Source organism: Campylobacter australis, from assembly GCF_050586305.1.
Lineage (GTDB): Bacteria > Campylobacterota > Campylobacteria > Campylobacterales > Campylobacteraceae > Campylobacter_A.
In genome coordinates this window covers 57,672-173,014 of sequence record NZ_JAXUAA010000001.1, presented here as the reverse complement: position 1 = coordinate 173,014, position 115,343 = coordinate 57,672, and the positions used below count along the sequence as shown (strand labels likewise).

The following is a 115,343-nucleotide window of genomic DNA, read 5'->3' as shown; positions in this document are numbered from 1 at the left end:
CTCAAAACTCAAACGCGGTTTTAGAAGACAATATACTCGCGTAAAAGTCGTAAGTATCGCAGGCTAAGGAGTAAGGTATGGCACACAAAAAAGGTCAGGGTTCAACCCAGAATAACCGTGATAGTATAGGTCGCCGTTTAGGCGTTAAAAAATTCGGTAGCGAGTTCGTTCGTGCTGGAAATATCATCATTCGTCAGCGTGGCACGGCTACTCATCCAGGCTCAAATGTTGGTATGGGTAAAGACCACACAATATTTGCGCTTATCGACGGATATGTAAAATTCGAGCAAAAAGATAAAAATAGAAAAAAAGTTTCTGTTTATCCAGCAAATGCATAAAGCTTTGGGGCTTTTGCCCCATCTCTCTTTAAAAATTTCACAAAATTAAACTTTAATCAACAAACTGATATAATTTAAATTTCAAAAATTTACATATAAAGACGGAATTTTATGTGTTATATAATTAGTTAAAATACTCTAAAATGGCGATATTAAGGAAAAAATATGTTTATAGATAGTGTAAAATTTTCAGTCTCATCTGGACACGGAGGTGCTGGTGCTGCATCATTTCGTCGCGAAAAACATGTTATTATGGGTGGTCCAGATGGTGGCGATGGTGGCGATGGTGGCGATGTTTATTTTATCGTAGATAATAACTCTCACACTTTGGCAGCATATAAGGGCAAACGCTCTTTAAAAGCCCAAAATGGCGAACCTGGCATGGGAAAGCTAATGAACGGCAAAAAGGGCGAGAGTTTAAATTTAGTCGTACCTCCTGGCACAGCAGTTTATGATGATGATAGCGGTGAGCTGCTTTGTGATTTGACAGAACAAGGACAAAAAGTACTATTTTTAAAAGGGGGTAAAGGTGGTCTTGGAAATGTGCATTTTAAAAACTCTGTTAATCAAGCCCCAGAATACGCCCAAAAAGGACTTCCAGAAGAGAGCAAAAATATCCGCTTAGAGCTAAAACTTATCGCAGATGTTGGGCTTGTTGGTTTTCCAAATGTTGGCAAATCAACACTCATTTCAACCGTTTCAAATGCCAAACCACAGATAGCAAACTATGAATTTACAACACTTACTCCAAAACTAGGACTTGTTGAAGTTGATGAGTATAGTGGCTTTGTGATGGCTGATATACCAGGCATCATCGAGGGAGCTAGCGATGGACGCGGACTTGGGCTTAAATTTTTACAGCATATCGAGCGAACAAAGGTGCTTTTGTATATGATTGACTTGGCAAATTACAGAGAGCTAAACGAGCAATTTTTTACTTTAAAAAGCGAGGTTGCCAAATTTTCACTAGAGCTTGCCAACCGTGCCTACGCCATAGCTCTTACTCGCCTTGATGCTTGCGATGATGAGAGTAAAATTTCAGCCTTTATCTCTAATCTTGGGCTTGGCGATAATAAGCAAGATTTCAAACAAAATTTAGATGAGTTTGACATTACAAAACCTTACTTTATTATGTCAATAAGTTCAGCAACAAATGAAAATATCAAGGAGTTAAAATTTAACCTTCTTGAACTAACACAAAAAGATAAAAAGTAAAATTTATGTATTTTGTGAGTGTGATTTAAATGCTTTTTGGTTATATTTATCACAGCAAAAAACTAATCTAAACAAAAAATCAAAGGAGAGAAAATGAAGAAATTTCTAAATTTTAGCCTATTTTTCGTACTTTTTGTAACATCATCACTAGCAAGCGAGCTAAGCAAATTTAAGCAACAAAGTGGCTGGAGCGAGTTTGAGCTAAATGGAAAAATAAAAAGCATGGAGCTAACGCAAACTTGGCACGATAACAAAAACAAAAATGAAAAAACAACTGTATTTTTTAACGAGCAAGGATATATCACAAAAGAGATAGTAAAGGTTGATGGCAAAAAAGAGCATAGTATAGAATACAAGCTAAACGCTCAAAATTTTAGACTCTTAGCAAATGCAAATGATGGCACAAGTACAAAATTTAGCTACGAATTTGGCGATGAAGTACTTTATCAAACTGCAGAGGAATTTGTTAATGGCAAAAAACCGATACAGGCAAAAACAGTAGTTAAGAAATTTAGCAAAGATGGAAAAATTCTAACAGAGCAAATACGAAGTGGCGGCTATACTATCGCCGAGTTTCACACCATATATGATGAAAAAGGCAACAAGATAAAAGAGCAAGATGGTAGCGGCATGGTGATATTTGACATTAGCTACATTTACGATGAAAACGGAAATTTAAAGCAAAAATCACTCCTTAGCCCGATCGAATCAAAAGTACAGTACATTCTTTATGACAAAGCTCATGTGACTCTGATACAAAATACCGAGATGCAAAAGCCAGATGGTAGCGAACCTGCGCTTCTTGAAAGCTGGACATATAAAAACACGGTTGATAAAAATAACAACTTAACCAATGTTAAAATTTATAGCGATGACGGCAAACTGCTTCGTGAAGATAGTTACAAATATGAGTACTACAGATGAAAAATATCGTTTTCATGGGTACTCCAGAATATGCTACGGATATTTTATCTAAAATTTTAGAAGCTGGCTTTAATGTTGCAGGAGTTTTTACACAGCCCGATAAACCCGTGGGCAGAAAGCAAATTTTAACACCACCACATGTAAAGGCTTTTTTGCAAGAAAAATATCCAGATATAAAAATTTTTCAGCCAGAAAATTTAAAAAGTGAGGCGATACATCAGCAAATTCAGGCACTAAAGCCTGAGTTTATAGTTGTTGCGGCTTATGGACAAATTTTGCCAAAAGAGGTTTTAAATATAGCAACTTGCATAAATTTACACGCTTCTATCTTACCAAAATACCGCGGTGCAAGTCCTATCCAGTCAGCACTTTTAAATGACGAAAAGCAAACTGGCGTTACTGCCATGCTTATGGATGAAGGGCTGGATACTGGGGCGATGCTCGATTTTGCCTACACAAACTGCGAACATAAAACTGCTGGTGAGCTTTTTATCGAACTTGGAAAGATGGCAGGCACTCTCATCGTTTCTGTTCTTAAAAATTTTACCTCACTAAAACCAATTACTCAAAATGATAATGAAGCAAGCATTTGCAAAAAGATAAAAAAACAAAGCGGACTTTTTAGCTTTGATGAAAATGCAGACGAAATTTACAACAAATTTCGTGCTTATACACCGTGGCCTGGTCTATTTTTAGAGAGTGGTCTTAAAATTTTATCACTTAAAATAAAAGAGAATTTTTCTGGCGATGCTGGCAAAATTTTAAAGATAGAAAAAGATGGCTTTATCGTCTCGTGTGGCACCAAGGCAGTAAAAATTCTCTCCATACAAGAGCCAAGCAAAAAAGCCGTGAGCGCGAGCGCGTACATAAATGGGAAAAGGCTTAGCGTTGGTGATAGAATTTCTTGATGAGTGTGGCTCTACGCATATTGAAATTTGTGAGCGTATAAAGCTAGGCATACAAAAACCTCCATTTGCAATCTGCACAAAAAGGCAAAGTTCTGGCGTTGGAAGTCGTGGAAATGAGTGGATCGGGCTTGATGGAAATTTATTTTTATCATTTTGTATGCATAAAAATGACCTTTCTCAAGACATCTGCGATTCTTCGATATCTATATATTTTTCAATGATAATGAAAAATTTTTTAGAAAATTTAGGGTCAAAAGCCTGGGTAAAATGGCCAAATGACTTTTACATAAATGACCGAAAAATAGGCGGAACTATAAGCACAAAAATTAGTAAAATCTATATCGGCTCGATAGGTTTAAATTTGGCTCAAGCACCTGAAAATGCGGGTATTTTAGACATAAACATTAGCCCAAATAACCTAGCCTTAGGTTTTATAGATGAGCTTGGTAAAAAAATTTCATGGAAGCAGATTTTTAGCAAATTTAGTGTAGAATTTGTCAAATCAAAAAACTTCATCACACACATCGGCGAAAGTAGCGTAAATTTAGCAGATGCTACACTTTGTGACGATGGAGCCATTTTTCTAAATAATAAAAAGGTGTATTCTTTAAGATGAGCGAAGTTATAACCATTGCAAACCAAAAAGGTGGTGTCGGAAAGACGACGACAGCCGTAAATTTAGCTGCGTCACTTGCTGTGGCTGAGAAAAAAGTCCTGCTTATAGACATCGATCCGCAAGCAAACGCAACAACTGGAATGGGTTTTAAAAGAAGCGACTATGAGTTTAATATCTATCATGTTTTAACAGGCTCTAAAAAGCTATCACAAATCGTCCTTCCAACACAAATCCCAACCCTATTTCTAGCGCCATCAAACATAGGGCTTGTCAGTATTGAACGCGAATTTAACGATAAAGACAAAGAGCTAAAGCTTATCCTTCGTAAAAAACTAGAAGAGGTGAAGGATGATTATGACTTTGTCATTATTGATAGCCCACCCGCACTTGGTGGCATAACAGTAAATGCACTTAGTGCAAGCGATAGTGTTATAATACCGATACAGTGTGAATTTTACGCACTTGATGGCGTTGCACTTATACTAAACACTGTAAAATATATCAAAAAAACGATTAATCCAAAACTAAGTGTGCGTGGCTTTTTACCAACAATGTTTAGCTCGCAAAACAATCTCTCAAAAGAGGCGGTTAATAACCTAAAAGAGAATTTCAAAAGTAAGCTTTTTGCAATCAAAGATGCTGATGATTTTGTTATCATACCGCGAAACATTAAACTAGCTGAAAGTCCTAGCTTTGGAAAGCCAGTCATACTTTATGACATAAAATCACCAGGTTCAATCGCATATCAAAATTTGGCGCATTCGATACTAAGTTAAGGGAAAATATGGCAAAAGAAAAAGTAAAAATCAATTTTGGAAATATGCTCTCAGAAGCAAAGTCAGCATACGAAGATGATGAGATACTAGACTATTTTGGTGTAAGCTCAGATACGGTTGAAGAGCTTGAAATTTCACTTATCACACCAAACCCCTATCAACCGCGCAAAAATTTCGATGCCGAGGCACTAAAGGAGCTTAGCGAAAGTATAAAAAGGCATGGGCTTATTCAACCTATTATTGTCATTAAAAAAGATAATGGCTATATGCTTATTGCTGGTGAGCGCAGATATAGAGCAACAAAGATGCTTGGCGAGGACAAGATAAAGGCTATCGTAGCAGATCTTGGCTCAAAAAATTTACGCGAAATAGCCCTGATAGAAAATATACAGCGCGAAAATTTAAACCCTATTGAGCTTGCAACTTCCTATCAAGAGCTAATAAATGAGTATAAAATCACTCAAGACGCACTGGCAAATATCATTCACAAAAGTCGCACACAAATAACCAATACACTTCGCCTACTTACCTTATCAAAGCAAACTCAGTCTCTTTTAATGGATGAAAAGATAACTCAAGGGCATGCGAAAGTTTTAGTTGGACTTAGCCAAGATGATGAAAAAACAGTAGTTGATACGATAATAGGACAAAAATTAAATGTGCGAGAAACTGAAATTTTAGTTAAAAAACTAAAAGACAAAACAGCGCCCAAAAAGCAAATTCTTGAACTTAGCAAAGAGTATAAAGATGAGCTTAATAGGCTTGAAAACAAACTAAAAAAACTAAATTTAAATACAAAAATAAAAAACAAAAATCTAATAATTGAATTTAAAGATACTACAGATATTAAAAATTTTATTGAAAAAATATCTCAGTAATATTTAAATTTAATCTAATTTTTTACTTATTTATAGTAAAATCGGCTTTATTTTTGTTTTCACAAGATTAATAAAAACTTTAAGGAGAGTTAATGTTAGAGATAAATCCATCTCTTGTTATCTTGACGGCAGTCGTTTTTCTAGGGCTTATAGCGATTTTAAACCCTATGCTTTATAAACCAATGCTGAAATTTATAGACGAGCGTAACGCCTCTATAAAAAATGACGAGGAGAGCGCAAGTAAAAATGTTAGCGATCTAAGCGTATATCAAGCAGAAGCTGAAAGCATCATACAAAACGCAAGAAACGAAGCCAACAAAATAAGACAAGAGGCATTAAATGCAGCAAAAGGTGTTGCACTTAAAGAGGTTGAAGCCAAGAGATCTGTACTTGAGGCTGACTATAACGCATTTTTGAGCACATTAAATGCCCAAAAAGATGAACTAAAAGCAAGTTTAAGCTCAAAACTTCCTGAGCTAAAATCTGTTTTGAATGACAAATTAGTAAGAATTTAGGGGGAGAGATGAGATTTATTCTACCTTTACTGATTTTGCAAGCATTTGCTTTTGCTAGCAGTCATGGCACAAACTATGATATAGTCGAAAGAACGCTAAACTTTTTACTATTTTTTGGAATTCTTATATATTTTATAGCCAAGCCACTTAAACAAATGTATATTGACAGGATTAACAAGATAGCAAGTAAGCTTAAAAGCATAGAAGAAAAACTAAATTCTTCAAAAAGCCAAAAAGATGAGGCTATAAAAAAGGTTGAAGAGGCGAAGATAAATGCTGCTAGCCTTATTGAAACCGCTCAAAAAGAGGCTTTAAATTTAGCTCAGAAAGTTAAAAAAGACACAGAGCAAGACATTATAAATATCGAAAAGAGCTTCAAAGAGCAAAAAGAATTTGAAGAACGCAAGATGACAAAATCTGTCGTAAATGAAATTTTGAATGAAATTTTTGCAAATGATAGTCTAAAGATAGATCAAAAAGAGCTTGTAAACATCGTTCTTAAGAAGGTTAGCTAATGAATGAGATAACAGCAAAAAAATATGTAAAAGCCATTTTAAATGGCACAGACAAGAGTGAGCTTGATGGATTTTTGGCAAATTTACAAAAAATCTCAGATGCGTTTGCTTTACCTAAATTTCAAAGTATAATTAGCATACCTACTCTTAAAATAGCATCAAAGGTTGATTTCATACTTTCATTGGTTGAAAACCCAAATGTAAAGTTTAAAAATTTTATCAAACTACTTGGCGAAAACAAGAGACTAGAGCTATTACCAACGATATACAAAGAGCTAAAAGCACAAAAGGCAATTATAGAAAATGTATATTTGGGTGAAATTTATGGCGATTTAAATTTAAGCGAAAATGACATAAAAGCGCTTGAAGATAAATTTTCAAAGCGTTTTAATGCTCAAATCAAACTCGAAAGCGCAAAAGATAACTATAAAGGTATAAAGATCGAGCTTAAAGATTTGGGTGTAGAAGTAAGTTTCTCAGTCGATAGGCTTAGAGCACAGTTGAGCGAATATATATTAAAAGCAATATAAAAAGGAGTAAAAGCGTGAGCGTAAAAAATAGAGCTGATGAGATCAGTGCGATCATCAAAGAGAGAATCGAAAATTTTGATTTAAATGTTGATGTTGAAGAGACTGGCAAGGTTATTTCTGTTGCGGATGGCGTTGCAAATGTTTATGGTCTTAAAAACATTATGGCTGGCGAAATGGTCGAGTTTGAGAGTGGTGAAAAAGGCATGGCTCTTAACCTTGAAGAAAGTAGCGTTGGTATCGTTATCCTAGGTAAAACAAGTAATATTACAGAAGGAAGTTCGGTTAAACGCCTTAAAAAGCTTCTTCGTGTTCCAGTTGGAGATGCGCTAATAGGTCGTGTTGTAAATTCGCTTGGCGAGCCAATCGACGCAAAAGGTCCGATCGAAACTACAGAAACTCGTTTCGTTGAAGAAAAAGCAAAAGGCATTATGGCTAGAAAATCAGTTCATGAGCCGCTTCAAACAGGTATCAAGGCTATCGACGCACTAGTTCCGATTGGTAGAGGTCAGCGTGAGCTTATCATTGGCGACCGCCAAACAGGCAAAACAACAGTTGCGATAGATACTATCATCAACCAAAAAGGTCAAGATGTTGTTTGTATCTATGTTGCTATCGGTCAAAAACAATCAACCGTTGCACAAGTTGTTAAAAAACTAGAAGAGTACGGAGCTATGGACTATACCATAGTTGTAAATGCAGGCGCTTCTGATACTGCCGCTCTTCAATACCTTGCTCCTTATGCTGGTGTCACTATGGGTGAATATTTCCGTGATAACTCACGCCATGCGCTTATTATTTACGATGATCTTTCAAAACATGCCGTGGCTTATCGTGAGATGTCTTTGATTTTACGCCGTCCTCCAGGTCGTGAGGCTTATCCAGGTGATGTATTTTACCTTCACTCAAGACTACTTGAAAGAGCAAGCAAGCTAAACGACGCACTTGGTGCTGGCTCTCTTACAGCGCTTCCTATCATTGAAACACAAGCTGGCGATGTTTCTGCTTATATCCCAACGAATGTTATTTCTATTACTGATGGTCAAATTTTCCTTGAAACAGACCTATTTAACTCAGGTATCCGCCCTGCGATAAATGTTGGTCTTTCAGTTTCTCGCGTTGGTGGTGCAGCACAGATTAAAGCTACAAAACAAGTTTCTGGAAATTTAAGACTTGACTTGGCTCAATACCGAGAGCTTCAAGCATTTGCACAATTTGCAAGCGATCTTGATGAAAGCTCAAGAAAGCAACTAGAGCGCGGTCAAAAAATGGTTGAAGTACTAAAACAGCCACCTTACAGCCCACTTCCAGTTGAAAATCAAGTTTTAATCATCTTTGCAGGTGCAAAAGGCTATCTTGACGATATCACAACATCAAGTGTAACAAAATTTGAAGCTGAACTTTATCCTTATGTTGAGGCTAAGTATCCTGAAATTTTTGAACAAATTAGAACTAAAAAAGCTCTTGATAAAGAGGCAGAGGAGCTTTTACATAAAGCATTGAAAGATTTTAAAGCGACTTTCTCTGCTAACTAAGGCTAGAATATGGCAAATTTAAAAGATATAAAACGAAATATCAAGAGCGTTCAAAACACGCAAAAGACTACCCGTGCAATGAAGCTTGTATCAACAGCAAAGCTTCGCAAAGCCGAAGAGGCAGCAAGAAAGTCTCGTATGTACGCTCAAAAGATAGATGAAGTTCTTTCTGAAATTGCTTATAAGATCAACCAATATGGCTCCGTAGCAAATGAGAGCAAATTCTTTGAGAAAAAAGATAAAATTGAAAAGGTAGATATTATATTTGTAACCGCAGATAAAGGGCTTTGTGGAGGATTTAATGTATCAACTATTAAAAGCGTTAGAAAGTTAATAGATGAGTTTAAATCAAAAAAGATAAAAGTTAGATTGCGTGCAGTTGGTAAAAAGGGTATTGAGTTTTTCAATTTCCAAGGCATAGATATGTTAGAAACCTATATAGGCGTAAGCTCATCACCAAATTACGAAAAAGCTCAAGGTATTATCCAAGATGCTATTAAAGACTTTAACGCTGGAACAACAGATAAAGTTATAGTAGTTCACAACGGCTATAAAAATATGATCTCGCAAGAGATAAAGATAAATCATCTAGTACCTATAGAACCGCCTGTTTTAGAGCAAACTGAGACAAATTCTTTGATGGAGTTTGAACCAGAAGATAACAATGCTCAAATTTTAGATGAGTTGCTTAAAAAATATCTTGAGTACAGCATGTATTACTCTCTTATTGACAGCTTGGCGGCTGAACATAGTGCCAGAATGCAAGCGATGGATAATGCAACAAACAATGCAAAAGAGCGTGTAAAACAACTAAATCTTGCTTATAACAAGGCAAGACAACAATCTATAACCACTGAGCTTATTGAGATTATCAGTGGCGTTGAATCGATGAAATAAGAAAAAAGGAGTATAAATGAAAGGTATTATCAGCCAAGTTATGGGACCTGTCGTTGATGTTGATTTTAACGACTATCTTCCAAAAATTAACGAAGCTATTGAAGTATTTTTTGAAGTTGAGGGCAAGAAAAATAAGCTAGTCCTTGAGGTTGCCGCTCACCTAGGCGACAACCGCGTTAGAACGATAGCTATGGATATGAGCGAGGGTCTTACTCGTGGTCTTACAGCAACAGCACTTGGGGCACCTATTAGCGTTCCAGTTGGCGAAAAAGTTTTAGGTAGAATTTTTAATGTTGTAGGTGATTTGATTGATGAAGGAGAAAATATAAGCTTTGATAAACGCTGGTCAATCCACCGCGATCCTCCTCCATTTGAAGAGCAAAGCACAAAGTCTGAAATTTTTGAAACAGGTATCAAAGTAGTTGATCTTCTTGCGCCTTATGCAAAGGGTGGTAAGGTTGGACTATTTGGCGGTGCTGGTGTTGGTAAAACGGTTATTATTATGGAGCTTATCCACAATGTTGCATTTAAGCACAGTGGCTACTCAGTATTTGCTGGTGTTGGTGAAAGAACTCGTGAAGGAAACGACCTTTATCACGAGATGAAAGAGTCTAATGTCTTGGATAAAGTTGCCCTATGCTACGGTCAGATGAACGAGCCACCAGGGGCAAGAAACCGTATCGCTCTAACAGGTCTTACAATGGCTGAATATTTCCGTGATGAGATGGGACTTGATGTTTTGATGTTTATTGATAATATCTTCCGTTTCTCTCAGTCAGGTTCAGAGATGTCGGCTCTACTTGGTCGTATCCCATCAGCGGTTGGTTATCAGCCAACATTAGCAAGCGAAATGGGAAAATTCCAAGAGCGTATCACATCAACTAAAAAAGGCTCTATCACATCAGTTCAAGCTGTTTATGTTCCAGCTGATGACCTTACAGACCCGGCTCCTGCAACTGTTTTTGCACACCTTGATGCAACTACGGTTCTTAACCGTGCTATTGCTGAAAAAGGTATCTATCCTGCGGTTGATCCACTTGATTCAACTTCAAGAATGCTAGATCCACAAATTTTAGGTGCAGATCACTATAAAGTAGCTCGCGGCGTTCAAGCTGTTCTTCAAAAATATAAAGACCTTCAAGATATCATCGCGATTCTTGGTATGGACGAGCTTAGCGAAGAGGATAAGGTCACTGTTGATAGAGCTAGAAAGATCGAAAGATTCTTATCTCAACCATTCTTCGTTGCAGAGGTTTTCACAGGTAGCCCTGGTAAATATGTAACACTTGAAGAGAGTATTGCTGGCTTTAAAGGAATTTTAGAGGGCAAATACGATCACCTTCCAGAAGCAGCGTTTTATATGGTTGGTGGCATAGATGAGGCGATTGCAAAAGCAGAGAAACTAAAAGGCTAAAAATTTAAAGGAAGCGTAATGGATAAATTACATTTGGAAATAGTAACTCCACATGGTCAGATATTTTCTGATGAAGTGGCTAGCGTAGTGCTTCCTGGTAGTGATGGTGAGTTTGGTGTTTTACCAAACCACGCATCACTCATCTCTCTTTTGAGCTCTGGTATTATCGACATTGAAGGCAAAGATAAGAGTCGAGATGTAGTAGCTATAAACTGGGGATATGCAAAAATAGACGAAGGCAAAGTAGTTGTTTTAGCAGATGGTGCTGTCTATGTTGCTGGAAATAACGAGAGCGACTTAGCAAATAAACTAAACGAAGCACGCGAACTTATTGAGAGTATTAGCAGTGATGCAAATGCATTTGCAAGCACTATAGCAAAAATGGAAAATATAGTGAGAGCCAAATAAGTGGGTGGTATCGATCTTTTCTTAAACTACCTATCAAGAAGTAGTTTTATAACAATAATTGTTTTAGTATGGCTATCTATATATTTTATCATTAGCTTTACGATACTTTTTTCACGCATGGCAGGTCTTAGTAAGTGGCAAAAGCGTGAGCAGTCAGCATTAGAGTCTCTTTTAATGGGTTCAAAAATTTTACCTACTGATGCCTCTTTAAGAAAATGTGCCGCAGGAGAAGTAACCCGTGCAAAGTTAAATGTATGCTTAAGTTTGGCTGAAAAAAATGCTACGAGCGGTCTTGCTTGGCTTAGCATTATAGCTTCTACTTCGCCTTTTATCGGACTATTTGGCACAGTTATATCCATACTAGAAACATTTTCAGGTCTTGGAAATGGTAGCAACGCATCACTTGGGATCATCGCACCAGCCATCTCAGAAGCACTTGTTGCAACGGGAGCTGGAATTTTCGTAGCAATACCAGCATATACATTTAACTTGCTTATAAAAAGGCGTTCTTATGAACTAATGGGAACACTAGAAAGACAAGCAGATGTTTTAATAAGCATGAAAGAATAGTCTAGTGTCTATGAAATTTCAAGATGATAGCCCAGAGCTAAACATTACCCCTCTTGTTGATATTATGCTGGTTTTGCTAGCTATTTTGATGGTTACCATGCCAACCATAACATATCAAGAGGATATAGCTTTACCAGAAGGCTCAAAAACAAAAACATCAGCAGTCGAAAAAAAAGATCTTGTTGTTTTTGTAAATGAAAAGCGTCAAGTTCGTATAGAACAAAGTCTTATGAGCCTTGAAGAGTTCCCTGACAACATTGTTTTGATGGGTTCAAAATACGATAAATCTACGCCGATTTACATTAAAGCTGATAAAAATTTAAAATACGATGATGTTATGTTTGTTTTAAAAAGCTTAAAAAATGTAGGTTTTACAAAAGTTGCACTTCAAACAAACGGATAAAATGCTACAAAAGACAAAATTCCCAACGATAAGCTCGTTTTTTGTAGCTTTATCTATATATTTAATTATTATCCTTATACTTTTTTTTCAACTAACAGCCTTTGTTGAGACAGCAAAACGCTATACTGATGACAAAGATGCTTATATAGATGTATTAGTTCCTGAGCCCCTAAAAGAGGAGCAAGAGTTAAAAGCTCCGGAGCAAAAACAAGAGATCAAAAAACAAGAACAAAAAAAAGAGGAAAAGACAAAAGAAGAGCTTAATGAAAAAACTACAAATAAGCCAGTTATCCCAGAAGAACCTCTTCCTACTCCAACCCTTCCAGTAAAGCAGCCTGAGCCAAAACAACAAGAACCAAAAGAAGAGCCAAAACCAGAACCAATACCAGTACCAACCATAACAGAGACTGCAAAAGAGATAAAAAAAGAGGAAATTTACGAAACAAAGCCAAATTTAAAAAATTTATTTAGCGATATCGACACAAGCAAATTAAAAACAGAAGAAAAACCAAAAGAACAAAAGGTTCAGTCAAGACAAAAAAGCGAAAAGCCAGCCTCAAAACCGAGTAGCGATGCAAGCGACATAGTAAAAAGCCTAAAGCTTGATAAAACCGCATCAGCCCCAAAAGAGCAAAAAACTGGAACATATGATCCACTTCGTGGGGCTATATCAAAGCAGATTGAAAGACGGTGGCGAGCATATAAGGCAAACTCAAATAACTTTGCCGAAGTTACAGTAACGATAGACGGATATGGAAATTTTAACTACAACATCACAAAACTCCCATACGATGAAGCATTTAATAAAAAAGTAAAAGAGTGCCTTGAAATTTTAAAGAGTGAGAAATTTCCATTTTCACCAAATGGCACGACAATTACTTTAAATTTAAAATTAGAAGATAAACTAGACACACAATAAATCCACGGAGGATATTAATGAAAAAGATCATTTTGATTTTTACCTTTGCCCTTAGCCTTTTTGGCGCAGATGCAACTATATCGGTTATAAATCAAGGCATTGCGCTGCCAAAAATAGTGCTTCAAGATGCAACTACGGCCATCACCGACCCTACTTTTAAAGAGAAATTTTTTAAGATTATGATGGGCGATTTAAAGGTCAGTTCTGATTTTGAGGTTGTTGATGAGTACATCACATCAACTTATGATGGCGACTCATATACAAATGTAATGAGCGATAAAAATACAGAGCTTATCTTAAGATACGCACTTGAAGGCTCACAAAATTCACAGTTAAATCTCAAGGTAAAGCTGATTGATGCTAGAAAGGCTAGCACAAGATATGAAAAAATCTACACAATGAACGGCGATAAATATCCATTTTTGGCACATAAAAGTATTGTTGAGCTAACAAATGAGCTAAATTTACCGCCAGTAGGTTGGATGGAAAAATATATCATCTTTGCAAAATACACCTCAGCTCGTGAAAGCATTATCTCTGTTGCTGACTACACACTAACATATCAAAAGCCTATAATCAAAGGCGGGCTAAATATATTTCCAAAATGGGGTGGTGCTGACCAAAAAACATTTTACTACACATCTTACATCAATAACAAGCCAACACTTTTTAGATACAGCCTAGAGACTGGAGCAAAAAGTAAGATTATAGATAGCAACGGAATGCTAATCGCATCTGATGTTAGTAAAAACGGACAAAAAGTACTTTTGACTATGGCGCCAAAAGACCAACCAGATATATATATTTATGACACTATATCAAAAAATTTAACCCAAGTAACCAACTATCCAGGTATTGATGTTAATGGAAATTTCGTAGATAACGATACTCGCGTGGTTTTTGTGTCAGACAGACTTGGCTATCCAAATATCTTTGCAACAGGCATAAACAACTCAGCAAGCGTTGAACAAATGGTATATCACGGTAGAAATAATAACTCCGTTAGTACTTTTGAAAACTACGTAGTGTATTCAAGTCGTGAGGGAAGCGGTGACGCTACAAATACATTTAATATTTATCTTATCTCAACTCAGACAAATTTTATCCGTCAACTAACCGCAAGCGGGAAAAATAACTATCCAAGATTTTCTAGCGATGGTCAAAGTGTTGTTTACATAAAAGAACATGCTGGACAAAGTAATTTAGGTGTTATAAGACTAAATGAGAATAAAAGTTTTCAATTTCCATTAAAAATTGGTAAAATTCAGTCCATAGACTGGTAAAAAAAATAAAATTTTATGGTATAATTGCACGAAATTTTTAAAAAAGGATTCGTATGACAAAAGTTGTATTATCAAGTATTGCTCTTGCAGCATTAGTTTTTAGTGGTTGTAGCTCAAAAGCTCCAGAAGTAGATATGAGTGCAAGTAATGACTCAACAATGAAATCTGGCGACATGATGAGTGATTCAGACAGATTAAACGCTCTTATTAATAGCCTCAACTCGCAAGTTAAAAGTGTATATTTTGCATTTGATAAATTTAATATTCAACCAAGCGAGCAAGGTGTTATCAGCTCAAATGCTTCACTATTTAACCAAGCTGACGCACAAGCTCTTTCTATCAAAATTGAAGGTAACTGCGATGAGTGGGGAACAGATGAGTATAACTACGCACTTGGTCTTAAGCGTGCTAAGAGTACAAAAGACGCTCTTGTAAGAAATGGCGTTTCAGCTGACAGAATCGCTGTTGTAAGTTTTGGCGAAAGCAACCCGGTTTGTTCAGATAAGACTAAGGCTTGCGACGCTCAAAATAGACGCGCTGACTTTAAAGTTCTTCCATAATTTATATGAAAAAAACTCTAAAATTTGTGGCTGTTTTTATGGCAGCCACTATACCACTTTTTGCTGAAGTATCTGCTTTTGGAGCTGGAAATTTAAATGCTGAAAACCCTTATGGACTTACAGAAAACGAAAAAGAGCTCTTAAAAAACAAAAGAAGCGTTGCGACTATACAAGACAATCTCGGCTCAGTTTCAGAGCAAATTCAGGGGTTGCAAAGTATTATAGAGGGTATGAATGCCCGTATGGCTAGACTAGAGCAAAGAATGAACGAGATAGAGCTTAGAGTAAATGGAGATGATATGAATGCTTCCGCGTCCAATCTATCCCTTCAATCTCTAAAAAAAGAGATCGATCAAACTCGTGCTATCCAAGAAAGCAACTATCAAAAAATCACAAAGACTCTGAACCAGCTTGGCACTCTGATAGATAAAAAGTCAAGTGCACCAGCCACATCAAAACCACAGGCTGATAACTCAAACACAAACAGCAATGGCGTAAATTTATCAAAAAAAGACAACAAAACCATTATGAATGATGCTGTTAATCTTTTTAATTCCAATAAAAATGATGAAGCAAGAGAGCATTTTGAACATCTTGTTAGTAAAAAATACCAACCTGCAACATCAAATTTCTACCTTGGAGAGATTGCGTATAAGCAAAAATCCTACTCTCAAGCCATCAAATACTATCAAAAAAGTATCGAACAAAGCGATAGTGGCTCACATGTGCCAAGACTCTTGTATCATACAGCAATTAGTTTTGATAAAGTAGGCGATACGGCAAGTGCAAATAAATTCTACAAAGCCTTAAAAGTAGGCTACCCTGAAAGCAAAGAGGCACAAGCCTCACCAAATCGAAACTAAAAATTTATCTTTTTTCGCTATAATCTTACATTATTTTAAACCATTTAAGGAGATAATGTGAGTAAAGAGATAGTCATATCTATGTTTTATGAATTGCGAGATGCAAATAACGGAGAAATTTTAGAGTCAAATATGCAAGGCGGAGGTCAAATTTCATTTTTGACTGGACGCGGACATGTTATAGAAAAACTAGAAGAAGAGGTTTTAGCTTTAAAAGAAGGCGATCGCAAAGAAATTCACATACCAGCAGCTCAGGCGTGTGGCGAGTATGATAGTTCAGCCGTTCAAAGCCTGCCAAAAGAGCAGTTTGCGGGTATTGAGCTTAGAGAAGGCATGGAGCTGTTTGGTCAAAACGAAGACGGCTCAAGCGTGCGTGTAATTGTAAAAGCTATTGGCACAGATGAGGTTATGGTAGATTTTAACCACCCATACGCTGGCAAAGATCTATTATTTAATGTAGAAATTTTAGAGATGAGGGAGCCGACAGAGGATGAAAAAGCTACTGGCATGGTTGGTGGCGCACACTCTTGTGGTTGTGGCAGCCACGGACACGATCATGGCGGTGGCGGATGTTGTGGAGGTCATGGACATGGCGGTGGCGGATGTTGTGGCGGACATCATCACGATGATGACGATGACGATCACCACCACGGACACGGCGGCTGCGGCTGCGGCGGACACCACTAAGATATGCGCATGAAAACCGCTTTTATATTTCCAGGTCAAGGCTCTCAAAGCCTTGGCATGGGTAGAGAATTTTATGAAAATTTTACCTCCGCACGCAACCTATTTGAACAAGCGTCAGACGAGCTAAAAATAGATTTTAAACACCTGCTTTTTGAGGAAAATGACAAGCTAAACATCAGTGAATTTACCCAGCCAGCAATCGTTTTAAACTCACTTATGAGCTTTTTGGCTTTAAAAGAGCGCGTAGAGATGGCTCCTGCTTTTTCGCTCGGACACTCACTTGGCGAGTTTAGCGCACTAGCTACAAGCGGAGCATTTGAGTTTTTAGATGCTTTAAATATAGTCAATCTCAGGGGCAAATTTATGCAACAAGACTGCGACGGTAAGGGTGCTGGCATGATGGTTGTGCTAAATTTAGCAGACGATAAAATCGAGCAAATTTGTGCCAACGCAAGAGACGAGGGTCTTTTTGCATATGTTGCAAATTTTAACTGCAACGGACAGGTGGTCGTAGCTGGACTAAGCGCTGATCTTGCCAAGCTTGAGAGCAAATTTAAAGAGGCTGGCGCAAAGCGTGCAATGTTGCTTAATATGTCAGTAGCGAGCCACTGCCCTATTTTACAAAATGCAAGCCAAAAACTGGTCGAGAAACTTAGCGAAATTTTAAAGCCGACCTTTGCCCCAGTCATCTCAAATGTAAGCGCAACTGCCTACACTGATAAAACTCAAGCACTTGCACTTTTACAAAGGCAGCTTACCGAGCCAGTTCTTTACAAACAAAGCATTGAGCGTAACAAGGCTGAGATCTATATCGAATTTGGCTCAAGCGTGCTAAAAGGCATAAACAAAAAGATCACAGACTCCCCAACGCTTAGCATCACTGATATGACAAGCCTTGAAGAAGCTGTAAAATTTATAAAGGATAACACATGATAGCTATACTTGGAGCGATGCAAGAGGAGATTACACCGATACTTCAGATGATCGGCGAATATGAAACAACTGAATTTGCAAATAATAAATTCTACACAGCCAAGATAGGCAACAACTATGTAGTCGTCGCTTACTCAAAGATCGGCAAGGTAAATTCAGCCCTAACCACAAGCATTTTGGTGCAAAAATTTGGAGCAAAAAAGCTACTTTTTACTGGAGTTGCTGGTTCGCTAAATGAAAATTTACATATTGGCGATATACTCTATGCAACAAGTCTAGTTCAGCATGATCTTGATATTACGGCGTTTGGGCATCCGCATGGCTTTGTTCCTGGGATTGAAATTTTTAGCAGAACAGATCAGAGCCTAAACGAGCTGGCCCAAAAAGTGGCTCAAAAACAAGGTATAAAACTCATCGGTGGAGTTATCGCAACTGGAGATCAATTTGTCTGCGATAAGAACAAAAAAGAGTGGATCAAAAATACATTTAATGCCGATGCCGTTGAGATGGAAGGCGGTAGTGTCGCACAAGTTTGCACGCAGCTAAATGTGCCGTTTTTTATGCTTAGAGCTATCAGCGACGAGGCTGGTGGCGGAGCAGATGTCGATTTTGACGAGTTTTTAAACAGCTCAGCAAACATAAGCGCAAAATTTGTCATAGAGATGGTAAAGGCTTTATGATAGAGCTTAGCAAAAAGCTTCTTCGTATCGTTGGGCAGACAAATGCAAAATATAAAATGTTTGAAGAAAATGACAAAATCTTACTAGCTCTTAGTGGCGGCAAAGACAGCATGAGTCTAGCACACACAATGAAGCACTTTTGCTCGGTAAGTCCATTAAATTGGAGCTTTAAAGCCGTTACTATAGGCTATGGTATAGGTGAAAATTTTACGCCCATTAAAGAGCATTTCAAAGAGCATGAGATAGATTATGAAGTTATTGAAACAAAAATTTTTGAATTTGGGCAAGAAAAAATCCGCACAAATACGACATTTTGCAGCTTTTGCTCGAGAATGCGTCGTGGCTATCTCTACACTTATGCACTTGAAAATGGCTTTAACAAGATCGCCATCGCACACCATTTAGACGATGCTGCCGAGAGTTTTTTTATGAATTTCACTTACAATGGCGCACTTAGAACACTAGCCCCTAGATACACGGCTAAAAATGGGCTTGTTGTAATAAGACCGCTAATTCTTGCAAGAGAACGGCAGATAAGGGACTTTGCGACAAAAAATGAGCTTCCGATCATGAACGAAGAAGAGGCATGTCCTGCCAAACAATACGGCGGCAAAGAGCCATTTGCCAGAGCCGATACGAAGGCAATGCTTGCAGAGTTTGAGCAGAAAAATCCAAAATTTTTTGTAAGTCTTAAGTCTGCGTTTGGCAACATACATGCAGATACATTTTTTGCAAATTCCACACTGACACATGAGAACTAACCTAGTAAGCTTTTATTATATATTTCCTAAACAAAAAGAAAAAAATGATTTTTAAAAAAATATTAGTAAACCTACTAAAAAACAGACAAAAAAATGCAAATATAAGTGAAATAAAACAAAAAATCAAAAACACAAAGTCTATTTTGCTTAGACCATTAGGAAGTGGAGCAATTGGCGACGCAGTAGTTCATACTGCACATCTTTTACAAATTCGTAAAATTTATCCGCAAGCAAAGCTTGGAGTTATAGTATCAAATACAAATAAGCTTATTTTTAAGCGGAGCAACCTTTGTGATGAATTAATAGAAGAAAGCATTTTTTCTTACATAAAAAATAGCAACAAGTGGGATATAATGCTTGATTTTGGTGGAAATTTCACATCTTATTCAATTATGCAAACACATCTTTTAAATCCAAAAATTGTCATAATATTTAATAAGCTTAATAAAAAATTTTATAATCTTAAAAACATAAACGATTATGACATAAATGCGAACATACCACTAGGAACACCACTTAGTCATTATCTTAATCACAGCATTTTGGGAGAAATTTTTAACCTTCCAAGTCCCCAAAGTACTCTTTTGATAGATAAAAAATTAATTACAAAAGTTACAAATTTTTGGCAAAAAGATAGCATAAAAATCCTACTCTGTCCTCAAGGTTCAAAAAGAGAGATACCAGCCAGCGAAATAAGCAACTTGCTAAATCAAACATGCAATACAAAAAATGAATGGAAGGTATCACAAAATGTTTGCTTTTTACTTAGTAATACTACTGGCTCTGAAGTATATTTTTCAAAAATTTTAACCCACAATAAGAATCTAAAACTAGCACCAAAAGTAAATTTAGATGAGTTTTTATCTCTTGTTGATAGTGCAGATATTGTAATTGCAGTAGATGGTGCAGCCTTGCATATAGCTTGCGCACTCAAAAAACCACTGCTTAGTTTTTTCGCAGACAACTATCCAAATAAAGGTACATGGAAGCCACTTATTGCAAAAAATATACCTTCCCTTTGCATATTAACAAGCGACAAAAAAGAAAATTCTAACGATACTAGCAACTTTGATATGCAAAATGCCGCAAGATGGTTAAGTGCTGAAATTTTAAAATTTACAAATTATGCTCAAGATTATAATGATGACAAGTGAGCCTATATTGTGCTCACTGGTTTAAATTTTAACCTTCTCCCATGGCTCTATTGCGCCTTGTTTTACTTCAAAAAGACTCATCGCCTTTGGCTGTTTTATGCTTTGATTTTGTTTAAATTTTGCCTGATCCCGCATTTTTAGCTTTGTTTGTAAAAACTCAAACTCATATAAAATTTGCCCGCTTGTAACCGCGATCTTACCGACATTTGCAAGACTTTTTAGATAGCTTTCATCGCCAACTTTTGATAGCTCAAATTTATATCCACGCACACTTGCTTCTTTATAAATTTCAAACAAATAGGCATCAATGGCTAAATTTGGCGTTTTGTGAGCGTAAAAGCGATCAAGCTGCGGATGGTTTTTATAACCCTTCGTTAATCCCAAGATCACATGCTTTGCAAGCAAGCTCTCACACCACAACGCCACTAAGCCCTTGGCATCTAAATACGAAAAATCCAGAGACCATAGACGCATCAAGCCCTACCAACCGATAAAAAATCAAATCTCTTAATCATATCCAAAAGCACATCAGCTTTAAAAAATCGTATCATTTAGCAAGTCATCATATCCCTCTTTTAGCTCATTGGCAATACTTAAAATAGACTCCAAAAGCTCTTTTGCCTGCGTAAATTCACTCTTCATAATTAAATACTCAGCCATTATCACGCACCTGTATGCTACTTAACTCATCATCACCGCCAATAGCAACCTCTCTACACCCTTTTCTTCCATACCTCTTGAAAACTGCAAAATAGCCTTATTTAAATATAGCTTTGCATTCATTTGATAGCTCTTTTGCCCTTCATATCTTCAATCTCTTCCGCTAAAAATTTCCCCGTATAACTGCCAGTTTTTTTATGATTTTTAGCCACATCTTTAACAGAGCCTTGCGCGATCACAAGCCCGCCACCAGCACCTCCCTCTGGTCCCATATCAACGATATAGTCGCAGTTTTTAATCACATCAAGATTATGCTCGATCACAAAAACCGAGTTTCCAAGCTCAACTAGATGATGAAGCACACGAGTTAGCCTATCAACATCGGCAAAATGAAGTCCAGTTGTCGGCTCATCAAGCACATAAAGTGTATTTCCAGTATCACTCCTGCTAAGCTCTTTGGCTAGTTTTACACGCTGAGCCTCGCCGCCGCTTAGCGTGGTGGCGTTTTGACCCAGTGTTACATAGCCAAGCCCCACATCTTGCAATGTTGTAAGCTTTTGATTTATCTTTGGCACAGCTTTAAAAAACTCCACCGCCTCGTCAATACTCATATTTAGCACATCGGCGATACTTTTGCCCTTGTATAAAATTTCAAGCGTCTGCTCGTTATATCTCGTGCCATGACATGCATCGCAAACGACCATCACATCGGGCAAAAAGTGCATCTCGATCTTTATCTCGCCCTCGCCTTGGCACTTTTCGCAGCGACCGCCTTTGACATTAAAGCTAAAACGCCCTATTTTATAGCCCCTTAGCTTAGCCTCCTTGGTCTGGGCAAATAAATTTCTAATCTCATCCATCACGCCAGTATATGTGGCTGGGTTACTTCGTGGAGTGCGTCCAATAGGGCTTTGATCAAGATAGATGACTTTATCTAAATTTTCAAGTCCAGCCAGTCTCACCCCTGCTACTTTTTTGACCTTTCTGGCTCTATTTAGCTGCTCTTGCGCCTCTGGCAGTAGCGTTTGAAGCACAAGTGAGCTTTTGCCAGAGCCACTTACACCAGTTATGCCGACTAGGTTTTTAAGCGGAAATTTCACGCTTAAATTTTTTATATTATTAATATTTACATTTGAGATTTCTAGCCACTTTTCTTGTGGGCGATTTTGCTGATAGTTTATCGTTTTTGTGCCGTTTAGATACTCGGCTGTCTGTGTTTTGCTTCTTAGCAAGTCCGCCACGCATCCAGCAAATACTATCTCTCCGCCAAATTTCCCAGCCCCAGGTCCTATATCTACGACAAAATCCGCCTGCTCTATCGTCTTTTTATCGTGTTCGACTACGATTACAGAGTTGCCTTTTTGCTGTAAATTTCTAAGCGTTTTTATAAGTTTTAGCGTATCTCTTTCATGAAGTCCGATACTTGGCTCATCTAGCACATACATGACCCCACTTAGCCCAGAGCCTATCTGACTTGCGATGCGAATCCTTTGTGCTTCACCGCCACTAATCGTCCTAGCGTCGCGCCCTAGCGAGAGATAGCCAAGCCCAACATCGTAAAGAAAGTAAAGTCGCTCATTTATCTCTTTTAAAATAGGCGCAGCAATCACGCTGTCTTGCTCGTTTAAATAGGCGAAATTTTTAGCTTCACTAAAAAATTTCGTTACATTTTCGATACTCATATCTAAAATCTCTCCAAGCCCAAGCCCAGCGACTTTAACCGCCAAAGACTGCGGTTTTAAGCGATGCCCACCGCAGTCCGTGCAGCGTTTTTCCGTCATATACTCATCAAAATCCTTATAATCTTTAAGCAGTCCGTGCGAAATTTTTATCACGCCCTCAAATACACGCTCAAGCTTGTGCCTTTTCCAAAAAAACGCAACTGGCTTTACATTTCCATACATCACAAGGCGTCTTTCATCGTCATCTAGCTCATAAAACGGCTTTTTGATATCAATGCCATTTTGCTCACAAAACGCAAGGATAAATTTATAATAATAGCTCATATTATAACCATAAAGTAGCTTTACTGCGCCATTTTCTATGCTTTTGTCCTCATCGATAACCTTACTCGTATCAAGGCTGTAACGAATCCCAAGCCCATCACAGCTCTCACACGCGCCCTTTGGGCTGTTAAAGCTAAATGAAAGCGGCTCAAGCGGCGTGAATGAAATTTTGCAGTCAAAACACGCCAAATGCTCGCTGTAATGGATAAATTTCTCCGCCAAGCCTAGCTCATCGGCGTTTGAGATTTCAACCTCTACTTCACCATAGCTCTCGCCTAGTGCCTTTTCGACATCTTGGGCTAGTCTTACCCTATTTTCAGCATTTAAAACAAGGCGATCGATTACTACTTTTATCGTATGCTTTTTGGTTTTTGATAGCTCTACCTCTTCATCCAGTCGCACCATCACGCCATCTATTTGGGCGCGGACATAGCCTTTTTGGCGTAAATTTTCTATCAGATCCGCCCAAGTGCCCTTTTTCTCACGAACTAGTGGAGCATAAAGGACGATTTTAGCATCATTTGGCAGCTTTGAAATTTCATTTATTATGTCTTGTGCGGACATTTTTGAGATAGGCTTACCGCATTTGTGGCAGTGCTGAGTGCCTACACGAGCGTATAAAAGCCTTAGATAGTCATAAATTTCAGTGATCGTGCCAACCGTTGAGCGTGGGTTTTTAGAAGTTGTTTTTTGATCTATGGCGATGGCTGGAGTAAGCCCTTCGATCTTATCGACATCTGGCTTTGCTACGCGGTCTAAAAACTGCCTTGCGTAGCTAGAAAGGCTCTCCATATAGCGCCTTTGTCCTTCGGCGTAAAGCGTATCAAATGCAAGCGTACTTTTGCCACTTCCGCTAAGTCCTGTAAAGACTACAAGCTTGTTTTTTGGGATTTGTAGGTTGATATTTTTTAGGTTATGCTCGCGTGCGCTGGTGATTTTTATGGTGTCGTTCATTTTGGCTTCTTTTTTAAAATTTTAACCAAATATCATAGCCAAAAAGCGGTAAAAATTTTATTAATTAAATAAATTGATTTATATCATTTTCAGGCTTATTTTGATATTCTAGCAATCTAAAATTATTTAAGGAGAAAAAATGTCAGTAAAAATAACAGATATTTGCATCAGCTGTGGCTCATGTATCGATGAATGCCCAGTTTCAGCGATCGTCGATGATAGCGATAACCCAACTGGCGCGGATGCATACTATGTCTATGCCGACAAATGCGTTGAGTGTGTCGGTCATAACGACGAGCCAGCCTGTGCATCAGCCTGTCCAACCGATGGCTGTATCGTTTGGGATGCTCCATATGCAGGTCAGCCATCTCGTGCGGAAATAGGTGCAGAGCTAAGAACTGGCTCAACTGCCGTTATAGGCTAAGCCCTAAATTTGGGCTAGCTTTAGCCCAAATTTTGTTTTTTTTATTTTTTTTGATATAATTGCCAACTTTTAAAAAGATTGAGCAATTAAGGAAATTCTATGCAACAAACACTTTCTATTATTAAGCCAGACGCTGTTAAAAAGGGCGTTATCGGTAAAATCATCGATAGATTTGAGAGCAACGGACTTAGAGTTGCTGCGATGAAAAAAGTCAAGCTAAGCAAATGCGACGCAAAGGCATTCTACGCAGTTCATAGCGAAAGACCATTTTTTAACGATTTGGTTGATTTTATGGTTAGCGGACCAGTTGTTGTTATGGTTCTTGAAGGCGAAAATGCAGTCGCTAAAAACCGCGATCTAATGGGCGCTACAAATCCAAAAGAAGCTGCTGCTGGCACGATCAGGGCGGACTTTGCTGATAGCATCGATGCAAACGCTGTTCATGGTAGCGATAGCCTAGAAAATGCAAAAAACGAGATCGCATTTTTCTTTGCAACAAGAGAAATTTGCTAATTTAAGGTCAAAATTTGAAGCTGTCTTTTCATAAGATTACAAAACAACCAAGCGATTTTGAGCTTGAGAAAGATGGCTTAAAATTTAGTGGTTTTTTGGTCTATCAAAACCCAAAAATCGTAAAATGCAAAGGCAAAATTTCAGGCTCTACACCACATATTTGCGATCGATGTGGAGCGGAAATTTCACTTTTGATAAATCAAGATGTCGATTTGTTGTTAAGTAATGGCATTTACAAAGATGCCGAGAATGAATTTAGCGATGTGATTGAATTTTTTGATAATGAAATAGAATTAGATGAAGTTTTTGTAAGCGAAGTTGAAGCTTATAAGAGCGATTATTTTTATTGCAAAAATTGTAAAAATTTATAAAAGGAGATCAAAATGGCAGTACCAAAGCGAAGAGTAAGCCACACTCGTGCAGCAAAGCGCAGAACACACTATAAAGTAACACTTCCGGTTCCTGTTAAAGACAAAGACGGATCGTGGAAAATGCCACACCGAATTAACAAAACAACTGGCGAATATTAAGATGGTTCGCATTGCTATTGATGCTATGGGAGGGGACTTTGGTCCCGAGCCTATCGTAACTGGCGTTGTAGAGGCGTTAAAAGAGAGAAAATTTTCAGCGCTACTTGTCGGCGATAGCAATGCAATCAAGCCACTTATACCAACAAATTTACTCAAAAATATAGAATTTATCGAAGCTAGCGAAGTTGTTTCGATGGGTGATGGCGCAACCGACGCACTAAAGCGCAAAGAGAGCACGATATATAAGTCCGTTGAGCTTGTTAAAACTGGTATAGCCGATGCAGTCGTATCTGCTGGTCATAGTGGAGCAACTATGAGTCTTGCAACATTAAGACTAGGCAGACTTAAGGGCATATCTCGTCCAGCTATCGCAACACTTATGCCAAACTCAAATGGTACTAGCACGCTTGTGCTAGATGTTGGAGCAAATGTTGATTGCAAAGCAGAGCATCTATTTCAGTTTGCGATCATGGGTGAAGCATATGCGAAAGAGATTTTAAATCGCAAGTCCCCAAAAATTGGGCTTTTATCAAATGGCGAAGAAAAAAGCAAAGGAAATGAAGTAAGCAAAGAGGCTTATGAGATACTTTTAAATTTAAAAAGCTTTGTTGGCAACGCCGAGGGTGGGCAGGTTTTTGATGGAAGCGTAGATGTGGTCGTTTGTGATGGTTTTATAGGAAATATACTTTTAAAAACCAGCGAAGGCGTAGCAGAAGCTATCACAAAGATCATAAAAAAAGAGGTTAAGCGCTCCCCTGTTGCAATAGCTGGGTCAGTACTTATGAAAAAAGTATTTTCAACCCTCAAAAAGCAAATAAGCTACGATGAGTATGGTGGTGCACCACTCCTAGGCGTAAATGGCTGCGTTATAATCAGCCACGGCAAAAGTAACTCAAAAGCCATCAAAAATGCTATATTTCAGGCTATAAATTTCGCCGACTCAAACATAAATAGTGTAATAGAACAAGAAGTTACGAACTTTACAAAGTAAAAGCATGCCAAAAGCCTCACTCATTTCTATCGCATCTTATGTTCCTAGCGGTGTTTTAACAAATTTTGACCTTGAGAAAATGGTAGAAACCAGCGACGAATGGATCATAAAGCGTACAGGCATCAAGGAGCGTCATATCGCAACAGACGAGATCACAAGCGATCTTGGCACAAGGGCTGGCAAACTAGCTATCGCACGCTCTGGGCTTGATAAATCACAGATAGATGCGGTCATATGCGCTACAATAAGCCCCGATCATCTATGTATGCCCTCTACTGCGTGTAAAATCGCTTCAAATTTGGGGCTAAATTTTGGCATAACAGCCTTTGACATAAGTGCTGCTTGTACTGGTTTTATCTATCTTCTTGAGCTTGCAAAGTCACTCGTTGAGAGTAGCGCAAAGAAAAATGTCCTAATCATCGGCGCAGAAAAACTTAGCAGCATAGTAAATTACGAAGATCGTAGCACTTGCATACTTTTTGGCGATGGTGCAGGTGCAGCGGTTATCAGTGCAAGCGATAATAATGAAATTTTAGATGTTCATACCGCAAGCGACGGCTCACAAGGCGAGCTTTTAATCACTCCTGGGTGTGGCAGCGCCCACCCAGCAAATGAAAAAATGCTACATGATAAGCTAAATTTTATCCACATGGCTGGCAACGAAGTGTTTAAGATCGCTGTTCAAACACTCACAAAAAGCGTGATAGACATCTTAGAACACAACAATCTAACAAGCCGCGATATAGACTTTTTCATCCCGCATCAAGCAAATATCCGTATCATTGAAGCAGTCAAGCAACGCCTTGACTTTACCGACGAGCAATGCGTGCTAACAGTTGCGAAATATGGCAACACAAGCTCAGCGTCCATACCAATGGCGCTAAATGATGCCTATGAAGATGGGCGTATAAAAACTGGCTCTGTTTTACTACTTGACGCATTTGGTGGTGGCTTTACTTGGGGATCTGCTATACTAAAATTTGGCGGAAAAAATTTTAGCGAACTTTAAAAAATTAAATTCTTTACCATAAGAAGCAAATTCTAACCCTTACTTTTTTCATAAAGTGGCATAACCTTTTTAGCAACCTCTTGTAAATCAGCTATCCTGCTTTCATTTGATGGATGCGTACTCATAAACTCAGGCACACTCGAGCCACTAACTTGCTTCATCTTAACCCAAACATTTATAGCCTCTCTTGGATCATACCCAGCTCTTGCCATGAGCTCAGTTCCTATGCGGTCAGCTTGCGTTTCATGCTCTCTAGAAAATGGTAGGCTTATGCCGTACTGCGCAAGTTGATTAAGTAGTGAAGCACCCTCATTACCTATACCAGTAGCAGCTGCTATCGCAAAAATACCAATACCCTTTACCTGGTCGGCGCTAGCTTGCTCACGGCCATGCTCCCTTAATGCATGTGCTATCTCGTGTCCGATAATAGCAGCCAGTTCGCCATCAGTAAGCTTTAAGCGCTCAATTATCCCGCTATAAACTACGATACGACCGCCTGGCATACACCAAGCATTTAGGGTATTTTCATTTATGACATTAACTTGCCAGCCCCATTTTAACGCATCTTCTCTAAATACACCAACCTGTTTTATGAGTTTTGCCGATATTGCTTGAACCCGCTTTGTCATCTCTTTATTAACATTTAGTGTACCCTTACTTTTTGCCCCCATAACAGTTTTGGCATAAGATAACCTTGCGCTTTCATTCATACTTTCAGATGAAACCAAAAGCAACTGACGATTATCAACGCCGACAAGCCCACCACTTGTCGTACTCATAAAACAACCTACAAAAAAGAGTACCGAGACAGCAAAGAGTAAAATTTTTTTCATCTTTTTTTCCTAAGAAATTTATATATTTTTTGTATAAGTCTATCATATTAATTTTAAATTTAAATCTATAATGTATCATCTTTTTAAATTTTAAAGGATAAACATGAAAAATTTCAACAAAATCATAACTAGTGTTTTACTGCTTAGTGCATCTTGTTTTGCAGCAAATTTAGTCGAGGTTTATAAGTCTCCAAGCTGTGGTTGTTGCAGTAAGTGGGAAGAAAAGATGCGTGAAGCTGGCTTTGAGACAAAGACTATCATGAGTGATGAGCAGATAAAAGTCAAAGCAAATTTTAGCGTTCCGCTTGAGCTAACAAGCTGCCATACTGGAGTGGTTGAAGGATATGTTGTTGAAGGTCATGTCCCACCAGCAGAAGTTAAACGCCTACTTGAGCTAAAGCCAACTGGCGTCGTTGGCATTAGTGTGCCTGGTATGCCTCTTGAAAGCCCTGGGATGGAACAAGGTGGCACACCAGAGCAGTATGATGTTGTTTTGTTTAAAAAAGATGGCTCATATGAAATTTTTGCAACCTATATCGGTAGTGAAAAGATAAAGTAATCCTATGGAAAAAACAGTCATCTTGCTCCTTTGCTTGTTAAATTTTTCCTTCGCAAGGATAATAGCACTTGAGCCAAGTGGAGTTGAGATACTCTACTCTCTTGATGCGCAAGATGAGATAATAGCTATAGCACCACTTAGCAACTCACAAATTTGGCCACATGAAAAGACATCAAAGCTCAAAACAGTGGGTAGCTATATCTCACCTGATATAGATAAAATTTTAGAGCTTAAACCTGAGTTAGTGCTAACAAATATTTTTCACGAAAATGGGCTTTCAGACACTCTAAACTCTCTTGGTATAAAAACACTTTTGCTAAATGCCAATAGTGTAGATGAAATTTATGAAAACATCAATACCCTTGCCACCATAACGCAAAGAAAAGAGTGTGCAGAAGTTTTGATAGACGAACTTGAGCAAAGTTTTAAGAAATTTAACAACAAGCCATTTGCAGGTAAAAAAGTAGCGATAGTTTTTACAATAAGTCCTATATCGCTACTAAACGAAAATACGCTAGCAGGTGATATTTTAAAACGGCTTGGTTTTAAAAATGTAGCAAATTTTTCAACCCAATCAAACATAAGCATAAGCGATGAACAAATGCTAAAGCTAAATCCCGACTTTATCGTCATAGTCGATGGCATGGATGTTTTAGCAGAGGATTTTACGCAAAATCAAAATTTTAAAGAGCTAAATGCTGTAAAAAATAGCAAGGTGATTGCCATAAACTCGCCTCTTCTTTTACGCGCAACACCTCGCATAAAAGTCGCAATAGATGAAATTTACAACGCTTTAAAGTAACAAAATGTTTAATGGACTAATAAGAGAACTAGCAACTGTACTAAGTTATACAAACAACACGCTAAGGCTAAAGGCTAGACATAGACCCAATTTAGGCGATAGTGTTGCAGTAAATGGCGCTTGTCTTAGCGTCACAGAGATCTTTACAGATGGTTTTAGCGTAGAGCTCTCAGCGGAAACTCGCAATAATATCGCGATAGAAAACCTAAAAGGTAAGGTGCATATAGAGCCGGCGATGTGCCTTGGTGATCGCATAGATGGGCATTTGGTGCAAGGTCATATCGATGCTATTGGCAAGATAAAACAGATAAACAGACATGAAAATGGAGTTGATGTTTTAATAGAACTACCAGATGAAGTGATGGCACTTATGGCAAATAAAGGTAGCGTGTGTATCGATGGTGTAAGTCTTACCATAAATGAGGTTTTTAAAAATACCATTCGGCTAACTATCATACCGATAACTTTTAAAGAGAGTCTTTTTAACGAGTTTAAAGTCGGAAGGCGAGTAAATGTTGAAAGTGATCTTTTGGCTAGATATGTCGCACACCAGCTTGGTTTTTCTAAAAAAAGTATGAGCTGGGATGAGGCACAGCATATTGCAAGTTTGTATTAGCGATGTTTGAGTTTAAGCTTAATGATAAATTTGTAACAGCTGGCTTTAGCAATCGCTTTAATGGAGTAAGCAAGCCGCCTTATCAAAGTCTAAATTTAGGCGATCATGTAGGCGATAATAGTGCAAATGTAGCACACAATCGCAAAATTTTAGCAAATTTTATCGGAGCAAAAAAGATAAAATTTATGAATCAAACACACTCTGACATAGTAAAAATTCTACAACACGAAGATGATGAGCCAAAAGAGTGTGACGGTGTCATTACAAGCTTAAAAGGTCTTGCACTTTGCGTCATGGTCGCAGACTGCTCGCCAGTGCTAATATATGACGCCTCCCACCAAGTCATAGCTGCTTTACACGCTGGTAGAGCTGGCGTAATGGCTAAAATTTGCACCAAAGCCATAACTATGATGCAAAGCGTATTTGACTCGCACTCAAAAGATCTCATCGTTTTTGTTGGACCAAATATCAAAGGTAGCTGCTATGAGGTAGGCAAGCTAGACCTAGGAGACTTTGAGCGCTTTAAAATTGGTGAAAATTTTGATATGAATGCGGCTTTAAAAGATGAGTTTAGTAAGCTTGATATAAAAAACTTATACTTTGACTCTACTTGCACACACTGCGATAACCGCTACTTTTCATACCGCAAAGATGGCACGACTGGACGCTTTGCTGGTGTTATCATGCTAAAATAAAGGCAAAAAATGGGCTATGAAAATTTTAAACATCAAGACTTACGAGCGTTAAAAATAGTAGAAAATGCTAAGAAATTTGGCGTTGAAACACTGCAAAACGAAGCATTAGTAAACCAATTTTTAAAAGTACCAAAGCTACATCTAAGCGATGGTGAGCGTGCAAATATTGAAGAAATTTTTATGAATTTAATGCAAATTGAACAAGATGTGCAGCTAAGCAAATAGACTAAAAACCTTCAAGTAAAATTTGATAAAGCCGCTCTACATCAATATCATCAAGCCATGCCGTGCTTTTAGTGTTAAATAGTTTTTCTATCTTTTCATGCGAAAAACCAGCCTGATTCAAACAGCTATCATGAGCTGGTAAAAAGCCGCGTACAAGGCAAATTTTACCGCTTATACGCTCATCACAGACAAAGCATTCAAGCTCACTATGAAGCCTGCCTTCATGCTCTAAAATTCTTACATAGCTTTCGATGATTAGGCGTTTTGGGTTTTGTTTTTCAAATTTTTGAGCACAGTTTTCAAGCTGGGCAAAATAAACACTCTCAACCTCATCTACATCTTTTAGATGAGTAAAAACTAGCCGCATAAACTGCTGCCAGATAAGCAGTCGCTCGCGATTAAGCTGCCAAATAAAGCCAAGATGTATGACATTTCTAAGATGTGGCAGAAATTTTATATTTTCAACAAGCTCAAAGTCAATCTTATGCCCAAGCATGATATTTGGATGTCTCGCACCATAAAATCTATAACTTTTTACAAGATATTCTTTCGTCAAAATAAAGACAAGCAGATCCTCGTCCTTAACTTTTTGTGTGTGTAAAATGTAGCCTTGCATTAGGCAAAAAATACAGAAATTTTCTCTCGCATTAGCGATATGTCGGTTATGCGATTGATCTCATCACGAAAGCTACTAGCCTCGCTCATGCCCTTGCTATACTGGTGTAAATGCTTACGAAATATATAAGCACCCTGCGTGCCATAGTGCTCTATCATCGCGTCAAAATGAGCCAAGATGATCTCTTTTTTTAACTCACCACTTACACTCTTGCCACTTTTTATCTCGCTAAATATCCAAGGTTTACCAATACTTGCTCGACCTATCATTAGTGCGTCCGCACCAGTTTTAGCTAGTACATCCGCCGCATTTGTAGCATCTATATCGCCATTTGCGATTAGTGGAATTTTTATGACATCTTTTGCTGCTTTTATCGCTAAATAATCAACATCAGCACTATATCCTCCAGCCCTAGTTCGTCCATGCACAGCTATATAATCAACCCCAGCCTCTTCGCAAGCCTTAGCGATAGCTTCTGGGATTTTTTCATCAAAACCAAGCCTTACTTTGGCACTTAGTAGTTTTTTGTTTGAAGTTTTTTTTATGGTTTCAAGTAAAATTTTAAGCAGATCAAGATCTTTTAAGAGTGCAGAGCCAGAGCATTGGCGCACGACCTTTGGAACTGGGCAACCACAGTTTAGATCTATGCCATCTATGCCATCAAATTTATTTATGATACCAACTGCTTTTTTAATATTTTCTTTATCATTGCCAGCTATTTGTACTATATAAGGTGTCTCATTTGGGGATTTTTTAAGCATATCAATACTTTTTGCACTATCATAAACAAGTGCATTTGCGCTTATCATCTCGCTCACGCTTACATCACAGCCAAAACGCTTAACAACACTTCTTAAGGGCAAGTCAGAAAAACCTGCCAAAGGAGCAAGAAATAGAGGTTTTTTACTAAAATCTATCATTTAAAAAAGAGCGAACTAGGGACACTTTTACCATTTTCACGCAGATAAAGCAGAGTTTTTATCTTGATAAACTCATCAACATCGCTATTTGCAATAGCCTCCCTAACATCATCAAGCATAACAAGCTCATAAAGCGCGTATATATAGGCCTCATCAGCATCTGCGTGAGAATTTCTAAGTTTTTCAAATATTGTTTTATAAGTATCTGGCTTTAGTTTATCTTTTAACATTATAGCAGCACGCAAATACTGCTCACGACTTATCTTATCTTCATCTAAAAGTTCAAAAATTTCATCATAATTTATGCTTATGCTGTCATTTTTATAGCGTTCAAGCAAGTCCATAACCTCATCTGAACTAAGCGTACCTGCGTAGCGCTTTATGTCAGCAAATTCTGCCTTAGCCAAAAGTTTAAGTCTAGCACACTCTTTTAAGCTTTCATGCGCCATAGCGTCTTTTAAAATCTCTATGTAGTAGTTTGGTTGTGTATTTATCTTATTTTTTTCATTTTGTAAAAATAAAGCATTATCCTTTGAAAGTTTAAATTTCTTTATATCTACTACATTACCATTTTTAACACTATTTACCACATTTACAACATTTGCGATATCTTCATCACCTATGCTTAGATCTTTATATAACCCCCAAGGCGATAGTATGCGAGTAGCTGCAGCTGGGATTTTAAAAATATCAGTTTTAAATTCTTTATTACTTGCAAGACCAAGAAAGATCTCCTTTAGCATATCTTTATAAAGCGACCTATCGCGTTTTATGTCTCGCTTATATTTATAAACTCCAAGGCTATGAAAAAAGATGTGAAGTATCGCCAGTATAGCAAATACCGCAACTGGGATAGCAAACCAAACGGCAAGTGGTAAATTTATCTCATAACCAAGCAAATTTAATGAGTATGAGCCCGCATCTGTTATCATGAATGCACAAAATGCAACAATAGCAACATATATAATAGAATAGATAACAAACCGTCTAGTTTTCATACTTTCTCCTTTAATTTTTTGCTGTTTTTTCGACTATCTCACGACAAGTTATGCAATATCTTGCATGTGGCTTGGCTTTTAGGCGCGCAGGAGCTATATCCTCTTCGCACATCTCGCAAATTCCATAAGTTTTATTTGATATTTTTACCAAAGAGCGCTCTATCTCAGATAGCTCATTTTGCTGCTGCACGCTTATGGATTGCTCTATAAGTTGATCGGCATTTATACTTGCTATGTCTATCTCATCGCTTGCGCCACTCTCCCTAAGCCCACTAACTTCGTTTGCTGAGTCTAAAATATTTTTTTTAATCTGAATTTTTCGCTCCTCAAGAAGCTTTTTAAAAAATTCCAAGTCGTTATTTGTCATCAATTTCCTTATTTGTGGTATGGATGTCCTGCATTTATGCAAAGACCTCTAAAAATTTGTTCAAAAAGCACAAGTTTTGCTATCTTATGAGCCATAGTTAGAGCGCTCAAACTTACAAGCTTGTCTGCCTTTTTTTTAAAATTTTCACTTAATCCATAAGCTCCGCCTATGAAAAAATTTATATTTGCATTTTTACTAAAAAGCTCAGCAAATTCTTTACTATCAAGTGCCTTACCGCACTCATCAAGCACGATATTATAGCCATTTTTCATCTTTGGTTCATAAATCTCATCATACGCCCTAAGCGCTTCATCTTTGCTTGCACTTTGGGCTTTTGCTATCTTGTCATTAAATATTGTATTATCCGTGATGTTAGCAAATTTTAGTGACATCTTTGTATAACTTTTTATCTCATTTTCAAAGCTATCTGCTGATGATTTTTGTATGCTAAAGACATTTATGTTCAAGCCATTACCTTAGTTATTCATAAAAATCTTAAGTGTATCGCTGATAAATTTTTTATGCTCATTGCGCGGCACAATCGCATCTATAAGCCCATGCTCTAGTAAAAACTCAGCCTTTTGAAATCCCTCTGGTAAATTTGCACCAATAGTTTGCTTTATAACTCTCTGACCAGCAAAACCGATAAGCGCGCCAGGTTCAGCAATGATTAAGTCGCCAAGCCATGCAAAACTAGCACTTACACCACCCATCGTTGGGTCAGTAAGCACTGAAATGTATGGGAGTTTAGCCTCCGCTAACATCTTTAATGCTGCTGAAGTTTTTGACATTTGCATAAGAGAAAATGTGCTTTCTTGCATTCTCGCACCACCAGAAGCACTCACGATGACAACTGCTTGTTGTTTTTCTATAGCTCGTTTTATCGCACGAACTATCTTTTCGCCCTCTACTGACGCTAACGAACCGCCCATAAAGCCAAAGTCAAAGACTACTAGCTGTATCTGCACTCCATCACAAGTTGCCTCTCCGCATACCACAGCACTTGTTCTACCAGTTTTCTCTTCACTTTCAGATATTCGTTTTTTATATGATTTTTTATCCACAAATTTTAAAGGATCTACTGGTTTTAGTTTTGCATCATACTCAACAAAACTACCCTCATCACAAAGCATCGCAATACGATCATGTGGCTTTAAGCGCATATGGTAAGCGCATTTTGGACAGACATTAAAATTCGCCTCAACCTCTTTGTAATACATCAAAGAGTGGCAACTATCACACTTTACCCAGTGTGCCGGCGCCTCATTTGGTGCTGGCTGACTCTTTCTTATCTTGGAAAATATATCAATAAAACTCATTTTCTGCCTATCTTTCTAAGAAAATTGGCTGATTATACCTAAAAGTTGCTTGATTTTTCTTATAATGAGGAAATTTGTAGTGAAAAATTTAGGGTAAATTTAGAAATTTACCCCTTATTTATAGTCTTAATCGTAGAATTTTTCACTTTGCTGGGCTGCTATCTGAGCTTTTATCATAACTTTTGCCTTGCAGTCAGAGCAACAATAAAGCGTTTTTATCTTATCTGGCTGGTTTGCAAAGCGTGGTAGCATAAGCGTTGCTATCTTTTCAACCGCTTTTTTGGTTGCAAATTCTTTACCGCACTCAACGCATTTAAAAAGCTCATCTTTAGCAAGCTCGTTATATGTAAAATACTCTGGTTTTAGCTCGATTTTACCTCTAGTTAGCTTTATCGTATCCTTTTCGGCGCAGCTTAACTCGCAGTATCCACATGCCGTACAAACACTTGGGTTAAATTTGATAGAGTTATCGCTTTTATCGGCAACAAGAGCACTTACATTACAAGCACCAACGCAACTTAGACAAAGAGTACAGGTATCTTGATTTATCTCCACTTTGCCATATTCTATAGCACCATCTGCATAAACTACGCCTAAATTTTCATCTCCAACCAAATAGCTAAGGCGTTTTGCAAAAACCTCTCGTTTTGGTAAAGCATACGAACTAGTCGTCTTTTGCGAACCATCAATAAGTTTTGCTTTATTTAGCATATCTTTAAGCTCACTTTCATTTTTTGCTACAAAAATGGCTGTTTTGTTAAATTTTAGCTCATAAATTTGATTTAGCATATCTATGGCTGAGCTCATCGCCCTAGAGCGTTTTGCTGGATAGACAACAAGACTTGAGCCACTCTCTTGAAGTAGCGATATAAGGTGTGTTTCATTTAGAAATTTTTCGCTTCTTACAGCAAATGGCAAGACATTTTCTGGTAGCTCAATGCTTAAGCTTTCAAGCTCGTCAGTTAGCAAAACAAGTGGGATTTTGCCTTTATAAAGCTTGGCATTTGCATAAAAGCTCTCACGAGGCATTAGCGAACTATCAAGAGCGCCACTAGGACAAACACTTATGCACTCGCCACAATTTATACAATCTATATGAGAAAATATAAGATGTTTTGTCTCATCCTCTTTTAGTATCGCAACAGTTGGACACACCTCACTACATTTAGCACAAATTTCATGTCTTCTTTCGTGATACTGGCAAATGCTACTATCATAAGTTGTGAAACTTTTATATGCGTAAGTTGGTGAGCTGGCATTTAAAAGTGTCAAAATTTCTTCATCACTCTTACCAAAAATCTCAATACAGCCACTTTGTCTGAGCATATAATCACGCGCATTTTCAACAAGCACAAAGTCTGCATCTACCTCAAACTCGCCCTGCTCATTTAGCACTATAACGCTTAGCTCACCGACCGCGCCATAAAGAAATTTTATCTCAAAATGACTAAGCTCAATAACCTTAAACCCGCCATCTTTTAGACTTTGCGCTAGCTCTGCACGACCGCCGTTACTTATGATAACTACATTTTTTCCGACATTTTTTTGATAATCAATGTCCTTTGCGCTATCAAAAACATTTGCACGAGCCTCATATAGCAAAAGTGCATTTTTTGACTTTTCTAAAACACTATCTTTTGAGTTTTTAAGATAAAAACTTATCTCGTGAGCATAAATTTCAGCTTTTAGTTTTCTTGAGTTTGCTACTAAAAACTCGGCATTTTCATCGCTTGAAATTTCTATTTGTTCATTTAGCATAACTCCGCCAACATCATCATAAAAACCAAATTCTTTCATAGTTTTCCTTTAAACAATTCTCATACAACATATTACTCTTATACACTTTAAATCATAATTAAGTGTGAAATTTAATTTTCATGCTAAAATAACGCCTAGTAAAACAAAATTACTTGGAGGAAAAATGAGCTTTCAAAATCTCCCGCAAGTGGATAAAATTTTAAATCTCGAGTGCTTTACAAATGAGATAAAACCCGTTATAGCAAATATCGCAAGAGAAATTTTAAACACTGAGCGAAACAAGATAAAACAAGGACTACCTAGCAAAAACTCAGATGAGATTATCTCTGAAATTTGCCAAAGTTACGAGAATTTTAAGGCAAAAGAGTTGAAAAGAGTGATAAATGCAACTGGTGTCGTCATGCACACAAACCTAGCCCGTAGTGTGATAGATGAGCAAATTTTAAACCGAGCCAAAGAGATTATAACTTCATATTCAACACTTGAATATAGCTTAAAAGATGGCAAACGCGGTAACAGATACGAGTATGTAGGCACACTACTTGCTGCACTTTTTGGCTGCGAGGATGCACTAGTGGTAAATAATAACGCAAGTGCTGTTTTTTTAGTGCTAAACACCTTTGCAAAAGACGGTGAGACGGTAGTTAGCAGGGGTGAGCTGGTTGAGATAGGCGGAAGTTTTCGGGTGCCTGATGTTATGAGTGCTTCTGGAACAATTTTGCGTGAAGTGGGTACAACAAACAAAACACACCTTTATGACTATGAAGATGCCATAAACGAAAACACAAAGATGCTTTTAAAAGTACATCGCTCAAATTTTGATATCGTAGGCTTTTGCGAAAGTGTTGATACAGCTGAGTTATCATCGCTAGCCAAAGAGAGAAATTTGATTGATTATTACGATCTTGGCAGCGGATATGTTGGCGAACTAGCACATAAGCTTGGAAAAGATGAGCCAAGTATTGCTAAAATAATGCAAAGTGGCGTAAGTCTTATGAGTTTTAGTGGCGACAAGCTTTTTGGCAGCGTACAATCTGGTATCATTCTTGGTAAGCGTGAGCTCATCGCAAAACTACGAAAAAACCAGCTGCTTCGTATGTTACGCGTCGATAAGATAACAATCGCAATATTGTGCGAAAGTATAAAAGCCTATTTAAATAAAGAATTTGAGATTTTAAGCACACCAAAACATATAAATAAAAGTGTTGCCGAGCTTGAAAATTTAGCAAATTTCATCAACAAAAGACTAAAAAAGTCACTTGAAATTTATCAAACACAAACATTTGTTGGAGGTGGCAGCTTACCAAATAAAACCTACCCAAGTCTTGCATTGAAAATAAAAGGCGACGCCATTATAAATGAAGAGTTATACAGAAAAAATGGCGTTATAGGACGGATAGAAAATGGTGCTTTTTTGCTTGACTTAAGAAGCATTTTAGACAAAGATATAGAAATTTTAATAGAAAAAATAGATCAGATCGAGAGTGAAAAATGGGTTTAATAATCGGAACAGCAGGTCATATCGACCACGGCAAAACAGCGCTTATCAAAGCACTAAACGGCTTTGAAGGCGATAGAATGGAGCAAGAAAAAGAGCGTGGCATAACTATTGACCTTAGCTTTTCAAATTTGCAAAGAGGTTATGAAAATATAGCTTTTATAGATGTTCCAGGTCATGAAAATTTAGTTAAAACGATGATCTCAGGGGCGTTTGGCTTTGATGCTTGTATGTTAGTCGTGGCTGCAAATGATGGTATCATGCCTCAGACAAAAGAGCATATAAGCGTCTTAAGCTTACTTGATGTAAAAAGCATAATCTTAGTAATCTCAAAAGCCGATCTAGTTGATAAAAGTCGCCTAAAACAAGTCGAGCAAGAATTACTTGAATATATCAAAAATTTTAAAAATTTAAATGTTTTACAGAGCTTTTTTGTCAGCATAAAAGATGATGAGAGTATAGTAAATCTTAGAGATTATCTTTTTACACTACGACCTAAAAAACGCGATGATGATGGGATTTTTCGCTACTACATTGATAGAGCTTTTAGCGTAAAAGGTATCGGCGTAGTTGTGACTGGTTCGGTTTTAAGTGGAAGTGTAAAGATAGGTGAAAAACTCTTTAACTATGACATCGCAAAAGAGGTTGGTGTACGAAATATACAAACCCACGATGCTGATGCAAAAAGCGCTGGCACAAGCTCGCGTGTGGCTTTAAATTTAACAGGAGTTGAGCTAAGCGAGTTAAAAAAAGGGCAGCTACTTAGCAAAAAAGGATTTTTCCGTGGCTTTCGTGAAGCTGATACTGTAGTATTTTCTAGCATATTAACACATAATCAAAGCGTGACATTTTGTGTAGGCGCAAAACAAATAGCAGCAAAAGCCATAGTTTTAAGCGAACAAAATGAGAGCAAATTTGTAACATTTAAATTTGAAAAAGATATGTTTTTAAAATTTAATGAGCCATTTGTGCTTATAGCAAATGGTAGAGTTATAGGTGGTGGACGAGTGTTAAATCCTATAAGCGAACCACTAAAAAAACAGAGCAAAATAAGCTTTTTAAACGCACTAAATCATAGCGACTTCAAAAGTGTTTTCGAAATTTTAAAAGATACTCATAAAAATGGCTTTGGACTTATAAGCTCGGTTCAACGCTTCGATCTAGCCCATGAAAAGGCGCTAGAAGTAGCAAAAAACCTATCAAATGTCTTTGTTGATGACGCAGCGCTTAATGTCTATGATCAAAGCGCGCTGGCTAGAATAAAAGAATTTGTCAAATTTATGCTTGAAAAGAATAAATTTGCCATATTTTCAGCAAACTCTATAAGTCTTAAACTTACCTGGGCTAGTCAGAATTTAGTCCAAAAAGCCATTGATGAGCTTGAAACAAGTGGTATCATAAGCAAAAAAGAGGGCGTTTATACAAAAACTGGCATTAATCTAAGCGAACTAAAAGTAAGATTAGAGGATGAAATTTACAAAATTCTAGATACGGCAAATCTGGCTCCAGAGGCACCTTATAACATCTATGATGAGCTTGAGATAGACCGTGCTAGCGGTGATAATGCACTAAAAAAGCTAACGGCACAAGGTCGTGTGATAAGGCTTGCTCATAATCTTTTCATAACATCAAAAGCCCTAAATGAAGCGCTTAGCAAGTTAAAAGAGCTCATAAAAACACAAGGGGCAGTCAATGTGCATAACGCAAAAGACGCGCTAGGACTTAGCAGAAAGTACATCATCGCCTATCTTGAGCGACTTGACCTTGATACAAACATAATAAAAGATGGTCTTGATAGAAAATTTAAATAAGCATTAAAGCGGTGTTTAAACTTAGCCGTTATAATCAGCAAAAATTTTTAAAAAGGTAAAAAATGAAAAAAATTCTACTCCTAAGCACTGTTGTTGCAAGCTCGCTATTTGCTCTAACAAATGAGCAAATTTTAGACTTTTATAAGCAAATTGTCCCTTCAAATGTCAAAATAGAGGTCACATCAAGACAAAAAGTTGAAAACAACACTGCATACGAAGCTGTGATACTAAAGGTAACAGAGGGTGATCAAAGCAACGATATGGTTGTTTTTACGCGTGATGATCTTATATTTAACGATATTTTAGACCTAAAAAGTATGACAAATTACAAACAAGTTATACTTGATAAAATGCTAGCCAGCAAGCTAAAAGATGTCTATAAAAAAGAGGATAAAAAACATATCATTAGCCTTGGCGATGACTCAAAAAAGCCAACAACCATTATATTTACCGATCCTGAATGCCCTTACTGCAGACTTGAACTGGCAAATATAGAAAAAAGGCTAGTAAATGAAAATGTCAAGATGATACTTACGCCAGTTCATGATAAAAGCGCACTTGAAAAATCACATCTTATATATAAAGAGATCGCCTCAGCAAAATCAGATAGCGAAAAAGTAAAGATAATGCGTAAATATTACGACCAAAATGCCGTAGTTCCTGAAAAGTCAGTATCTGAAGCAGAGATTCAAAAGATGGATGATTTACGCAAAAAATATTTTAATGCAGGTGTAAATAGCGTACCAAAAATCATCAGTGAAGATAGCTTAAAATAACTACAAAATGGGCTTAACCAAGCCCTACTTCTTAAAATTTTATCATTTTTTTGTATAATTACTCCAAATTTTCATAAGGAAAAAAGATGAAAGATAGCGAGATAAAAACCCCAGCCTATGTATGTGAAGAGTCAAAATTAAGAAAAAATTTAGAAATTTTAAAGTATGTTAAAGACGAAAGTAAGGCAGAAATTTTAGTTGCACTAAAAGGTTTTGCGTTTAGTGGCGTGATGGGTCTTGTTAGTAAATATCTTGACGGTGCAACTTGTAGTGGCTTACATGAAGCAAAATTTGCAGCAAAGCACCTAAACGGCGAAATTTGCACATATTCTCCTGCATACAAAGATGATGAGATAGATGAAGTTTTAGAAATTTCAAGCCATGTTATCTTTAATAGCTTTAATCAGTGGAAAAAAATTAAAGAAAAGGCGCTGAAAAGTGGCGTATCTTGCGGTCTAAGGGTCAATCCCGAAATTTCAGTCTCACCAGTTGAAGCCTATAATCCATGTGGTCGTTTTAGCCGACTAGGTATCACAAAAGCAAACTTTCGCCCAGAGTTACTTGATGGCATAAAAGGTCTTCATTTTCACGCACTTTGTGAAGAGAGTGCACAGAGTTTAGAGCTAGTTTTGGCAGAATTTGAGAAAAAATTTGGCGAGTTTATCCCGCAAATGGAGTGGATAAATTTCGGAGGCGGTCATCACATTACAAAAGAGGGTTATGATGTAAATCTTCTTATAAAACTTATAAAAAATTTCCGAGAAAGATACGGCGTAAAAGTACTTCTTGAACCAGGAGAGGCTGTTGGCTGGCAGACTGGCTACTTAGTTGGTAGTGTGCTTGACATAGTTAAAAATGAAAAAAATATCGCCATACTTGATGTCTCAGCCGAAGCACACATGCCAGACACTGTGCTAATGCCATACAGACCAGCAGTGCGTGGCGAGAGTAAAAATGGAAAATTTGAGTATCTTTTTGGCGGTAGCACCTGCTTAGCTGGCGATATAGTAGGACTTGAGGCTGGCGATAGTGTGTATAGATTTGATAGTGAGTTAAAGATTGGCGATAGGATCATATTTGAAGATCAAATCCACTACACTATCGTAAAAAATACAACTTTTAATGGAGTCAAACTACCAAATTTAGTCCTTTTAAAAGAAAATGGTGAAGTAGTTATGGTACGTGAATTTGGATTTGATGAATTTGAAAGAAGGAACTAAAAAGCACGGTATTTTGTGCTTTTAGATCTTTAAAATTTCCTTTATCTTATCTTCGCTTATAAGGGTTGAGTCAAATTTCACGACTGCACCCTTTGCATTTTGTGTCCTATCAAAAATGCCCTTAATGCCATCAAGCGCACCTAGATCTATATCATTTTCAAAATACAAATTTTTAAACACTCTTGGATCTTTTAATCTAGCAAGCCCAAAGAGCCATATAACGCACAAAATAACACATATAACAGCCAATTCAAACATGCTTTTAATATGAAGTATGTAGCCACCAAAAACCCCACCTATAAAGCTACCAAAGTAACCAAATGCGTTAAAGACGCCAAGAGCCGCACCCTTTTGTTTTGCTTTTACAAATTTTGTTGCACAGCTTTGCATTATAGGCTCATGCAGATTAAACCCAACAAAAAACACAACAACACCAACTATAAAGATAAATACAGAATTTGAAGCAGCAAAGAGCGAGTATGCAGCCACAAAAAGCACTACACCAACTAGCAAGATAGACTTACTAAGCCCCTTGCCATCACCTAAAAATCCTCCAAGTCCCATCGCTATAAAGCCAAAAACCGTACTTGTAGCATAGACTTTCCAAAGTTCTGCCTGAGCATATCCAAGCTCATTTACTAAGATGATAGGGATAGCTAAAAAAGCGATGCTTGTAAGCATCTTTTGCATTAAATTTGTAAGACTTATCAGCAAGAAATCCTTTTCAAAAATAAGCTTTAAAAACGGTACTTTTTCCTCAACATGAACGACCTTTACCTCTTTTGGAACAACCGTAAAAAGCAAAATAAGACAAAAGATACTAAGTGCACCACTTAGATAAAAAAGCCCACTAAGACCCCAGCTTTTACTCAGAACAGGACTTAAGACCATAGAAAGCGAGAACGCAAGACCTATAAAAGCCCCCATTATAGCCATCGCCTTTGAGCGGTTTTCCTCTTTTGTATAATCGCTTATCATAGCCGTTGCTACAGCCCCTATAGCACCGACACCCTGAAGCAAGCGCCCAAATATCATCATGTAAATTCCACTAGCCTGAGCACATATAAAACTTCCGATAACAAAAACTATAAGTCCGATACAAAGTGTCTTTTTTCGTCCTATTTTATCAGAAAGTGCGCCAAATGGCACCTGAAATATCATCTGTGTTATCGCATAACCACCTATTAAAACTCCTACCAAAAACTCATTTGCCCCATCTAACTTTAACGCATACAAACTAAGAACAGGTAAGACCACAAAAATACCAAAAAATCTATTTCCTATTATAAAACTAAGTGGCAAAACACCTTTTGACATGATTTTCCTTAAAATTTTTCCTAGATTTTAACATAATATTTATAAATTAATCTCTTTTTTGATAAAATGTAAGTTAAATTTACAAAAGGCAAAAGCATGAAAATCGTCTTAGCAACATCAAATAAAGATAAAGTAAAAGAGATAAAAGAATTTTTACAAGAGTATGAAATTTACGCTCTTAGCGAGGTTATGAAGCCATTTGAGATTATAGAAAATGGTACAAGCTTTAAAGCAAATGCGCTTATAAAAGCGCAAGCAGTTTATGATAAAATTTGTGAGCTAAATCTACAAGATGAGTTTGTGGCTCTTAGCGATGATAGTGGCATTAGCATTGATGTTTTAGATGGTGCTCCGGGCATTTACTCGGCTAGATATAGTGGAGAAAATGCCACAGATGCGAGCAACCGCGCTAAGCTAATCTCAGAACTAAAAGCCAAAAATCTAACAAGCACAAACGCACACTATACCGCCTGTATCGCGATTTCAAGCAAATTTGGTAGCTATACTACGCATGGCTTTATGCACGGTAAAGCCATTAGCGAAGAAAGGGGTGAAAATGGTTTTGGATATGATTTTATGTTTATCCCAAACGGCTATGCAAAGACTATAAGCGAGCTTGATACTCAGATAAAGCTCAAAATTTCACACCGCTCAAAAGGGCTTGAACTCTCACGATATATCCTAAAAGCATTGAAACGAAAATTTAGATGATATATGACGCTATCATTGTTGGCGGCGGAGCTAGCGGTCTTTTTTTAGCAGCAAATTTAAAAGAATTGAATGTTTTAGTTCTTGAAAAAAATAGATCCGCAGGTAATAAAATCTTAGCCAGTGGTGGCGGCAGATGCAATATCACAAACAAAAACATAAGCTCTAAAAACTATCTTGGAGATGAAAATTTTATCTCAAACTCGCTTAATAACTTAAACTATAAAGATATCTTAAATTTCTTTAGTGAGTTAAATTTTAGCGAGCAAAAAAGTTCGCAGTTTTTTTGTGATAGCGGAGCAAAAGCTGTTTTAGAGGTGTTACTATCAAAAATAATGGCAGAAATTTTATACAACCACGAAGTTATATCGGCTAATAAAAATGGTGAAATTTTTGAAATTTCTTGCCAAAATCAAGCAATCTTTAAAAGCAAAAAGCTCATCATAGCAAGCGGAGGCATAAGTTATAAAACGCTCGGAGTAAGTGATGTAGGACTAAAGATAGCCCATAAGTTTGGGCTAAAAACTGCAGCATTTACTCCAGCTCTTGTTGGCTTTACGGTGCAAAAAGATGAATTTTGGTTTAAAAATTTAAGTGGAGTCAGCATAAAGGCTGAAATTTCACTTACAACAAAAGTGGATAAAGGCAAGTTTTGTGAGAGAAAATTTAGTGGAGATATACTTTTTACACACAAAGGTATCAGTGGTCCAGTAATCTTAAACGCGTCTTTATTTTGGCAAAAGGGACAACTAAGCTTAAATTTCTTACCAAATTTTAGCAAAAAACAGCTAATTCAAGGTAAAAAGCAGCTAAGTAGCGTCTTGCCTTTGCCAAAAAGTTTTGTGCTAGAATTTTTACGCACAAATAGTTTAAAAGACGCACCTTACAAGAGTTTTAGCCATGAGCAAAGGGATAAAATTTTAAAACTTTTTGATTATCGCTTTGCACCAGCTGGGACATTTGGATTTGAGCGTGCAGAGGTTTGCAGAGGCGGAGTTTTAACCAGTGGGCTTGATGAAAATTTTCAAGCAAAAGGCATTAATGGGCTTTACTTTGTGGGCGAAGTTTTGGATATCACAGGAATGCTTGGTGGCTTTAATATCCACTTTGCATTTGCTAGTGCAAAATGCGTTGCGCAGGATATATTAAGAATTAACTGTCCAAGCAATAAATATCTTAAAAAATAGCCCTGTAAGTAAAATTTTGTTAAAATCCATAAAATCAAAAGGAGATATCCATAAAGCCAGATGATGTTTTAACCAAAATAGCCAGTGTGGGCGAATTTAACTGGCAAAAAGCAAACGATAATAGGCTACAAACAATGATCAAAACCGCACTTTTAGCACTGATGCTTATTAATAATATTGCTTATAAAGTTTCTAAATTTTATAAAATTTTAAACACAAAAAGCTCTCTTTATAAAGTCGCTACTCCTATCTTGTCACCTAAAAAACTTTATAAAAATGCACTGCATGACTTTAGACTGCTTTGCACTATAGCTATTAGCAAAAGCCTACACAACTACACAAAGCGCAAGACAAAACACTATGTTTTTATGATACAATCTATAAATAAAGGAGCTTTAAATGTCTAAAAACCAGCAAAGACTGCTACTTTCACTCATTTTTATAGTTATAGCGGCTATAAATTTTCTCCTTTTTGATGGGAAAAATAGCGATGGTAAAAGTATCAAAACTCAGCAAACTAGTACAAAAATACAGCCCTCAAACATAACCCAAAACGGCTCATACACAAGTAAAAATGATGTAGCAAGCTATATTTTTATTTATAAAAAACTTCCTCAAAATTTTATCACAAAAAAACAAGCTATACAGCTTGGCTGGGAAGCTAGCAAGGGAAATTTATGGTCGGTTGCACCCGGTAAGAGTATCGGCGGAGATCACTTCGGAAACTTTGAAGGCAAACTACCAAAGGCACAAAATCGTCGCTACATCGAGGCTGACATCGATTACAAAGGCGGCAAACGTGGCGCAAAACGCATCGTCTTTTCAAACGATGGATTGGTCTTTTACACAGACGACCACTACGAAAATTTTGAGAAATTGGAACAAAAATGAGATATGAGATAGACCTAAATGCAATGCGCGAATTTACTCAAATTTCAGAGTTCTTACGTGCTAGTTTTTCACCCATTTGCGATGATGCTGAACTAAATTTAGATGCCATTTATGATACACTAAGTAGCGATAAAAATGGTGGAAAGATTGTATTAAAAAACACACATGTCTTAATAAGTTTTGGTAAAATGGGCGAAGCGCTAGAAGATATGCTTAAAACTCTTGATAGTGAGTGCGAACAGTGGAGTCTAGATATAGAGCCAAACTTTCTTGGGACACTAAAGAGAGTGCAAATAAACATACAAAATGGCGCGATAAATAAATTATTTTTACAGATAAATGAGCGTTTGATAGCAATTTCAAACGAAAATGATAATCTAAAAATAAATCAAGGTAAAATTTCAACCAAAAATATCCTAAATTTAGCGCTCTGTGATGAGTTTTTGGGTAAGCAAATTTGCTCTAAAAATGACATCAGCGAGCTTTTTGGCAAAAATGGTATCGAGATAAAATTTGCAGACACAAGCAAAACGATATTTATATCAGCAACAAAACAAATTCCACAAATGCTTGATGAGTGCTTGTTTATCGGTATAACAAATTTACACAAGAAAATAAATAAAAATGGCTGAAATTTTTATCAATGGTACACTTTTATGCTTTTCACTAATAATAGCTATCGGCGCACAAAATCTTTTCATAATCCAGCAAGGACTAGCTAAAAACTATATCTTTTGGGTCTGTTTGGTCTCGTTTTTTGGAGACTGTCTTGTGTTTGGGCTTGGTGTATTTGGCATTGGAGGGCTAGCAGCTAGGAGCGAAAATTTTGCCATTTTACTTGGAATAAGTGGTATTTTATTTTTACTTTGGTATGGGATAAATTGCTTAATCTCAGCACTCCGTGGCACTAGTTTTTCCAAAATTTCAAACGCAAAGCCAAAACCACTAAAAGCAACTATAGCAAAGACTATCGCTGTAAGCTTACTAAACCCTCATGTCTGGATAGACGCATTTATCGTAGTTGGCGGCTTTGGAGCAAGTATGGCAAGCTATGAACGACCTTGGTTTTTTGCTGGGGCGGTATCAGCTTCGCTTATTTGGTTTTTTAGTCTTGGGTATGCAGCAGCTGGGCTATCTAAATTTTTTAAAAACGCAAGAGCATGGCAAATTTTAGACAGCCTAATAGCAGCGATGATGTTTTATATGGTTTATCTACTAGCTATATTTGTTTTAGATAAATTTTAGCCATCTTAAACCATAAGCAAAATATCAACCAGCTCGCCCTTAGATATAAGCTCAGTCTCTTTTGGCACTACTAAAAGAGCAGCGCCACTTGTTAGGTTGTTTACTATTGCTGAACTACCTAGCTTTTTGCCACTTAAATTTACATGACTTACTCCATCTTTTTGCACCAAATTTACAGCCGTAAATTCCAAAAATGGCGAGCGCTTGGTATAGTTCTCGTCAATTATTGCTTTTAGCATTCTTGGTGTTTGCTCATGTAACCACACATCAAGCAATACGCGCACATAAAGCACACACATAACCATAGCCGAATATGGAAACCCTGGCAAGGCAAAGATATACTTCTCTCCAGACTTTGCCACTTTGATGTGCCTGCCTGGCTTTATGCCAGCGCCATCGATAATGATACTAAAATTTTCATTTAATGTAGTTTTTACAAAGTCATAATCCCCCATACTAACTCCACCCGTAGTCACTAGCACATCGGCTGTTTTTAGGGCATTTGTGATGGCTTCTTTGACAAGCTCTGGTTTATCTTTAACAATCTCACAAACCACCGGCTCAGCGCCCATTTTACGCATCATCATCGCAAGAGCGATATGGTTTGAGCTATGAATTTGTGCTGGATTTTCTAATGCCTCGCCAAGGTCTCTTATCTCACTTCCAGTCGCAAGTATCGCAACCCTTGGGCGCACAAAAACACTGATATGAAAGTAGCCAAGCTCAGCCAAAAGTGCTATCTCAGCATAATTTAGACGAGTGCCTTTTTTTATCAAAATTTCGCCCTTTTTATAACTTTCGCCAACTTCTCGCACAGAAAATCCTTTGGCAACTGGTTTTTTAATAATGACTTTTGTATCCGCAACCTCAACATTTTCAACTGGTATAAGAGTATCAGTACCTTCGCTCATAAGCGAGCCAGTAAATGTTTTAACGCACTTTGTGCCGCTCACCACAAGCCCTTTATCGCTACCAGCAGGCAAATCAGTCATTAACTCTAGCTCGCTTAAACCCTCTTGCCACTTAAACGCATAGCCATCCATGGCTGAAAGCTCTTGTACTGGGTAGTTTTGCTCTGCTATGACATCGTGTGCGATATGTCTATCAAGCGCCTCAGTTATAGCTACTTTTTGCACTCTATCCCACAAATTTATGGTACTTTTTAAAACATCTAGCGTATCTTGATAGCTTGCCCACTCTTTCATTTTTTATCCTTTTTAATATTAATTTTTGGCATATTTTACCATTTTGCATTAAATAGCTAGTGAAATTTTATTTATTTTTTATTATTTTAACGCTAAAATTTGTGTTTTAGAAGCTAGTTTAGCTTGACTTAAACATTCAGGAAACTTCATGGATACTATAAAATGGTATGTTGCTGCTGGTGCAGCTCTTGGTGGACTTGGTGCTATCTTAGTCTTTCTTGGTAACCCAGCAAATATGGGTATATGCGCTGCTTGCTTTTTGCGCGACTCGGCTGGAGCGCTTGGTCTTCATAATGTTGGCGCACTTCAATATCTTCGCCCAGAGATCATAGGGCTAATGATTGGAGGCTTTTTATCAAGCATTTTTTGGACAAAAGAGTTCTTACCATCAACTGGCTCATCACCGTTTGTGCGCTTTTTTCTAGGTGTTTTTGCGATGATAGGCTGCCTTGTATTTTTAGGCTGTCCGTGGCGAGCATTTTTACGACTTGGTGGTGGCGATATGAGTGCAATCGCTGGTGTAGCTGGACTTGTTGTTGGTGTTTTTGCTGGATTTAATTTTAAAAAGCTAGGATATGGCTTAACTAAGCCAAGCCAAATTTCAGCTGGAGTTGGAATTTTGCCTGTGGTTATAGGAATTTTGCTACTTTCAGCTCTTATTTTCGGGCTTAAAGCAGGCGAAAATGGCGCACTTTTTAGCTCTGCAAAAGGTCCTGGCTCCATGCATGCTAGCATATTTGCCTCATTTGGGATCGCTATCATTGTTGGTATCTTAATGCAAAAGAGTAAATTTTGCAGCACTGGAGCGTTTGGTTTAATGTTTAAAGGCGAGTTTAAGATGTTTAGTGGAGTGCTTAGTATCATAGTTTTTGCAAGTATCGTAAATTTAGCACTTGGCCAGTATAAATTTGGTTTTGAAGACCAGCCCATAGCACACAATCAAATCATCTGGAATTTTCTTGGTATGGCACTAGCTGGACTTTGCTTTAGTCTTAGTGAGGGTTGCCCTGGAAAGCACTTGGTGCAAATGGGTACAGGGAATTTAAGCTCGGCTATATTTGTTATGGGCATGACTGCTGGCGCTGCGTTTGCGCATAACTTTATGCTAGCTAGCTCACCAAAAGGTATCACGCCTTTTGCGCCTTACGCGCTTGCTGTTGGTTTTATATTTGCAGTTTATGTGGGAGTATTTAACAAGCAAAGAGAGTAAGTAAAATTGCTCTTACAACAATACTTTAGGCTAGAATCTATCTAGCCTAAAATTCCTGCGCCATTTATAGCATGGCTTCGCTCTTTAGCATAAATTCTCTTACCATCAATGACATCATACTTCCATATAGGTGCACTAGCCTTAAAGTCCTCAACAAATTCATTTATTAGCTTTAAAGCAACCTTTCGCTGTGGGCTTACTACGCCTGCTATATATGAGCTAGTATGCACAGCAACATCACCGCGAGAGTGAGCAAAAAGAACAAATGCACCCTCTTTTTTAGCTCTTTCGCTCCAGCCATCAAGCCATTTTTTAAGTATAGGTTCGTAAATATCAAAACTAAGCGCTGAAATTCCGCCCTCTTCTCTAACGATACCAACAAATGTTATAAGCGCTCCACAGTTTTTATCGCAAACATCGTTATACCAGCGATTTTGTATCTCACAGATATCTAAACTTCCATTATAAATTTCCATCTTAGCCTCCACAAACTGGTGGTAAGATACAAACCCTATCGCCATCTTTTAAAGGTGTTTCAAGCTCGGTAACAACCTCATCATTTACAGCAACAGCACAAATTTGAAGCCACTCTTTTAACGCAAGCTCATCATACTCATTTAGTCTATCTTTTAGCTCGCCAAGACTTGAAACCTCAAGTTTTACATCATCAAATTCTATCGGTCCTAAAAAAGATACTGTTACCATATTTTACTGCCTTATCATATTAATTTTTGCTTTTGCACGAAGTTTATCAAAGTAATCTCTCGCCACTTTCTCTTGTTCAGCCTGATACATCGAGTTTATAACATCATTTTTTATCTCATCAAAGCTTGGTTCATAAACACCGTTTTTAGCATTAATATAAAACATATCATAGCCATTTTGCGACTGCAAAGGCTGAGTAAAACTGCCTTCAGGTGTAGCAGCTATCAAGACCACAAGGCGTGGACTTATATTTTCTCGGTTTAAATTTAGCGTTTGTGCCTTTACGCCGCCAAGAGCCTTTGTGCCAAAACTTTTTTGCTCCATTAGCTTTTCTACATCAGCAGAGCTAAAGACTGTTATAGAAGCACTTTCAAAGCTACTAAACTGACTTTTGTTGTTTTGATAGTACCTTTTTGCAGCACTTTCATTAACATTTCTTCCCACATCAGCAAAAATTTGCTTATATAGTTTTTCTTGCAGTATCGCCTTTTCTATATCGCTCTTAAAGTCTATAAATTTCGTACCTTGGCTCTCTATTTGTGAACGAAATTCTGATACACTCATGCCATTTTGTTTAGCTAAATTTGCAACTCTATCATTTATCTCAAAAGGCGTTGTATGAATACCTAGTGATTTGATTTGTGCTTGCTCTAGGCGGTCACGAATAAGCAGATCAAGCGCTCTGACATTATCGATTTTTAATTGCTCTTTGACTTTGGCTACTTCAAAAAGTGTTATCGGCTCGTTCTCAACAATCGCAGCTATGCCATTTACCATCTGGGCATTTAGGCAAATTCCACACACAAGTGAAGCAAAAATAGCTTTTTTTATCATAATAAAACCTTTATTTAAGTATTTTCTAAATATAATTTGAGCCATTATAACATAAAAATTTTAAGGACAGGAATGATAGTTACAAGATTTGCGCCAAGTCCGACTGGATATTTACATATCGGTGGTCTTAGAACGGCGCTTTACAGCTATCTTTATGCGCGCGCAAACGGCGGAAAATTTCTACTACGCATAGAAGATACCGACTTGAAACGAAACTCGCAAGAGGCAGTCGTGGCGATAAGAGAAGCATTTGATTGGTGCGGGCTAGCATATGATGGCGAAGTTGAATATCAGTCAAAGCGCTTTGATATTTACAAAAAATATGTCCAAAAGCTTCTAGATGAAGGCAAAGCATATAAATGCTACATGTCAAAAGAGGAGCTTGACGAGCTACGCGCAAAGCAAGAAGCGGCAAAAGAGCGCCCAAAATACGACAATCGCTATAGAAATTTCACTGGCACGCCACCAGTTGGCATCGAGCCAGTCATACGCATAAAAGCCCCAGAAAACGGCGAAATTCGGTTTCGTGACGGCATAAAAGGCGATATGAAATTTAACTGCTCAGATATTTTAGATGACTTTATCATTGCGCGCTCAGACGGCACGCCAACATACAACTTTGTCGTGGTTATAGATGATGCACTCATGGGCATCACGCATGTTATCCGTGGCGATGATCATCTAAGCAACACACCAAAACAGATAGTCCTTTACGAGGCACTTGGATTTAAAACGCCTGAGTTTTTCCATGTAGCGATGATAAATGGCGCAGATGGTAGCAAGCTTAGCAAACGCCACGGCGCAACCGATGTTATGGAATACAAAAACATGGGCTACTTGCCTGAGGCGCTGTTAAATTTCCTAGTCAGACTTGGCTGGAGCCACGGAGATGATGAAATTTTTAGCATAGACGATATGTTGCGCTACTTCGATCCGCACGATATAAATAAATCAGCAAGCACCTACAACCCAAGCAAGCTAGAGTGGCTAAACGCCCACTATATAAAGACCCTGCCTTATGAGAGATTGGCAAAAGATATGCTAGGGTTTGGAGTTGATTTTAACGCACATCCAAAAGGCGAGTTGCTTTTAAATATCTTAAGAGAACGCGCAAAAACACTTATAGATATGGCAACAGCAGCAAACTCTATCATCAATGCACCGCAAATATACGATGAAAAAGCTTGTGCAAAATTTATAACTCCAGCAGCGCTTGAAATTTTGGCAAAATATGCTGAAATTTTGACGCTAAATTTAGATGCTGCAGGATATGAAAAGATAACAAATGAGTTTTTAGAATTAAATGGGATAAAGCTAAAAGATCTAGCGCAGGCACTCAGAGTAACACTAACTGGAAATAGTGTAAGTCCGAGTATATTTGAGGTACTTGAGGTACTTGGTAGTAGTGAGATAAAAAGTAGAATAAGTAAAATTTTAAAGGAGAAAAGATGAGTAAGATTACAAAAGAAGAGGCATTAGACTATCACATTGGGGGGAAAATAGAGATTGCTGTAAAAACCCCATGCGAAACAGCACGCGATCTGTCTATGGCTTATACGCCGGGCGTTGCTGAGCCATGCAAGGCGATTGAAGCTGACAACGAGCTAGCTTACAAATATACAAACAAGGCAAACCTAGTCGCCGTTATCACTGACGGAACGGCTGTTTTGGGGCTTGGTGACATCGGCGCGATCGCTGGTAAGCCAGTCATGGAAGGCAAGGCAGTTTTATTTAAGAAATTTGCAAATGTCGATGCTTTTGATATCGAGCTAGACGAGCATGATCCTGATAAGATTGTTGAAATTTGCAAAGCCCTAGCGCCTACATTTGGTGGCATAAATCTAGAAGACATACGCGCACCAAAGTGTTTTGAGATAGAAAGAAAGCTTCAAGAAGCAGTAAATATCCCTGTAATGCACGATGATCAGCACGGAACAGCTATGATAACAAGCGCTGGCATGATAAATGCGATGGAAATTTCAGGCAAAGATATCAGCAAAATCAAAATCGTAGTAAGTGGTGCGGGTGCGGCTGGTATAGCGTGCGCGAAGATGTATAAAGCACTTGGCGCACAACACATCATCATGATTGACAGCAAAGGCGTCATCCACAGCGAACGAACTGATCTAACTCCAGAGAAGGTAGAATTTGCTATCAAAACTAGCGACCGCACGCTTGAAGATGCAATGAAGGGTGCTGATATGTTCCTAGGTCTTAGTAAGCCTGGCGTCGTAACAAAAGAGATGGTTGCGTCGATGAATCCAGAGCCGATTATATTTGCACTTTCAAACCCAGTGCCTGAAATTTATCCAGAAGATGTTGCGGCAGTTAGAAGTGATGTAATGATGGGAACTGGCAGAAGCGACTATCCAAATCAAGTAAATAATGTCCTTGGCTTTCCATTTATCTTCCGCGGTGCCCTAGATGTTCGCGCTAAAAAGATCACTGAAAATATGAAAATGGCAGCAGCCAAGGCACTTGCCAAGCTTGCAAAAGAGCCAGTTCCAGCTGAAGTTTGCAAGGCATTTGGTGTAAGCGAGCTAAAATTTGGCAAAGACTACATCATACCAAAACCATTTGATAGCCGCGTTTTAGCAGCTGTTGCACCAGCTGTTGCACAAGCAGCGATCGAAGACGGCGTAGCAAGAGTAAAAGACTTTGACATCAAAGCCTATACAGAAAAACTTGCAAAAGGTCTATAATAAAATGTTTGCTTAAATTTCAAGCAAACCCACTCTTTACAATTCAAGCAAAATTTGCCAAATTTTCGTGTAAATTTTGCTTGAAAATCTGCAAATTTTAAGCCTAAATCTTTACCCTTTAATCTAAAAATATGGAACTTTGTAATATAATAAAAGGTTTAAAAAAGATGAAATTTTAAAGGACGAATAATGCAATCAATCCGTGAAATAGCACTTGCGCTGCCAAATGTCCGATATATCTCGCATCCACTTATCGAGCATAAGCTTACTATCTTACGTGATAAAAACACTCAGTCGTTTCAGTTTCGTATGGTTGTTGATGAGATAAGTCACCTGATGATTTTCGAAGCCACTCGCGACCTTGCGCTACGCGAAGTAAGCGTGCAAACACCAGTAGCAAAAACAACAGCTAAAAAACTAGCAAGCAAGATTATGATCTGCCCTATTTTGCGCGCTGCTTTGGGCATGCTTGATAGCATTTTTACCATTATTCCAGATGCAGCTGTTGGCTTTCTTGGTTTTCAGCGCAACGAAGAAACTGCTCAGGCTGAGTTTTTCTACGCAAAACTCCCACCTGATGCAGCTTCTCGCACAGCTATCATCATCGATCCAATGTTTGCCACTGGTGGCACAGCGATAGATGCAGTAAAATTTCTAAAAGAAAAAGGTGTAAAGCAGATCAAATTTATCTCTATCATTGCCGCACCAGAAGGATTAAAGCGCTTTAGCGAAGTCTATCCTGATGTTGAAGTTTATACCGCTGCAGTTGATGAGAAACTAAATGAGCAAAACTACATAGTTCCTGGACTTGGAGATGCTGGGGATAGAGTGTTTAATACTACTGATTGATTATTTGCATTGATCTTTGTACTTCATTGGTTTTAAAATTTGCTTAGTTGGCGGTCATAACTTCTTGTAAATTTTAAAACCACTCCATATAACTTATATTTCTCCTGTCTTGCAAGCATTTAAATTTTACTTTTATCTTATTTAGTTTTGCAAATTTACATCATTTTATTTTGATTTTATGCTAAAATGGCACAAAATTTATAAAACAAGGAGAATTTATGCCATTACTTGACAGCTTTTGCGTTGATCACACGATCATGAATGCCCCAGGAGTGCGTCTAGCAAAGACCATGAAGACGCCAAAGGGCGATGACATCAGCGTTTTTGATCTACGCTTTTGCAAACCGAATGAGGATATATTGCCAGAGCGTGGCATCCACACGCTAGAGCACCTTTTTGCTGGCTTTATGAGAGACCATCTAAATGGCACTGGTGTTGAGATCATCGACATATCGCCTATGGGCTGTCGGACTGGATTTTATATGAGTCTTATCGGCGTGCCTAGCATAAAGGCGGTGCAAGATGCGTGGAGTGCAAGCATGCGCGATATTTTGGAAGTTAAGGAGCAAAGCAAAATCCCTGAGCTAAACGAGTATCAGTGTGGCACATACAAGATGCATTCACTTGACGAGGCACACGCGATCGCACGCAAAATTTTAGACGCTGGTATCGGCTATATCGACAATGAAGCAATAAAACTTGATGTTGATGAAAAAGGTCTAAAGCACTAACTTAAGCCGCTTAAATGCGGCTTGCTTTTTGTAAATTTTCTATATTTTTAGTTATTGTATTTGGTTCATAAATCGCCCTAACAATAGCAATATAATCTACTTGTAACTCTATGAGTTGTGCGATATTTGAAGCGTTTATGCCACCTATTACACATACTGGGATTTTTAAAATTTGCTTTGCTTTTTTTATCATTTCTAGGCTTACTGAAGTTGTATTTGGCTTTGTAAGACTTGGAAAAACCGCGCCAAAAGCTGCGTAACTAGCTCCATTTTGTTCTGCCTTTAGTGCCAAATCCAAATCATTATAGCAGCTAACTCCTACAAAAGCATCTTTGCCTAAAATTTCGTGGGCTTTTATAAGCGAATCATCATCTTTGCCGATATGAACAGCATTTGTGCCTATTTTCTTAGCAAACTCTACATCGTCATTTATTATAAATTTCGCACCAAATTCTTGACAAAGCGATAAAAGTTCTTGTGCGATTTTTACATTTTTATTTTCTTTTTTACATCTATACTGATAGAGTTTTACGCCTGATTTTAAAATTTCTCTTGCGTGATTTATAATAAGCTCATCTGGGCTTAAAATATCATCACTCAAAGCATAAATTTCACTCACAGATGCCCTTTTGCATGATTTAACAACCTTACGCCAAAGTTTGTTTTGTGGGCATGTTTTATAGAATTTGTAATAAATTTTTTTGCATTTTTAATAGAATCTTCTAGCTCATTTTTTAATGCCAAACCACAAGCTATCGCACTTGAAAAGCTACAACCAGCTCCATGCATTATATTTGGCTTTAAAAGTGTATCTTGAAATTTTATGATCTTTCCATCTTTATAAAAAAGCGAATCCTCGCAAATTTCACTAAGGCTCGTTCTTTTTAGCAAAATATCACAAGGCAAATTATTAAAATCAAGATTTAAAATTTTTGCCTCATCAAGGTTTGGTGTAGCGATAGTGGCAAAATTTAAAAGCTCTTTTAGCTCGTTAAGCGCATCATTTCTCAACAACTTTGCTCCAGACTTTGCCACACAAACTGGATCTATCACAATAGGCACACGAGAGCTTATATGCTCCAGCCAAACCTTTACAATCTTTATAAGCTCAGCATTAAAAAGCATACCGATTTTTACAGCATCAATATAAAGTTCATCATTTATCATTTTTAATTGAGTGTCTAAAATTTCAGGCGTTACAGCCAAAACGCCACTTACACCATTTGTATTTTGTGCAGTGATTGCCGTAATTGCAGTGGCGCAGTAGCAACCAAACGCTTCGCAAGTCTTTATATCAGCCTGTATGCCAGCACCGCCAACGCTATCGCTTCCAGCTATGATAAGGATATTTTTCATTTTTATCTTATTTTTATAGTTGTAAGGCAAGAAATTTTAGGCTTTTGCCCAAAATTTCAAGCTATTTTTATTTAAGGTCATATTTTTCTAGTAACTTATCGTATGTGCCGTCTTTTTTTATCTCAGCAAGAGCTGCATTTATTTTTGCGATAAGTTCTATATTTTTGTCTTTATCAAAGGCTATAGCAAAGCCATCACTTCCATCTGGCTCTTTTAGAAATTCTTCCAAATCAGGATTTTTCTTTAAAAAGCCGTATCCAACTGAAGTATCAACTATCATAGCATCGATTTTGCCAGCCTTTAGGCTAGTGGCAACAGTTACTGAATTTTCAAAAGGTAGTACTTTTGCTCTAGCAATAGCATTTGCAGCAATCTCTTGTATAGAGCCTTGCTGTACGCCCAGGCGTTTTCCTTTTAAGCTATCTTTGCTTGAAATTTCAGTATTTCCTTTTTTGCGTAAAAACAAATTTTCAGTTGCAAAGTAAGAGTCCGTAAAATCAATCGATCTTCTTCTTGCATCAGTAGCGCTCATGCCACTTACTATTACATTTATCTTTCCAGCTTTTAAAGCAGAGATAAGCCCATCAAAGTTCATCTGAACAAACTCATAACTAAAGCCAACTCTTTTAGCAAGCTCATCAACTAGATCAACATCAAAGCCGACTATCTTGTTGTGATCATCAAGATACTCAAATGGAGGGAATGTAGGCTCTGTGCCGATTTTTAAATCAGCTGCACCAAGCATAACAAAACATGCCAAAACGAATGCAAAAATTTTTTTCAATTTTTTCCTTTTTTAATTTACTTTAAATCATATTTTTCAAGCAACTTGTCATAGCTACCATCTTTTTTCATCTCTTCAAAAGCTGCGTTTATCTTTGAGATAAGTTCAGTATTTTTACCTTTATCAAACGCCATTGAAAAGCCCTCGCTACCATCTGACTCTTTGTAAAATTCTTCCAAGTCCGGATTTTTCTTCAAGTAGCCATAACCTATTGAGCTATCAAAGATAAGTGCTGCAAATTTACCAGCCTTAAGACCCATAACAAGCGGAGCAGTATCCTCTGATGGAACTACTTTTGCGCCTACTATCGCATTTGCTGCTAGCTCTTGGACCGTGCCTTGTTGTACGCCAATTCTATTACCATTAAGGCTTTCTTTATCTTTAATTTCAGCATTATTGACTTTACGAATATAGATATTTTCAGTTAGATAATATGAATTTGTAAAATCTATCGATTTTCTTCTATCATCAGTCGCACTCATGGCACTTACGATAGCATCTATCTTGCCAGCCTTTAGAGCTGGGATAAGTCCATCAAAACTCATATTTACTATCTTAAATTTAAAATCCAAACGCCTTGAAAGCTCATCAACAAGATCTATATCAAAGCCAGCGATCTTGTTTTGTTCATCGATATACTCGAATGGTGGGTAGTTTGCAGCTGTACCTATCTTAAGTTCTGCCGCAAAAAGACTCATGCTAGCCACTGCAAATAGTGCTAAAATTTTTTTCATATCATCTCCTTTAAAAATTTTGTCTAATTGTAATATAAAATGTTTAATGGTTTAATACTTTTCCTAAAAATTCTCTAAGCCTTGGATTTTGTGGGCTCTCAAATACATTTTTTGGCGTATCATCAACAGCTATCTTTCCTCCATCCATAAAGAAAATTCTACTTGCTACATTGCGCGCAAAGCCCATCTCATGGGTTACAACAAGCATAGTAAGCCCTCTAGCAGCCACATCTTTCATTATATCAAGCACCTCACCTATCATCTCAGGATCAAGTGCAGATGTTGGCTCATCAAAAAGTATAGCATCTGGATTCATCGCTAGGCTTCTAGCTATTGCTATACGCTGTTTTTGACCTCCTGAAAGCTTATGTGGAAAAGCAAGCTTTTTATCACTTAATCCCACACTTTTTAGCAACTCTTCTGCTTTTTTTTCAGCCTCATCTTTACTAAAAACACCTGATTTTATAGGTGCTAAGGTTAGGTTTTGCATAACATTTTTATTGGCAAAAAGATTAAAATGCTGAAAAACCATACTGATTTTTTGACGAATTTTATTTATATCGACATCTTTGCTTACTATATCTTCACCATTTATCTTTATATGTCCGCTACTTGGTTCTTCTAGACGATTTATGCAGCGTAAAAATGTGCTTTTGCCACCACCACTTGGTCCTATAATAGCTATTATTTCTCCTTGTTTTATATCAACACTAATATCTTTTAAAACCTGCAAATCACCATAGTTTTTGCATAAATTTCTAATCTCAATCATGGCGGTTTAATCTCCTTTCAAGCAACTTCACAAGCAGTGTGAGAAATTTGATACTGACATAATACACAACACCCGCAAAGATAACTGGCTCGGGACTATAAAACACGGCTTGAAGGCTCTTGCTTTGCATGGTTATATCAACCACGCTGATGTAGCCAACGACTGAGGTCTCTTTAAAAAGAGAGATAAACTCATTGCCTAGTGCTGGCAAGATATTTTTAGTTGCTTGTGGCATTACTATCTCTCGCATTGATGTGCCATACCCTAGTCCCATCGCGCGTGCTGCCTCCATTTGACCTTTATCAACGCTATTTATACCGCTTCGCACGATCTCAGCAACATAGGCAGAGCTATTTAGCCCAAGTGCGATGAGTGCAACATAAAAGTTGTCCTCCCAAGTGGCAAAAATAACCACTGAAAATATCAAAAGTTGAAGAATTATCGGTGTTCCACGAAGCATATCGATATATTCATCTATGATAAAATTTAAAGGCTTTATCTGTAAAAATTTCAAAAACGCTAAGGTAAATCCAAGCACCATACCAATAGCGATACCGCCCACTGTAAGCCCAAGCGTCACACCATAGCTTTTTATGTACGCAGCTTGCTGGGCTGGTGTCATATCTCGCGGATAGAAGTAGTACGAGATCACGCCAACAATGGCAATGAAAAACAAAATTCTGTAAAATTTCTCACTGAGAAAAAAATTGTAACTTTTTTCGTTCAACACAAAGACCCTTTATAGTGTTTTGTAAATTTAAGAATATACTGAAAATTTGGTATTTTTTTGCTTAAATTTTTATAATCTATGGAATTTTTAAACAAATTTATAATATTATGGTAAAAATTGTAAAAAGGAAATTTTGTGGACTTTACTTCATATATCGCTATTGCTTTATATTTTGGTTTTTTGCTTGTTATTGGTAAAATTTCATATAACAAAAATGCAAATATGAATGAGTATTTGCTAGATAATCGCAAGCTAGGACCAGTAGTTACCGCACTAAGTGCTGGAGCAAGCGACATGAGTGGCTGGATGTTACTTGGTGTGCCAGGCGCACTTTATATGACTGGTATATCAACTGCGTGGATGGCGATAGGACTGACCATAGGAGCGTATTGCAACTACTTATTTCTAGCAAAACGCTTACGAGTTTATACGGAAGTTGCGAGCGACAGTATCACCATACCAGACTTTTTAGAAAATCGCTTTAAAGACCGCACGAAGGTTTTACGCATTATATCTGGGCTTTTTATACTTATATTTTTTACCCTTTATGTTAGTAGTGGCATAATCGCTGGCGGAAAGAGTTTTGAGAGTTTTTTTGGCTTGCCATTTGCCTATGGAGCTATTTTTACGCTAACTATCGTTGTATTTTACACATTTTTTGGTGGCTTTAAAGCAGTGGCTATAACAGATGCATTTCAAGGTACTTTGATGTTTATCGTACTTATCGCAATCCCTACTGTAGCGTATTTTAATATAAATTTAGAAGGAACATCTCTTTTAAGCGAGATAAAAAAAATAGATCCAGAGCACCTAAATATCTTTCGAGATCTAAATTTTTGGGCTATCTTAGGGCTAATGTCTTGGGGGCTTGGTTACTTTGGGCAACCACACATCATCGTGAGATTTATGGCAATACGAAGTTCAGCCGAGCTTGATCAAGCTCGCCGTATAGGCATCGGCTGGATGGCGATAGGACTCATCGGAGCCATGATTAGTGGGCTTATGGGCCTTGTATTTTTTAAACAGTCTGGCGTCACACTTAGTGATCCTGAGATAGTTTTTTTAAAGCTTGGCGAGACTTTGTTTCATCCATTTTTTATTGGAATTATAGTTTCTGCCGTACTTGCGGCGATTATGAGTACTATATCAAGTCAGCTTTTAGTCAGCGCAAGCTCTGTGACAAAAGATTTTATACTTGCATTTTACAAACATGAAATTTCAAATAACGCTCAAGTAGCCATAGGCAGATACGCCGTAGTAGCAGTTGCCATCATAGCAACAATCTTGGCCTTTGTACAAAAAGAAAGCGTACTAAATGTTGTTGGCAATGCTTGGGCTGGATTTGGAGCATGTTTTGGTCCAGTTTTACTCTTTAGCCTTTACCTAAAAAGGATGAGTGCATTAGCCGCACTTCTTGGTATGATAAGCGGAGGACTTAGCGTTATAGCTTGGATAGTGTTTGAACTAAACAAAGAGGTTTATGAGCTACTTCCTGGTTTTGTGGTCTCAAGTATTGTTATTTTAGCGGTAAGTTTTTGGGGAGATGCTTTAAATAAAATGAGCGATGAGCCAAACGAGCAAGTCATAAAAGATGAATTTGATAAGATGAAAACTAGGCTTTAAAAGCAAGCTATGCTGTTAAGTGGTAAATAGATAAACTTAACAGCTAATTAAGCGCATATTTTCATATAAAATTTATCAAAATACTATCATTTTACCTTGCTTAGAAATTTTGCCAATGCTATAAATCAAGCTAAAAGACAAAATTTAAACTAGACAGATATCTTGTGTTTTAAATTTTTAAAATTTTATTGTGTTATCTGTCTTGTCGCATTTTGATAAAATTTTACCACATCATGTATTTTAATCCTAGTTCTAAACCAATGCTTTTATGTCTAAATTTTAGCTACGCTGCTACGCAAAACAGCTCTTAAGCACATTTTTGATAATATAAATAATTTTATCTGGCACAAATAAGGTATTTTTTGAGTAATTTAGAAATTTTTAAGCTCTCTATCCCTGTTTTTATGGGCTATTTTCCACTTGGTATGGCTTTTGGCATTTTGGCTATCGGTGTAGGTGTGAGCGCATTTATAGCCATTTCACTAAGCTTTCTTACATACGCAGGAGCCGCGCAGTTTATGATGGTGGGACTGTTTGCTAGCGGGACTGGGCTGGTGGAGGCGTTTGTGGTGAGCTATCTTGTAAATTTACGCCACACTTTTTATGGGCTTGCACTGCTTAAAGAGTATGAAAATTTGCGCTTTCGCTTGTTTAATGTCGCGACCTTAACCGATGAGACATTTGCCGTGTTTAAAATGCTAAAGATAGACGATGTAGGTGAGCGAAGCCGTGTATTTACGGCGCTAAATTTTCTTTGCTGGTTTTACTGGCTAGCTGGCACGGCACTAGGGTGCTTTGCAGGTACGCTTATAAGTACTGATATGAGCGGTCTTGAGTTTAGCCTAACCGCGCTTTTTATCGCCATCGTCATTGAGATGTTTAAAAGTGATAGAAATTTCATCGTGCTAGGCGCTGCCGTGCTATTTGGCGTCATCGGAGTTACGCTAATGCCGGCTAAGTTTATGCTGGTTGGTTCGATGGGACTTTGCCTCGTGTTTTTATGTCTGTTTAAGGATAAGTTATGATAAGTGTAAGCTCGCCTGAGTGGCTTTTGTTTGTAGCGGTTTTGCTGGGTGCGGTGGCGACTTTTATCACGCGCGCGACACCGTTTTATCTGATGAAGAGCGAGAGCGAGAGCAAGCTTATGAGTGTCATACAAAAGCATATGGGGCTTATGATAATGGTTATCTTAGTAAGTTATGGTTTAAGGGATGTTAAATTTAGCGTGTATCCGTATGGGGCGGCAGAAATTTTAGCATTTCTTACCGCCATAATCACTCACTTAAAGCTTAAAAATATGCTTTTAACCATCTCTATCTCAACAGCTGTTTATATGAGCTTACTGCGTGTTTTCACCATTTAATAAGCCCTACAGTATGTAAAGTCAATATTTTCGGGCTCTTTTAGCTCACTAGCTAGGCGGAAAGCCAAATTTGCATTATCTAGCATCGCTCTGCCATACGCCACGGCATCGCAAACATCGCCAAGTAGCAGTGCCTCGCCCTCGCTAGCCTTTGTTATAAGTCCAACAGCTATGACTGGCACACTAACGGCTTGTTTTATCTGCTTGGCATATCCTGCTTGATAAAGTGGCGTAATCGTTGGCATGTCATCACAAATTTCATGAACACCACCACTTGAGACATGAATAAACTCAGCTCCAGCATCCTCAAGTGCCTTGGCATAGTTCGCACACTCACTTACGCTATAATCATCCTTGCTCCACGCCGATGCACTCAGACGCACACCCACCACAAGCGATGTCTGAGCTTTTATATCAGCCACTATCTCGCACACTAGCCTTACTCTATCCTTAGAGTAAATATCATCTCGCTTATTTAAAATTTTGCTTAAAAATGTATTTAGCAAGTATCCATGTGCTGCGTGAATTTCAACAAACTCATACCCAGCCATCTGGGCTCTTTTTGCAGCTTTTATGAAGTCTTGCTTGAGTGATAAAATTTCATCAAGACTAAGTTTTTTAGGGGCTTTATAGCTTTTTGAAAATGCTTCATCACCAACGCTTACACTCCCATCTATCTCAGATTTTCTGCCTGCGTGTGCTAGCTGGATGCCAGCTCTTGCGCCATAAGATTTTATGATATTTGCTATATCTTTGTGACCTGATATTTGCGCATCATCCCAAAGTCCAAGATCTTTTTGCGTGATCCTGCCAACAGCTTGTACTGCTGTAGCTTCGACGATGATAGCGCCAGTCCCGCCAAGCGCTCTTGCACCGTAATGAATTTTGTGAAATTCCTGCACCATGCCTGAATCATCTGGTACTTTATAAGTGCACATAGGTGGCATTATAACACGATTTTTAAGCGTAATGTTACCAAAATTTATTGGATCAAAAAGTCTTGACATATTATCTCCTTTGGGTTTATTTTAACCTATTTTTATATTAATTTTTACTATCTTCTTTATATCAAAATTTATACAGCAACCTCTTAGATAACATTTAAATTTAAAAAAAGATAATAAAAATAAGATTAAAAATTTCATTTTTAAAAGAATTTTAGGGTGAAAATCACCCTAAAATTACTCAGCTAAAGTCTCATTTGAAGTAGTCTCAAGCTCGTCGCTAAAATCAGCCATAGCAAAGCGTTTTAGCTGGCGATAGCGGCGTTGCGCGTCTTTTTTGTTGTGAGCAAAAAGCTCGTCAGCGTGCTCTGGATTACTCTTTTTAAGGGCATTATAGCGAACTTCATTCATTAAAAACTGCTCATAAAGCGACCAGTCTGGCTCTTTTGATGTGATTTTTAGTGGATTTTTGCCCTCTTTTACAAGCGTTGGATCATATATATATGTCGGCCAGTAGCCACATTTTGTTGCGAGTTCAGCTTGGTTACCAGAGAATGTTAAACCGCCTTTGATGCCGTGAGCTATACACGGCGAGTATGCGATAACAAGGCTTGGTCCATCATACGCTTCAGCCGCGGCAATAGCCTTAATAACATTTGCTTGGCTAGCGTTTGAGTTAATCTGCGCGACAAAAATGTTTCCATAAGTCATAGCGATATATCCGAGATCTTTTTTCTGTACTGGCTTACCAGTGGCAGTAAATTGCGCGATCGAACCTGTGCGACTTGATTTTGAGCTTTGACCGCCAGTGTTTGAATACACCTCCGTATCAAGAACCAAGACATTGACATTTTCTCCGCTTGCTAAAACATGGTCAAGTCCTCCAAAGCCAATATCATACGCCCAGCCATCGCCGCCTATTATCCACTGTGATTTTGCTGTTAAATACTGTTTTAGCTCTAAAATTTCTTTTACGCCTTCAACCTGTATGTTTTGCTCTAATATAGGCACTAACATCTTAGTTATCTCAGCTGTTTTTACTCCATCTTTTTTAAATTCAAGCCAGTCAGCATAAAGCGCACTAAGTGCGTTAGGAGCGCTATCTTTGGTGCGTAGCATAATATCAGCTATGCGGTGGCGGATAGTTTCAGTCGCAACCTTCATGCCCATACCAAATTCTGCATTATCTTCAAAAAGTGAATTTGCCCACGCAACACCGTGTCCGTCGGAATTTTTAGTATACGGAGTAGATGGAGCTGAACCGCCGTAAATAGAGCTACAACCAGTCGCATTTGCAACTATCATACGCTCTCCAAAAAGCCTTGTAACAAGCGTTATGTAAGGTGTCTCGCCACATCCTGGACAAGCAGCGTGAAACTCAAACAAAGGCTGCGCAAAGCTTGAACCCTTTACACTCTCCTTACTCATAAGGTCATCTTTATAAGTTACATTTTTAAATAAATAATCAGCATTTACCTGCTCATTTTTATCAAGCTCTTCTTGTAGCGGAACCATAACAAGAGACTTCTCCTTACTTGGGCAGTTTTGCGCACAAAGCTCGCAACCAGTACAATCAAGCGGAGAGACTTGAATTTTATACTTTAATTCCTTAACCTCTTTACCTTTTGCATCTAAAACATGCTCTTTAACGCTTTGCGGTGCGGCTTCAAGCTCGGTATCATTTATCAAAAACGGTCTTATAACTGCGTGAGGACACACAAAGGCGCACTGATTACATTGAATACAGTTTTCCTCTATCCATTTTGGCACCAAAACACCAACACCGCGCTTCTCATACGCTGTTGTACCAGCCTCAAAACTACCATCCTCATAGCCCACAAACGCAGATACTGGCAAACTATCGCCTTTGGCTGCATTTATAGGCTTAACGATACTTTCTACAAATTTTGTTCCCTCATAAGCTACGGCTTTAGCGCTGTCATCGCAAAGATTAGCCCACTCTGGTTCTACAGTAACTTTAACAAGCCCGCTTGCACCCACATCAATGGCTTTATAGTTCATCTCTACGATAGCTTCGCCCTTTTTACCATAAGTTTTCTTTGCATACTCTTTCATGTACTCTTGAGCATCATCAAAGGCAATAATATCAGCAAGTTTAAAAAATGCAGACTGCATGATGGTGTTAGTGCGGTTTTTAAGTCCTATCTCATGAGCTAATTTTGTAGCATTTATAATATAAAAATTTACTTGCTTTTGAGCCAAAATTCTCTTTACTCTATTTGGAATTTTAGCCACTGTCTCAGCCTCATCCCAGATAGAATTTAGAAGGAATGTTCCGCCTTGTCTTATGCCATCTATCACATCGTAAATTTCAAGATAGGCCGCAACCGAGCAAGCAACAAAATGCGGATTTGATACTAGATATGTCGAGCGGATAGGTTTTTTACCAAATCTTAAATGACTTCTTGTATAGCCACCTGACTTTTTACTATCGTAGGCAAAATATGCCTGAGCATAAAGATCTGTCTTATCTCCGATAATTTTGATCGAGTTTTTATTTGCACCCACAGTTCCATCAGCACCAAGCCCATAAAAAAGACACTCTTTTACGCTATCATCACTTAGTGAAATTCTCTCTCCCAATGGCAGTGATGTAAAAGTCACATCATCTACTATACCAACAGTAAAACCATCTTTTGGCTGGTCTTGTTTTAAATTTTCAAATACAGCTATCATCTGTGCAGGATCTACATCTTTTGAGCTAAGTCCATAGCGCCCACCAACAATAACTGGAGCATTAGACATACCATAAAATGCTGCTTTTATATCAAGATAAAGTGGCTCACCAAGACTTCCTGGCTCCTTTGTACGATCAAGAACGGCGATCTTTTTAACACTTTTTGGCATAACATCCATTAGATATTTCACACTAAAAGGTCTGTATAGATGAACCTTTACAACACCCACCTTTTCGCCCTTTGCTCGCAAATGATCAATAACCTCTTCAAGTACTTGAGTAACCGAGCCCATCGCAACTATGATATGAGTAGCATCTGGGTCGCCGTAGTAGTTAAATGGTTTATAGTCGCGTCCAGTTATTTTTGAAATTTCAGCTAAATACTCAGCTACTATATCAGGTATAGCGTCATAATAGCGATTTGCAAGCTCGCGCGTTTGAAAATATATATCATCATTTTGTGCAGTACCCCTTGTTTTTGGGCTTTCTGGGTTTATAGCGTCAGCTCTAAATTTTGCAAGCGCCCCCCTATCAAGCAATCTATCAAAATGCTCATAGTCCATAACCTCTATTTTTTGAATTTCATGACTTGTTCTAAAACCATCAAAAAAGTGCAAAAATGGCACCCTACCCTTGATCGCCGCAAGGTGTACCACACCAGCTATATCCATAACCTCTTGAACAGAGCCACTTGCAAGCATAGCAAAGCCAGTTTGGCGACAGGCATAGATATCTTGATGATCGCCAAAGATAGAAAGTGCCTGCGCTGCGATACTTCTAGCACTTACATGAATGACACCTGGCAAGAGCTGACCTGCGATTTTATACATATTTGGAATTTTAAGCAAAAGACCTTGAGAGGCTGTGTAAGTGGTTGTTAGCACGCCAACTTGAAGTGAGCCATGCACAGTTCCAGCCGCCCCAGCCTCACTTTGCATCTCCACCAGTTTTACTGGCATACCAAACAAATTTTTCTTGCCCTGCGCCGCCCAAAGATCGGTATAATCAGCCATCGGAGAGCTAGGAGTAATAGGATAAATACCCGCAACCTCAGTAAAGGCATAGGCAGCGTAAGCCGCAGCCTCGTTGCCATCCATTGTTTTCATAAATTTTGCCATAATCTACCTTTTTATAATTTTATATATTATACAAAGAATTTACTAAATTTGTATTGATTAATTTATTTTAGCACTGTAAGTTTAATAATGAATTTACGGGGATTGGTTTTAGAAATTTTTGGCGAATTTTACTGCCTCAAGGGTGTTTGCAAAAATTTTATCGTTATACTCTTTAAGCTCTTTTTTGCTTGAGTATCCACAAAGAACACTGAGTGCATGAATGCCCGCATTTTTAGCAGCCAAACAGTCAAATTTCGTATCACCTATCATAAAGGCGTTTTGACGCTGTATATCATTGGCATTTAGGTGCGAAAGTGCCAAATTTACAGGCTCTGCATTTGGCTTTGGATTTACTACATCATTTAAACCCACTATGGCATCAAAATACTTTAAAACACCCAAATGACGCATAAGCACAGGTATGGAAGCTGAGACTTTTGTTGTAACTATACCAAGCTTTGCAAATTTTGCAGCTTGCTCAATAGCCTCTTTGGCATACGGCAAAAGAGTTGTCTGCGGTAAGTAAATTTGTGTATAAATTTCTTTATATTTTGACCTAATAAAGGCAACATCCTCTTTTTTTGCGCCAAGTGAAACAAACATATCATCAAGCGTATGCCCTATGAGCGACTTTACCTTTTCATGGTCTGGCTTTGTGCCATTATATGCCATAAATGCTGCGTCAAATCCATCAAGTATAGCAGATGTTGAGTCTATAAGAGTTCCATCAAGGTCAAAAAGGATGATTTTTTTCAAATTTTGCTCTTTTATGTGTAAATAAAAAAGGGGCTTAGCTATCGCCAAGCCCTAGGGGAATTTTTAAGTTACTTGTTAAAAGTAGCTTCAACGCGTCTATTTTCAGCGCGACCTTCTTTTGTTTTATTATCAGCAACTGGTCTAGTTTCACCGTAACCAACTGTTGAAATTTTAGCAGCGTCTACACCAAAGCCCTCAAGAGCTTTAGCAACAGCGTTTGCTCTCTTCTCAGATAGTTTTTGGTTATAAGCTTCTTTGCCTACACTATCAGTGTGACCAGCAAGAACTACTCTATAGTCTGGATGCTCACCCATAAAGTCAGCTACTTTTTTAATCTCAGCAGCATAAGTTGGGCTAACTTTATAGCTATCAAATGCAAAATTTACACCAAGATCACGAAGAACGATAACTTTTTCACAACCGTGCTCATCAACTACAACGCCAGCTGGAGTATTAGGGCACTTATCAACATCATTTAAAACACCATCATTATCATCATCAAGTGATACTAGAGCAGCAGCTACAACTGGAGCAGCAGCTACAACTGGAGCTGGAGCTTTTGAGTCAAGACCTATACCAAAGCCTAGTGAGTAGAATAGGTTATGATCGCCGTGGTCAAATTTTATAGCATCGCGAGCTTCTGCTTTAAGAGCAAAAACATCAGTTACTTGGTAGCGGATACCAAGACCATACTGACCAAAGCCACCATCTTCATTATCAACAAATTTAGCTGGAACATCCTCGTATCCTGCACCGATCAAGCCATAAAGCTCAAATGGTCCAAAACCAACAATATCTTTTGTAAGGTTCGCGAAATATCTAGCAACACGACCTTCTCTTTTTACTCCATCAACTTTCTCTGTTGCTTTATGTGTATAGTCAGTACCTAGTTCAAACTGATCAAAAAACATACCCTCTAGGTTTCTAGCAGCTCTAATACCAACAGTCAAATGCTCGTCAATACCCAAGTTACCTTCTGGATGTACACCACCAACAGTTGGAGTGATCTCGTAGTTGTATGCTGCATTTGATGCAAATAAAGCAGAAGCAGCAACCATAGCTAAAGCAATCTTTTTCATGTAAAGACTTCCTTTCTTTATGTAATATTTGTTTTAAAAACACGCTCATTATAGCATAAATTTTTAAATTTTAGTAAAAATATAATAAATAAGCTAGAAAATTCAATAAATTAAAGATACAAAATTTAAAGTCAATACAATAAAATTAGTTTTACAGATAAATAAATAGAAATTTTGCGAGAAATTCTCGCAAAATTTTAAACTTTGATAGAACTGTATTTCTTTTACAAAAGATATTAATCCCTTGAAAGAAAATAGCGTTTTTATAAAAATTAGCGTTTTGAGAACTGAGGACTTCTTCTTGCTTTTCTGCGACCAAATTTCTTTCTCTCGACCGTTCTTGAGTCGCGAGTTAGTAAGCCCTTTGGTTTTAGAGCCGCTCTAAAGTCAGCATCCATTGCAGCCAAAGCGCGTGAAATTCCGTGACGAAGTGCTTCTGCTTGAGCTGAATAACCTCCACCAAGCGTTGTAGCTATAACATCAATTAAGCTATCTTGTTTTGTTACAAGAAGAGGTTGTATAACTTTTAGCTTGATAGCCTCGTGACCGCCAAGCCAAGTGTTAAGATCCATTCCATTTACTAAAATTTTACCGCTACCAGATTTTACCCAAACCTTAGCAACCGCAGTTTTTCTTTTACCTGTTGCATAAATTTTTGCCATAATTATTTTCCTTCTTTAGCGATCTGTGCGGTGTGTGGGTGCTCGCTACCCTCATACACTTTTAGTTTTTTTATCATCTCTTTACCAAGTTTTGTCTTTGGAAGCATTCCGCGAACGGCAAGCTTATAAAGCTTAACTGGGTTATTTGCTAGCAAATCGCCAAATTTTTCACTCTTTGTGCTACCAAAATAGCCAGAGTGGCGATGATAAAGCTTTTGCTCAGCCTTGTTTGCACCCGTAAATTCAGCTTTTGATGCGTTTATAATGATAACATAATCTCCACAATCAACATTTGGAGTATAGCTTGGTTTGTGTTTGCCACGAAGTAGAGTCGCAACTTCAGTAAGTAGTCTACCAAAGCGTTTACCTGTCGCATCAAGTACGATCCAGTCGCGTTTTACTTCGTTTGGCTTTGTTATTTTTGTCATTTTTTACCTTTGCCAAATAAATTAAAAGGGGATTTTACAAAAAATAAACTTATAAAAACCTGAATTTAAGTAAAATTTAATTAAAAATAGAGCTATTTTTTATCTTTGTGGTTTTATAGAGGAATTTCTACAAATTTTATCCTATCCTTAAGCAGATAAAACAAAGCACCCCTAACTCTCTTACCTTGAAAAATCTGCCCTAAAATTTGCACATACTCCCTAACTTGCTCTATATTTTTATCTACCGCAAACTCTGAGCTTTTATAATCAACAACGATGACCTCACCCTCTTTTTCGCAAAGCAAGTCAAGCTGTTTTTGAACCCCGCCAAAAATTAGAGGCTGCTCTTTATAAATTTTAGCATTGTCTAAAATTTCTGCAAATTTAGAATCAGCCACAAAGCGTAAAGCACGCAAAAGCACATCATCCATACTCTCTTTAGGCAAAAATTTAGCAAATTTATTTCTCATGATGATAGCTGCTTTTTTTACAGAATTTTCGCTAAAATCTTCACACATTTCAAGCAAAAAGTGAAGCGCATTTCCAAAATATATCGCAGGCAAATTCTGCCCACTAGTATCGTTTTTGCCTACACTTTCATCTTTTTTTACTGCTAAAATTTCTATTTTTTTGCCTACCTTTGGCAAAATTTCTGCTTTTGGGCTTGGAGCTATCTTGCCATCACTAAAACAATCAAGGTCAAGATACTTTATCTCTTCGCCACTTTTTAATGAGTATTTCGTAAAATAGCTTGGATTTGTTCCGCTTGGATTTTGCTTTTTGATAATAACAAGTGAGTTCTTAGCCCTTGTCATCGCAACATAAAGTTTATTTATCTCATCGTCCCTATCAAGCTCTTGACTTTTTGCTTTTAAGGCTTTATATGAAACATCAAAATTTTCGCGATTTGCAAGTTTTAAGCTTATCTGCCAACCATCTTGCTGGTCGTATTCGCAGATAAAGCCGCTAGTATCGGACTGAGCCTTGCCAATCCTATCACACAAAATAACATGCAAAAACTCAAGCCCCTTTGACTTATGCACCGTCATTACACGCACGCCTATGTGTGAATTTTGCGCTATAAGCGTATCTGAATGTTCAAATTCAAATATAAACTTTATAAGAGAGCTTTGCTCGCTTGCTAGCTCAAAAAGACGAAGTAAATTTGCATTACTTATCTCCATATTTGCCTGTTTTGCAAGATAATAAAGGCTACTTGCGGCGCTTTTTTTAGGATCTAAGTTAAGTTTTACAAGCTTGGTATCAAGATAGCTTTTTGCGTTCTGAAAGTAAATTTTATCGCCAAAAAGGCAAAATTTAGCATAGTTGATAAGAGCAAATACGCTAGCATCATTTTTAAGTAGCATTCCGCCCTCATCTCTTGCCTCAATACCTTCTTTGCGTAACTGCTCACATATCTTACGAACATCACTGTTTTTCCAGCAAAGCACGCTTATGTCGCTCATATTTACGCCACTATCCATGAGAAATCGTACCTTTTTCACGCACTCTAAAACAATCTCATCACTTTGGCAAACCTCAATATAGCCTTCATCTTTACTAGCTGGAATTTGTGCTTCACTATCATCAAAAAGCCCTATGCCAGTGCTTTTTTGAAAGACAAAATTTACATACTCTACTAGCCTTTTAGCGCTTCGGTAGTTATGCGTAAGACTCTGGCTTTGTATCTGCGAAAACTCGGTTTTTAGTTTATCAAAAAGCTCTTTTTTACCGCCACGAAAACGATAAATACTTTGTTTTGTATCGCCCACATAAAAAAAGCTTCCAATACCGTTTTGACCGCTACCAGAAATAATTTCTTCAATAAGCGGTCTCATGATGTCATATTGATCAACATTAGTATCTTGAAACTCATCTATGAGCAGATGTGTAATAGTCGCATCAAGCCTAAAATAAAGCATCTGCTTGCTATTTGTATCATCACACAAAAGCTCATGCACTTGTTTTGTCACATCACAAAAGCTTAGCTCATTAAGCTTTACTCCAAAATTTTCACGCACACTTTTATAAATTTTTAAAAACTTTGCTATCTCGCCTTTTTTATACGCTTCAAGCTCGTTTGCATAAGCTCTTAGCTCATCTTTTAGCTGGGCAAATTTTATATCAAATTCATCTTCATAAACCTTGCCAAGCGTCCTATAACCATCAAGACTCTCGCGCGAAAGAAAGTTTTTTTGCAAAAGCTCATCAACATCTTTTATATCAAAAAGTTTTTTGGCACTATCAGAAGCACCATCTTTAGAGCAAATTTTATCTCTAAACCAATGCACTATACTCATGACTTTACTCTGGCTAGGAAAGTTAGTCTTTGACTCTTTTATCTCGCCAAAATTTTCATAAAAGCTCTCTAAAAGCTGGAAAAAACTACTATTTGACTTTGAAAACCCTATGATATACATAGCCAAAACCAAAAGCAAATTTTTATCTTTACTAACCTCTTTTACAAACTGCGCATTTATTGCACTATTTACATTACTTACACTCTTATAGTCTGGGCTTAGTCCCAAATTTAGACTAAAAAGTCGTAAAATCAACCCAAAAAATGCATCAAATGTCATTATCTTTAAATTTGCACCCAAAAAACTATCTTTTAAAGCATCTCGCCTTCTTAAAACTTCACTTTCATCTATATCTAAAAGTTTTGCTATCTCGGCTAGTTCGGATTGTTTGTGGTTTAAATTTAAAAAAGTTGAGATGATCCTTGAGCTCATCTCACTTGCTGCTTTTTTAGTAAAAGTGAGTGCCATTATGCTGTTTGGATTTGCTAGTTTATCCGCTAGCAAAAGTGCTATATAACGCACGCTCAGCGCAAATGTCTTACCACTTCCTGCACTTGCTTTTAGTGCAACATATGGCTGCATCATGCTATATCTCCAGTACAAATGGCATAATATGCGCAGTACTCACAAGCCGCACCTACTTTTGGCTCTAAATTTACATGCTTTGAAAAGTACTCTTGTACATCTTTAAGCTTATTACTAAGCTCGCTAAGATCTGTATTTTTAGGCATGACAAGCTTCATTTCGCTCTTTAAATCATAAAAATAACACTCACATTCAGTACCCAAAAGTGCCTTGTAAAATAAAAGCTGTAGGCTATCAATCACAATCTTACCAGTTTTATAGTCAATCACACAAAGCCTACCGTCATCATTTATATCAATACGGTCGATCTTTCCTTCAAGTTTTACTCCGCAAAATTCTCCATTTTTTTCCACTTCGCACTCTTTTACATGCCATCCAGAGGCAAAATGGTCACTTTCATTTGTTTCAAAAATTTTAAACTTTTGTCTTGAAATTTCAAGCTCCAAAGCATCCAAATCCTTTGTGCTTAAAATCTGCATAAACGGCTCAAGCATAAATTTTTCATGCTTTTTATAATACTCAAAAAGTGCTTCATGAACGGCATTTCCATAACCGCTAGCACCTGCCTCATCTAAAAAGCGCTCATCAGAAAGCTCCTTGATATAGCGATAAAAATACTTCCTAGGGCAGGTTAAAAATGTATCTAGCCTTGAAAAAGATAGTGGTTTTTCAAAAAAATCATGCTTAATACTAATGCGCTCTGGTGTGAATTTCGCAGTTTTTACATAAGGCGTATCTCTTAAAAAAAGCCTAAAATAGGCATCATCATCGTAGTTTTTATCTGCTATACAGCTAAATTCACTTAAAAATCTAGACTCGATACGGCTTTCATCGCCAACATAAGATATGGCTACTTTTTTAGCTGAACTTATAAGACACTCATAGTAAAATCGCTGCAAATTCTCACGCTCAAAGTAGCTTATAAGGCCCGCTTTTTCACGAACTTTTGAACTTAAAAACATCTCATTTACACTTCTTTTTGGAACCAAATCATCATTAAAATCAACAATAATAACGCCATCATAAGCTAGTCCGCGGCTTTCTAAAACACCCATGACACGCACAGCACCGCCACCAACATCATCAATACTAACAGCTGATAAACGAAGCAACAAAAACTCGCATAATTCACTAAATTTTAGCCTTGCGTGAGTGGATAAATTCTGCAAGAAAAAAAGCTCTTCATGAAGTATTTGGCTAAGTTTTTCATCATTTATTTTTAACAAAAGTGCATTTATGGCACTATAAAATAACTCAAAACTAGAGTATTTTTCAAAATTTTGTCTAAAAAGCTCAAAAATTTCACTGTCTATGCTATTTATATTTAAAAAACTCTCATCACAGCGTAAATTTCTATTTTTTAACTCAAAATAATCATCTTTTAAACAAGGGGTTTTTTGTTCTTTTAAAATATCAACGATATTGCTTAAAATAGCATAAAATAGGCTATCTTTTACGCTATTTCCCATCGCAAAACTAAGCATTTTATCTCTATCATAAAGACGCAAAACTCTAGCAAAATTCTCATCTGGCAATATCACTGCTATGCGCTCAGGCTCGATACCTTCGCGCATAAATGTTGAAATTTTTTCAAAGACAAAAGCAGCTTGCAAGCTAGAAAGCGAAAATGCTCTTACAAGGACACTCCTATTTTGTGCATTATTTTGTTTTTTGGTTAGTAAAAGTGTATTTAAATCAAGCTCATAGGTACAATAAAGCTCAAATTTATCAGTATCGCTAGCTAAAATTTCAGAAATTTTTCGTAAAAGCTTTTGATTTAGTTTTGAGGTTTTAAAAATGATTTTTATATTTGAAAATTTTACAGCCCTTAGTAAAACTTCCCACTCAAATTCGCTCAAAAATCCGTCTATTTGAATGTTTATACGCTCATAAGTCTTTAAAAAAACTTCGTTAATCTCATAAACTTCTGGCAAAATGATGTTATCATAAAGAGAGTTTTTTATCAAAATTTCTTTATAGTTTTCAAAAACTTCATTTAAAATTTCGATATGCTCATCAAAATGCGCATAAATATCGCTCAATTTAAGTGCTAAAATACTCTTTTTTTGATGAGTTATCTCTTTAAAAAAAGAAAATAGATAGTCGTTATTTTTTAAAAATGCAAAAAATTCAGTCGGTATATGCAGTTTTAAATTTGCATTTTTACAGGCATTACAAGCATCTCTCATATAGATAAGACACTCACTTTGACCTGCTTCATTTAAGCTATCAACATAAACAGCCTTACTAAAAAAGTCGCCTATGCTGATAGCTTTAGGAAGAAGCTGATTAGAAAAATTTTGAGTGAAGTTGCGTATCTGCCTAACGCTTGAAAATACAAAAAGCTCTCTCATTTAAAAGCCAAGAACTCCATTTTGTAAAATCCAACCAGATCATTGTCATTTAACTTTAACATAACCTGCCATCTGCCCTCAAGCGCCAAATCAATCTCAGATGTGGTAAGCGTATTGTTTATTAAAGTAGCATTTGGATTAATGTTGTATGCATTTGTATCTGGTCTGGTGAGCAAAATTTCATACTTTAGACTAGATGATGTATTATCATTTTTAGGAGTTATAGAAATGTTTATATTTTTATCACTTCCTATCTTAAACTCTTTTGTTTGAAGCTTAACATCAAATTTAGTCTCAAATTCCCTTTGCTTAGCTCGTATCTCATTTATGTCTTGATTTACATTTTGGTATTTTTCAAGGTAAAAATGATCCATCTCAACTGGATAATCAAGGCTAACAACAATGGTATATATACAAAGTGCGATACACCCAATGATACTTAAAGTTATGCCATAAGGCCAAAATGTCTTTGTTTTAGCCATTTTTTACCTTTCTTTTATAGATCATAAAACTAAGAACTACAACAATGCTTGCATAAAAAAATATCCTAAGTGAATTTAATACATTTTTATTTGCATTTCCTATGCTTGTTTGAAGTTCGATTTTTTTACTCTTTGCGATCTGCTCGGCTATGTCGGCATAGCCATTTAAAAGTGCAGCGTTATATACATCTTTACCTTTGTTTGAAACCAATATAGGCAATATAGTTCCGCTCTCTGGAAATGGGCTTAAAACTTGCTCTTTATCAAATAGTCTTAAACTAGTATCATCAGCAAAAATTTCAACTTTTTTGTGTGCTTTTTCTAAGATTAAAAAAACATATGGCTGACTTAAATTTTGCTCTTTAAAAGCCTGCTCTAAACTCTTATCATTTAAGTTTTCAAATGCTGCAACAACCAGCTTTACATCGGTTTTTTGTTTTAGTTCAGCACCTATACTCTCAAGTTTTAAGCTCACTTGCTCGTTTAAAATTTTATCATCATTTATAACAAATGGGTCTGCAAATAGTGAAGATGTTAAGAAAAGGGCATAAAATACGCCCTTTTTAATTAAAATTTTCATCCTACAAAAAGATGGTTTGGCGTAAGAACCGCCCAAGCACATATCGCCCCCATAACTATCGTTAAGGCAATGACTGCTTTTTCTAACATTCCTGACATACCTACTCCTTTACGATGTGTTTAGAATTTTCAACGCTTTTCATTTGAATAGCGCTTGGATTTTCTATTTTGTATGGTTTGTTAGCCACATCTTGTTGTAGCCCAATACCTATGTATGTAAGAATAGCCAGTATACTAAGAAGCAAAACAGTTGCTATTAACATACCAGTTACACCATTTAAGGCAAAAACGCTTCTATTTGTACTTTCCATCATTTACCCCTTGAAAGTGAGATAACATACTCACCAACTGCTTTTTGCTGTATCTCATTTAACATAGTATCAAATTTTGGCATAACACCAATATCTCCAGCCTTACCACGAACCAAAACATCTATAACAAAAGCGTTTGAGCCATATGCAGTTAAGTCAGGGAAAGTGCCATCCATACCCTTGCCATCATCGCCGTGACATGCGGCACAAGCGCCAGCATAAAGCTCTTTACCCTGTGACACAAGCGCTTCATTTTTGGTTGATTTTATACCGCTTAGCTCTTTGGCAACATATGCTGCTATAGCCTTAGAGCTATCCTCATCGCCACCAAGTCCGCCTGGCATCTCACCACCTGGGAAATTTAGTCCTTTTGAGCCATTTAGTATCACATCATAAATTGCCATTTCACTACCCCACTTTGTAAGATCAGCAGCTTTACTATTTATGCCATCTCCGATGATACCATGACACTGTGAGCATTGAACCAAAAATATACCCTGACCCATCTCTTTTAGTTTTTTGTCATCAAGATTTGCATGCTCTTTTGCAAATTTTGCATTTGCAGCTTTCACTTCTTCGTTATACTCTCCGATTTGTGAATATGAATTTAGCGGATATCCCACTAAAAAATACCATATAGCCCAAACCAATAGCAACAAAAACGATACTAGCCAGCCTGTTGGAACTTTATTTTTATACTCGCCTATACCATCCCAGTTATGCTCGCCAAGCTCGACACTAGCATCTTTTGAGACTTTCATTTGATTAACATATCGTCCTGCAATCGCCACAGTCAAAACAACAAGTGATAATAAACCGACAAGCGAGAGCAAATTTACACTGTCTTCTAAGTTAAACCACTCCATTTTTAATGCCCCTTTACATTTTTCTCCAAGACATCGCCGTTAAGCTCATCTTGTAAAGCCAAATTTGAATATTTTTCATAATCTCTTCTGCCTGTGCGCTCTGATTTGTATAAATGATAGCAATATCCATAAAGTATACAAACCAAAAACACGACGAAGAAGAAAAAGCCATAAGCTTGTAGCTCCCTAATCGTTTGCGCGTCCATTTTTAGTCCTATTTTAAGCTATTTAGATAGGCGATTAATGCGACTATCTGGCGAATTTCACCGCTAGCAAATGCCTTTTTAATATCTTCATCTTTCATCTGCTCAACTATCATCGCTGCTTCAGCCTTTACATCTGCACTAGCTTCATCAAAAGTGCCTAGTTTTGGCATACCTTCTACATCATAAGGAACATTAAATACCTTTTTTATAGTCTCTGCTTCAGCATATGCCGTAGCAACATCTGCATTTTTTACAAAAAGGTGTTTATATGCTGGCATGATAGAGCCTGGAACAACAGAAACAGGGTCTTTCATGTGGTTTTCATGCCAATCACTTGTTCTATAGTTTCCAACACGCATAAGATCTGGTCCAGTTCTTTTTGAGCCCCATAAATGAGGGCGATCATAAGCGTATTCGCCACTAAGAGAATACATACCATATCTATCAGTTTCGCTCTTAAACGGACGGATCATCTGCGTATGGCAAGCATTACAACCCTCTTTCATATAAACATGCTTTCCAGCAAGCTGTAAAACAGTATATGGCTTTGTTCCCTCAACTGGTCTTGCACGATTTGCAAAGTCTGGTAAAATTTCAACTATACCAGAGTAAGCAATAACTATAAATACACCCACTGCGAAGAAAAATGGGTTTTTTTCTAACCAACTAAACATTTGCCACCTCCGCATGTCTTGCACCGCCCATAGGTGTTGTATTTTTTGGCTCATAATCAATCTTTGGCGCACCAAGCGACTTTAAGATGTTATATGTAAAGATGAAAAATCCAAACATATATAACGCTCCGCCTATCGCTCTTATCCAATAATATGGCTCAAGAACAGCAACAGTATCTATAAAGCTATATAGTAAATTTCCGTAACTATCAGTTGCGCGCCACATCATACCTTGTGTGATGCCAGCTATCCACATAGAAGCAAAGTAAAGCACTATACCAGTTGTTTGTATCCAAAACTGAACTTCCATAAGTGACTTTGAATAAACTTCACGCTTAAATACACGCGGAGTCATATGATAAAGTGCTGCCATAGTCATAAAGCCTATCCAGCCTAAAGCACCATCGTGAACATGTCCTGGAACCCAATCTGTAAAGTGGGCTAATGCATTGACTGATTTGACTGAAAGTATAGAACCTTCAAGTGTTGAAAACATATAAAATGTTGAAGCTAAAACCATAAATTTAATTAAAGGATTGTCACGAAGTTGTATCCACTCACCTTTCATTGTAAGAAGTATATTTATAGCTGAACCCCAAGATGGAAGTATCAAAACTACTGAGAAAACAGAACCCATAGTCTGCATCCAGTCTGGCACTGTTGAGTATATCAAGTGGTGCCCGCCAGCCCAAAGATATAAAAACATAAGACCCCAGAACGAAAATAGCGATAGTTTGTATGAAAATATCGGCTGTCCACTCTCTTTTGGTAAGAAGTAGTAAATTTGTGCGATAATAGCAACAGTAAAGATAAATGCAACAGCGTTGTGTCCATACCACCACTGAACTAAAGCATCATTACTTCCAGCATACATAGAAACTGAGTGTAGCCACGAGCCGTGCTCTGATATAAGGCGTGTAGGCACTTCCATGTTATTAAACAAATAAAGCATAGCCACGCCAAGAAATGTAGCTATATAATACCAGACTGATATATATATAGTCTTTTCACGGCGAATTCCTATAAGTCCAAATATAGAAACACCCCAAAGAACCCAAACCAAAACAACCAAAATGTCAAGTGGCCACTCAAGCTCAGCATACTCTTTTGATGTATTTATCCCAGCAAAAAGAGAGACTACTGCACAGGCAAGTAATATAATATAAAGCCAAAAATGTAGCTTACCTATAGCCATCAAAAACGGCGACTCATTCATAGAAACTTTAAGCACACGCTGCCCAACATAATACCATGTAGCAAAAATTCCCGAAAGCATAAAGCCAAAGATGATACCATTTGTGTGTAGCGGTCTTAACCTACCAAAAAGTGAGTACTCTCCAGCTATATAGTTTAAGTCCGGATATGCCATTTGAAACGCTATTATAACGCCCAAAAGCATGCCGACTATACCAAAGACTAAAGTAGAAAACATAAAAAGCTTTGCTACTGAGTAGTCATAACTTAGCATTTGACCAGGTCGCATTTAACCCTCCTTATTAATATTACATTAACTCTAAATATGTTTTTTGTTATTTTAAGATAATTAAAATTTAATTTTACTTAAAATGAAACTTGATAGTAATTTTTTTATAAATATTTTAGAAATTTGTATCAATTTTGTAACCCAAGCCTGGAACATTTTTTACAAGGTCACAGCCAACTTTATCACGAATTCTCTTTACAAATGTTCTAATCGCCGCCTCACTAACACTTTCTCCAACCCAAACAACACTTTTTATATCATCATGAAGCACAACACTATCAAGATGCTCAACCAAAAGAGAGATAAACGCAAGCTCTTTTTTTGTAAGAGAAATTTCAGTGTCTCCTTTTATAAGCACCTTTTTTGTTTTATTAAAGGCGCAATCATCTGATATTTTTATCAAATTTAACTGCGCTATCTTGCTTTGGGCAACCTGTTTTAAAGTACTTAAAAACTCATCTACATCGATGGGCTTCATGATATATTTATTTATCCCAACATCAATCGCCTTTAAAAGCTTCTCTTTTTCACTATGTGCAGATAGTGCGATTATGGGCGTTGTGCTTGAAATTTTTTTTATCGCATCGGTCATATCAAGCCCATCTACAATCGGCATGGCAATATCAGTAAGAACTATATCTGGGCTAAATTTTTTAAACTTTTTAAGCCCCTCATCACCATTTTGGGCAGTTATAACTTTAGCAAACTCATCTAATAAAATTTGCTCCATCAATGCCCTAGTTTCGCTCTCATCCTCAACTATCAAGACCGTAAGATCTTTTAAAACATTATTCAATTTCATCCCCTTTTAATGGTAGTTTTATACTAAAACATGCTCCATTTTTTACATTCATTACTTTTAACTCTCCCTTAAATCTATCAATAATCATTTTTGACATATAAAGCCCTATGCCAGTGCCTTGCGAGCTATGTTTTGTTGTAAAATACGGCTCAAAAATTTTATCTATTACCTCATCTTTTACCCCGCCCGCATTATCGATAACATTTATAAAACCAAACTCACTATCGCTTGAAATTTCAACAATAACTAGCCTTTTTTCTATCAAACGCTCCACAAGAGCATCTTTTGCGTTATTTAACAAATTTATTAAAACCTGAGTAAGCTGACTTTCATAACCATAAATCAACACATCTTTTTTTACATCAACCTTTATCGCTATGCCCTCACGACTAAATGTGCCTTGAAGCATTGTTTTAGCGTTATCTACCGCTTTTTTAAGAGAGAAATTCTCAGCCACTTTATCACTTGAAAAAAAGCCACGAAAGTCCTCAATGGTATTTGACATACTTTTTATAATGTCCTTACAGCGTTCATATAATTTCTCAAGCTCATTAAGATCTTGAGCATTTTTTTTAATCTTAAAAAGCGTTATACTTAGTTCATTTAATGGCTGCCTCCATTGATGAGCGATATTTGCTATCATTTCGCCCATACTAGCAAGCCTGCTTTGAACAAGCAAAATTTTAGTATTTTCTTCATTTTTAGCTATCTCAGCTCGTATGATGTTTTGCAAATTTTCGTTTAACTCACGCAACTCGGCAGTTTTTTCTCTAACATGTTGTTCTAAGCTTTGATTAAGTGTTATTAGTTCGCTCTCCTTTTGTAAGAGCTTATCATTTAAATTTATAATCTGCGTGACATCATGACGAATCGCAACAAATTCCTCTATCTCGCCTTCTGAGTTTAGTATAGGCGATATAGTAGTGTTTAGATAAACTACACTACCATCTTTTGCTAAATTTTTGGCAATGGTTTTAAAAACTTTTTTTGAAAGTATAGTGGCCCAAAGCTCTTTAAAAGTCGAAGAAGGGACATCTGGATGGCGAACAATGTTGTGGTTTTTCCCTACCAACTCTTCACGAGTATAGCCACTCATTTTACAAAATTCATCATTTACAAATGTTATAATACCGTGTATATCGGTTTTTGAAACAATATTGCTACGCTCTATAGCATCTTGATATTGTTTAAATTTTGTTCTTATGTCATCCATTTGCCATAAATCCTAAAAAAGCTAGATAAATTCCGTTTAGTATTATAATCAAAATTGCTATTTTAAACATAATTTGCTTAAACTTTTGCGTGATAAATTTAAAAACTACATTTATTGATAACATAGCTGGCAGTGTGGAAAATCCAAAAAGTGCCATGATAAACGCTCCTTGAAGGGCATTTGCGCCTGCTATAGACATTGCTAAAAAATAGTACACAACACCGCATGGAAGTAGTCCATTTAGTATTCCAAATAGGCAAAATTTCAAAATTTCTGGTAAATTTCTTAATGCTAGTGTCTTTTTTGTGATAAATTTTGAAATTTTATCATTTTCTATAAAATTTAACAATTTCCCACGGCTTAAAAGTGCAAATCCAACAATCACAAGCAAAATTCCAACCACAAAAAATAGTACAGCCCTGCTTGTATTTGATATTAAAAAAATCGAGCCAAAAGCACCAAATAAAGCACCTAAAACGACATAAGAAACTATACGACAAAGGTGGTAAATAAGCGTTAAAAAAAATGCCTGTGAGATACTTTTTTGCTTAAAAGCAACTGCACAAAGTGCAAAAAAGCCACTGCACATACCTATGCAGTGGCTAAAAGATAATAAAACAGCTACGCTAACGATGCTAGCGACATTAATGTCTAAACTCAAAGAATTTTCAAAAACTCAGCAAAGATGTATTTGCTCTCGTTTGGTCCGCCACTAGCCTCTGGATGGTGCTGAACTGAAAATATCGGATAGTCTTTATATCTAACTCCCTCAATCGTATCATCAAATAAATTTCTGTGCGTTATCTCAGCTATTTGTGCAATCTCTTCTGGCACATTATAATTATGATTTTGCGCAGTTATCTCAACTTTTTGTGTTTGCAGATTTAAAACTGGGTGATTTGCTCCGTGCTGACCAAATTTTAGCTTATAAGTTGGATAGCCAAAGGCATTAGAAAGCAACTGATGTCCAAGACAGATACCAAATATAGGAACTCTAGCATCTATAAGCTTTTTAATCTCAGCTATCTCACTAACTAAATTTTTAGGCTCTCCTGGTCCGTTTGATAAAAATACACCATTTATCTCGCCGTTTTTAAATTTTTGTATTAAAGTCTCAGCCTTTGTGTCATGCGGATAGACATCAACCTCAAGTCCGACCTCACAAAGCTCATTTAAGATATTTTGCTTTACCCCAAAATCAAGCACAGCAACGCGCTTGCCGATACTTTTTAGTGGCTTATAGGACATAATCTCCTTATCCCAAGCTGCTTTTTTATGCGAGTACTCATCTTTTGCGCTAACGATAGCTACATAGTTTGTATCAGCTATACTTCCAGCCTTTTCAAGACGCCTTTTAAGCTCATCTTTATCGTTAATCTGCGTTGAAATGTAGCACATCATCGCACCTTCATCACGAAGCATTTTTGTTAAAAATCTAGTGTCAATATCATAAACACCAAATTTCCCTTGCTCTTCAAAGAATTTAGATAGCGACTTTTGTGAGCGAAAATTTGAAGCTTTATCGTTAAAACTGCGTACTAAAATACCACTAGCATGTATCTTAACGCTCTCCATATCATTATCGTTTGTACCTACGATACCTATCTCTGGCATCGTAAAGACTATAAATTGCCCAGCATAACTTGGATCGCTTATTATTTCCTGATAACCAGTTAGCGAGGTGTTAAACACCATCTCCCCAGCACATTCACCGTGTGTACCAAATGCTTTTGCTGTTAAAAATGTGCCATTTTGCATATAGATGTAGGCGTTCATAGCATGCCTCTTTTTTTGAGTTCTTCTTGATATAGTTTTTCAAAAACCATCTCATACTCCTCAGTGCCAGGTATGAGTTTGCGCTTATAGCCATCGATTTTCTCCATGACCTCATCCTCGATGGTTTCATAAGTTTTTAGATAAGTGTCAATAGAGGTGTAAATGATATTTTTTATGCGATTTTCTGAGACATTGTAGTCAATCAAGTCATTTCTCATCAGCTCATCTAAAATTTTATGTGCAATATTGCTAAACCTATCCTCATATGAAAGCATCAAACCAAATTCGCCAGCAAGGCGTTTTTTGATAAGCCAGAACATATTTTTGCGGTCTATTTGCATACTTTCCATCTCATCTTCGTTTTTTTCCAAAAGCTCATTCGCACGCTCTTCAAGCGCCCTTTCTTTTTGGACATCAGCAGTTAAAATTTCTTGCGCCTTTTTAACTAATGGCTCGATACCAGCCGAAAGTGTAACAAAGCCAGAGGCAAATAGATCTATTGCTATCTTGTGTGCTATATATGGTGTATGTGGTAGTTTAATGCGCATTGTTAGCCTTTTAAAAATTTTGGGATATTTTAGCCAATAAAAGGTAAAAATCCGTTAAAATTTCTACCTTTTTTGTGAGCTTTTAAGGTATTTGTGAAGTTTTAAACTTAGTTTAGTATATTTCCAGCTGGTGCGTCCATGCTTTGCTCTTTTGGTTTGTCGATAAAAGGTGGTCCTTTTTGCAGCATTACAGTTATCTCAGAAGCCACGGCTGGGGTCATCTTTGCCATAATAGTTGAAATTTTCTTTGGGTCAAGAGTTGCTATTATTGATGTGGCTTCTGCTCTACTCATCGCAGAAAGAGTGTCTGCTGCAGCTTGGTCTTTCATCTTCGCATAAGAGAGCGTAACTTTGCCACTTGTGCCACTTTTTAGCTCATCTAAAATTTTTTGATTTGAAGCTATTTGAGTATCTATCTCTTTTCGTTTTTGCTCAACTTGATTCATTGTCGCATTTATCTCTGCCTCTTTTTTAGCAAGTTTTGCTAAATTTTCTTCATACAAAGTCCTAGTACTAGCCCGAAAAGCCTCAAGTGCTTGGCGCTGCTCGTCAATAAGCTCCACTTCCTTTTGTATCTCAGCCTTTCTAGCTTCAAAAATTTGCACACAATCAACTGGAACATCATAGCCAAAAAGTGCGACTTTAAGAAGTATCAAAGATATAAAAAATTTAACCATTTTGTTTTAATCCTTGTGCAAATTTCATCGTGGCAAACTCATCAAGAGCAAGCTCTTCATCTCGTTTTTTCTTTTTTAACACTGCTTTTATGTCCTCTTGTTCTAAAAATTTCATCTTTTCAAATTCAAGACTTGCATTCTTATACTGGTGAGTAAAATGCGTGAGCTCACGCTCGGCAATATTTAGCTCGGCTTTTATAGTTTTTAGCTCATCATTCATTATCCGTAAAATTTCCAAACTCTCACGAAGCTCACTCATACTGCCTTGTGTAGGCATCTGGTAGGCATTTGCTGCATTTTGCGCCTCCTGAAGCTCTGCTTTTTTCCTTGCAATATTAGCCCTTGCCATGGCTACTTTACTTTCTAGTCTGTCAAGGGCTTGTTTTTTGACACTAACTACTGGAGTAAATTTGCTCTTCATTACCTTATTATCGTATCACTTCTTTCAGGGCTTGTCGAGATGATACCAACTTTTACGCCAGTTAGCTCCTCTATACGCTTAATGTATATCTTTGCATTTTCTGGAAGTTCATCATAGTTTTTTATACCATAAGTTTTACCCCAGCCAGCAAGCTCTTCATATATAGGGGTTGCATTCTCAAGGTCAGTAGGAACATAATCAATCACTTTGCCTTTATACTCGTATGCTTTACAAATTTTCACACTCTCAAAGCCATCAAGCACATCAAGCTTCATTAAAGCGTATTTATCAACTCCATCAAGGCGTGAAGCATATCTTACACTAACTGTATCAAACCAGCCAGTGCGACGACGACGACCTGTTGTAGTGCCATACTCTTTACCTATTTCGCACATATCATCGCCAGCTTTTGTTTTATCTTCAGTTGGGAAAGGTCCATGTCCTACACGAGTTGAATAAGCTTTTATGATACCTATAACTTCGCCTATCTCTTTTGGATTTAGTCCAAGTCCTGTACAAGCGCCTGCACTTATGGTGTTTGAGCTTGTTACATAAGGATAAGTGCCATGATCTATATCAAGAAGTGTTCCTTGTGCGCCTTCAAGTAAAATTTTCTTACCCTCATCAATGGCTTTCCAAACTATCTGTGTAGTTTCAGCTATAAACGGCTCAAGCACTTGCTTATAACCTTCAAGCTCAGCCAAAAGCTCAGCTTGAAGCGGCACGCTAACTCCAAGAACATCGAGTATGGCTTTGTTTGCCTCAAAATCTGCTATTAAAGCATCGCAAAGCTTAGCTGGATCCAAAAGCTCGCCTACACGGTGACCAGACCTGCCTATCTTATCCATATAGCAAGGCCCTATACCTTTGCCAGTAGTACCGATAGCCTTATCGCCTTTTAGTCGCTCTTTTGCTTGGTCAATAAGACTATGGTGGGTTAAATTTAAGTGCGCTCTATCGCTTATAAAAAGTCTACCGTTAATATCACCAAACTGCTGCATCTCTTTGATCAAAACCGCTGGATTTACGACAACGCCATTACCGATGATGTTTATGATGTTTTTATGCAAAATTCCGCTTGGCATAAGGTGAAGGGCGTATTTAACGCCATTTACCCATATAGTATGACCAGCATTATGTCCACCTTGACTTCTACACACAAGGTCATAATCAGCTGCCAGCATATCAACTATCTTGCCTTTACCTTCATCTCCCCACTGAACCCCAACAACTAAATCAGCTTTTCTCATTTTCTACCTTTCCATAATTTTATCAACTAAAGCATCTGTATAAATCGCAAAACCACTGCTTGCAACGCCGTCTATCTCGTAGTTTCCTCCGCCTGCTATTATCGAGTTTTGACTTAAAAATCTAAAAAACAACTTATCATAATATCTCATTTTTGAGTAGTAAAGAGGGACTATGCGTATATTTTCATGACTGACCGAGCAAACAAGTGTGAGCAAATTTTTAAGTGGAGTTTTTAATGCGTCTGGAACTACACTTATAACATCTTCAAGCTCTTTTTTGTTTGATAAAAGTGCCAAAGACTCAAGCCATGGAATGTTTTGCGAGAGAATTCTTTCTATCTGTCCATTTTCAAAAATTTCTATCTCAAGACCTAGAATTTTGCATATAGTATGCGGGATCTCGATATTACTAAGCTGCAAAACTGCATCAAATTTTAGCTTGTTTAAAATATTTGAAACAAGCGATACGCTGGTTCTTAGCTCGCTTTCTCCAATCAGTTCAGCTCCTATTTGATAAAACTCACTGCTTGGATACTTAAATATCGGCTGGATGTAAAACCACTTTTTATGAAGTTCGTCTTTTAGTCTTGCTCGAACAATACGAACAACATCAACTGTGCTATCTGCACGCAAACTTATTTCATGATTTGCATGGTCACTAAATCTTAAAAGCATAGTAGGATTTACACTTAAATGCTGATGATAGGAAAAAAATGGTGTTAAAATTTCGCTAAAACCCTCGCTATTTAAAAGATCGCTTGCAAGCTGCTCGATACTGCGTTTTGTCGCTGCACTTTTGCCAAAATAAAGTCGTGAACCGACTGGAATTTCGTGTTCATAAACCTCTGTCATACTCTTGTCTTTCATAAAATACTCTCTTTGCCATCAATGTTTAAAATTTCAGCACACATGATATTTGCCGCTCGTGCCAGCGATAAAGTTCGCATCTTATCACTCGTAGCAAAGGCCTCTTTTAGGTTATTAACAATATTTGTGTATTCGCTTGAGCTAAATTCATTAAGCTTTGGCAAAATTTCATTTTTTAACCCTATAAAAATTTCACTATCATCTAAAATGTGACGGGTGCTTAATGTTGAGATGATATTTTGTGCATACTCTTTTAAAGCGATACACTCTGCAAGCTTGTTAAACATCTCATCATCTATGCTATAGTTAGGATCAAAACCGCTAATACCCTTAAATTCATACTTTAATACATCCTCAAGTCGCATCGGACGAGCAAAGAAATTTCCTTGGAAATTTCTAAATCCAAGACCACTTAAAATTTTAAGCGTGCTTGCGTCTTGCAGGTTTTTAATGGTTGGTGCTTTTTCAAACATATCGGCTACATTTTTTATAATGCGAACCGTAGAAAAGGCTTTTTTATTAAAAAACATATATGTGCAAATATTCTTATCAACCTTTATCTTATCTATCGGCAACAGCTCAAGTGCCTCAAATGAGTTTGTCTTGCTAGCAAAATCATCAAGCACAAACGAAACGCCAAAACTCTTATAGCGCTGTAAAATTTTACTTGACTGAACTAAGTCTGTGACATTGTTTGCATCAATTATCTCGATAAACAAAGAATTTAAATTTACATCACTATTTCTTAAAACAAGCTCTTTAAATTTCATATAAAAGCTATCACTGCAAAGCTCAAGAATACCTATATTTACACAAACATTTGCACTCTTGCCACTCTTTTGCCATGCAGCTTGTGCCTTAAGAGCTGATTTTATCGCAAAGATAGCAATGTCTTCGATTACGCTTTGCTGCTGTATAAGCGGCAAAAACTCATTTGGATAGACGATATTTCCATTATGTTCCCAGCGTATAAGAGCTTCAAAGCTTACAACTTCGTTGGTTTTTAGATCAATTTCTGGCTGATACTCGATGAAAATTTGCTCATTTTCAAGGGCTGTTAAAATTTTATAGCTGTCAGCATATTGATCTTTTAAGCTTTTATCTTTTTTAGGATCAAAGACATAGTATCGGTTCTTGCCACTTAGTTTTGCTTTATACATAGCCCAGCCAGCTTGTTCTAGCATATTTTCAGCTGAGATATTTTTTGTAGAGTCATTTACTGAGATACCGATACTTGCACTTGCAAATAGCTTTTTGCCTTCATGATATATGGTTGCACACGCTATGCGAAGTATATTTTCAGCCAGCTCATAAACTTCACCAACATTTTCATGCAAGATGATAGCCACAAACTCGTCACCGCCAATGCGAGCAAACATATCCCGATCTTCAAACAATACATCTATCTTACTTGAAATTTCAGTTAAAAATTTATCTCCAGCATGATAGCCATAAGTGTTATTTATCGCCTTAAATCCATCAAAATTCAAATAAGCAAGCGCTACTTGCTTCGCATGATATTGCTGAGCGATAGCATGGCTTAGCTTTTGATTAAACAAATATCTATTTGGTAGTTTTGTAAGCGGATCATGGTAAGCAATATAATCTAGATACTCTTGAGTAGTCCGTATCTCACCAATCTCAGAGAAAACACCGATATAATAAGCCACAACATCATCTTTATCACTTACTTCTGAGAGATTGACAAGGATAAATTTATCATCTCCTTTTTTATTTTTTATCCAAATTCTACCCTGCCAAACACCACTGCTTTGAATAGCGCTTAAGATACTCTCATACTCTTGTGAGCTTGTAAAGCGTGAGTTTAAAATGTGTATTGAAGAGCCTAAAATTTCGTCATACTCATAGCCCATTTCATTGCAGAAATTTTCATTTACATCTATAAATTTCCACTCTTTATCAAAAATGGCTATGCTGTCTTTTGAGTATGAAAAGAGCCTTGAAGCTAGCTCTTGATAGCCTTGTGAAATTTTTTGATCGGTGATATTTGTAAATACCCCCTCTATTTTTTTACTTACTCCATCTTTGCTAAGAGTAGTTTGCCTTGCCCTAAGGCTTAGCCAAATGGTTTTTTTATTTATATCTTTAGTCCTTATCTCACCGATATAAACGCCTTCTTCAACACAAATATCAGCAAAAAAGTTATCAAAATTTATAAATTTCTCACCAACTATTTTTCGCATCCTGATTTGATCTATACTAACTATAGCAAGTCTATCAATGCCCAAAATTTTACCAAATTCACTGCTAGTTTTTATCACTTGCTCACTTGGGTCATACTCAAATGGTATAGTATCTGATGCCCAGATTAGATTTTTATTTGTCTTTTGCTCATTTTCAAATTTATCTATCAATAGCTTTTGCTCGGAATATTCGCTAATATGATAGGCAACCGCATCAAATTTACCTTCCGTATCTTTAAAAAACTTCACGCCTATCTTATAATAAACTCCAGTAAAAAGCGGGGTTTTTAATCTTATCACAAAACTTAAAAGATCTTTTGCTCCACTAGCAATAGTGAAAAATCGCCTTGCGAGCTCCAGCTCATTTATAAAACCAAGCCTATCAGCTTCAAAGATATAATCTTTTAAATTTACATTTCCAGTTATAACATCTGAGTGTTTTATACCAAGTAGTTTTTCGATATTTTGTGTAGCATAAGAAATTTTAAGTATGTCATCTTTTTTGCCAATCATTATAATCTCATTAAACGCCGAGTAGTACTCTGCCATTACTCTTTGGTTTTGCTTGGCAAAATTTTGCTCTGTTATATCAGTTGCTATAGCAAAGATATACTCTTTATCGTTTGCACTAACAGCAGAGTTTCTAACGCTCATATCTCTTATGTCACCATTTTTTAAGATATGTTGAGCGGTAAAAGAGCCATGTTTATCCTCTATACATCGTCTTACATCAAAGATAACTTCTTCAAATTTTGATAAAAATATATCTTTGCAATTTAACTTAACAAACTCATCGTAACTATATCCATAAAACTCACACGCTTGCTGACTAACATCAACTATCTGACCATCGTAAGCATCATAGATTAAGACAATAAGAGGACTTTGCTCAAATATATATCCATATCGTTTTTTATAATCAACAAGCCTAATTTCTTGCTCTTTGCTCTTATCATAAAGCTCTTTTAACTTATCAAAAACAGTCTGAAACTCAGTTAGAAATTTCTCATCTTGATTAAAATTTTGATCGACGATACATTTATTTATCTCATCCATAGGTCTTTTTACATAATACTTTGCAAATCTGATATTACCTATCGAAGTTGTCGTGTATATAAAAAATAAAAACAGAGCCAGTCCAAAAAAGAACATATCAAGACCAATAGCTTGCATGCGTGGGGTATAAACTAAAACAAATACACCTAAGTTTTCATTGTATGTGGCTAAATTTGCTTGCATTTTTATATATGAAAGCTCCACCAAACCATCTTTTGTAAAATACCTATCTACCTCTTTGGTGTCTATTTTGCTACCGATCATATTATTTTCGATGATATTTGGAACTATAGTTTGAATGATGTTGCCATCGATATCAAAGATGTAGGTTGAGTGTTGATATGGATTTGACAAAGCTAGAATCTCACCACTAAGCTTTGCTAAATTTATCTCAGCAACCAACCTTTGCTTATGACCAATGTAATACGATACAAAAATCGCCCTTGCATGTCCGCTACTTGATATAAATTTTGAGATAATAAATGGCTTTTTTTCAGTAGTTTCAAATATCCATTTACCTCCAAAAGTATCTAAAGCATAGGCGCCATCTGTTACTTTTTTATGTAAAACATTTGCATTTTCATCGATAAAGTAGTAGGCTTTAAAATTTTCATCAAAAAGCTGCTGGGCAAGAGCTACATCTATATTATTTTCAAGGCTATATTCATGTGCATTAGCATGCCTTGTATAAATTTCAAATTCTTTTTTTATCTCAAAAATTTTATTATCTATAACATTTTGAACTTGGTTGTTGTAATCACGAAGGTTAAATTTTATATCACCTACTCTTGAATTAAATATATAAAACACGAGCGTTATTAGGATGAGTAAAACTATCGGATAGGTTATAAAAAGCCTAAGCCCAATATTAAACCAAAGTCCGCTTGCGTTCTTAAAAATTTTTGATAACATAAAAATAAAACCCTTTATATGGACTTTTTAGAGTTGGATTTTAACAAAATTTTACTTGTTTTATTATTATAATATCTTAAATCAACTTAAATTTATAAGCTTTTGTATAGGTTTGCGTTCAAAAACTTCGCCGACTATTGCGCTTTGCATGTAACCAACTTCTTTTAGTCTATTCAGAGCAAGTTGCGCATCTTTTTGTGATATAGCCAAAAGCAATCCACCTGAAGTTTGCGCATCATAAAGCAACATATTGGCTTTACCATCCACATAAGCACTTGCAAATTCTCGGTTCTTATAGCTTCCTTCTGGCAAAAGACCCATATCAGCCATCTCTTTTGCGCTTTGCAGTATCGGAATATTTTGAGTAAAAATTTCAAACGCTATATCATCTCGTCCCATCTCAAAAAGGTGCCCCAAAAAGCCAAAGCCAGTTATATCAGTAGCTGCATGCACGCAAATTTCACTCATCGCACCGACTGCATAAAAATTTAGCTGCGACATATAAAAAGCCGCCTCTTTTATCTGTTCCAAATTTAGCATATCACCCTTTATCGCTGTGCTTAAAACACCTGTACCAAGCGGCTTTGTAAGGATAAGCAAGTCACCAACTTTTGCTGTGTTGTTTGCCCAAAATTTCTTTGGGTGTATAGCACCAGTTACACTAAGCCCATAATACATCTCAGGCGTTGCTATGCTATGACCACCAACTACGACACCTCCACACTCTTTGACTTTGCTGGCTCCTCCAGCCATGATCTCAGAAAGAATTTCACTTTCAAAGTTACAGCTATCAAAGCCAACTATATTTAAAGCGTTTATAACGCTTGCGCCCATAGCAAAAATATCGCTAAGAGAATTTGCAGCAGCTATCTGCCCGTAAACAAAAGGATCATTTACAACTGGCGTGATAAAATCAAGCGTTTGAACAAGCGCCAAGTCATCACTTAGCCTAAAAACACTTGCATCTTCGTTGCTTGTCGTGGATGAGAGCAAATTTGGATGGGATAAATTTAGTGCACCGATACTTTTGTTTAGACCCGCCGGGTCAAGTTTGGCTGCTCAACCCGCTGCACGGACAAATTTTGTAAGCTTTTTATCATTATATATCATAGAGTTATCACATCATTTTTACTTAAAATATCAACCACTTCAAAGGCGTTTGTAATCTCACCGATAGCTAGCTTATCAACGAGCTTATAAGCCTCCAAACAGCTACCGCAACTTAAAATTTTAACACCTACATTTTCTAGCTCTTTTAGCGCACGAAAGCTAGGGTGCGAGCGGTCAGTGGTCATCTTTACAGCCGTATTGACAAGCAAAATAGTACTTGGCTTACTTTGCACCTGCATAAAAGCTGCTATAAATTTTGATAAAAGCACTTCACCAACTTCTCCGCTCCCAGCCCTATCTTCATTTAGATAAAGTACTTTTTGGCATTTTGTTGGAATTTCACAGTTAAACTCATCAAGACTTATATCTTTTAGTTCACCGTTTTTAACAACACGAAAAAGTGTCTCTCCATTTTCTAAATCACTTATCGTAAAGGCTTGTTTTTGTGAGCTTAAAAAGCGAGATATATTTTCTTTTGGGGCTATGGCATTTACTAAAATTTCTAAAATTTCGCCATCTTTTAGCTCACTAAGTGTATTTTTTGTGTTTATAACTGGTTGGGGACAGTCTAAATTTCTGCAGTCTATTTGCATGTTTTTCCTTTAAAATGTAGTCTGGCTAAGCCTTAGCCCTTGTCATTTTTGCTATTTTCTTGATTTTTTAACGATACTTAAAAGTAGCTCAAAACCATGCTTGCTTGAATTCTCAACATCTTTAAATACACTTATGCCATCTTTTTTATCAGAATTCTTATCTGAAAATATCTTAATCGCCTTATTAAGCCCATTATGTACATTTTCATGATGTTTTGCAACTTCGTTTATATTAGCACTTTCACTTTGGGTAAAATTTTTCACATTTTGGGCAAACCATTTGCCAAATCTGCAACTATGATGGTCTGGTATATTGTGGTGTTCGCCAGCAAAAAATGCCTTATATCCATCAAGCTTCATGTTTATATGATCTATCTTGCCATTACTCACATTGATCTCGCTGGTTACATTTAGCGTTTGATTTAGTGTTAAATTTGCGTTATTTCTTACACTTTCGATATTTTTATAGACATCATCAAGCGTACTAGAAACTTGTGAAGAGAGTCTAGCAAAAGACTCAGCCATCTCAGTCATAGAATTTGCATTCTGCTTTAAGCCATTGATATTTACTTCAACTTCTTGCGTGGCTTTTTGAGTGCGTTCAGCTAGCTTTCTAACTTCATCTGCAACAACAGCAAAACCTCGTCCATGTTCTCCAGCCCTAGCCGCTTCTATGGCTGCATTAAGCGCAAGTAAGTTTGTCTGATCTGAAATATCTTTTATCAAATTTATAATCTCAACAATCGAATCAACGCTTGCATTTAACGACGAGACATTAGTATGAAGTCCGCTACTTGTCTGTTCCACCTCTTGCATCGAACCCACAACACTACCCATTTGCTGCTCTAAAACTTGCGTTTTAGCGACAGTTTGGTTATTTAAGCTATTCATCTCATCAAGCATGATAAGGTTATCCTCCATGGTTCCTTGCAAGAAATTTATACCATCACCATAGCTATTTACTAAAAGCTCAACCAGCGTATCTTTGGCTGTTGTGTCAGAGTTTTTGTCTTGTGAATTTTTACTTAAGTTGGTTAGCTCAGCTCTTAAATTTAAAAGTTCGTTTTTTAAACTCTCGTTTTCTAGGCTTAAAGTCTCGATTTTTGCTTGCGCCTCATAAAGTTTTTTACTACCACCAAACATATTTATTCTCCTCGGAAAAATTTGCAATATTTTATAATATTTTTTATTAATTTAAGTTTGTTTTTTAAAATTTATATGTTTGAAGTTTTGAAATGGACGCCACTTGCGCCCATTTTTTGGATATTATTTGCCAGCGAAATTTTGCTCTAGCCATTTTTGAGCTGCTTCAAAACTCTCAAAGCGACCACTCTTTGCAACCTGTGCAACACCTTCATAAAAGCGGATACGAATGCCGTCTTGGACATTATCAATCTTTACTCTTGTAATACGGTCTGTATTTAGATAAACACGGTCATTTAATTTGATAAACATTTCTTCTCCTTTTAAAGTTTATTTATAATACAAAATTTTTAAAAATTTTACATAAGAATTTCATAAATTCTTATGTAAAATAAAAATGCATTGTTACCATTTGAAATTCTGCATTTTAAGCATATAAAATATGAAATTTATGCATATATTTTTACATAAAAATCAATAAATTTAATTGAAAAGATATATAAAATTTAAGTTCTTGCAAAAGATAAAAAACTAATTTTATTTGCCAGTTATACGATCTTTTACATCAGATAAAAATAGCTCTTTAAATCTTTGATTAGCAAAATCTTCTATATCACGCTGAAGCTGCTTATAGGCATTTATAAGCTCGTAAGCCCTTGGATTTAGCGTAGTTCCTGCGTTTTCACCACCGCCTTGTTTTGTATTTACAAGCTCTTCATCTAAATTTTTAGCTAAAATTTGTAGGTGACTCCAACATTTTTTATAGTTCATTCCTAAAATTTCAGCCGCCTTTACGATACTTCCAGCCTCTGCTATGACTTCAAGAACTTCGGTCTTTCCTTTACCAAAAAGTAGCTCGCCTTCTGAGTTTTCTATCCAAGTTTTAGTTTTTACGATCATTTTTTTACCTTTTTTTTCTTTAAAGCAGCCAAGCTGGCAGTATTTTACATCAATATTATAATCCCTTAAAGTGCCACGAATTTTACCTAGACCCACGCCCTTTGCTGCATCTCTAGCATCTGAGCAAAATATACGACCACGCTCATCAAGTTTGCCTTTTATATCTTTATAAGTTAGCACGCTACCAAGTCCGATAGGAAGCTTACCAAACTGACCTAACTCACAGGCGTCTATCTTTACGCCAATTTGAGTGGCAGTTTCGCCAACCTGCCCTATATCACATCCAAGCTTTGCAGCAATCTTAAATGCAACACCACAATCAAGCCTACCTTTATCATTTTTTAGCTTTTGTATCATTTGGATAATCTTTTCACGCATGAACACGCTCCGTACCGCTATAAACATTTAAATTTTCACCCCGTGCAAAACCACAAAGAGTTAGATTAAATTTCCTAGCTATCAGCACCCCGAGACTTGTTGGTGCTGTGCGTGATACAAGCACAGGTAGTCCATTCACAACTGCCTTTACAACCATCTCGGAACTAAGCCTACCACTTACCATCAAAAGCCCATCACTTAAATTTGCTCCGTCCATCGCTGCCTTGCCAATGGCTTTATCTATAGTATTGTGCTGAGCGATATCTTCACCTATATAAAATTTATCACCTATCTTAAGCTTTGCGGTATGCACACAACCCGTTTTTTCATAAAGCTCACATTGTGTGTAAAATTCGCTCATTTGCTTTGAAATTTCACTTCTAGCAAAACTAACACCTTGTTTTATGACTTTGGCTTGAATATTTGCAGGATTTACATTTGCAGTTACACTTCTGCCGCAGCCACTTATAATGACTGCTTCGGTGTTTAGGTTTTTAAGATTTGCCTCATCAACCTTTGCCACTACATCTAAAACCAGTTCGCTTTCATCAAATTTCACACTTGTTACATCAGAGTAGCTTTCAAGGATATTTTCACTTAAAAGATAACCGATACCAAGAGCTTCAAGATCGGTCGGAGTAGCCATCATAGCTCCAACTTTAACACTATTTATCCTTATGTCTAGTTTGATCTCGCGGACTAAAATATCATCAGTCTCAAAACTCTCATCGGCTCTAAATTTTGTTATCTTTGTAGTAAAAATAGGGTGCATTTCTCATCTTTAAAAAAGACCCCAAAAGGGGGTCTTTAGGATTATTTTAGTTTCGGATATACTTTTTCGTATTCTGAAACTGGAATTTTGTTTTTAGAAACAAGTTCTTGGTACCAGTAATGGTGAAGCACATAAACCTCTTCCTCTTCCTTGTATCCATGAACCATTGACCAAATAGCACCATGAATAGCGATGGCTGCCATATATATATGAACTAGGAAGAATACCGCGCATACGATACCTAAAATATTATGTATAACCGCACTCCATCTTAAAACTTCAATCTGTGAAATTCCAAGCCAAGTAGCAACTGGGACCGCCTGAAAGTCAAGGAAATACATTGCTGCACCAGTTGCTATCATCACAAGTCCACCAGGTATTGCTACCCAAAACCACGCTTTTTGTCCAGCATTAAATTTACCAGCTGGGATAGCACGCTTTTTCTTTGACAAATATCCACCTACGATAAACATCCAGCGAATATCATAAACAACTGGAAGCATTCTAACTGTCCAGTAACAAATCATCGGCACAACTGAAATCGCAAATGCAATCGTTGAAAGTCCGTGAAGATCTTTCATAAATTTAACAAATGCACCGCCACCAAATGCAGAACCCCACATCATGATAATGCCTGTTGGAACAAGAATAACCCATGAAATGGCTGCGATACCGTGAGAAACACGCTCAACTATATCAAATGCATATATTTTTTTACCATCGTGGCTAAAGTGCTTTGGTCCGACGATTAAAAAGTGAAGTGCAAATGCAACGATAACAGCAATGATTATAGCTACAACGCCGTAAGCAAAATAGTCATTACCTTGGATAAAGGTGAAAATTTTTCCCATGCCATCTTCATAGCCTGTGATATTTTCAATCCTTCCTGCCGCCCAAACATTACTGTCGTATTGATTTGTTCCATCAGGTAAATTTAGAGCAAACGCACTCATTATCGATGCGATAAAAGCAAATAATACTCTCATACTCTATCCTTTGTGTAATATGCGATTTTCCATGTCGGAGATTCTTTGATATTTTTAATACCATATCCTCTTGCGCTGACCCGATCAAGATAAATCTGCTCTATTATATCAGATTCTCCCACAAGTAAAGCTTTAGTCGAGCACATTGCTGCACAAACAGGCACCTTTCCCTCTGCTATACGGTTTTGACCATACTCTTCAAATTCATGTTCTGAGTTAGTCGCTACATTTATGCCGCCTGCACACATTGTACATTTATCCATCGCGCCTTTAACACCAAACACCCCCTCTCTTGGGAACTGTGGTGCACCAAATGGACATGCGTATAGGCAGTATCCGCAGCCAATACATACATCCTTATCATGAAGCACAACGCCATCAGCTCTAATATGAAAACAATCAACAGGGCAAACTAAAGCGCAAGGCGCATCCTCACAGTGCATACAAGCAATCGAAGTAGAAATCTCTTTACCAATAATACCTTCGTTTAGCGTTATCACGCGGCGGCGGCGAACACCAATAGGTAGCTCATGAGCCTCGTCACAAGCTACTGCACAACCGTTACAGTCTATACATCTATCATCGTCGCAGTAAAATTTTAATCTTGAAATTTTTTCACTCATCTCTCACCCCTTACGCTTTTTCTAGACGGCACAATCCGCCTTTTGTCTCTGGAATTTGCGTGACAATGTCATAACCGTAGTTTGTTACGGTATTTGCGCTTTCGCCTACACTATAAGGCTTAGTGCCATCAGGGAAATTTCCAGTCATATCAACACCTTGCATATATCCAGCCCAGTGGAATGGCAAGAATATCGAGTCAGATTTTACAGAAGCAACAAGACGCGCTTTGACCTTGATCTTTGTACCCTCAGGTGAGTGTATCCAAACCATATCGCCATCTTTTATACCGTAGCTTTTTGCCATATCTGGATGGATATCTGCAAACATCTCAGGCGTAAGGCGTGTAAGATACTTGCTAGCTCTTGTCTCCATACCAGCACCACTTAAATTTACAAGTCGTCCTGTTACTAAATTGACAGGGAAATCTTTTGCAAAATCAGCACTTTGCTGCAAACTCTCATACTTCGTAAATACCCTGTAGTGGTTTGGCTTATCTTTAAAGCTTGGGTATTTTTTAGCTAGATCTGTCCTTGGTGAGTGGATAGGCTCACGGTGAAGTGGGATCTGATCAGCAAAAGTCCAAACTATTGCTCTAGCTCTTGCGTTGCCATAAGGTGCGATGCCAGCTTCCATGCATTTTTCAGCTATTATACCGCTACCGTCAGTAGCCCATGAAGCTCCGATCTTTTCTCTCTCTTCATCGGTTAAAGTTATGCCAAGAACTTTTTCTATATTTTCTTTTGTGATTTGCGGATAGCCGCCACTTTGTACTCCGCCAACTGGTGCAGAACCTTCAGCAGCTAGCTGGCTAACACCTTCATGCTCAAGTCCAAAGCGATTTCTAAACCCCATACCACCTTTCATAACTGGCACATTGACATTATATAGCACTGGGCTACCTGGGTGTTTTTCTGTCCAGCATGGCCACGGAAGTCCGTAGTACTCGCCTTCAACTGGTGTGCCAGGCTTGCCCATAAGTGTAAGCTCATCAAATTTATCCCAGTTTTCTTGATGGCGTTTTAGTCTCTCTGGTGTCCAGCCTGTATAGCCTATTGATTTTACTATGCGAGCTATTTCTGCTGTTGCAGCTTCAGGCCAATTTATCTTACCCTCGCTATCGCGGATAGTGCGAGTAAGTTCATCATAAAAACCTATACGCTTTGCAAGCTCAAATAACACTTCATGATCTGGCTTACTCTCATAAAGTGGCTGAACAACTTGGCTTCTCCACTGACCCGAACGGTTTGTGGCAACGACTGTACCGCTTGTTTCAAACTGTGTTGCAGCTGGAAGCAAGTAGATATTATCTTTTTTATTTGTGATGACACCAGCATCATTTACAAACGGATCAACTAACACTAATAACTCAAGCGCATCTAAGCCCTCTTGAATTTTTGCTTGCTGTGCAACCGAAGTAATACCGTTACCAATAACTATAAGCGCCTTTAATGCATCACCCGCATTTTCAATAGGATCGTTACCATCTTTACCATTTAGCGGACCAGCCCACCAACGAGCTAATGTAAATCCTGGCTTAAACATCCACTCAGGTTTTACGAAATTTTTCTGCAACCACTCATATTCAACGCCCCACATCTTGGCAAAATACTTCCAGCTATCTTCATTTTTAGCATAATATCCTGGTAGGCTATCTGGGGCATTTGCCATGTCGCTCGCACCTTGAACATTATCGTGACCACGAAGGATGTTGGTACCGCCACCTTCAACTCCCATATTTCCAAGTACAAGCTGTAAAATCGGAGCTATACGAGTATTTGAGCTACCTATAGTGTGCTGAGTAAGACCCATCGCCCAAACAACTGAACCAGGACGGTTTTTCGCATAAACTTCTGTTATCTCTTTTAGTGTTGCAGCTGGTACGCCAGTGACATCTTCAACAACTTCTGGTGTCCATTTTGCCGCTTCTTCACGAATTTTATCGATACCATAAGTTCTATCATCTATAAATTTCTTATCTTCCCAGCCATTTTGAAGTATCAAATTTATCATACCATACATAAACGGTATATCTGTTCCTGGGCGAATTTGTGCGAAATAATCGGCCTTAGCTGCCGTTCTTGTATATCTTGGATCTACTACGATTAGCTTTGAGCCATTTTCTTTCGCTTTTAAAAAGTGTCTAAAACCAACTGGGTGATTAACCGCTGGGTTTGCACCGATAATAAATATAGACTTCGCCTTTTGAATATCTCCAAGGTGGTTTGTCATCGCGCCATAACCCCATGTATTCGCCACACCGGCGACTGTTGCGCTATGTCAAATTCTAGCTTGGTGATCTAGGTTGTTTGTCCCAAACATCGCAGAGAATTTACTTATATAATAGCTCTGCTCATTGCTTGCTTTTGCTGAACCCAAGAACATAACTTGTTCAGGGTTTTTCTCGCGATATGCTTTCATTTGAGCACCGATCTCATCTAGCGCTTGATCAAAGCTTATGCGTTTCCATTTTCCAGCGACTTTTTTCATCGGATACTTCACGCGGCAGTGTGAGCGTACCATATCAATGACATCGCTCCCCTTACAGCAGTGTCCACCAGCACTTACTGGGTGATCTTGCGCAACCTCTTGGCGCACCCATACTCCATTTTGAACTTCAGCCTTAACCCCACAGCCAACAGAACATACTGTACATATTGTTTTGACAATTTTTGAGCCCTTATATGGGTCACCTATCTCATGCTCGCCTGCTTTTCTAACAGCTGGACTTGAAGCAAAAGCTGCAGTTGCGCCGACAGCTGCACCCAAGCTTGCCATCTTAAGAAAAGAGCGTCTGCCAACTTGTGGCGATGAACTATCTCTCATGCTTTTTCCTTTCATGTTTTTTTAATTATTTTGCTTGCTTATAGTAAAATTCCCAAGTCTTACTTCTTGTATATAAAACTTGCTTTTTTTCACCGTCTTCCTTGACATCAAGTGCTTTTACGCCCATTGCAACAGCACCAACGCCTCCGGCTCCCGCCATGAGTTTTTTTAAAAACTCGCGTCTATCTTGTTTTTGCATATTTTTCCTTTCTATAGTTTTATTCTTCAAATTTTAATTCTCGTTCTTTGGCTCTGGCTCTACGATTTACCTCTCTAATAAGAGTTTCAGAGCGTGAAATCCGACCAGTTGATTTTATCTTTTTCTCCAAAATAGGCTTTGGTGCAGCATAAAAAACTCGCTCAAATTCAACGAAATTTTCTAGCAAAACACAAGCATCAGCGTAAGCATCAGCGCTCTGATGCGCACTTGTAGCCTCGATAAATTCATCTATATAAGGATTTATAATCTCTTTAAAAAGATCGCCTGCATAGGTTTGATTTTCACTATTTTGTTCATTTTGCTTAAGCTCATTTTTTATAAACTCATGCATTAGCAAAAGGCAAAAACCAACATTATCCTCATTTTCTTTAAAAATTTCTTCATTTTTTCTAATATCTGTTTTTGCTATTAAATTTCTTACTTTTACACAAGCACTACCAGTCTCATAACCTTCATCATAGTGTGAAAAAGTATTACTTACAGGAGATGGTGGCGAGTGAAAAATGTCGTCATATTCTTGAGATATATTTTGTAAGTTTTGTTTTTGGAATTTTGGGATTAATCTCTTTATAGCTTCTTCACATTCGCTATTAAGAGGGGAAACTTTTATAGTATTTAATAAGTCTAAAACACCGTCGTATCTATCTGATTTTTGCGTAAAAACAAACAGCTGTGAAAACAGCAAGTAATAGATAGCTCTAGCATTTAAAATTCTTTCATGCTCACTCATTACTCTTTCCTTAAAAGATCATAGCCATCTCATCTAGTCGCTAAAATTAGGATTTTAGACTAGGTAGGATTTCTATGCTGAGAAATTTATCAAAAACTTGCTTAACTACTTAACTTAAGAAAAAATAAGTTTTTTATATTAAAGTTGTCTTAAATATGCCTTAATTGCATATTACAAACAGCTTAAAATTAAGCGCCTTATAAGTGAAAATATAACCATTTTTACATTGATTTTACGATATTTTGATAAGCAAATATCAACTAAATTTTTTAAAAAAAATACAAAAAATTTTCAATACATTTTTCTTATAAAAAATTTAACCAAAAAATGGCTTTTAGAAAAATTTTTATAAATTTTTAAGTATAAAAATGGATTTTATTTTAAAATCCTTTATCAAAAAATAGTCAAAATTTCACTTTTTTACGAAACTAAAGCGAAATTTTTGAAATTTTTAGCTCGATTTTGTTATTTTTTTGCGCAAATTTATATATAAGATCATCGCTTATATAGCTGATACTTCTCTTTTTTGTCCGTATTTGTTTTTGTTTTGAAATTTTTTCTAGCATTAACGCAAGCTCTTTTTTGATAAGTTCTTTATATGACATACCCATGCCATGAGTTAAATTTTTAATAAATCTTCCATCAACTTCACTTTGATCTTTTATAAGATGCAAAGTCGCATCAAAGCCTAAATTTTTAAGCTCATTATAAAGCTTTATCTTATCTTGCGGTGGTGCTATAAAGTCACTAACACCGCAATGATAACCAACATATATGGGTTTATGTTGCTTGCTTTGCTCTTTTAGATGTTGTAAATTTAAGACATTTCGTATATCTTCATGAGCTTGAGAAAAGAAATGTGCAGAGCTTTTGTCAAGTGTCCACATTGTCTTATCAGAGCCGTAAATAAAAATATTCTCAAAAAATTCTTTTGCACAAAAACAGCAGTATTTTACATAGTCAATCTCTTTACCAAAGCCTATCATGCGCCAAGGGATAATGGCATAACTGCTATTATCTATAACGCCATCTACCTGCCAAGGAGCGATCTTTGCTGCCATATTTACTAAGTAGCCACCGTGTGAGCTACCTATCATCACGCAAGGTAAATTTTTACCCCCCCCCGCGCTATATTTGACTTAATGTAAAGTAAGGCATTTATAAGATCTTGTGCTTGCATAATGCCGTAGTTTTGATACTCATTTTTTGTCGGAGCAAGCGTTAGCGGTAGGTGCATTATAAACTCATAAGATAAAGAGCCATTTTGTTTGCACTGGGTTATATGGCTATCAAGGTTGGTTAAAAACTGATACATTTTGTCAAAATTTTCAAGAGCACTCATATCACCAGTTAGCCCAACACCTATCTTTTGACACTCTTGGGATAAAATTTTCCTATCAAACTCATCCATAAAAAATGTAGAACCAGTTTGTGGTCTATTGCCTATGCAGTGATAATTTACACTAGCGACCGCAACATTAAACTCGCTAGCTACAAACTCTGCTAAATGCTCTCTATAGTTAATATCAGCATCATCGCCAAGCCCTGGCACTATAAAGATGATAGCCTCTATCTCTTTACTATCTTCGTAACTTAACTTAAACTCAAGAAGCGAGCTACGCTTTATACCAAGCTCGACATCATCACATGATGGAATTTCATAGGTTTTACTAACTATCATAGCATCTCCTTTTGAGCTTCTAAGATTTTAAGATTAGTTAAAACTGATGGCAAAAATTTCTGGCTTAGCAAGCTTTTTTATCTCCTCTTTTGCCATCTGTAAACACTTTGCTCCATTTATAAAAAGCGTATTATTATTAAAACCAAACTCAAGCTTTAAATCAGCGCAGTTTAAATTTAACATCCTAGCCAGAGAAAGCATAAAGCTTAGCCAGCGAACAGTATCTTGCTTTGGCAATAAAGTTTTATACTTATCATACTCATACACATTTTTCTTACCATTTGTTGCGATGATACTTGCTATAAGCGCCTTTTGCTCGTGCGTAAAGCCAAAATTTAGGGCATTTAAAACAAGATATGCTGAGTTTATGTGGTCTGAGTAAAAGCCGATGTCAGCACCGATGTTATAAATTCTAGCCGCACTCACAAGCTCATTAAGATAAGCGCCTTCAAAGCCATGAAGCTCAGCCAAAGCGTCGTAGATGCCTCTTGTATATTTACAAACACTTTTATTGTCAGTTATTGCGAAACGATCTTGCAAACTTTTTATGCTGACATTTAAGCCTTCTGGGAATTTTCCTACACGCTCACAAAGCTCACCATTGCCACTTTTTCGTAAAAAATCTGCCAAAAATACACCCTCACGCACTCCAACGCCACTTGTGTATATATTTTTACAGCCAAGAGACTTTGCTATGTTTAAAAATATCGTAGCACCCTCTCTTATCGTATCAAACCTATCTTTTTTTATCGCAAAATCCTCAAGAGTATCGTTATTTGCCGCAATAAGAGAGGTGATAAAATTTTCATGCTCTTTTAGCTCGTATCTAAAACCATGAATAGTTGAGATAGGGTAGGAAATTTTTGACATTATTGCCGTTGAAAGTGCACGCAAGCTACCACCAATGGCAATGATGTTTTCACACCTAAAATTTGCAGGTATTTTTGAAATTATCTGAGATAAAAACTCATCCAAACTCGCCTTATCTTTTTTATCAGAAAAAAGCTCTTTTAGCCTAACAGTTCCTATATCTAGAGAAACGGCATCAATAATCTTTGCATCTTTTATAAAGGCTAGTTCGCTTGAACCACCACCAATATCAAGCGTAATAGCGTCATTAAGTGCAGGCAAAAGCCTACTTGCAGCTATCGCACCATAAGTAGCTTCATCTTGTCCACTTATAACTTTGATATTTATGCCAAGTTTGTTTCGCACCATAGCTATAAGCTCGTCTGAATTTGGCGCATCTCTTAAAGCACTCGTTCCAACGCAAAAAATTTTCATACATTTATAGCTTTTTGCAATGCTTTTAAACTCACTAAATGCTGCAAATGCCTTTTGCATAGACTGCTCTGAAATTTCTCCACCATTTCCATAGCCGCCTTCACCAAGTCGCACTTTCATTTTATATTCGCTCAGGATAAAAAAGCCCCAACGCGATGTACGCTCATAAATAGCCATACGCATTGAGTTTGAGCCAAGGTCGATTACTGCTGTTCTTTTTGCCATTTTTTACTTTTTATTTTTAAATTTTGTTCCAATAGGCAGTGTAAATGTAGCCACCGCACCCTGTGTGTCAGCTCGGTTTTTAATGCTTACATCACCACCAAGTGCTTGTGCTGCGCCCTTTGCTAAAAATAAGCCAAGTCCGCTTCCCCCCTTATTTCCATAGCGTTTAAACGGAGCAAACAAATCTTTATCCTCATCTATCCCGATACCCTCATCAAGCACCTCTATGATAAAATTTGACCCTTCAACTTTTGAAGCTATTGTTACAGTTTTACCTTCTGGGGAGAATTTTATCGCATTTTGTACAAAATTTTGAACAACATGAGTTAGTAGGGTCTTCTGGATATTGAGATTAAAAATTTCTGGTTTTAAATCTAGCTCAACTTTTTTTCCATCTTGATGAGCTAAAATTTTAAAATTATTTCCTAATTTTCTTAAAAAGCCGATAACATCGGTACTAACTGGCTCCTCAAACTGCGCACCCTCTTGCCTGCCTATCTCGAGGATAGAGCCTATCATTTTATTCATACCATCGATGGCTTCGTTATTTGTGCGCAAAACCTCGATATATTTTTCGTTTTCTCTTGGTTTTAAAAGTGTAACTTCATTTTTAGTCTTCATCACTGCAAGAGGCGTTTTAAGCTCATGTGCAGTACCTACAAAAAGCTCCTTTTGGTAAGTCACAAATGTTTGAATGCGCCGTATAAGCTGGTTAATGCTTGCACCAAGTCCTTGAAATTCATTTGGCAAACTTTGAGCATCTATCTCTTTTAAAAATTTTTCATTCAAATCACCAAGCATTAAACTAAGCTTTTTGATAGGAACTAAAAGCATTCTTGAAAGAAATAGCGCATAAAAAAGTACGAGCATGATTGAAGTGGCGTTTACGATTATAATATCGATGAAAATTTGATTCATCGTATCGCTTTGCATCGTGGTGTTTTTGGTAAGTCTAATATAAGAGCTACTATCTAGCGGATAGTAAAGTGATAAAAAGTCTTGCTTGTCTTGTGTGTAATGTATGTAGTATGGCTTTTTTTTTGATATTTTTTCGTTTATTATCTGTACATTTGTAGCAAGTCTATCAGGTAGTGTTATAGTAAAATTTTTCTGTCCACTGGGGTTAAAAAGCTCTGGTTTTGCCACATATGAGCGTGCTTCATACACCAAGGTCTGTACTACTACTTCATAGACTGTAACTCTAATGTAGTAGTAAAGGATAAAAGAGATGATAACAACTAGCATCATTGAAGCTGATGCCAGTTGTAAAATAAATCTAGTTCTTAAGCTTTTTTGGGAAAGCAAAATCTATATCCACGGCGGCGAACTGTTTCGATAGTCGAGATATTGAGTGGCTTATCCATTTTTTGGCGAATTTGGTTAATCGCAACTTCGATAACATTTGGAGTTACTAGCTCTGGCTCTTCCCAGATAGCATCAAGTAACTGCTCTTTGCTTACTATCTGATCTGAGTGGCGAGCAAGGTGAGTTAAGACCTCAAATGGCTTGCCTTTTAGCTCTATCTCTTTGCCAAGATATGTTATCTTTTCCTCATCTGGATTTATCGTAAGATCATCTATCTTAATGATATTTGTTCCACCAAAGCGAAGTCTAGCCTCTATACGAGCAACCAAAACATCAAAGTCAAATGGCTTTCTGATATAATCATCAGCGCCCGCTCTAAGTGCCTTTATCTCGCTATCTTTATCATCTTTTGCCGATAAAACCACAACTGAAGTGCGTGGACTCTTGTGTTTTATAACATTAATAAGATCAACGCCATCACCATCTGGAAGCATCCAGTCAGTTAAAACTAGGTCGTAGTTTCTAATGCCTATAAAATACTCAGCATCTTTAAAATTTTCAGAGCTATCAGTCTGGTAGCCAAATTCTTGAAGACCTTCGGCTATAGTTTTATTCAGAGTTACTTCATCTTCTACTATGAGAATTCTCATTACAATTCCTTGTGTTAAAATTTTATGCGGATTATATCAGAAATTAAGCAATATTTCAAGATACTTTAATAAATTTTTAATAAACGAGCTCTATTTTTGCACCAACTAGGGCATTTTTAACTATCTCAATTTTTAAAATTTCTAGATTCACAGAACACAAATTAGTAAATTTTTGTTTCAAAGCCCCTGCAGTTTTCTCAACAGACTCTTCAACGCTTAGAAATTTTTGCTCATTGTAAAAGTTTTGTATAAAATCTATCATCTCTGTATAGTCAATAAACCCATCACTTGTAAAACTAACATTCAAACGCACTTTTTGTGGTGTTTTGCGCTCAAAGTCTAACATACCAATGATCGTACTAAACTCATAGTCTTTTATCAAAGTTGTAGTCATATAACCTTTGCTTCCTGACCGCTAAGTAGTCGCCTAATGTTTGGTATGTGCTTATAAAAGACGATATAAGCGATGATTAGTATTGGTGCATGCGAGTGGATGGCGGTTTGTGAAGTCACAACAAAGCTAGATAAAACTATCGCAAGAAGTGCAGCAAGCGAGGCAAGGGAGCTTATTTTTAACACTTTTCCGACTACAAACCACACGACAAGGGCTATGATCAACTCAAATGGCAAGAAAAACCCAAGCACACCAGCACCAGTTGCAACACCTTTTCCACCCTCAAATTTTAAAAACGGAGAAAAGCAATGTCCTATCACCGACAAAACTGCCATAGCCCAAAGTGTCTGCTCACTAAGCCCTATGGCTTTTGCCACAAAAAGTGGTAAAATTCCCTTCAAAACATCACATACAACAGTCAAAATGGCTATCTTTTTTGCCTTTTTTGGCTCTTTTTCCTTTAAAACACGAAGAACATTTGTCGCACCTATGCTACCACTTCCAGCTTCAGTGATATTAACATTTGCAAAGATTTTACCAAATATAAGCCCAAAAGGTATACCTCCAAGAATGTAGGCGATGAGATATGCTATTAAATTTTCGTTCATTTTAAGCCTTTAAATTTAAAAGTTGGCATAATATTTAAATTTTCCTGATAATTTTATAAAATATCTACTTCCACAGCAAAACAACTTTTTCATCATATATATCGCTCTTTTTTGGTAGCAATACCAAGCTCTCAAGCTTGATATTTTTTACATCGTATGCATCTTTTAGCTCTTGGGCTTGTATCTCAAAATTTTGTGTTAGCTGCTCTATTTGGGCGTTTATATCCTCTACGCTTTGCTCACTATGTTTAACATCGGTGCGATTTTTTAGTACTCTGCTGGCACTTTTAACACCTGTCGCTATCTTACCAACGCTCGTTTTTGTTACACCTCTACTACCACCCAAAAATGCCCCAAGCAAGCTGGCACCAACACTTATAATCGCATCAAGTCCGCTAGCAGTCATATCTTGTTGCTCTTTTTGTAACTTTATCGCCGCTTTATTTAGTTTTTCTTCAAGCTTTGCTCTCTCTTTCTCAAATTTTTGTGTAAGCTCTGCACTTTTTTGCTCTAAAATTTCATTACATCTATCTGCTAAACGCACATAAAACTGCTCTTTGCTTTCATCGGCAAGAGAATTTATGTCCATTGCGCTAAGAAGCTCTAAGCGATCATTTCTAAATATAAAATCTTTAAAATCTTTTTCAAAGTTCTTTAAATTTTTAGCACTTTGGATAAAACTTGGCAAAGTTTCATAATTTGCATTGTCTGGTCTATCTTGAGTGTTAAATTTAAAATTTTCACTAGCTTGCGTCCAATCTACCTCTTTTTGACTCTCTTCAAGAGCGTAAAGGTAGCTAAGCTCTTTTATAGTATCTATGCCCTTTTTGCTATCATAATAGCGCACTTTTACGCTAGCAAATAAATTTGGTGCTAAAGAGTCTTTATTAGAAGCAAAAACCTGCTCTATCTCATCTGAGATTATCGGTGCGACAGTTAAGCTAGCTATCTTTTTAGAGACTTTTTTATTTGAAAACTCGCCTTTTTGCTCGCTCATTAAATTTGAAATTTGATCTCTTGAAAGCGGTCCTTTTAGGTAACTTAATGCCCAGCGAGTCGAGATAACACTCAAACCATCATCGTTAATATTTTTCACCAAAAAGTGGCGTTTTGAAAGGTTTGAAATGGTTGTTTCTATCTCTAACTTATCTAGCGCAGAACCTGAAATTCCAGTAAGCCCATCAATAACTCTTGCCTTATCTTGCGCAGTTTGCAGCCTACCAATAAACCAGGTTCCGATATTGCTAAGTCCCTTATAGTCAAGATCTACTGGGTTTTGCGTACTTAAAACACAGCCGATACCAAAAGCACGAGCTTGCTTTAAAAGCGTAAGCATAGGTGTTTTGCTCGGCGGATTGCCATTTGGTGGGAAAAATCCAAAAATTTCATCCATATAAAGTATAGCTCGAAGTGAGCTAGTACCTTCGGTTGTTCTCATCCAAGCGATAATCTCATTTAGTAAAAGAGTTACAAAAAACATCCTTTCAGCATCATTTAAATGCGAAATCGTAAATATATTGCACTTTGCTTTGCCATTTTCATCAAAAAGCATTTTTGAAATTTCCAACCGAACACCTTCGCTCCATCCCTTAAAGCTAGGGCTTGCAACAAGTGTGTTTATCTTTATGGCTAGCTTCATACGCTCACTTGATGGATAAAACTGCTCAACATCAAATACGCCTATCTTGCTAAATGGAGGCGTGGCTATAAAGCCGATTAGTTCAGCGATACTAACATCTCTACCCTCTTTAAATTTTGCATCAAATATCGTAGCGACTAAAAGCTGCTCTTTTGAACTCATATCCTCATCATTTATGCCAACAAGCGAAAGCACAGAAGCCGCAAGTGAGTTTATGTAGTTACTAAAAATTTCATCATCTTTTATGTTGGGGCACATAAAGTCACTAAGTAGCGCAACACCTACTCCAGCACTACTTTTTGGTGTATAGATGGTAAAATTTGCACTATCTTTATAAGTTTTTACACGCTCTAAATTTTGAAAAGTTGCTTCTATCCCCTTTCGCCAAGTTTCACTCTCGCTTTGAGCCATCTGCTGCTGGCTTAGTCCTTTATTTGCCGCTTCATTTTCATCTATGTATGGTAAAAAATCATCAGCACTCATATCAGTAAATGCCAAAGCCAAGTTTGTCATGTCTCCTTTTGGATCGATGATAATACTTGGGATGTTGTCTATACAAGCCTCTTCAAGTAGCGTAATACCAAGACCCGTTTTACCACTACCTGTCATTCCAATTATAGCAGCATGAGTTGTTAAGTCTTTGTTTTTATAAAAAAATGGCTCACCGCCTTTTAGTCCCATATAAAATAGCTTTAAATTCTCTTGTATACTTTTCATCTTTTCTCACTTATAAAGTTTTGCTTGATTTTTAAGTTCGTTTAATGTCTCTTGGACTCTTGCATTTGTAAAGCTTTCGATAAGACTACTATTTTCATTATCTATAGCCTTTAAACAGTAGCGGATACTACCGTTACAAACTAGATCTGTAACCAAAACCACATCAAGGCATACACCAAAACCAAGTCCGCCTTCAAACGGCACTAGTTCAAATTCTGCCACTATCTTCTCATCTTTTTCAAAACTTACACTATCTTTGCTAATCACACTTATACCACCATTTGAAATATCATAAAGGCTTCCAGAAACTTCAGCACTTGCACCTTTTAATGTGGTTGGAGTAAATTTTCGTGGATGAACGCGCTGGCTTTTTCTAAGGCTTGCGTTCATAGCGGCTATTTGGGTAAAATTTTTAAGAGTTACAGTCTGTTTTAAGACATTAAAACTTACGATGTCAGCTTTTATATGGCCTAAAAGATAGTCATTTTTTATAATAAACGCGTTACCTTCTTGCTTCATAGCTAAGATTTGTACCACATCTACCTTAAAGACAACAAACTCATCGTTTATCTCTAAAATTTCTGCATTATTTCTTACATTTACGCCATCATAAAGGTTTAAAAACTCAAGCTCAGCACTATCATTTTTCATAGCTAAAAATGCCTGTTTATAGTTTTGAAAAGTTTTTTCTGCATGATTTTTCACTAAATTTTCGCCAGGCAAAGCGTCGCAGTTTTCTTTTTTATCAAGCTTGTATTGTATCTGATCGATAGCTTCTGTTAATGAGATTAGCCACTGAGCGTTTTTATTGTTTTTATTAAAATTTATAATAAGCCCTAAAAATATCTCACTTAAAAGATTTTTTCTTATACTAGAATTTGGCAAAAGGCTCTCAAGCTCGTCAAAAACTATGCACATATTTACCTCTTTGCCATAAAAAACCGAGAATATCTTTAAAAGCGTATCTTTTAAATTTTGCAAAGGTGTATTTAGGTTTGCACGCTTGCAAAATTCAATACCACAAGTAATAAATTCATCTTGCAACTTCGAAATTTCAGCATAAAACTCATTAGACATTTTTAAAACCATGTAAAAACTCCAGAATTTTTCCTAGATTATAACATAGTAAATTTAGCAGTGTGTAAATTTGAGAGAAAAAATTTAAATTTAGGGGCGTTTTACCCCTAAAAAGTGTTATTAAAGTTTATCAGCGTTGTGTGATAGATAATCAGCTACTCCAGCTGTGTTTGGCTTCATGCCAGCATCACCTTTATTCCATCCAGCTGGGCAAACCTCTCCGTGCTCATTTGTAAAAAGCATAGTATCTACCATTCTTATCATTTCATCAACATTTCTACCAAGTGGCAGGTCATTTATAACCGCATGTCGAACTGTTCCATCTTTGTCTATCAAAAATGATCCACGAAGTGAAACGCCAGCCTCTTCGATATGCACATCAAAACCGCGTGATATAGCGTGGTTAGTGTCAGCTACGATTGGGAACTGAACTCTACCGATACCACCTTTATTTACTGGAGTTTCTTTCCAAGCAAAGTGTGAGAATTGGTTATCAGTTGAAACCGCGATAACTTCGATGCCACGGTCTTTAAACTCTTGATATCTCTTATCAAATGCTATAATCTCACTTGGACAAACGAAAGTAAAGTCCATCGGATAGAAAAATACTACGGCACCTTTTTTGCCTATATTTTTGTAAAGATTGAAATCATTTACGATTTGGTTATCGCCTAGAACGGCTGCCGCTGTAAAGTCTGGTGCTTTTTTTGTTACTAACATATTTTCTCCTAATAATAAAATTTATTAATAACGAAATTATATCCCTTTAGTTTAAATATAAATTTAATAAACTAAATTTTCAAACATCAAGCTTATCTTTATAGCTATTTAGACTATTTTGTCTATCTTGCAAAAATGCACCAAGCTTCTTTTTGTTCTCTTCAAAAAAGACAGCAAAATCACTTTCGTTTTGAATTTTATCCTCGCCAAAGCGATCTAAAAGTAAATTTGAGTTACCAACTATGACAAGATATCTACGATTTTCATGGCTTAAGAGCATAAGCTTGTTATCTTTATCAAGTGGCTTTTCATATATTATATTTATGTCGCTAGTATTTTTATCAAATAACCAATTCATAGAATTTTGCGATGATTTTGTAGGGCTATTTTTTCTAGCCTTGGTTATAAATTTCTTAAACATATATAAAAAAACTACAAGCGCAAAAAGCACCCCAAGTACGATAAAATAGCGACTATCCACGACCGCACCAGTATCATTTGGCGCCGTTTGCAAGCTTACACTGGCTTGCGGTAAATTTTGAACCTCTGAAGCACTTCTAGGCGTTACTCTTATTCTAAGTCCAAAACCATCAGTAGTTTTTGAGGCATTTACGATTATTGGATTTTGTGATTTTAATCCCAAAATAAGTGAGTTTTGCTTTGGTTCAATGCTTAGTTGCTCAAAAATTTTAGAATTTACATCCTTTGAAATCATCTGCTCAAAACTAAGTGAATTTAGTATAAGTGAGGTGGTGTTTTTCTCGCGCTTTTGAAATATATTTCCCTCATAAGGCGCATCAAAACTAAGCATAATATCAACTCTATCACTACGCTCATAGATATTATAAGTCAGTAAATTTGCTGCAAAAACTGGCAAAATAAACCCAAAAAATAAAACAAAAATTCTCATAAAAGCTCTTTTTTAAAGTACTGAATAACAGATTTTGAGTCTAAAATTTCATTTATGCGAATGGCTAAGTTTTTTTCATAAACCATAACCTCGCCTTTGCCAAAGATACGATTATTTATAAAAAGCTCAACACTCTCTCCAGCTGGTTTTTCAAGGTCTATAACAGAGCCTGCTTCAAATTTCATAAGCTCTTTTATGCTAACTGTTGTAGTGCCAAGCTCAGCGATAAAATCCACGCTAATATCCATAAGCTCATCGTAGCTTTTAAAAAAACCGTGCTGATCGAGAATATCGATTATCTCCTCGCTCATGCTTTTTTATATCCTATAGCAAATGTACGGTTTTTTATCTTATAAAGATACTTCTCGTCAAGTTTTATATGAAATTTCGCAACTTCACCCAAAAACTCAGGCGTTCCAAGCTTATAAAGCCCACCAGCTTCTTGTTCATTTAAGATATTTTTTGCTTTACCGATTATTTGATTTGCTATCTCTTTGCAAAGGTCGTCCAAATCAGCATCTACAAGCTCATCTGAGCCAAAAAAAGCATTTGCAAAAAGCTTTAAAGAGTCGCGCTTAAAAAAGAGATAAAAATGATACTCTTCTTTACCTTTAAAAACTGGTATAGACGAGCCATAAAGCCCGTTTCCTAGTGTCTTTGCACTCTCAAGCTCGATACCAAGTGTTTCACATAAAAATTTAGCCGACAAATCGATAACATTTTTCACTGATTTTTCCTTTTGTTTTTGCTCTTGTTTTATTATACTTTGCTTTTTCTAAAAAGGCTATAAATTTTAGTTCGTGACGACTTGCTCTTTATACTTACACTTTAAACACTCATGAAAAGTGCCCTTTTTAAGCTCTTTTTTTATCATCATCTCCCCACATTCTGGACATTTATGCGATGTTGGCTCATAGTTGCTTATAAAGTCACATTTTGGATAGTTTTGGCAACCATAAAATTTACCCCTTCGGCTAAATCTCTCAACGATTTCGCCACCACATTTTGGACAGGCGACATCTATTTTCTTTAGCTCTCTTTTTGGCTTTTTTTCACTACTTTCAGGTGTATTTTTATCAGTAATATTTCTAGAATACTTACATTTTGGAAAATTTGAGCAAGCTATAAATTTACCAAATTTACCACTTCTTTCGACTAGCTCACCACCACACTCTGGGCATTTTTCACCTATAGGCACAGATACTTTGAGACTCTTAATGCCAGTTTTCCCATTTGAAATTTTTTCCATAAAAGGTGTGTAAAAATGGCTTAAAAGCT

125 protein-coding genes and 2 pseudogenes (2 of these 127 cut by a window edge) are annotated in these 115,343 nt (G+C 37.1%); 55 read left to right on the top strand and 72 right to left on the bottom strand.

Going from position 1 to position 115,343, the window contains the following annotated elements:
* The 26 genes from rplU to U5B17_RS00765 form a co-directional block, all read left to right on the top strand.
* Positions 1–67: the final stretch of a 50S ribosomal protein L21 gene (gene rplU, locus U5B17_RS00890; protein WP_430803486.1), read on the top strand. The gene continues 245 nt to the left of window position 1, outside the view; the window shows 67 of its 312 coding nt (coding positions 246–312); its start codon lies off the left edge, out of view; it ends in the stop codon at positions 65–67.
* A 10-nt stretch (positions 68–77) separates the two neighbouring features.
* The gene (gene rpmA, locus U5B17_RS00885) at positions 78–338 is read left to right on the top strand and encodes a 50S ribosomal protein L27 (protein WP_430803485.1); all 261 of its coding nucleotides are present in this window, start codon (positions 78–80) and stop codon (positions 336–338) included.
* Positions 339–503: 165 nt separating this feature from the next.
* Positions 504–1,553, top strand: coding sequence for a GTPase ObgE (obgE, locus tag U5B17_RS00880; protein WP_430803484.1), 1,050 nt, complete (start codon positions 504–506; stop codon positions 1,551–1,553).
* Positions 1,554–1,646: 93 nt separating this feature from the next.
* Positions 1,647–2,477 (top strand): hypothetical protein, encoded by an 831-nt coding sequence (locus U5B17_RS00875; protein WP_430803483.1) that lies wholly within the window; start codon positions 1,647–1,649, stop codon positions 2,475–2,477.
* On the top strand, positions 2,474–3,385 hold the full coding sequence (fmt, locus tag U5B17_RS00870) for a methionyl-tRNA formyltransferase (protein ID WP_430803482.1): 912 nt from the start codon (positions 2,474–2,476) through the stop codon (positions 3,383–3,385). Before U5B17_RS00875 ends, fmt begins: the two co-directional genes overlap by 4 nt.
* Positions 3,369–4,001 carry a biotin--[acetyl-CoA-carboxylase] ligase gene (locus tag U5B17_RS00865; protein WP_430803481.1) on the top strand — a complete coding sequence of 211 codons (633 nt, stop codon included), beginning with the start codon at positions 3,369–3,371 and terminating at the stop codon, positions 3,999–4,001. Before fmt ends, U5B17_RS00865 begins: the two co-directional genes overlap by 17 nt.
* Complete coding sequence (locus U5B17_RS00860) at positions 3,998–4,777, top strand: ParA family protein (RefSeq protein ID WP_230056009.1); 780 nt, start codon at positions 3,998–4,000, stop codon at positions 4,775–4,777. Before U5B17_RS00865 ends, U5B17_RS00860 begins: the two co-directional genes overlap by 4 nt.
* 8 nt (positions 4,778–4,785) lie before the next feature.
* Positions 4,786–5,655 (top strand): ParB/RepB/Spo0J family partition protein, encoded by an 870-nt coding sequence (locus U5B17_RS00855; protein WP_430803480.1) that lies wholly within the window; start codon positions 4,786–4,788, stop codon positions 5,653–5,655.
* Between the two features lie 92 nt (positions 5,656–5,747).
* Entirely contained in the window at positions 5,748–6,170 is a 423-nt protein-coding gene (locus tag U5B17_RS00850; RefSeq protein ID WP_430803479.1) for a FoF1 ATP synthase subunit B', read from the top strand.
* Positions 6,171–6,178: 8 nt separating this feature from the next.
* Positions 6,179–6,685 carry a F0F1 ATP synthase subunit B gene (locus tag U5B17_RS00845; protein ID WP_430803478.1) on the top strand — a complete coding sequence of 169 codons (507 nt, stop codon included), beginning with the start codon at positions 6,179–6,181 and terminating at the stop codon, positions 6,683–6,685.
* Positions 6,685–7,215, top strand: a complete 531-nt coding sequence (locus U5B17_RS00840) for a F0F1 ATP synthase subunit delta (RefSeq protein ID WP_430803477.1) — start codon at positions 6,685–6,687, stop codon at positions 7,213–7,215. The genes U5B17_RS00845 and U5B17_RS00840 overlap by 1 nt, the downstream gene beginning before the upstream one ends.
* Positions 7,216–7,229: 14 nt before the next feature.
* Complete coding sequence (atpA, locus tag U5B17_RS00835; RefSeq protein WP_430803476.1) at positions 7,230–8,747, top strand: F0F1 ATP synthase subunit alpha; 1,518 nt, start codon at positions 7,230–7,232, stop codon at positions 8,745–8,747.
* A gap of 9 nt (positions 8,748–8,756) precedes the next feature.
* Positions 8,757–9,644 (top strand): ATP synthase F1 subunit gamma, encoded by an 888-nt coding sequence (atpG, locus tag U5B17_RS00830; protein ID WP_430803475.1) that lies wholly within the window; start codon positions 8,757–8,759, stop codon positions 9,642–9,644.
* A gap of 16 nt (positions 9,645–9,660) precedes the next feature.
* Complete coding sequence (atpD, locus tag U5B17_RS00825; protein ID WP_430803474.1) at positions 9,661–11,058, top strand: F0F1 ATP synthase subunit beta; 1,398 nt, start codon at positions 9,661–9,663, stop codon at positions 11,056–11,058.
* An 18-nt stretch (positions 11,059–11,076) separates the two neighbouring features.
* Positions 11,077–11,466, top strand: a complete 390-nt coding sequence (gene atpC, locus U5B17_RS00820) for an ATP synthase F1 subunit epsilon (RefSeq protein ID WP_430803473.1) — start codon at positions 11,077–11,079, stop codon at positions 11,464–11,466.
* Positions 11,467–12,036 carry a MotA/TolQ/ExbB proton channel family protein gene (locus U5B17_RS00815; RefSeq protein ID WP_430803472.1) on the top strand — a complete coding sequence of 190 codons (570 nt, stop codon included), beginning with the start codon at positions 11,467–11,469 and terminating at the stop codon, positions 12,034–12,036. It abuts the gene before it with no gap.
* 10 nt (positions 12,037–12,046) lie between these two features.
* Complete coding sequence (locus tag U5B17_RS00810) at positions 12,047–12,439, top strand: biopolymer transporter ExbD (protein WP_230055999.1); 393 nt, start codon at positions 12,047–12,049, stop codon at positions 12,437–12,439.
* 1 nt (position 12,440) lies between these two features.
* Positions 12,441–13,358 (top strand): TonB C-terminal domain-containing protein, encoded by a 918-nt coding sequence (locus U5B17_RS00805; RefSeq protein WP_430803471.1) that lies wholly within the window; start codon positions 12,441–12,443, stop codon positions 13,356–13,358.
* Between the two features lie 17 nt (positions 13,359–13,375).
* Positions 13,376–14,641 carry a Tol-Pal system protein TolB gene (gene tolB, locus U5B17_RS00800; RefSeq protein ID WP_430803470.1) on the top strand — a complete coding sequence of 422 codons (1,266 nt, stop codon included), beginning with the start codon at positions 13,376–13,378 and terminating at the stop codon, positions 14,639–14,641.
* Positions 14,642–14,694: 53 nt separating this feature from the next.
* Positions 14,695–15,201, top strand: coding sequence for an OmpA family protein (locus U5B17_RS00795; protein ID WP_430803469.1), 507 nt, complete (start codon positions 14,695–14,697; stop codon positions 15,199–15,201).
* 5 nt (positions 15,202–15,206) lie between these two features.
* Positions 15,207–16,064 (top strand): tetratricopeptide repeat protein, encoded by an 858-nt coding sequence (locus tag U5B17_RS00790; RefSeq protein WP_430803468.1) that lies wholly within the window; start codon positions 15,207–15,209, stop codon positions 16,062–16,064.
* Positions 16,065–16,121: 57 nt separating this feature from the next.
* The gene (locus tag U5B17_RS00785; RefSeq protein WP_430803467.1) at positions 16,122–16,751 is read left to right on the top strand and encodes an FKBP-type peptidyl-prolyl cis-trans isomerase; all 630 of its coding nucleotides are present in this window, start codon (positions 16,122–16,124) and stop codon (positions 16,749–16,751) included.
* Positions 16,752–16,760: 9 nt separating this feature from the next.
* The gene (gene fabD / locus U5B17_RS00780) at positions 16,761–17,684 is read left to right on the top strand and encodes an ACP S-malonyltransferase (RefSeq protein ID WP_430803466.1); all 924 of its coding nucleotides are present in this window, start codon (positions 16,761–16,763) and stop codon (positions 17,682–17,684) included.
* Entirely contained in the window at positions 17,681–18,364 is a 684-nt protein-coding gene (locus tag U5B17_RS00775) for a 5'-methylthioadenosine/adenosylhomocysteine nucleosidase (RefSeq protein ID WP_430803465.1), read from the top strand. The genes fabD and U5B17_RS00775 overlap by 4 nt, the downstream gene beginning before the upstream one ends.
* The gene (locus U5B17_RS00770) at positions 18,361–19,125 is read left to right on the top strand and encodes a tRNA 2-thiocytidine biosynthesis TtcA family protein (protein WP_430803464.1); all 765 of its coding nucleotides are present in this window, start codon (positions 18,361–18,363) and stop codon (positions 19,123–19,125) included. The genes U5B17_RS00775 and U5B17_RS00770 overlap by 4 nt, the downstream gene beginning before the upstream one ends.
* Positions 19,126–19,169: 44 nt before the next feature.
* Entirely contained in the window at positions 19,170–20,279 is a 1,110-nt protein-coding gene (locus U5B17_RS00765) for a glycosyltransferase family 9 protein (RefSeq protein WP_430803463.1), read from the top strand.
* A 21-nt stretch (positions 20,280–20,300) separates the two neighbouring features.
* Here the strand turns inward: U5B17_RS00765 and U5B17_RS00760 are convergent, their stop codons facing one another.
* From U5B17_RS00760 to uvrA, 3 genes are all read right to left on the bottom strand, one after another.
* The gene (locus U5B17_RS00760; protein ID WP_430803462.1) at positions 20,301–20,753 is read right to left on the bottom strand and encodes a pyrimidine dimer DNA glycosylase/endonuclease V; all 453 of its coding nucleotides are present in this window, start codon (positions 20,751–20,753) and stop codon (positions 20,301–20,303) included.
* Positions 20,754–20,813: 60 nt separating this feature from the next.
* Positions 20,814–20,939, bottom strand: coding sequence for a hypothetical protein (locus U5B17_RS00755; protein ID WP_430803461.1), 126 nt, complete (start codon positions 20,937–20,939; stop codon positions 20,814–20,816).
* A 119-nt stretch (positions 20,940–21,058) separates the two neighbouring features.
* Positions 21,059–23,899 (bottom strand): excinuclease ABC subunit UvrA, encoded by a 2,841-nt coding sequence (gene uvrA / locus U5B17_RS00750; RefSeq protein ID WP_430803460.1) that lies wholly within the window; start codon positions 23,897–23,899, stop codon positions 21,059–21,061.
* Between the two features lie 139 nt (positions 23,900–24,038).
* On the opposite strand from uvrA, the gene U5B17_RS00745 reads away from it, so the two are divergent.
* The 6 genes from U5B17_RS00745 to U5B17_RS00720 all read left to right on the top strand — a co-directional run bounded on the left by U5B17_RS00745 (position 24,039) and on the right by U5B17_RS00720 (position 27,366).
* Positions 24,039–24,323: a 4Fe-4S binding protein gene (locus U5B17_RS00745; RefSeq protein ID WP_430803459.1), complete on the top strand. Its 285-nt coding sequence runs from the start codon at positions 24,039–24,041 to the stop codon at positions 24,321–24,323.
* Positions 24,324–24,422: 99 nt separating this feature from the next.
* Entirely contained in the window at positions 24,423–24,836 is a 414-nt protein-coding gene (gene ndk, locus U5B17_RS00740) for a nucleoside-diphosphate kinase (RefSeq protein ID WP_430803458.1), read from the top strand.
* 14 nt (positions 24,837–24,850) lie between these two features.
* Positions 24,851–25,207: a DUF177 domain-containing protein gene (locus U5B17_RS00735; protein ID WP_430803457.1), complete on the top strand. Its 357-nt coding sequence runs from the start codon at positions 24,851–24,853 to the stop codon at positions 25,205–25,207.
* A 12-nt stretch (positions 25,208–25,219) separates the two neighbouring features.
* Positions 25,220–25,366, top strand: a complete 147-nt coding sequence (rpmF, locus tag U5B17_RS00730) for a 50S ribosomal protein L32 (protein WP_212140143.1) — start codon at positions 25,220–25,222, stop codon at positions 25,364–25,366.
* A gap of 1 nt (position 25,367) precedes the next feature.
* Entirely contained in the window at positions 25,368–26,357 is a 990-nt protein-coding gene (plsX, locus tag U5B17_RS00725) for a phosphate acyltransferase PlsX (RefSeq protein WP_430803456.1), read from the top strand.
* A 4-nt stretch (positions 26,358–26,361) separates the two neighbouring features.
* A complete protein-coding gene (locus U5B17_RS00720) occupies positions 26,362–27,366 on the top strand; it encodes a beta-ketoacyl-ACP synthase III (protein ID WP_430803455.1) in 1,005 nt (334 codons plus the stop codon).
* A 32-nt stretch (positions 27,367–27,398) separates the two neighbouring features.
* Here the strand turns inward: U5B17_RS00720 and U5B17_RS00715 are convergent, their stop codons facing one another.
* Positions 27,399–28,199, bottom strand: coding sequence for a M48 family metallopeptidase (locus tag U5B17_RS00715; protein WP_430803454.1), 801 nt, complete (start codon positions 28,197–28,199; stop codon positions 27,399–27,401).
* 103 nt (positions 28,200–28,302) lie between these two features.
* On the opposite strand from U5B17_RS00715, the gene U5B17_RS00710 reads away from it, so the two are divergent.
* The 5 genes from U5B17_RS00710 to U5B17_RS00690 are packed head-to-tail and all read left to right on the top strand — an operon-like array spanning position 28,303 to position 31,096.
* Entirely contained in the window at positions 28,303–28,758 is a 456-nt protein-coding gene (locus tag U5B17_RS00710; protein ID WP_430803453.1) for a DUF411 domain-containing protein, read from the top strand.
* Between the two features lie 4 nt (positions 28,759–28,762).
* Positions 28,763–29,560, top strand: coding sequence for an ABC transporter substrate-binding protein (locus U5B17_RS00705; RefSeq protein WP_430803452.1), 798 nt, complete (start codon positions 28,763–28,765; stop codon positions 29,558–29,560).
* A gap of 4 nt (positions 29,561–29,564) precedes the next feature.
* Positions 29,565–30,176, top strand: a complete 612-nt coding sequence (locus U5B17_RS00700; RefSeq protein WP_430803451.1) for a riboflavin synthase — start codon at positions 29,565–29,567, stop codon at positions 30,174–30,176.
* Positions 30,177–30,178: 2 nt separating this feature from the next.
* On the top strand, positions 30,179–30,871 hold the full coding sequence (gene pgeF / locus U5B17_RS00695; protein WP_430803450.1) for a peptidoglycan editing factor PgeF: 693 nt from the start codon (positions 30,179–30,181) through the stop codon (positions 30,869–30,871).
* A gap of 9 nt (positions 30,872–30,880) precedes the next feature.
* On the top strand, positions 30,881–31,096 hold the full coding sequence (locus U5B17_RS00690) for an acetyltransferase (RefSeq protein ID WP_430803449.1): 216 nt from the start codon (positions 30,881–30,883) through the stop codon (positions 31,094–31,096).
* Between the two features lies 1 nt (position 31,097).
* Here the strand turns inward: U5B17_RS00690 and recO are convergent, their stop codons facing one another.
* From recO to U5B17_RS00655, 7 genes are all read right to left on the bottom strand, one after another.
* Complete coding sequence (gene recO / locus U5B17_RS00685; RefSeq protein ID WP_430803448.1) at positions 31,098–31,712, bottom strand: recombination protein RecO; 615 nt, start codon at positions 31,710–31,712, stop codon at positions 31,098–31,100.
* Entirely contained in the window at positions 31,712–32,632 is a 921-nt protein-coding gene (locus U5B17_RS00680) for a tRNA dihydrouridine synthase (protein WP_430803447.1), read from the bottom strand. Before U5B17_RS00680 ends, recO begins: the two co-directional genes overlap by 1 nt.
* Entirely contained in the window at positions 32,629–33,630 is a 1,002-nt protein-coding gene (locus tag U5B17_RS00675; RefSeq protein WP_430803446.1) for a LapA family protein, read from the bottom strand. Before U5B17_RS00675 ends, U5B17_RS00680 begins: the two co-directional genes overlap by 4 nt.
* A 10-nt stretch (positions 33,631–33,640) precedes the next feature.
* Positions 33,641–33,997 carry an RNA polymerase-binding protein DksA gene (gene dksA, locus U5B17_RS00670; protein ID WP_430803445.1) on the bottom strand — a complete coding sequence of 119 codons (357 nt, stop codon included), beginning with the start codon at positions 33,995–33,997 and terminating at the stop codon, positions 33,641–33,643.
* Positions 33,998–34,005: 8 nt separating this feature from the next.
* Positions 34,006–34,464: a 23S rRNA (pseudouridine(1915)-N(3))-methyltransferase RlmH gene (locus U5B17_RS00665; protein ID WP_430803444.1), complete on the bottom strand. Its 459-nt coding sequence runs from the start codon at positions 34,462–34,464 to the stop codon at positions 34,006–34,008.
* Positions 34,465–34,473: 9 nt separating this feature from the next.
* Positions 34,474–35,316: an acetyl-CoA carboxylase, carboxyltransferase subunit beta gene (accD, locus tag U5B17_RS00660; RefSeq protein WP_430803443.1), complete on the bottom strand. Its 843-nt coding sequence runs from the start codon at positions 35,314–35,316 to the stop codon at positions 34,474–34,476.
* A 126-nt stretch (positions 35,317–35,442) separates the two neighbouring features.
* Positions 35,443–37,113: a 4Fe-4S binding protein gene (locus U5B17_RS00655; protein WP_430803442.1), complete on the bottom strand. Its 1,671-nt coding sequence runs from the start codon at positions 37,111–37,113 to the stop codon at positions 35,443–35,445.
* 124 nt (positions 37,114–37,237) lie between these two features.
* Between U5B17_RS00655 and selA the strand changes: the two genes are divergently transcribed.
* The 4 genes from selA (at position 37,238) to nspC (ending at position 42,379) form a co-directional block, all read left to right on the top strand.
* Positions 37,238–38,575 carry an L-seryl-tRNA(Sec) selenium transferase gene (selA, locus tag U5B17_RS00650; RefSeq protein WP_430803441.1) on the top strand — a complete coding sequence of 446 codons (1,338 nt, stop codon included), beginning with the start codon at positions 37,238–37,240 and terminating at the stop codon, positions 38,573–38,575.
* Positions 38,566–40,383: a selenocysteine-specific translation elongation factor gene (gene selB / locus U5B17_RS00645; protein WP_430803440.1), complete on the top strand. Its 1,818-nt coding sequence runs from the start codon at positions 38,566–38,568 to the stop codon at positions 40,381–40,383. The genes selA and selB overlap by 10 nt, the downstream gene beginning before the upstream one ends.
* Before the next feature lie 62 nt (positions 40,384–40,445).
* Positions 40,446–41,159, top strand: coding sequence for a thioredoxin domain-containing protein (locus U5B17_RS00640; RefSeq protein ID WP_430803439.1), 714 nt, complete (start codon positions 40,446–40,448; stop codon positions 41,157–41,159).
* Positions 41,160–41,245: 86 nt separating this feature from the next.
* Complete coding sequence (gene nspC / locus U5B17_RS00635; RefSeq protein ID WP_430803438.1) at positions 41,246–42,379, top strand: carboxynorspermidine decarboxylase; 1,134 nt, start codon at positions 41,246–41,248, stop codon at positions 42,377–42,379.
* Positions 42,380–42,400: 21 nt separating this feature from the next.
* On the opposite strand, the gene U5B17_RS00630 is transcribed toward nspC, so the two are convergent.
* Positions 42,401–43,696, bottom strand: a complete 1,296-nt coding sequence (locus tag U5B17_RS00630) for an MFS transporter (protein WP_430803437.1) — start codon at positions 43,694–43,696, stop codon at positions 42,401–42,403.
* A 96-nt stretch (positions 43,697–43,792) separates the two neighbouring features.
* Between U5B17_RS00630 and U5B17_RS00625 the strand changes: the two genes are divergently transcribed.
* From U5B17_RS00625 to U5B17_RS00600, 6 genes are all read left to right on the top strand, one after another.
* Positions 43,793–44,407, top strand: coding sequence for a non-canonical purine NTP pyrophosphatase (locus U5B17_RS00625; RefSeq protein WP_430803436.1), 615 nt, complete (start codon positions 43,793–43,795; stop codon positions 44,405–44,407).
* On the top strand, positions 44,404–45,591 hold the full coding sequence (locus tag U5B17_RS00620) for a BaiN/RdsA family NAD(P)/FAD-dependent oxidoreductase (protein WP_430803435.1): 1,188 nt from the start codon (positions 44,404–44,406) through the stop codon (positions 45,589–45,591). Before U5B17_RS00625 ends, U5B17_RS00620 begins: the two co-directional genes overlap by 4 nt.
* A gap of 86 nt (positions 45,592–45,677) precedes the next feature.
* Positions 45,678–45,998 (top strand): hypothetical protein, encoded by a 321-nt coding sequence (locus U5B17_RS00615; protein ID WP_430803434.1) that lies wholly within the window; start codon positions 45,678–45,680, stop codon positions 45,996–45,998.
* The gene (locus U5B17_RS00610; protein ID WP_430803433.1) at positions 45,991–46,482 is read left to right on the top strand and encodes a ribonuclease domain-containing protein; all 492 of its coding nucleotides are present in this window, start codon (positions 45,991–45,993) and stop codon (positions 46,480–46,482) included. Before U5B17_RS00615 ends, U5B17_RS00610 begins: the two co-directional genes overlap by 8 nt.
* Positions 46,479–47,114 (top strand): hypothetical protein, encoded by a 636-nt coding sequence (locus tag U5B17_RS00605; protein WP_430803432.1) that lies wholly within the window; start codon positions 46,479–46,481, stop codon positions 47,112–47,114. The genes U5B17_RS00610 and U5B17_RS00605 overlap by 4 nt, the downstream gene beginning before the upstream one ends.
* Positions 47,107–47,727 (top strand): LysE/ArgO family amino acid transporter, encoded by a 621-nt coding sequence (locus U5B17_RS00600; RefSeq protein ID WP_430803431.1) that lies wholly within the window; start codon positions 47,107–47,109, stop codon positions 47,725–47,727. Before U5B17_RS00605 ends, U5B17_RS00600 begins: the two co-directional genes overlap by 8 nt.
* Positions 47,728–47,732: 5 nt before the next feature.
* Here U5B17_RS00600 and U5B17_RS00595 read toward each other — a convergent pair whose 3' ends face one another.
* A complete protein-coding gene (locus tag U5B17_RS00595) occupies positions 47,733–48,932 on the bottom strand; it encodes a molybdopterin molybdotransferase MoeA (protein WP_430803430.1) in 1,200 nt (399 codons plus the stop codon).
* 148 nt (positions 48,933–49,080) lie between these two features.
* Between U5B17_RS00595 and yedE the strand changes: the two genes are divergently transcribed.
* Positions 49,081–50,142 carry a YedE family putative selenium transporter gene (yedE, locus tag U5B17_RS00590; protein ID WP_430803429.1) on the top strand — a complete coding sequence of 354 codons (1,062 nt, stop codon included), beginning with the start codon at positions 49,081–49,083 and terminating at the stop codon, positions 50,140–50,142.
* Between the two features lie 41 nt (positions 50,143–50,183).
* On the opposite strand, the gene U5B17_RS00585 is transcribed toward yedE, so the two are convergent.
* The 3 genes from U5B17_RS00585 to U5B17_RS00575 are packed head-to-tail and all read right to left on the bottom strand — an operon-like array spanning position 50,184 to position 51,681.
* Positions 50,184–50,618: a molybdopterin synthase catalytic subunit gene (locus U5B17_RS00585; protein ID WP_430803428.1), complete on the bottom strand. Its 435-nt coding sequence runs from the start codon at positions 50,616–50,618 to the stop codon at positions 50,184–50,186.
* Position 50,619: 1 nt separating this feature from the next.
* Positions 50,620–50,847, bottom strand: a complete 228-nt coding sequence (locus tag U5B17_RS00580) for a MoaD/ThiS family protein (RefSeq protein WP_230055955.1) — start codon at positions 50,845–50,847, stop codon at positions 50,620–50,622.
* Positions 50,848–50,850: 3 nt separating this feature from the next.
* Complete coding sequence (locus tag U5B17_RS00575) at positions 50,851–51,681, bottom strand: peptidyl-prolyl cis-trans isomerase (RefSeq protein WP_430803427.1); 831 nt, start codon at positions 51,679–51,681, stop codon at positions 50,851–50,853.
* A 72-nt stretch (positions 51,682–51,753) separates the two neighbouring features.
* On the opposite strand from U5B17_RS00575, the gene gltX reads away from it, so the two are divergent.
* From gltX to luxS, 4 genes are all read left to right on the top strand, one after another.
* Entirely contained in the window at positions 51,754–53,133 is a 1,380-nt protein-coding gene (gene gltX, locus U5B17_RS00570; protein WP_430803426.1) for a glutamate--tRNA ligase, read from the top strand.
* Positions 53,130–54,383, top strand: a complete 1,254-nt coding sequence (locus U5B17_RS00565; protein ID WP_430803425.1) for a malic enzyme-like NAD(P)-binding protein — start codon at positions 53,130–53,132, stop codon at positions 54,381–54,383. The genes gltX and U5B17_RS00565 overlap by 4 nt, the downstream gene beginning before the upstream one ends.
* Positions 54,384–54,602: 219 nt before the next feature.
* Positions 54,603–55,232: a uracil phosphoribosyltransferase gene (gene upp, locus U5B17_RS00560; RefSeq protein ID WP_430803850.1), complete on the top strand. Its 630-nt coding sequence runs from the start codon at positions 54,603–54,605 to the stop codon at positions 55,230–55,232.
* Between the two features lie 218 nt (positions 55,233–55,450).
* On the top strand, positions 55,451–55,963 hold the full coding sequence (luxS, locus tag U5B17_RS00555) for an S-ribosylhomocysteine lyase (protein ID WP_430803424.1): 513 nt from the start codon (positions 55,451–55,453) through the stop codon (positions 55,961–55,963).
* A gap of 10 nt (positions 55,964–55,973) precedes the next feature.
* Here the strand turns inward: luxS and thiE are convergent, their stop codons facing one another.
* From thiE to U5B17_RS00525, 6 genes are all read right to left on the bottom strand, one after another.
* The gene (thiE, locus tag U5B17_RS00550) at positions 55,974–56,582 is read right to left on the bottom strand and encodes a thiamine phosphate synthase (protein WP_430803423.1); all 609 of its coding nucleotides are present in this window, start codon (positions 56,580–56,582) and stop codon (positions 55,974–55,976) included.
* The gene (gene thiD, locus U5B17_RS00545; protein ID WP_430803422.1) at positions 56,579–57,319 is read right to left on the bottom strand and encodes a bifunctional hydroxymethylpyrimidine kinase/phosphomethylpyrimidine kinase; all 741 of its coding nucleotides are present in this window, start codon (positions 57,317–57,319) and stop codon (positions 56,579–56,581) included. The genes thiE and thiD overlap by 4 nt, the downstream gene beginning before the upstream one ends.
* Before the next feature lie 67 nt (positions 57,320–57,386).
* Positions 57,387–58,103, bottom strand: a complete 717-nt coding sequence (locus U5B17_RS00540; RefSeq protein WP_430803421.1) for a basic amino acid ABC transporter substrate-binding protein — start codon at positions 58,101–58,103, stop codon at positions 57,387–57,389.
* 17 nt (positions 58,104–58,120) lie between these two features.
* Complete coding sequence (locus tag U5B17_RS00535) at positions 58,121–58,837, bottom strand: transporter substrate-binding domain-containing protein (RefSeq protein ID WP_430803420.1); 717 nt, start codon at positions 58,835–58,837, stop codon at positions 58,121–58,123.
* A gap of 43 nt (positions 58,838–58,880) precedes the next feature.
* The gene (locus U5B17_RS00530; RefSeq protein ID WP_430803419.1) at positions 58,881–59,609 is read right to left on the bottom strand and encodes an amino acid ABC transporter ATP-binding protein; all 729 of its coding nucleotides are present in this window, start codon (positions 59,607–59,609) and stop codon (positions 58,881–58,883) included.
* A complete protein-coding gene (locus U5B17_RS00525; protein WP_230056718.1) occupies positions 59,602–60,270 on the bottom strand; it encodes an amino acid ABC transporter permease in 669 nt (222 codons plus the stop codon). The genes U5B17_RS00530 and U5B17_RS00525 overlap by 8 nt, the downstream gene beginning before the upstream one ends.
* Before the next feature lie 204 nt (positions 60,271–60,474).
* On the opposite strand from U5B17_RS00525, the gene putP reads away from it, so the two are divergent.
* The 3 genes from putP (at position 60,475) to U5B17_RS00510 (ending at position 63,325) form a co-directional block, all read left to right on the top strand.
* Positions 60,475–61,962, top strand: coding sequence for a sodium/proline symporter PutP (gene putP / locus U5B17_RS00520; RefSeq protein ID WP_430803418.1), 1,488 nt, complete (start codon positions 60,475–60,477; stop codon positions 61,960–61,962).
* Between the two features lie 362 nt (positions 61,963–62,324).
* Entirely contained in the window at positions 62,325–62,987 is a 663-nt protein-coding gene (locus tag U5B17_RS00515) for an AzlC family ABC transporter permease (protein ID WP_430803417.1), read from the top strand.
* Complete coding sequence (locus U5B17_RS00510; protein ID WP_430803416.1) at positions 62,984–63,325, top strand: branched-chain amino acid transporter permease; 342 nt, start codon at positions 62,984–62,986, stop codon at positions 63,323–63,325. Before U5B17_RS00515 ends, U5B17_RS00510 begins: the two co-directional genes overlap by 4 nt.
* Here the strand turns inward: U5B17_RS00510 and U5B17_RS00505 are convergent.
* From U5B17_RS00505 to topA, 50 genes and pseudogenes are all read right to left on the bottom strand, one after another.
* Positions 63,322–64,332 (bottom strand): oxidoreductase, encoded by a 1,011-nt coding sequence (locus tag U5B17_RS00505; RefSeq protein ID WP_430803415.1) that lies wholly within the window; start codon positions 64,330–64,332, stop codon positions 63,322–63,324. The two genes, U5B17_RS00510 and U5B17_RS00505, sit on opposite strands and share 4 nt — an antisense overlap.
* Positions 64,333–64,506: 174 nt before the next feature.
* Positions 64,507–68,085 carry a pyruvate:ferredoxin (flavodoxin) oxidoreductase gene (gene nifJ / locus U5B17_RS00500; RefSeq protein WP_430803414.1) on the bottom strand — a complete coding sequence of 1,193 codons (3,579 nt, stop codon included), beginning with the start codon at positions 68,083–68,085 and terminating at the stop codon, positions 64,507–64,509.
* A 108-nt stretch (positions 68,086–68,193) separates the two neighbouring features.
* On the bottom strand, positions 68,194–68,841 hold the full coding sequence (locus U5B17_RS00495) for an HAD family hydrolase (RefSeq protein WP_430803413.1): 648 nt from the start codon (positions 68,839–68,841) through the stop codon (positions 68,194–68,196).
* A 68-nt stretch (positions 68,842–68,909) separates the two neighbouring features.
* On the bottom strand, positions 68,910–69,920 hold the full coding sequence (locus tag U5B17_RS00490) for an OmpA family protein (protein WP_430803412.1): 1,011 nt from the start codon (positions 69,918–69,920) through the stop codon (positions 68,910–68,912).
* A 272-nt stretch (positions 69,921–70,192) separates the two neighbouring features.
* Positions 70,193–70,582: a 30S ribosomal protein S9 gene (rpsI, locus tag U5B17_RS00485; protein WP_430803411.1), complete on the bottom strand. Its 390-nt coding sequence runs from the start codon at positions 70,580–70,582 to the stop codon at positions 70,193–70,195.
* A 2-nt stretch (positions 70,583–70,584) separates the two neighbouring features.
* The gene (gene rplM, locus U5B17_RS00480; RefSeq protein ID WP_230055934.1) at positions 70,585–71,010 is read right to left on the bottom strand and encodes a 50S ribosomal protein L13; all 426 of its coding nucleotides are present in this window, start codon (positions 71,008–71,010) and stop codon (positions 70,585–70,587) included.
* Positions 71,011–71,123: 113 nt separating this feature from the next.
* On the bottom strand, positions 71,124–73,895 hold the full coding sequence (locus U5B17_RS00475) for a RecB-like helicase (RefSeq protein ID WP_430803410.1): 2,772 nt from the start codon (positions 73,893–73,895) through the stop codon (positions 71,124–71,126).
* The gene (locus U5B17_RS00470; protein WP_430803409.1) at positions 73,892–76,249 is read right to left on the bottom strand and encodes a PD-(D/E)XK nuclease family protein; all 2,358 of its coding nucleotides are present in this window, start codon (positions 76,247–76,249) and stop codon (positions 73,892–73,894) included. The genes U5B17_RS00475 and U5B17_RS00470 overlap by 4 nt, the downstream gene beginning before the upstream one ends.
* Positions 76,246–76,731 carry a FixH family protein gene (locus U5B17_RS00465; protein ID WP_430803408.1) on the bottom strand — a complete coding sequence of 162 codons (486 nt, stop codon included), beginning with the start codon at positions 76,729–76,731 and terminating at the stop codon, positions 76,246–76,248. The genes U5B17_RS00470 and U5B17_RS00465 overlap by 4 nt, the downstream gene beginning before the upstream one ends.
* Positions 76,724–77,353 carry a hypothetical protein gene (locus U5B17_RS00460; protein WP_430803407.1) on the bottom strand — a complete coding sequence of 210 codons (630 nt, stop codon included), beginning with the start codon at positions 77,351–77,353 and terminating at the stop codon, positions 76,724–76,726. The genes U5B17_RS00465 and U5B17_RS00460 overlap by 8 nt, the downstream gene beginning before the upstream one ends.
* Before the next feature lie 58 nt (positions 77,354–77,411).
* Positions 77,412–77,621, bottom strand: a complete 210-nt coding sequence (locus tag U5B17_RS00455; protein WP_430803406.1) for a DUF4006 family protein — start codon at positions 77,619–77,621, stop codon at positions 77,412–77,414.
* Positions 77,621–78,487: a cbb3-type cytochrome c oxidase N-terminal domain-containing protein gene (locus tag U5B17_RS00450; RefSeq protein ID WP_430803405.1), complete on the bottom strand. Its 867-nt coding sequence runs from the start codon at positions 78,485–78,487 to the stop codon at positions 77,621–77,623. The genes U5B17_RS00455 and U5B17_RS00450 overlap by 1 nt, the downstream gene beginning before the upstream one ends.
* Before the next feature lie 2 nt (positions 78,488–78,489).
* The gene (locus tag U5B17_RS00445) at positions 78,490–78,693 is read right to left on the bottom strand and encodes a cytochrome c oxidase, cbb3-type, CcoQ subunit (protein WP_230055927.1); all 204 of its coding nucleotides are present in this window, start codon (positions 78,691–78,693) and stop codon (positions 78,490–78,492) included.
* An 8-nt stretch (positions 78,694–78,701) separates the two neighbouring features.
* Positions 78,702–79,367 carry a cytochrome-c oxidase, cbb3-type subunit II gene (gene ccoO, locus U5B17_RS00440; protein WP_430803404.1) on the bottom strand — a complete coding sequence of 222 codons (666 nt, stop codon included), beginning with the start codon at positions 79,365–79,367 and terminating at the stop codon, positions 78,702–78,704.
* A complete protein-coding gene (ccoN, locus tag U5B17_RS00435) occupies positions 79,360–80,850 on the bottom strand; it encodes a cytochrome-c oxidase, cbb3-type subunit I (protein ID WP_430803403.1) in 1,491 nt (496 codons plus the stop codon). The genes ccoO and ccoN overlap by 8 nt, the downstream gene beginning before the upstream one ends.
* 115 nt (positions 80,851–80,965) lie before the next feature.
* Complete coding sequence (locus tag U5B17_RS00430; RefSeq protein ID WP_430803401.1) at positions 80,966–81,646, bottom strand: response regulator transcription factor; 681 nt, start codon at positions 81,644–81,646, stop codon at positions 80,966–80,968.
* Positions 81,639–82,865, bottom strand: a complete 1,227-nt coding sequence (locus U5B17_RS00425; protein WP_430803400.1) for a PAS domain-containing sensor histidine kinase — start codon at positions 82,863–82,865, stop codon at positions 81,639–81,641. Before U5B17_RS00425 ends, U5B17_RS00430 begins: the two co-directional genes overlap by 8 nt.
* Complete coding sequence (locus U5B17_RS00420; RefSeq protein ID WP_430803399.1) at positions 82,858–83,526, bottom strand: sulfite exporter TauE/SafE family protein; 669 nt, start codon at positions 83,524–83,526, stop codon at positions 82,858–82,860. Before U5B17_RS00420 ends, U5B17_RS00425 begins: the two co-directional genes overlap by 8 nt.
* Positions 83,523–84,641 carry a glutamine-hydrolyzing carbamoyl-phosphate synthase small subunit gene (gene carA / locus U5B17_RS00415; protein WP_430803398.1) on the bottom strand — a complete coding sequence of 373 codons (1,119 nt, stop codon included), beginning with the start codon at positions 84,639–84,641 and terminating at the stop codon, positions 83,523–83,525. The genes U5B17_RS00420 and carA overlap by 4 nt, the downstream gene beginning before the upstream one ends.
* Positions 84,638–85,189 (bottom strand): DUF507 family protein, encoded by a 552-nt coding sequence (locus U5B17_RS00410; protein WP_430803397.1) that lies wholly within the window; start codon positions 85,187–85,189, stop codon positions 84,638–84,640. Before U5B17_RS00410 ends, carA begins: the two co-directional genes overlap by 4 nt.
* Before the next feature lie 107 nt (positions 85,190–85,296).
* Positions 85,297–85,866, bottom strand: a complete 570-nt coding sequence (locus tag U5B17_RS00405) for a MotE family protein (protein WP_430803396.1) — start codon at positions 85,864–85,866, stop codon at positions 85,297–85,299.
* Positions 85,859–86,287, bottom strand: a complete 429-nt coding sequence (locus tag U5B17_RS00400) for a flagellar export protein FliJ (RefSeq protein ID WP_430803395.1) — start codon at positions 86,285–86,287, stop codon at positions 85,859–85,861. The genes U5B17_RS00405 and U5B17_RS00400 overlap by 8 nt, the downstream gene beginning before the upstream one ends.
* Entirely contained in the window at positions 86,287–87,537 is a 1,251-nt protein-coding gene (locus U5B17_RS00395) for an adenylosuccinate synthase (protein WP_430803394.1), read from the bottom strand. Before U5B17_RS00395 ends, U5B17_RS00400 begins: the two co-directional genes overlap by 1 nt.
* A gap of 3 nt (positions 87,538–87,540) precedes the next feature.
* Positions 87,541–88,404, bottom strand: a complete 864-nt coding sequence (locus tag U5B17_RS00390; protein ID WP_430803393.1) for an ATP phosphoribosyltransferase regulatory subunit — start codon at positions 88,402–88,404, stop codon at positions 87,541–87,543.
* Positions 88,401–92,576, bottom strand: coding sequence for a sensor domain-containing protein (locus tag U5B17_RS00385; protein WP_430803392.1), 4,176 nt, complete (start codon positions 92,574–92,576; stop codon positions 88,401–88,403). The genes U5B17_RS00390 and U5B17_RS00385 overlap by 4 nt, the downstream gene beginning before the upstream one ends.
* 81 nt (positions 92,577–92,657) lie before the next feature.
* Positions 92,658–93,686 (bottom strand): selenide, water dikinase SelD, encoded by a 1,029-nt coding sequence (gene selD / locus U5B17_RS00380; RefSeq protein ID WP_430803391.1) that lies wholly within the window; start codon positions 93,684–93,686, stop codon positions 92,658–92,660.
* Entirely contained in the window at positions 93,683–94,279 is a 597-nt protein-coding gene (yedF, locus tag U5B17_RS00375; RefSeq protein ID WP_430803390.1) for a sulfurtransferase-like selenium metabolism protein YedF, read from the bottom strand. The genes selD and yedF overlap by 4 nt, the downstream gene beginning before the upstream one ends.
* 51 nt (positions 94,280–94,330) lie before the next feature.
* Entirely contained in the window at positions 94,331–94,639 is a 309-nt protein-coding gene (locus U5B17_RS00370) for a CZB domain-containing protein (protein WP_430803849.1), read from the bottom strand.
* A gap of 132 nt (positions 94,640–94,771) precedes the next feature.
* Positions 94,772–95,116: pseudogene (locus U5B17_RS00365) on the bottom strand (methyl-accepting chemotaxis protein); the annotation flags it as partial.
* A gap of 429 nt (positions 95,117–95,545) precedes the next feature.
* Positions 95,546–95,734, bottom strand: coding sequence for a sodium-dependent tyrosine transporter (locus U5B17_RS00360; RefSeq protein ID WP_230055912.1), 189 nt, complete (start codon positions 95,732–95,734; stop codon positions 95,546–95,548).
* A 225-nt stretch (positions 95,735–95,959) separates the two neighbouring features.
* Positions 95,960–96,700, bottom strand: coding sequence for a winged helix-turn-helix domain-containing protein (locus tag U5B17_RS00355; RefSeq protein ID WP_430803389.1), 741 nt, complete (start codon positions 96,698–96,700; stop codon positions 95,960–95,962).
* Complete coding sequence (gene fdhD, locus U5B17_RS00350) at positions 96,693–97,472, bottom strand: formate dehydrogenase accessory sulfurtransferase FdhD (protein WP_430803388.1); 780 nt, start codon at positions 97,470–97,472, stop codon at positions 96,693–96,695. Before fdhD ends, U5B17_RS00355 begins: the two co-directional genes overlap by 8 nt.
* 41 nt (positions 97,473–97,513) lie before the next feature.
* The gene (locus tag U5B17_RS00345; RefSeq protein WP_430803387.1) at positions 97,514–98,458 is read right to left on the bottom strand and encodes a formate dehydrogenase subunit gamma; all 945 of its coding nucleotides are present in this window, start codon (positions 98,456–98,458) and stop codon (positions 97,514–97,516) included.
* Complete coding sequence (fdh3B, locus tag U5B17_RS00340; RefSeq protein WP_430803386.1) at positions 98,455–99,081, bottom strand: formate dehydrogenase FDH3 subunit beta; 627 nt, start codon at positions 99,079–99,081, stop codon at positions 98,455–98,457. The genes U5B17_RS00345 and fdh3B overlap by 4 nt, the downstream gene beginning before the upstream one ends.
* Before the next feature lie 10 nt (positions 99,082–99,091).
* Positions 99,092–101,905, bottom strand: a complete 2,814-nt coding sequence (locus tag U5B17_RS00335) for a formate dehydrogenase subunit alpha (protein WP_430803385.1) — start codon at positions 101,903–101,905, stop codon at positions 99,092–99,094.
* 25 nt (positions 101,906–101,930) lie between these two features.
* The gene (locus tag U5B17_RS00330) at positions 101,931–102,104 is read right to left on the bottom strand and encodes a twin-arginine translocation signal domain-containing protein (protein ID WP_230055906.1); all 174 of its coding nucleotides are present in this window, start codon (positions 102,102–102,104) and stop codon (positions 101,931–101,933) included.
* A gap of 19 nt (positions 102,105–102,123) precedes the next feature.
* Positions 102,124–102,855: a TorD/DmsD family molecular chaperone gene (locus U5B17_RS00325; protein ID WP_430803384.1), complete on the bottom strand. Its 732-nt coding sequence runs from the start codon at positions 102,853–102,855 to the stop codon at positions 102,124–102,126.
* Positions 102,856–103,283: 428 nt separating this feature from the next.
* Positions 103,284–104,536, bottom strand: a pseudogene (locus tag U5B17_RS00320) (DUF2920 family protein).
* Between the two features lie 33 nt (positions 104,537–104,569).
* Complete coding sequence (locus tag U5B17_RS00315; protein ID WP_430803383.1) at positions 104,570–106,045, bottom strand: Ppx/GppA phosphatase family protein; 1,476 nt, start codon at positions 106,043–106,045, stop codon at positions 104,570–104,572.
* Positions 106,046–106,048: 3 nt separating this feature from the next.
* On the bottom strand, positions 106,049–107,290 hold the full coding sequence (locus tag U5B17_RS00310; protein WP_430803848.1) for a sensor histidine kinase: 1,242 nt from the start codon (positions 107,288–107,290) through the stop codon (positions 106,049–106,051).
* A 38-nt stretch (positions 107,291–107,328) separates the two neighbouring features.
* Positions 107,329–108,000: a homeostatic response regulator transcription factor HsrA gene (gene hsrA / locus U5B17_RS00305; RefSeq protein ID WP_230055901.1), complete on the bottom strand. Its 672-nt coding sequence runs from the start codon at positions 107,998–108,000 to the stop codon at positions 107,329–107,331.
* A gap of 76 nt (positions 108,001–108,076) precedes the next feature.
* Positions 108,077–108,394: a dihydroneopterin aldolase gene (locus U5B17_RS00300; protein ID WP_430803382.1), complete on the bottom strand. Its 318-nt coding sequence runs from the start codon at positions 108,392–108,394 to the stop codon at positions 108,077–108,079.
* Positions 108,391–109,002, bottom strand: coding sequence for a glycerol-3-phosphate 1-O-acyltransferase PlsY (plsY, locus tag U5B17_RS00295; protein WP_430803381.1), 612 nt, complete (start codon positions 109,000–109,002; stop codon positions 108,391–108,393). The genes U5B17_RS00300 and plsY overlap by 4 nt, the downstream gene beginning before the upstream one ends.
* A gap of 64 nt (positions 109,003–109,066) precedes the next feature.
* Positions 109,067–111,358, bottom strand: a complete 2,292-nt coding sequence (locus U5B17_RS00290; RefSeq protein WP_430803380.1) for an ATP-binding protein — start codon at positions 111,356–111,358, stop codon at positions 109,067–109,069.
* Between the two features lie 6 nt (positions 111,359–111,364).
* Entirely contained in the window at positions 111,365–112,435 is a 1,071-nt protein-coding gene (locus tag U5B17_RS00285; RefSeq protein WP_430803379.1) for a PilZ domain-containing protein, read from the bottom strand.
* A 120-nt stretch (positions 112,436–112,555) separates the two neighbouring features.
* Positions 112,556–113,155, bottom strand: a complete 600-nt coding sequence (locus U5B17_RS00280; protein WP_230055896.1) for a peroxiredoxin — start codon at positions 113,153–113,155, stop codon at positions 112,556–112,558.
* 79 nt (positions 113,156–113,234) lie between these two features.
* Positions 113,235–114,065: a hypothetical protein gene (locus tag U5B17_RS00275; protein ID WP_430803378.1), complete on the bottom strand. Its 831-nt coding sequence runs from the start codon at positions 114,063–114,065 to the stop codon at positions 113,235–113,237.
* Complete coding sequence (gene fliN / locus U5B17_RS00270; protein WP_230055894.1) at positions 114,062–114,376, bottom strand: flagellar motor switch protein FliN; 315 nt, start codon at positions 114,374–114,376, stop codon at positions 114,062–114,064. The genes U5B17_RS00275 and fliN overlap by 4 nt, the downstream gene beginning before the upstream one ends.
* Positions 114,373–114,792 (bottom strand): chemotaxis protein CheX, encoded by a 420-nt coding sequence (locus U5B17_RS00265; RefSeq protein ID WP_430803377.1) that lies wholly within the window; start codon positions 114,790–114,792, stop codon positions 114,373–114,375. Before U5B17_RS00265 ends, fliN begins: the two co-directional genes overlap by 4 nt.
* A gap of 66 nt (positions 114,793–114,858) precedes the next feature.
* On the bottom strand, positions 114,859–115,343 hold the 3' portion of the coding sequence (gene topA, locus U5B17_RS00260) for a type I DNA topoisomerase (RefSeq protein WP_430803376.1). The gene runs 1,615 nt beyond the window's last position; only the last 485 of its 2,100 coding nucleotides appear in the window; its start codon lies off the right edge, out of view — the gene reads right to left on this strand; the stop codon is at positions 114,859–114,861.

What these genes read in the sequence shown, in the direction of transcription:
- rpmA (WP_430803485.1), top strand. Translation starts at nt 78, where the DNA reads ATGGCACACAAAAAAGGTCAGGGTTCAACCCAGAATAACCGTGATAGT.
- obgE (WP_430803484.1), top strand. Translation starts at nt 504, where the DNA reads ATGTTTATAGATAGTGTAAAATTTTCAGTCTCATCTGGACACGGAGGT.
- U5B17_RS00875 (WP_430803483.1), top strand. Translation starts at nt 1,647, where the DNA reads ATGAAGAAATTTCTAAATTTTAGCCTATTTTTCGTACTTTTTGTAACA.
- fmt (WP_430803482.1), top strand. Translation starts at nt 2,474, where the DNA reads ATGAAAAATATCGTTTTCATGGGTACTCCAGAATATGCTACGGATATT.
- U5B17_RS00860 (WP_230056009.1), top strand. Translation starts at nt 3,998, where the DNA reads ATGAGCGAAGTTATAACCATTGCAAACCAAAAAGGTGGTGTCGGAAAG.
- U5B17_RS00855 (WP_430803480.1), top strand. Translation starts at nt 4,786, where the DNA reads ATGGCAAAAGAAAAAGTAAAAATCAATTTTGGAAATATGCTCTCAGAA.
- U5B17_RS00850 (WP_430803479.1), top strand. Translation starts at nt 5,748, where the DNA reads ATGTTAGAGATAAATCCATCTCTTGTTATCTTGACGGCAGTCGTTTTT.
- U5B17_RS00845 (WP_430803478.1), top strand. Translation starts at nt 6,179, where the DNA reads ATGAGATTTATTCTACCTTTACTGATTTTGCAAGCATTTGCTTTTGCT.
- U5B17_RS00840 (WP_430803477.1), top strand. Translation starts at nt 6,685, where the DNA reads ATGAATGAGATAACAGCAAAAAAATATGTAAAAGCCATTTTAAATGGC.
- atpG (WP_430803475.1), top strand. Translation starts at nt 8,757, where the DNA reads ATGGCAAATTTAAAAGATATAAAACGAAATATCAAGAGCGTTCAAAAC.
- atpD (WP_430803474.1), top strand. Translation starts at nt 9,661, where the DNA reads ATGAAAGGTATTATCAGCCAAGTTATGGGACCTGTCGTTGATGTTGAT.
- atpC (WP_430803473.1), top strand. Translation starts at nt 11,077, where the DNA reads ATGGATAAATTACATTTGGAAATAGTAACTCCACATGGTCAGATATTT.
- U5B17_RS00810 (WP_230055999.1), top strand. Translation starts at nt 12,047, where the DNA reads ATGAAATTTCAAGATGATAGCCCAGAGCTAAACATTACCCCTCTTGTT.
- U5B17_RS00805 (WP_430803471.1), top strand. Translation starts at nt 12,441, where the DNA reads ATGCTACAAAAGACAAAATTCCCAACGATAAGCTCGTTTTTTGTAGCT.
- tolB (WP_430803470.1), top strand. Translation starts at nt 13,376, where the DNA reads ATGAAAAAGATCATTTTGATTTTTACCTTTGCCCTTAGCCTTTTTGGC.
- U5B17_RS00795 (WP_430803469.1), top strand. Translation starts at nt 14,695, where the DNA reads ATGACAAAAGTTGTATTATCAAGTATTGCTCTTGCAGCATTAGTTTTT.
- U5B17_RS00790 (WP_430803468.1), top strand. Translation starts at nt 15,207, where the DNA reads ATGAAAAAAACTCTAAAATTTGTGGCTGTTTTTATGGCAGCCACTATA.
- fabD (WP_430803466.1), top strand. Translation starts at nt 16,761, where the DNA reads ATGAAAACCGCTTTTATATTTCCAGGTCAAGGCTCTCAAAGCCTTGGC.
- U5B17_RS00775 (WP_430803465.1), top strand. Translation starts at nt 17,681, where the DNA reads ATGATAGCTATACTTGGAGCGATGCAAGAGGAGATTACACCGATACTT.
- U5B17_RS00770 (WP_430803464.1), top strand. Translation starts at nt 18,361, where the DNA reads ATGATAGAGCTTAGCAAAAAGCTTCTTCGTATCGTTGGGCAGACAAAT.
- U5B17_RS00765 (WP_430803463.1), top strand. Translation starts at nt 19,170, where the DNA reads ATGATTTTTAAAAAAATATTAGTAAACCTACTAAAAAACAGACAAAAA.
- U5B17_RS00760 (WP_430803462.1), bottom strand. Translation starts at nt 20,753, where the DNA reads ATGCGTCTATGGTCTCTGGATTTTTCGTATTTAGATGCCAAGGGCTTA.
- U5B17_RS00755 (WP_430803461.1), bottom strand. Translation starts at nt 20,939, where the DNA reads ATGGCTGAGTATTTAATTATGAAGAGTGAATTTACGCAGGCAAAAGAG.
- uvrA (WP_430803460.1), bottom strand. Translation starts at nt 23,899, where the DNA reads ATGAACGACACCATAAAAATCACCAGCGCACGCGAGCATAACCTAAAA.
- U5B17_RS00745 (WP_430803459.1), top strand. Translation starts at nt 24,039, where the DNA reads ATGTCAGTAAAAATAACAGATATTTGCATCAGCTGTGGCTCATGTATC.
- ndk (WP_430803458.1), top strand. Translation starts at nt 24,423, where the DNA reads ATGCAACAAACACTTTCTATTATTAAGCCAGACGCTGTTAAAAAGGGC.
- rpmF (WP_212140143.1), top strand. Translation starts at nt 25,220, where the DNA reads ATGGCAGTACCAAAGCGAAGAGTAAGCCACACTCGTGCAGCAAAGCGC.
- plsX (WP_430803456.1), top strand. Translation starts at nt 25,368, where the DNA reads ATGGTTCGCATTGCTATTGATGCTATGGGAGGGGACTTTGGTCCCGAG.
- U5B17_RS00720 (WP_430803455.1), top strand. Translation starts at nt 26,362, where the DNA reads ATGCCAAAAGCCTCACTCATTTCTATCGCATCTTATGTTCCTAGCGGT.
- U5B17_RS00715 (WP_430803454.1), bottom strand. Translation starts at nt 28,199, where the DNA reads ATGAAAAAAATTTTACTCTTTGCTGTCTCGGTACTCTTTTTTGTAGGT.
- U5B17_RS00710 (WP_430803453.1), top strand. Translation starts at nt 28,303, where the DNA reads ATGAAAAATTTCAACAAAATCATAACTAGTGTTTTACTGCTTAGTGCA.
- U5B17_RS00705 (WP_430803452.1), top strand. Translation starts at nt 28,763, where the DNA reads ATGGAAAAAACAGTCATCTTGCTCCTTTGCTTGTTAAATTTTTCCTTC.
- U5B17_RS00700 (WP_430803451.1), top strand. Translation starts at nt 29,565, where the DNA reads ATGTTTAATGGACTAATAAGAGAACTAGCAACTGTACTAAGTTATACA.
- pgeF (WP_430803450.1), top strand. Translation starts at nt 30,179, where the DNA reads ATGTTTGAGTTTAAGCTTAATGATAAATTTGTAACAGCTGGCTTTAGC.
- U5B17_RS00690 (WP_430803449.1), top strand. Translation starts at nt 30,881, where the DNA reads ATGGGCTATGAAAATTTTAAACATCAAGACTTACGAGCGTTAAAAATA.
- recO (WP_430803448.1), bottom strand. Translation starts at nt 31,712, where the DNA reads ATGCAAGGCTACATTTTACACACACAAAAAGTTAAGGACGAGGATCTG.
- U5B17_RS00680 (WP_430803447.1), bottom strand. Translation starts at nt 32,632, where the DNA reads ATGATAGATTTTAGTAAAAAACCTCTATTTCTTGCTCCTTTGGCAGGT.
- U5B17_RS00675 (WP_430803446.1), bottom strand. Translation starts at nt 33,630, where the DNA reads ATGAAAACTAGACGGTTTGTTATCTATTCTATTATATATGTTGCTATT.
- dksA (WP_430803445.1), bottom strand. Translation starts at nt 33,997, where the DNA reads ATGACAAATAACGACTTGGAATTTTTTAAAAAGCTTCTTGAGGAGCGA.
- accD (WP_430803443.1), bottom strand. Translation starts at nt 35,316, where the DNA reads ATGAGTTTTATTGATATATTTTCCAAGATAAGAAAGAGTCAGCCAGCA.
- U5B17_RS00655 (WP_430803442.1), bottom strand. Translation starts at nt 37,113, where the DNA reads ATGAAAGAATTTGGTTTTTATGATGATGTTGGCGGAGTTATGCTAAAT.
- selA (WP_430803441.1), top strand. Translation starts at nt 37,238, where the DNA reads ATGAGCTTTCAAAATCTCCCGCAAGTGGATAAAATTTTAAATCTCGAG.
- selB (WP_430803440.1), top strand. Translation starts at nt 38,566, where the DNA reads ATGGGTTTAATAATCGGAACAGCAGGTCATATCGACCACGGCAAAACA.
- U5B17_RS00640 (WP_430803439.1), top strand. Translation starts at nt 40,446, where the DNA reads ATGAAAAAAATTCTACTCCTAAGCACTGTTGTTGCAAGCTCGCTATTT.
- nspC (WP_430803438.1), top strand. Translation starts at nt 41,246, where the DNA reads ATGAAAGATAGCGAGATAAAAACCCCAGCCTATGTATGTGAAGAGTCA.
- U5B17_RS00630 (WP_430803437.1), bottom strand. Translation starts at nt 43,696, where the DNA reads ATGTCAAAAGGTGTTTTGCCACTTAGTTTTATAATAGGAAATAGATTT.
- U5B17_RS00625 (WP_430803436.1), top strand. Translation starts at nt 43,793, where the DNA reads ATGAAAATCGTCTTAGCAACATCAAATAAAGATAAAGTAAAAGAGATA.
- U5B17_RS00620 (WP_430803435.1), top strand. Translation starts at nt 44,404, where the DNA reads ATGATATATGACGCTATCATTGTTGGCGGCGGAGCTAGCGGTCTTTTT.
- U5B17_RS00610 (WP_430803433.1), top strand. Translation starts at nt 45,991, where the DNA reads ATGTCTAAAAACCAGCAAAGACTGCTACTTTCACTCATTTTTATAGTT.
- U5B17_RS00605 (WP_430803432.1), top strand. Translation starts at nt 46,479, where the DNA reads ATGAGATATGAGATAGACCTAAATGCAATGCGCGAATTTACTCAAATT.
- U5B17_RS00600 (WP_430803431.1), top strand. Translation starts at nt 47,107, where the DNA reads ATGGCTGAAATTTTTATCAATGGTACACTTTTATGCTTTTCACTAATA.
- U5B17_RS00595 (WP_430803430.1), bottom strand. Translation starts at nt 48,932, where the DNA reads ATGAAAGAGTGGGCAAGCTATCAAGATACGCTAGATGTTTTAAAAAGT.
- yedE (WP_430803429.1), top strand. Translation starts at nt 49,081, where the DNA reads ATGGATACTATAAAATGGTATGTTGCTGCTGGTGCAGCTCTTGGTGGA.
- U5B17_RS00585 (WP_430803428.1), bottom strand. Translation starts at nt 50,618, where the DNA reads ATGGAAATTTATAATGGAAGTTTAGATATCTGTGAGATACAAAATCGC.
- U5B17_RS00580 (WP_230055955.1), bottom strand. Translation starts at nt 50,847, where the DNA reads ATGGTAACAGTATCTTTTTTAGGACCGATAGAATTTGATGATGTAAAA.
- U5B17_RS00575 (WP_430803427.1), bottom strand. Translation starts at nt 51,681, where the DNA reads ATGATAAAAAAAGCTATTTTTGCTTCACTTGTGTGTGGAATTTGCCTA.
- gltX (WP_430803426.1), top strand. Translation starts at nt 51,754, where the DNA reads ATGATAGTTACAAGATTTGCGCCAAGTCCGACTGGATATTTACATATC.
- U5B17_RS00565 (WP_430803425.1), top strand. Translation starts at nt 53,130, where the DNA reads ATGAGTAAGATTACAAAAGAAGAGGCATTAGACTATCACATTGGGGGG.
- luxS (WP_430803424.1), top strand. Translation starts at nt 55,451, where the DNA reads ATGCCATTACTTGACAGCTTTTGCGTTGATCACACGATCATGAATGCC.
- thiD (WP_430803422.1), bottom strand. Translation starts at nt 57,319, where the DNA reads ATGAAAAATATCCTTATCATAGCTGGAAGCGATAGCGTTGGCGGTGCT.
- U5B17_RS00535 (WP_430803420.1), bottom strand. Translation starts at nt 58,837, where the DNA reads ATGAAAAAAATTTTAGCACTATTTGCAGTGGCTAGCATGAGTCTTTTT.
- U5B17_RS00530 (WP_430803419.1), bottom strand. Translation starts at nt 59,609, where the DNA reads ATGATTGAGATTAGAAATTTATGCAAAAACTATGGTGATTTGCAGGTT.
- U5B17_RS00510 (WP_430803416.1), top strand. Translation starts at nt 62,984, where the DNA reads ATGATAAGTGTAAGCTCGCCTGAGTGGCTTTTGTTTGTAGCGGTTTTG.
- U5B17_RS00505 (WP_430803415.1), bottom strand. Translation starts at nt 64,332, where the DNA reads ATGTCAAGACTTTTTGATCCAATAAATTTTGGTAACATTACGCTTAAA.
- nifJ (WP_430803414.1), bottom strand. Translation starts at nt 68,085, where the DNA reads ATGGCAAAATTTATGAAAACAATGGATGGCAACGAGGCTGCGGCTTAC.
- U5B17_RS00490 (WP_430803412.1), bottom strand. Translation starts at nt 69,920, where the DNA reads ATGAAAAAGATTGCTTTAGCTATGGTTGCTGCTTCTGCTTTATTTGCA.
- rpsI (WP_430803411.1), bottom strand. Translation starts at nt 70,582, where the DNA reads ATGGCAAAAATTTATGCAACAGGTAAAAGAAAAACTGCGGTTGCTAAG.
- rplM (WP_230055934.1), bottom strand. Translation starts at nt 71,010, where the DNA reads ATGACAAAAATAACAAAGCCAAACGAAGTAAAACGCGACTGGATCGTA.
- U5B17_RS00475 (WP_430803410.1), bottom strand. Translation starts at nt 73,895, where the DNA reads ATGATGCAGCCATATGTTGCACTAAAAGCAAGTGCAGGAAGTGGTAAG.
- U5B17_RS00470 (WP_430803409.1), bottom strand. Translation starts at nt 76,249, where the DNA reads ATGAGAGAGCTTTTTGTATTTTCAAGCGTTAGGCAGATACGCAACTTC.
- U5B17_RS00465 (WP_430803408.1), bottom strand. Translation starts at nt 76,731, where the DNA reads ATGGCTAAAACAAAGACATTTTGGCCTTATGGCATAACTTTAAGTATC.
- U5B17_RS00460 (WP_430803407.1), bottom strand. Translation starts at nt 77,353, where the DNA reads ATGTGCTTGGGCGGTTCTTACGCCAAACCATCTTTTTGTAGGATGAAA.
- U5B17_RS00455 (WP_430803406.1), bottom strand. Translation starts at nt 77,621, where the DNA reads ATGGAAAGTACAAATAGAAGCGTTTTTGCCTTAAATGGTGTAACTGGT.
- U5B17_RS00450 (WP_430803405.1), bottom strand. Translation starts at nt 78,487, where the DNA reads ATGGAGTGGTTTAACTTAGAAGACAGTGTAAATTTGCTCTCGCTTGTC.
- U5B17_RS00445 (WP_230055927.1), bottom strand. Translation starts at nt 78,693, where the DNA reads ATGGACGCGCAAACGATTAGGGAGCTACAAGCTTATGGCTTTTTCTTC.
- ccoO (WP_430803404.1), bottom strand. Translation starts at nt 79,367, where the DNA reads ATGTTTAGTTGGTTAGAAAAAAACCCATTTTTCTTCGCAGTGGGTGTA.
- ccoN (WP_430803403.1), bottom strand. Translation starts at nt 80,850, where the DNA reads ATGCGACCTGGTCAAATGCTAAGTTATGACTACTCAGTAGCAAAGCTT.
- U5B17_RS00425 (WP_430803400.1), bottom strand. Translation starts at nt 82,865, where the DNA reads ATGGATGACATAAGAACAAAATTTAAACAATATCAAGATGCTATAGAG.
- carA (WP_430803398.1), bottom strand. Translation starts at nt 84,641, where the DNA reads ATGAACGCCTACATCTATATGCAAAATGGCACATTTTTAACAGCAAAA.
- U5B17_RS00410 (WP_430803397.1), bottom strand. Translation starts at nt 85,189, where the DNA reads ATGCGCATTAAACTACCACATACACCATATATAGCACACAAGATAGCA.
- U5B17_RS00405 (WP_430803396.1), bottom strand. Translation starts at nt 85,866, where the DNA reads ATGGTTAAATTTTTTATATCTTTGATACTTCTTAAAGTCGCACTTTTT.
- U5B17_RS00400 (WP_430803395.1), bottom strand. Translation starts at nt 86,287, where the DNA reads ATGAAGAGCAAATTTACTCCAGTAGTTAGTGTCAAAAAACAAGCCCTT.
- U5B17_RS00395 (WP_430803394.1), bottom strand. Translation starts at nt 87,537, where the DNA reads ATGAGAAAAGCTGATTTAGTTGTTGGGGTTCAGTGGGGAGATGAAGGT.
- U5B17_RS00390 (WP_430803393.1), bottom strand. Translation starts at nt 88,404, where the DNA reads ATGAAAGACAAGAGTATGACAGAGGTTTATGAACACGAAATTCCAGTC.
- U5B17_RS00385 (WP_430803392.1), bottom strand. Translation starts at nt 92,576, where the DNA reads ATGTTATCAAAAATTTTTAAGAACGCAAGCGGACTTTGGTTTAATATT.
- yedF (WP_430803390.1), bottom strand. Translation starts at nt 94,279, where the DNA reads ATGCAAATAGACTGCAGAAATTTAGACTGTCCCCAACCAGTTATAAAC.
- U5B17_RS00370 (WP_430803849.1), bottom strand. Translation starts at nt 94,639, where the DNA reads ATGAAGCTTGATGGATATAAGGCATTTTTTGCTGGCGAACACCACAAT.
- U5B17_RS00360 (WP_230055912.1), bottom strand. Translation starts at nt 95,734, where the DNA reads ATGTTTATCAAATTAAATGACCGTGTTTATCTAAATACAGACCGTATT.
- U5B17_RS00355 (WP_430803389.1), bottom strand. Translation starts at nt 96,700, where the DNA reads ATGCGTGAAAAGATTATCCAAATGATACAAAAGCTAAAAAATGATAAA.
- fdhD (WP_430803388.1), bottom strand. Translation starts at nt 97,472, where the DNA reads ATGCACCCTATTTTTACTACAAAGATAACAAAATTTAGAGCCGATGAG.
- U5B17_RS00345 (WP_430803387.1), bottom strand. Translation starts at nt 98,458, where the DNA reads ATGAGAGTATTATTTGCTTTTATCGCATCGATAATGAGTGCGTTTGCT.
- fdh3B (WP_430803386.1), bottom strand. Translation starts at nt 99,081, where the DNA reads ATGAGTGAAAAAATTTCAAGATTAAAATTTTACTGCGACGATGATAGA.
- U5B17_RS00330 (WP_230055906.1), bottom strand. Translation starts at nt 102,104, where the DNA reads ATGCAAAAACAAGATAGACGCGAGTTTTTAAAAAAACTCATGGCGGGA.
- U5B17_RS00325 (WP_430803384.1), bottom strand. Translation starts at nt 102,855, where the DNA reads ATGAGTGAGCATGAAAGAATTTTAAATGCTAGAGCTATCTATTACTTG.
- U5B17_RS00315 (WP_430803383.1), bottom strand. Translation starts at nt 106,045, where the DNA reads ATGGCAAAAAGAACAGCAGTAATCGACCTTGGCTCAAACTCAATGCGT.
- U5B17_RS00310 (WP_430803848.1), bottom strand. Translation starts at nt 107,290, where the DNA reads ATGCTAGTTGTTATCATCTCTTTTATCCTTTACTACTACATTAGAGTT.
- hsrA (WP_230055901.1), bottom strand. Translation starts at nt 108,000, where the DNA reads ATGAGAATTCTCATAGTAGAAGATGAAGTAACTCTGAATAAAACTATA.
- U5B17_RS00300 (WP_430803382.1), bottom strand. Translation starts at nt 108,394, where the DNA reads ATGACTACAACTTTGATAAAAGACTATGAGTTTAGTACGATCATTGGT.
- plsY (WP_430803381.1), bottom strand. Translation starts at nt 109,002, where the DNA reads ATGAACGAAAATTTAATAGCATATCTCATCGCCTACATTCTTGGAGGT.
- U5B17_RS00290 (WP_430803380.1), bottom strand. Translation starts at nt 111,358, where the DNA reads ATGAAAAGTATACAAGAGAATTTAAAGCTATTTTATATGGGACTAAAA.
- U5B17_RS00285 (WP_430803379.1), bottom strand. Translation starts at nt 112,435, where the DNA reads ATGTCTAATGAGTTTTATGCTGAAATTTCGAAGTTGCAAGATGAATTT.
- U5B17_RS00280 (WP_230055896.1), bottom strand. Translation starts at nt 113,155, where the DNA reads ATGTTAGTAACAAAAAAAGCACCAGACTTTACAGCGGCAGCCGTTCTA.
- U5B17_RS00275 (WP_430803378.1), bottom strand. Translation starts at nt 114,065, where the DNA reads ATGAGAATTTTTGTTTTATTTTTTGGGTTTATTTTGCCAGTTTTTGCA.
- fliN (WP_230055894.1), bottom strand. Translation starts at nt 114,376, where the DNA reads ATGAGCGAGGAGATAATCGATATTCTCGATCAGCACGGTTTTTTTAAA.